Here is a 104,774-nt window from a genome sequence, read left to right on the forward strand (position 1 = left end):
GGTAGCCCCGACCGGATTCGAACCGGCGCTACCGCCTTGAGAGGGCGGCGTCCTGGGCCGCTAGACGACGGGGCCAGGCACTTTTCCTGCTTCACCGCCCTGGCGGGCGGTGCGGCAGTAGTCTAGCGGCACCGCGTCCGGCCCCCGTGGAGGGGGTCGGAACGCCGAACCACGGCCGGAACACGAAACAGCCCGCCCCACGAGGTGGGACGGGCTGTCAGCGCTGGTAGCCCCGACCGGATTCGAACCGGCGCTACCGCCTTGAGAGGGCGGCGTCCTGGGCCGCTAGACGACGGGGCCAGAACTTCATGCTTCCACGCCCTCGCGGGCGGGAAGCTGCACTCTATCAGAGATCAACTGCCGCCCCTCTCGCGAGGGGCGGAGCGGAACTCCGCCAGAATCCAGCGTCCGGGATTCTCGCGAATCCGCGGCTGCGCTGGGGTACCAGGACTCGAACCTAGACTAACTGAACCAGAATCAGTCGGGCTGCCAATTACCCCATACCCCATTGGCCCCTTGCGGCGCCGGGAATGAACTTTACCCTCCCGGTGCCGGCAGGCCAAATCCAACCCCCCGAACCGCCACTGAGCTGCGGAAACGAGGCGTCGGACGCATCAGGCGACCGGTACCACCGGGTTGGTGAGTTCGCCGATCCCCTCGATCCGCACGGTGACCGTATCCCCGTCGGTGAGCGGGCTAACCCCCGCCGGCGTGCCGGTCAGCACCACGTCGCCGGGGAGCAACGTCATGACGTGGGAGATGTACGACACCAGGGCCGGCACGTCGAAGACCATGTCCTTGGTCCGGCCGAGCTGGCGTACCTCCATCTCCTCCGGGTTGCGACCGACCTCACAGCGGACCTCCAGGTCGGTGACGTCAAGCCCGGTGGTGATCCACGGCCCGATCGGGCAGAACGAGTCGAAGCCCTTGGCCCGGGTCCACTGCCCGTCGGAGCGCTGGAGGTCCCGCGCGGTGACGTCGTTGGCGCAGGTGTAGCCGAAGATGGCCCGCTCGGCGGCGGCCCGGTCGGCCCGGCGCGCGCCCGGCGCGCCGATCACCACGGCCAGCTCCGCCTCGTGCTCGACCTGCTTCGAGAAGATGGGCAGCCGGATGGCGTCCCGGGGACCGATCACCGAGGTGGACGGCTTGAGGAAGAGCAGCGGCTCCTTGGGCACCTCGCTGCCGTGCTCGGCGGCGTGTTCGGCGTAGTTGCGGCCGACGCAGACCACCTTGCTCGGCAGGATCGGCGAGAGCAGCCGGACGTCGGAGAGCGCCCAGCGGGCGCCGGAGAACTGGATCTGCCCGAACGGATGGCCCTCGATCTCGGCGATGGTCAGGCCCTGCGGCCCGGCCTCCGGCTCGCCCTCGACGACCCCGAACGACATTCCCTTGGCATGAGCGAAACGAGCGATACGCACCCGGCCAATCTATCCCCGACGCCCGGCCGGGCCACGCCGGACGTGGCCACGGGCTCCGCCGGGTGGGTGGCGCGCCAGGATACGCCGGCCCGCGCCGGCCGGGGCGGGATTGCCGGCTTCGTACCCGCCCGGCGTGCCCGGGCCCATAGCTTCGGGGCCGGAGGTTCGTTCGTATGCCTGCATCGAGACGACACCACAGGACCCTGGCAGTGCTCGTGAACTGCCTCGGCATCATGGCCGCCGTGCCGGCGCTGCCGCTCACGGCACCCCGGGCGGAGGCCGCGCCCCCGCCACCGGCGGCTCCGCCGGCGCAAGCGGCGGCTCCGCCGGCCGTGGCGGCCCGGGCCACCCCGATTCCGACCGGGATGCCCGCGGCGCCCCCGGCGATGCCGACCACCAAGCCGGCGCCCATCCAGCTGACCACCCCGCCGGTCACCGTGGCGGTGGCGGCGGCCGGCACCCCGGCGCCGGGCTACCGGATCCAGGTCCGCAACGCCGGCCCCACGATGGTCGAGACGACCGTCCGGCAGGAGTTGCCGGCCGGGTCGCGGGCGACCGCGGTGACCGGTGGCGGCCGGGCGAACCGCCCGATCGGGTCGGCCACGGCCAACGAGGTGACCTGGCGGCTGCGGCTGCCGGCGCGGAGCACCACCACGCTGAACACGGCGCTCAGCGGGGCCGCCCAGGGCCGGCCGGTGACCGCGCCGACCTGCGCGTACGGCACGGACGGCACCCGGCCGTACGACTGCGCCACGGCGACCTGGACCGGGCCCACGGTGGTGCCGGCCGCGAAGGTGACCGCGACCCCGGCCTGGCGCCGCCCGCCGGTGCTGCTGGCCGCGCTGGCCGCGCTCCTGGTCGTCACCGGCGGCGTGCTGTGGTGGGTGTGGCGGCGCCGGCGTTCCGGCCCGGCGCGGGCGGCCACCGGCACCCCGGCCGGCCCGAACCGGCTCGCCGCCGGCGTCCCGCCGGTCGGCGGCGGGGCGGGCGGCCGGGCGGACCGCGGCACGGTCTACCCGCGCCCGGCGATGCCCGCCGCCACCGGACGACGCCGCCGGCCGCCGATCTGGGCGGTGATCGGGGTCGCTGCCGCGGTGCTGGCCGGCGTGGTCGGCGCGGCGGCGTGGACGGCCACCCAGCGGGTCGCCGCGATGGACACCACCAAGCAGCCGACCAGCGGCGCCTGGGTGGGCAACAGCGTCACCGGTCCGCTCGGCGTCCCGCTGCGCGAGAGCGCGTTCGAGTTCACCGTCTACCGGATGGCCTGCGGCGCGGGCACGCAGCCCGCGGCGTCGGCCGGCGGGCGGCAGTGCCTGGCCACGGTCGGGGTGCGCAACCTCACGCCGGGCGAGCAGACCTGGCACGGGCAGTTGCAGCGGGCGTACCTGCCCGGGGGCAACTGGGTGGCCACCGACGAGAGCGCCACCCGGGTGGCGAACCTCGGCCGGGACGTCTTCGCCCAGCCGGTCGCCGCCGGTTCCCGGGTGCTGCTGCCGCTGGTGTTCACCGTGCACGGCGACGACCCACCGAAGCAGTTGGAGCTGCGCAGCGGGGTCTTCTCCGCCGGCGTGCGGGTGGACGTGCCGTGACCCGGGGCGGGGCGGCGGTCGTACCCTGGGGTCCGTGACCGCCGCCCTCGCCCCCGCCACCGCGCTCGACGCGGCCGACTGGCAGGCCCGGCGTCGCGCCCACGAGGAGCGGGTGGACGCCTGGCTGGCGCCGCACCTGGCCCGCCGCCGCTCCGCGGTGCGGCACCCCGTCGAGGACTTCCTCTTCACCTACTACTCGCACCGCCCGGCCCAGCTGCGCCGCTGGCACCCCGGCGCCGGCGTGGTGCTGCGCGACGCGGACCCGGCCGGGTTCGGCCGGGACTACCGCGCCACCGCCGCCGGGGTCACCCTCGACACCGAGGGGGTACGCGCGCGGCGCGCCGAGTCCGTCGCCTGGATCCGCACGCTGCTCGCGGCGACCGCAGGCCGCCCGGCCCACTTCGGCTGCTTCGGCATGCACGAGTGGGCGATGGTCTACCGGCAGACGCAGGACGAGGTGCGGCACAACGCCTGGCCGCTGCGGCTCAGCCCGGCGGCCACCGCGGCGGTCGTCGAGGAGCGGGGCGTGCGGTGCAGCCACTTCGACGCGTTCCGGTTCTTCACGGCGCCGGCCCGGCCGCTCAACGTGCTCACACCGACCCGGGAGAGCCAGCACGCGCTGGAGCAGCCGGGCTGCCTGCACGCCAACATGGATCTCTACAAGTGGGCGTACAAGCTGTCCCCGCTGGTGCCGTCGGAGCTGGTGGCGGACGCCTTCGCGCTGGCCCGGGAGATCCGCACGCTGGACATGCGGGCCAGCCCGTACGACCTGGCCGACCTCGGTCACCCGCCGGTCCGGGTGGAGACCCCGGAGGGCCGGGCCGAGTACGCCGCCGCCCAGCGGGGCTTCGCCGAGCGGGCCGCCGGGCTGCGGACCCGGCTGCTGGCCGCCCTCGACGCGACCGACCGGCCGGCCTGACCGGGGCCCACCGACGCGCGCCGGCGGGCCCCCGCCCAGGCGGTCAGGCGACGGTGCAGCTCACCACCGGGACCGGGTTCGCGCCGGCGCCGCCGGCCAGGAAGCCGAACGTGGTCTGCGCGCCGGGGGCGAGGCTGCCGTTCCAGCTCGCGTTCCGGGCGGTCACCGCGGTGCCGCTCTGGCTCACCTCGGCGCTCCACGACTGGGTGATCCGCTGGCCGTCGGCCAATGTGAAGCGGGCCGTCCAGCCGGACACCGGCGCGGTGCCGCTGTTGCGGACGGTGATCTCACCCTGGAAGCCGCCCTGCCACTGCCCGACGATCCGGTAGGTCGCCGTGCACCCGGTCCCGGACGGGTCGGTCGGCGTCGGCGTCGGGCCGCCGCTCGGGGTGGTGCCGGGCGTCGGGGTGGGGCCGCCGGTCGGCGAGGCGGTGGGCGTCGGGGTGGTGGGCGTCGGGGTGGTGCCGTGCAGGGCCGCGGTGAGCGCCGGGTACCAGCGGTCGGACATCTTCTGGTCGCCGGCGGCGTTGGGGTGCACGCCGTCGTAGGTGTCCGTGGCCGTGCTGAAGCCGGTCCACTGGTCGACCACCACCACCGGCGAGGCCATGGTGGTCTTCCCCGCCGCCCAGCCGTCGACGAGGGCGTTGAGCGCGACCACCCGCTGCCCGCACTCGGTGCAGGTGGCCGGGTTCATCGGGATGATCTTCGCGACCAGCACGGTCGTCGTCGGGTTGGCGGCCCGCATCTGGTCCACCAGCTTCGAGTACGCGGCCAGGATGGTGGCCGGGGCGATGTTGCTCCACACGTCGTTGGTGCCGAAGTGCATGAGCACCACGTCCGGGTGGGTGGCGGCGAGCCAGCCGGGCAGCAGGTTCTGGTTGGCCACGTTGGTGACCAGGTAGCCGCCGTGTCCCTCGTTGTCGCCGTCGTAGGGCTGGCCGCAGCCCTGCGGGCCGAGGGTGCCCACGAAGTCGACGTCGGTGTAGCCGCTGGACTGGAGGCGGTTCCACAGCACCGACCGCCAGCAGCCGGGCGACCCCGTGATGGAGTCGCCGAGGGGCATGACCCGGACCGGGGTGGCCGCCGCGGCGGCCGGCGGCGCGGTGGGGACGAGAGCGAACCCGACCACGAGGGCGGGCAGGAGGGCGGCGACCGCGGCAAGGGCGGCGCGCAGGGGTGTGCGGAGCATGAGGACGGGACTCCTGTCACGTGACGTGGTGGTCGGTGACGGCCCTTGCTCCCGTACGTATTGAAGCGGTTCGACGCGCCCGGCTCAACCCGGTCCCGCGTGCCGGACTCAGCCGGCCGGGTGGCCCCGGTGCGCGGCCCACTCGTCCGCGAGGATCGACATCACGGTGGCGTCCACCCAGCCGTCGCCGTCGCGGAGGACCTGCCGCAGCGTGCCCTCGGCCACGAAGCCGACCTTCTCGTAGGCCCGGCGGGCGCGCGGGTTGAAGGCGAACACCTCCAGCCCGATCCGGTGCAGGCCGAGCTGCTCGAAGCCGTACCCGACGACGAGCCGGACCGCCTCGGTGCCGAGCCCCCGGTCCCGCCCGGCGGGGCCGATGAGGGTGCGGAAGTTGCAGCTGTCGTTGTGCCGGTCCCACTCGTTGAGCACCACCTCACCGACGCAGGCCCCGGTCGCGCGGTCCACGACGGCCAGGTCGAGCCGGTCCGGCTGGCTGTTGCGGGTGCCGCACCAGGCCCGCAGCCGGGCCGGTTCGAGCCCCTCCCCGGGCGGGCTGCCGGTCAGCCGGGCCACCTCCGGGTCGGCCAGGATCGCCTCGAAGGCCGCGAGGTCGTCGTCGACGAACGGGCGCAGCAGGACGCGGTCGCCGGTGAGGGTGGGCTTGACGGAGAAGTCGCTCGGCACCCGGCGAATTCTGGGCGACGGCAGTCGGGCCCTCAAACAGTTTTCCGGCGCCTGCCGGTCCAGGGGGGTGATTGGGACGGATCCCCGGTCGGCGCCCGGCCCGGTTGGCACAGTGAGGTGGTGGGCGGCGTCGGTCGGATCCAGCTGGCCGGCGACGCGGGCGACGTCAGCCGGCTGGAACTCTTCCTCGACCTGATCTTCGTCTTCGCGTTCCTCAACGTCACCGGGCTGACCGCCGAGCAGCTCAACCCGGCCGGACTGCCCCGGGGCCTGCTCCTGCTCGTGCTGCTCTGGTGGTGCTGGGCGCCGTTCGCCTGGCTGGGCAGCACCATCCGGTTGGACCGCGGGGTCATGCCGGTGGTGATGTTCGGGCTCAGCGCCACCCTGTTCGTCATGGGCCTCACGGTGCGGGAGGCGTTCCAGGACCGGCCCGGCGGGCTGCCCGGCCCGCTGGTCTTCGCCGTCGGCTACCTGATCGTGCGCGCCACCACGCTGACCGTCGGCGCGGTGGCCGCCGCCGGAGAGGTGCATCCCCGCCGGCTGGCACGGCGGGCGTGGCCGCCCCCGTTGGCCGGCGCACTGTTCCTGCTGGCCGCCGCGCTGGTCCCGGCACAGGTGCCGGACGGTGTGGGTCGGGAGTGGCTCCGCTTCGCGCTCGTGGGCGGCGCGATCGTCGCCGAGTACGGCGGGGCGATGCTGCTCGGCGCGGACCTGTGGCGGATGGGCTCGATCCCGTACTGGGCGGAACGGCACGGACTGATCATCCTGATCGGGTTCGGCGAGACGATCATCTCGGTGGGGCTGAGCCAGGGGGTGGCCACCGCCCAGCCGCTGACCCTGGAGGTGCTGGTCGGGGCGCTGCTGGGGGTGGCGCTGGCCGGCGCGCTGTGGTGGACGTACTTCGACGTGGCCCGGTTCGCGGCCGAGCAGGCGCTGGAGCGGGTCGTCGGCACCCGGCGCGCGCTGCTCGGCCGGGACGCGTACAGCTTCCTGCACCTGCCGATGATGACCGGGCTGATCCTGGTGGCGCTCGGCCTCAAGAAGGTGCTCGGCGAACTGCAGGTGGGCAGCGACAAGCCGACCCCGCTGCTCACCCTGCTGGTGCTCCACGGCGGAGTGGCGCTCTACCTGTCGGGGCTGGTGCTGTTCGAGGTGCGGACGCTGCGCATCCTGGGCCGGTCCCCGGTGCTCGGCGTCGTGCTGGTGGCCGGACTGGCTCCCCTCGCGCCGCACCTGCCGGCGCTGGCCGAGCTGGCCCTGCTGGCCGCCGCGGTGGGCACGACCGCGCTTGCCGACCTGACCGTGTTCCGGCGCCGGCACCGCCGGTTGCACGCGCAGATCGGGCCGATCCAGGAGCACGGCGGGGTCACCCCGAAGGAGCTCTTCTTCGACCTGGTCTTCGTCTACGCGTTCCTCCAGGTGGCCGCGCTGATGGCCGACGACCCGACGTGGCCGGGCCTGGCACGCGGGCTGCTGGTGCTCGCCGTGCTCTGGCAGGCCTGGTGCGCGTACGCCTGGCTGGCGGCCGAGGTCCGCGCGGAGAATGCGGTGGTCCGCCTGGTCATGGTGCTCGTGGTGGCGCTCACCGCGATGATCACGCTGGCCAGCCCGCAGGCGCTCGACGACTCGAGCGGCGGCCTGCCCGGGCCGCTGGTCTTCGTCGCCTGCTACGCGGCCATCCGGCTGCTGCATCTGGCCTCGTTCGGGCTGGTGGCGTGGCAGAACCCGGCCTGGCGGACGCCGCCGTTGCGGGCCGCCGCGCCGACCCTTGTCGCGCTCGGCCTGATGCTGGTCTCCGCGCTGCTGCCGCTGCCGGTCGGCGACGTCCGCCAGTTCTCCCCGCCGCGGGTCGCGCTGTGGGTGCTCGCCATCGCGGTCGACGTGCTCGGGAACGCCCGGGTGGGCCTGCGCCACCTCAGCGTGCGCTCGGCGGAGCACTGGGCCGACCGGCACAGCCTGATCATCATCATCGGGCTCGGCGAGGCGGTGATCTCGATGGGCAGCGCCGTGGTCTACACGCCGGTCTCGGCCCGGATCGTGGTGGCGGCGTTCCTCGGCACCGCCCTGCTGGCCACCCTGTGGTGGACCTACTTCGGCTGGGACAGCACCGAGGGGGAACGGGCGCTGGCCGCCGCCGACCTCCGCACCCGGACCCGGCTGGCCCGCGACGCGTACACCTGGCTGCACCTGCCGATGGTGGCCGGGATCGTGCTGGTCTCGCTCGGCCTGCGCAAGACCATGTCGGTGCTGGGCAGCCGGGGCTTCTTCGAGCTCGGGCCGCCGCCGTACCCGCTGGCGCACGCCGCGCTCTTCGGCGGGGTGCTGCTCTACCTGCTGGGGGTCCAGGCGTTCCGGTGGCGGACGACCGGGCGCGGGCGACCCGCCCGCCAGGTGCTGACCCTGGTCGTGGCGGCGCTGCTGCCGCTGACGGCCGGCCTGTCGGCGCTGCTCGCGCTGGCCCTGCTGGCCGCGGCCTGCCTGGCCCTCACCGCGTTCGAGGTGCTCCGCGACCACGAGCGGGCCGCCACCGGGCCGGTGCCGTCGCGCTGACCCGCGGTCAGTCGCCGTCCACCCGGCGGTCGCGCTTGCGCTGGGACTGCCTCTTCTTCTCGGCCAGCCGGCGCTCCTTGGCGGCCCGGGACGGGCGGGTGGGGCGGCGCGGCTTCGGCGGCGGCGCGACCGCCTCGCGCAGCAGGGCGGCCATCCGCTCGCGGGCCGCCTCGCGGTTGGCCAACTGCGCCCGGTGCTCGCTGGCGGCCACGGTCAGCACCCCGTCGACCAGCCGGCCGGCGAGCCGGTCCAGGGCGCGGGCGCGCAGCGGCTCGGGCACACTCGGCGACCCGGCCAGGTCGAAGCTCAGCTCCACCCGCGAGTCGGTGGTGTTGACCCCCTGGCCACCCGGGCCGGACGAGCGGGAGAAGCGTTCCCGCAGCTCGGCGTCGGGCAGCACGAGCCGGTCGGTCACCCGCAGTCCGTCGTCCACGCCCCGAGGCTAACGCCCGGCGCGGTGGCCCGGGGTGGCGGTCACGGTCGGGGTCGGGGTGGGACCGGGGCCCGCGCGTTCGTGGTCCGACCCGGCCGCCGCGTACGCCGCCGCCCCGAACAGCAGCAGCGCGATCACGCCGATCTTGGTGATGACCGCACGGGTCGCCATCCACGCGGTGCGCCGGGCGCCCGGGACGGTGGTCCGGATGGTCTTGTAGTCCTTCCAACCCCGCTGCGCGCGGGCGTACGACGCGCCGACACCGGCGCCGATGACCAGGCCCACCAGGAGGAGGGCCGCGATGACAGCTTGCTCCACCTCCGCCAGTATCCATACTCAGCGTAATATTTCCATGGCCCGATGGTCCCACGCCGGATATCCGACACTTCTGACCTTCCGGCGGACCGTTCGGCACGCCGGCGCAGGTCAGCACCGCGGGGCCGGTCAGCCGCCCCGGCCGATGATGGTGTCGGCGGTCTGCTGGACCTGGTCGATCGGGATGGCGAACCCGATGCCGATCGAGCCGTTGCCGTCGATGGTGGCGATGGCCGTGTTCACCCCGACCACCTCACCCCGCGCGTTGACCAGCGGCCCGCCGGAGTTGCCCGGGTTGATGGAGGCGTCGGTCTGCACCGCGGTGTGCCGGCCGTTGCCGATGCGGACCTGCCGGTTGAGCGCGCTGACGATGCCGGCGGTGACGGTGCCGGCCAGGCCGAGCGGGGAGCCGACCGCGAGCACCGGCTCCCCCACCCGGGTGGAGTTCGGCTTGGCCAGCGGCAGCGCCGACAGCCGGGCCGCCGCCGGGACCCTCAGCACCGCCAGGTCGCTTCCCGGCTCCCTCCCCACCACCTCGGCGGTGAACCGGCGCCCGTCGGAGGTCTCCACCGTCACCGGTCCGGAGCCGCCCTTGGCCAGGATGTGGTCGTTGGTGACGATGTGCTGCTCGTTGTCGATGGCGAAGCCGGAGCCGGAGGCCGACGCGCCGGACGTCCCGCCGACCATCACCGAGACCACTCCGGGGACGGTCTTCTCGGCGGCGGTGACCAGCTCCGCCGGCACCGGCGCGGCGGAGGCCGCCGCCGGGCCGGGGGCGTCCCGGTCGGCCGCCCAGGTGCCGGCCGCCGCCCCGGAGACGGTGGAGAGGGCCACCACCACCGCCGCGCTCAGCAGCCGGCCGCGCCAGCTCCGCCGTGCCGCCTCCCGCTCGGCCCCGGGCACGTCCCAGCGCCCGCGTCCGTCCGGGTCCAGCTCGGGCGAGACGAACCACGGGCCGCGCGGCTCGCCGAGTCCGGTCTGCACTGCCATACCTGGGCTCCTCACGTGTCGTGCGTCGTCCGGTCGTGGTGCGGGTCAGGGCAGCCGGGAGAACCACCGCAGCGAACCGGCGGCGGCCCCCATGGCGAAGACCAGCCCGAGGCCGATGAAGCGGGCCGAGATGTCCTGCCGTTCCTTGCGGTAGCCCACCGAGGTGCCGATGTCCTCGTAGACGGCGCGCAGCTCCTGGCTTGTCGACGCCTCGTGGAAGCCGCCGCCGGTCTCGTCGGCGACCGCCTTGAGGGTCTGCCCGTCGACCGGCACCTGGATCGCCCGCCCGCCCCGGTCCACCGAGCCGGACGGCGTGCCGAACGAGATGGTGTGCACCGGCACCTTGGCCGCCACGGCCTGGCCGGCCGCCTCCATGGGATCCATCCCGGAGGTGTTCGCGCCGTCGGAGAGGATGATGATGCGCGCGGGCGGCGGGTCCTTCGCGGCCTTCGCGTCGAGGCTCTTCACCGCGCCCAGCGAGGTGCTGATCGCCTCCCCGATGGCCGTGCCCTGCACCCCGGTGATGCCCTCGGCGAGCCGCTCGATCCCCTCGTGCAGGGCGTCCCGGTCGGTGCCCGGCGGCACCAGCACCGCCGCGCTGCCGGCGAACGCCACGAGCCCCACGTTGAACTCGTCCGGGAGTCCGTCGACGAACCGGCGGGCGGCCTCCTTGGCGGCGGTCAGCCGGTCCGGGTCGACGTCGCCGGCCAGCATCGAGGTGGAGACGTCCACGGCCACCATCACGGTGGCCCGCTCCCGGGGCACCCGCACCTCGGCGTTGGGCCGGGCGAAGCCGACCACCAGCAGCGCGAGCATGGCGAGGAAGAGGCCCGCCGGGACGTGGCGGCGCCAGGCCGGCCGCCGCGGGGCGACCCGGTCCAGCAGCCGCAGGTTGGTGAAGCGCACCGCGTACCGGCTCTGCCGGCGCTGCATCACGACATAGCCGACGACCAGCGCGGCGACGCCGAGCAGGAGCCAGAGACGGGCGGGCGACTGCCAGCTCACCTCGCACCTCCCCGGGCCGCGGCGGGCGCGGCGGCGAGCCGGCGCTGGGCGTGCACGTGCCGGACGATGTCCGCGCTCCAGTCCCGGTCGGTACGCAGCGCCAGGTGCGTCGCCCCGGACCGGCGCAGCGCGTGCCGGACCTGGTCGCGCTGCGCCGCGGCGGCCTGCGCGTAGCGCTCGCGCAGGGCCGGGTCGCCGGTCCACACCTCGCGGTGGCGGCCGGTCTCCGGGTCGACGAGGGTGACCAGCCCGACGTCGGGCAGCTCCAGCTCGCGCGGGTCGGTCACCTCGACGGCGAGCACCTGGTGCCGGACGGCCAGCCGGCGCAGCACGGTCTCCCAGGCCGGGGCGGCCTCGGGGTCGTCGGGCAGCCCGTCGAGGAAGTCGGAGACGACCACCACCAGCCCGCGCCGGGTGGCCACCCGTTGCAACCCGTCCAGCCCGTCGGCAAGGGTCGGCGGGGGAAAGTCCCGGTGCCCGTCGGTGCGCGGCGCGCCCAGCAGCGCGCGGAGCAGCCCGAGCAGGTGGGTACGCCCGCCCCGGGCCGGGAACCGGCGTACGCCCTCGGGGGCGAGCACCTGGCCGCCGAGGCGGTTGCCGGCGCCGGCGGTGAGGAAGCCGACCGCCGCCACCGCGGCCACGGCCAGTTCCCGTTTGTCCAGCGTGGCCGTGCCGTACTCCATGCTGGGGCTGGCGTCGACCAGCAGCCAGGTGGTCAGCTCGCGGTCCGCGTCGACCTCGCGCACGTGCGGGACGGTGGTCCGCGCGGTGACCGCCCAGTCCATCCGGCGTACCTCGTCCTCGCCGGGGCGGTACTCCCGGCTGCCGGCCGCCTCGCTGCCCGGCCCGGGCAGCAGGCCGCGGTACTGGCCGTGCAGCAGCCCGTCGAGCCGCCGGGTGACGGTCAGTTCCAGCCGGCGCAGTCGCTGGTCGGGGGCGAGGTCGGCCAGCCCGGGCTCGGGCAGGACGGGTGCGTCCCGGCGCCTCATGCCGCCGCCAGGTCGGGCGCCGCCTCCGGGTGCCCGGTGACCACCCGGGGTGGCGGCACCGCCTCGACCAGCCGGCGGACCAGCGTCTCGGCGGAGATCCCGTCGGCCACCGCGTCGAAGGAGAGCACCAGCCGGTGGGCCAGCACGTCGACCGCCAGGTCCCGGATGTCGTCCGGGAGGACGTAGTCCCGGCCGTGGATCAGCGCCTGCGCCCGGGCCGCCGCCACCAGGCCGAGGGTGGCCCGCGGGCTCGCCCCGTACGCCAGCAGGGGCGCGATCTCGGACAGCCCGAACCGCCCCGGGTCCCGGGTGGCGAGGATGAGCCGGACCACGTACTCGGCGAGGGCGTGGTGGACGAAGATGTCGGCGGCGCGCCGCTGGAGCGCCCGCAGCCGGGACGGGTCGAGCACCGGTCGCGCGGTCGGCCGCTCGGTGCTCATCCGGTAGAGGATGGCCAGCTCGTCGGCGTCGCTCGGGTAGTCGACGACGATCTTCATGAGGAAGCGGTCGCGCTGCGCCTCGGGGAGCTGGTAGACCCCCTCCGACTCGATCGGGTTCTGGGTGGCCAGCACGAGGAACGGGTCGGGGACGGGCCAGCTCCGGCCGCCGATGGAGACCTGCCGCTCGGCCATCGCCTCCAGCAGCGCCGACTGCACCTTGGCCGGGGCCCGGTTGATCTCGTCGGCGAGCACCAGGTTCGCCATGATCGGACCCAGCTCCACGTCGAACGCCTCGGTGGAGACCCGGTAGATGCGGGTGCCGACGATGTCGGAGGGGACCAGGTCGGGGGTGAACTGGATCCGGGAGAAGCTGCCGCCGACCACCGTGGCGAGGGTGTGCGCCGCGAGGGTCTTGGCCACTCCCGGCACGCCCTCCAGCAGGCAGTGGCCGTCGGCGATCAGGGCGGTCAGCAGGCGGTCGACGAGGCGATCCTGCCCGACGATCACGCGTTTGACCTCGAAGAGGGTCTGTTCCAGCTCGACGCCGCTCGCGTCGGCATCGACCGGGCTGGGCACGCTGGCCAGGGTGTCCGAGATGTCCGTCACGGTGCTTGCTTCCCGTGCCGACGTACGGACAAACGTCGGATTATCAGCCCCTCGGCGCCCCTTTCCGGCCCGGATCGGGACGACTCCCCCGCCCGGTTCGCAACGGCGCGAGCGGGATCGGGCACCCCAGGCCGGCCCAGAGCGGGTCAGGTCAGGCCGGCCGGCCCCCGCGTGGGGCGGGGGCCGGCGTGGCGGCCTGTGATCAGTTGGCGATGAGCAGGTGGAACGGCCGGTCGGCGTACCCGCCGGAGGAGCTGCGGGTCTGGATGAAGACGGCGTTCGGGGTCAGGTAGCGGGGCGCCACCGAGACCTCACCGCTCGGCGGGACGTTCGCCGCGTCGTTGGTGCCGATGGTCGCGTGCAGCCCCCGGAGGTGGACGTCGTAGTCGAGCGTCACCTGGTACTGCCCGGCGAACTGGCCGGGCAGCGACGGCGAGAACTTCTTGGCGCTCACGACGTTCGCCGAGTGCTGGAGCAGGGTCCCGTTGGCGCTCACCACCGCCCAGGCGACCAGGCCGGCGGTCGGCGCGGCGAGGGTGGCGTTCAGCGCGGCCTTCGCCGCCCGGCTCTCGGCGGCGGTCACCGGGGGCTGGTGGCCGGGCTGCCGGGCGCCGGGCTGCCCGGCCTCGGCCGCGGTCTTCGCCGCCGGGTGGGCGGCGGCCGCGATACCCCCGCCGGCCAGGGTGAGGGACAGCGCGGCGAGGGCCACCACCGTCGCCTTGCGCTTGAGGAATGTGGCCATGACAGATCTCCCTTGTGTGACCGTGGTGACACGGCCGACCCGCGTGCGGTGCGGGACGGCTGGATTCGACATGCCAGCCAGGTGCGGAAAATTGCGGGCCATCGGGGGACCCACGTCGTCAGCGCACCGTTAATGTCGAGCTGCACCTGGCTCTGAACTGGGCTTACTACGGAGAGTCGCGACGCCTCGACCACGTGGAACCTAACACCGGAAAATGCGGAGGGTCAATGCTTCACATTTACGGCGCGCCATTCAAAATATGTTTTCGACAATCGTGAGAAGTGAGGGTCCGACCATTCACGAAATGGCCGCTTGGGACACCGCCCCGGCCGGCCGGCCGGTAGCGTGACAGCCGTGATCACGACGAGTGGGCCGGGACCGGCCGGCACCCGGGTCCGCCGGTTCGCCACGATCGCCTGCTGGGTGGCCGTCACGCCCGTGGCCGCCTGGGCGGTGCTCCGGCTGGCCGGGCTGGAACGGGGGCCGCTGGTGCAGGCGGTCGCCTTCACGCCGTACGTCGCCGCCGCCGCGCCGGCCACGGTGGCGCTGGCGCTCGCCCTCCGGCGCCGCGCGCCTGCGGCGGTCGCGGCGCTCGCCGCCCTGGCGCTGCTCGGCGCGGTGGCGCCGCGCGCCGTCCACGACGACCGGCCTCCGGTCCACGGGCCGGTGCTCCGGCTGCTCACCGCCAACCTGCTCAAGGGCCGCGCCGACCCGGCGCGGCTGGTCGAGCTGGTCCGGACGCACAAGGTGGACGTGCTGACCGTGCAGGAGTTCACCCCGCAGGCCGCCGCCGAGCTGGACCGGCTCGGGCTGGCCACCCTGCTGCCCTACCGGATGCTGAACCCGGAGGTCGGCACCACCGGCTCCGGCCTGTACGCGTGCCACCCGCTCAGCGACACCGGCTACCGGCGCAACCAGGGCTTCTTCTTCAGCCAGGCGTACGGGACGGTGGCCGTGCCGGGCGCGCCGCCGCTGCGGGTGGAGTCGGCGCACCCGGCCGCCCCGTACGCCGTCGAGGTGGTGCCGGACTGGTGGACCGACCTGCGGGCCCAGCCGCCGGCCACCCCGCGGGGCGGGTTGAGCGTCCTGGCCGGCGACTTCAACGCCACCCTCGACCATGCGCCATTGCGCGACCTCATCGACACCGGCTACGTCGACGCCGCCGCCGCGGCCGGCGCCGGGCTCTCCGGCACCTGGGGCCCGTACGACGGTGACCCGATCCCGCCGGTCGCCATCGACCACGTGCTGGTCGACCGGCGCATCGCGGTCCGCGCCGTCGACGTGTACGCCGTGCCGGGCAGCGATCACCGTGCCGTGCTGGCCGAGCTGCGGCTGCCCGCCGGGTGAGCCGGCGTCAGACCCGCGCCCGGTCCAGGCCGTAGGTGAGGGCGTCGACGAGGGCGTGCCAGCTGGCCTCGACCACGTTGGGGTGGACGCCGACCGTGGTCCAGTCGCGGCCGGCCCCGGCGGTCTCGACGAGCACCCGGGTCACCGCGCCGGTGCCGTGGCTGCCCTCCAGGATGCGGACCTTGTAGTCGGCCAGCTCGAACTCGCGCAGCTCCGGGTAGTGCCGGGCGAGCGCCACCCGCAGCGCCTCGTCGAGGGCGTTGACCGGGCCGTTCCCCTCGGCGGTGGCGATGACGCGCTCGCCGCGTACCCGGATCTTGACGGTGGCCTCGGAGACCACCGCGCCGTCCTCGCGGTGCTCGACCAGCACCCGGTAGGACTCCAGCGCGAACGGCCGGGCCGGCGCGGCGTCCGGCAGCTCGGAGCGGACCAGCAGCTCGAACGAGGCGTCGGCGGCCTCGAACGACCAGCCGCCGGCCTCCAGTTCCTTGACCCGGTTGGTCACCCGGGACAGGGTGTCCGGATGGCCGGCCAGGTCCAGGCCCAGCTCGCGGCTCTTGAGCTCGACGCTGGCCCGGCCGGCCATCTCGGTCACCAGGATCCGCATGTCGTTGCCCACCACCGAGGGATCCACGTGGTTGTAGAGCAACGGGTCGACCTTGATCGCGCTCGCGTGCAGCCCCGCCTTGTGGGCGAAGGCGGCGGCCCCGACGTAGGCCTGGTGGGTGTCGGGGGCGATGTTGGCGATCTCGGCGATGGCGTGCGAGACCCGCACCATCTGTTCCAGGCAGCCCTCCGGTAGGACGGGCATGCCGAGCTTGAGCTGGAGGTTGGCCACGATCGCGAACAGGTCGGCGTTGCCGGGGCGCTCGCCGTAACCGTTGGCGGTGCCCTGGACGTGCCGGACGCCGGCCTCGACCGCGGCGATCGTGTTGGCCACCGCGCAGGCGGTGTCGTTCTGGGCGTGCATGCCGAGCCGTTCGGGGGTGATCCCGGTGCGCGCGGCGAGCTCGGTGATCGCGGCGGTGACCTGGGAGGGCAGCATCCCGCCGTTGGTGTCGCAGAGGACGAACCGCTCGGCTCCGGCGGCCAGCGCGGTCTCGGCCACCGCGGCCGTGTACGCCGCGTCGTGCCGGTGGCCGTCGTAGAAGTGCTCGCCGTCGACGAAGACCCGCCGCCCCTGCGCCACCAGGTACGCGACCGTGTCGCGGATCATCGCCAGGTTCTCCTCGGCGGTGGTGCGCAGCGCCCGCTCGACGTGCCGCAGGTCCGCCTTGGCGACCAGCGCCACGGCCGGGGTGCCCGCGTCCAGCAGCCCGCGCACCTGCGGGTCGTCCTCGACCGCGACGCCGGCCTTGCGGGTGGCCCCGAAGGCGACCAGGATCGCGTGCCGCAGCTCCAGTTCGGTGCGGGCCCGGCGGAAGAACTCGGTGTCCTTGGGCACCGCGCCCGGCCAGCCGCCCTCGATGAAGCCGACCCCGAGGTCGTCGAGGAGGCGGGCCACCGCCAGCTTGTCGACCACCGAGTAGGTGAGCCCCTCGCGCTGGGCGCCGTCGCGCAGCGTCGTGTCGTACACCTGGAAGGTCATGGGGAGTTCCTCTTCTCGAACCTGGGGGAGCAACAAAAAGACCCCCCGCGGATGCGGGAGGTCTGCGCGCTCGGCGAGAGGGAAGGCCGGCGCGCTAGCTGCCAATAATCAGGACGGAGCTGGTCACGGCTCGTACTCTGCCACCCCGCACCGGTTTTGGGAGGCGAAATCCACATCGCGGGACGCACCCGTGATCGGGTTAACACGGCGCCCGCCCGGCGTCCGGCGGGAACCGGGCTGCGGAAGCATCTGGAACAGATCAAGTTACCGGCCTGGCGTCGTCGCCCGGCCGCCGTCAAGGAGGACCCGTGCTCACTGTCGGTGACCGCTTCCCCGAGTACGAACTCACCGCCTGCGTCTCCCTCGACGCCGACAAGGCGTTCGAGACGATCAACCACAAGACCTACGAGGGCAAGTGGCGCGTCGTCTTCTTCTGGCCGAAGGACTTCACCTTCATCTGCCCGACCGAGATCGCCGAGTTCGGCCGCCTCAACGGCGAGTTCGCCGACCGGGACGCCCAGGTCCTCGGCGTCTCCGTGGACAACGAGTTCGTCCACTACGCCTGGCGGAAGGACCACCCGGACCTGCGCGAGCTGCCCTTCCCGATGCTCAGCGACATCAAGCGCGAGCTGACCGCCGACTGCGGCGTGCTCGGCGAGGACGGCGTCGCCCAGCGGGCCACCTTCATCGTCGACCCGGACAACGAGATCCAGTTCGCCATGGTGACCGCCGGTTCGGTCGGCCGGAACGTCTCCGAGGTCCTGCGGGTGCTCGACGCCCTCCAGACCGACGAGCTCTGCCCGTGCAACTGGAACAAGGGCGGCGCCACCCTGGACGCCAACGCGCTGCTCGCCGGCGCCGGGGCCTGACCATGGGTCTGGACGCGGTCAAGGCGGCCCTGCCCGAGTACGCCAAGGACATCCGGCTCAACCTCGGCTCCACCATCACCACCTCGACGCTGAAGCCGGAGCAGGCCTGGGGCACCGCCCTGGCCTGCGCGGTGGCGGCCCGCAACCCGGTGGTGCTGCGGGAGATCGCCGCCGAGGCGGCCGGCCACCTCACGCCCGAGGCCGTCGAGGCGGCCAAGGGCGCGGCCACCATCATGGCGATGAACAACGTCTACTACCGGGCCAAGCACCTCATCGGCGACGAGCAGTACGCCTCGCTGCCGGCCCGCCTGCGGATGCAGATCATCGCCCGGCCCGGCGTGGAGAAGGTCGACTTCGAGCTCTGGTGCCTCGCCGTCTCGGCGATCACCGGCTGCGGCGTCTGCCTGGAGTCGCACGAGAAGACCCTGCGCGCCGCCGGGTTCAGCCGCGACCAGGTGCACGAGGGGCTGCGCATCGCGTCCGTCGTGCACGCCGCCGCGGTGGCCCTGGACGCGGAGGCCGCACTGGCCTGAACCGATTGGTGTATCGATCTTCGCATCCGGGTAGGAACGGATCCGACAGGCACATCCCCCAGAAGTCGAGAAAGGGAGTGTTGACGCCATGGAGCGGCTCGACCCTCGAACGACCCACGGGACGCCGGAATCGCGTTTCGATCCGTGGAGCTACCGGAACGACGCCGGGGTGACCGGCGTGGACCTGGTGGGCTACAAGGTGGAGGCGACGGACGGCGGTATCGGCAAGGTGGACCGGGCCAGCCACGAGGTGAACTCCAGTTTCCTCGTGGTCGACACCGGTCCGTGGATCTTCGGTAAGAAGGTCATGCTGCCGGCCGGCACCGTCAACCACGTCGACCACGACGAGCGGAAGGTCTACGTCGACCGGAGCAAGGACCAGATCAAGGCCGCGCCCGAGTACGACGAGACCACCGACACGGACCCGGCGTACCGGGACAAGCTCGGCGGCTACTACGACGACACCTACTCGTCGATCCCGCCGGGCACGGCCCGGTAACGGAGACACCTGCAACCAGCGGCCGGCGGGGCACATCGTGGCCCCGCCGGCCGTTACCGTGTCAGGGGTGGACGCCCTGGAGACCCCCTTCCCCGCGCTGTTCAACTTCCGCGACGTCGGCGGCTACCGCAGCCACGACGGGCGCACCGTCCGGCACCGCCGGCTCTACCGCTCCGACTCGCTGCACCGGATCGACGAGACCGACCGGTCCGCGTTCACCGCGCTCGGCATCCGCACCGTCATCGACCTGCGCCGCCCCACCGAGGTGGCGCGGGACGGCCGGGTGCCCGCCTACGACGGGCTCACCTACCGGCACATCCACCCCGAGCACCAGGACTGGGCCGAGCGGCGGTACGAGCCCGGCAGCGACCTGGCCCGTTACCTCGCCGACCGGTACGCCGACCTGGCCCGCACCGGCACCGCCGGGCTGGCCGAGGCGGTCGGCCTGATCGCCGACAGCGCCAACGCGCCGGTGGTGGTGCACTGCGTCGCCGGCAAGGACCGCACCGGCATCGTCTGCGGCCTCACCCTCGCCGTGCTCGGCGTGCCCGACGAGGACATCGCCACCGACTACGCGCTCAGCACCGCGGCGTCCGAGCGGTTCAGCGCCTGGGTCCGGGCCACCGTGCCGGACGCCGAGGAGCCGCCGCCGCCGTTCCTCGCCTCCCCCGCCGAGGCGATGATGCTCTTCCTCACCGAACTGCGCGAGGGCTACGGCTCGCCCGAGGGTTACCTCCGGCACGCCGGCGTGACCGACGAGCAGCTCGGCGCCATCCGCGCCCACCTCCTCGACTGACCTGCGCGGCAAGCGCGCACGGCCGGCGCCGTCGAGGACGGGCCGGCCGTGCGGGTGGAGCGGGTGGACGGTCAGAGCACGCGGGAGACCCAGCCGTGCCGGTCCTCGGCGCGACCGCGCTGGATGTCGACCAGCTTCTGGCGCAGGGCCATGGTGGAGCGGCCCGGCTCGCCGCCGCCGATCAGGAACTCCCCGTCCGGGAAACGCACCCCGCCGATCGGGGTGATCACCGCGGCGGTGCCGCAGGCGAACACCTCGCGCAGCCGGCCGCTGGCCGCGTCGGCCTGCCAGTCGGCGAAGCTGACCGGACGCTCCTGCACCCGGTGCCCCGACTCGGCGGCCAGGGTGAGGATCGCGTCGCGGGTGATGCCCGGCAGGATGGTGCCGGTCAGCGGCGGGGTGACCAGAGTGTCGTCGTCGTAGACGAAGAAGACGTTCATGCCGCCCAGCTCGTCGACGAAGCGCCGCTCCACCGCGTCCAGGAAGACCACCTGGTCGCAGCCGGCCTCGATGGCCTCGGCCTGCGCGGCCAGCGACGCGGCGTAGTTGCCGCCGCACTTGGCCGCGCCGGTGCCGCCGGGCGCCGCGCGGGTGTAGTCCGGCGAGACCCAGACCGTCACCGGCTTGACCCCACCGGCGAAGTACGCACCGGCCGGCGAGGCGATCACGCAGTAGAGGTATTCGTTGGCCGGGCGGACGCCGAGGAAAACCTCGCTGGCGAACATGAACGGACGCAGGTAGAGGCTGGCGTCCTCGTGCTCCGGAATCCAGTCCTGGTCGATCTCGACGAGCCGGCGCAGCGACTCGACGAACGTCTCCGGCGGCAGCTCCGGCATGGCGAGCCGGTGGGCGGAGGCGACGAAGCGGGCGGCGTTGGCCTCCGGACGGAACATGGTCACCGACCCGTCGCCGGTCCGGTACGCCTTCAGCCCCTCGAAGATCTCCTGCGCGTAGTGCAGGACCGCGGCGGCCGGGTCCATCGGGATCGGCGCGCGCGCCTCCACCCGGGCGTCGTACCAGCCCTTGCCCTCGGCGTACCGGATGGTCACCATGTGGTCGGTGAACACCCGGCCGAAGCCCGGGTTCGCCAGCAGGGCGGCCCGGTCGGCGGCGGATACCGGCGCGGGATTCGGACGGATCTCGAAATCGAGCTTGTCACCACCGCTCATCGCGCTGACCTCCCTGCGGGTCCACGGCATGCGGGATCGCACGCCGACGTCACTGGTGCCAGAAACTTACCCCGAACGGTCGTTCAGCGGATAGCTCCGCCCCGGCACATCGCGCGCTCCGGACGGGCGGCCCGCACGGACCGCAACTCGAGCGGGCCCGGGTGCGGGTCTGGCGGCCCGGATCCGGGCCCAGGGTGACGGCCCGGTCAGGCTACGGCGTACCCGGCGAGCCGGTCGCCGACCTCCTCGGTGCGCAGCGGCGCGCCCGGCGTACGCCCGGCCAGCTCGCTGGCGACGGCGGCGGTGACCCGCGCGGCGGCGTCGGCGTGGCCGAGCTGGTCGAGCAGCAGCGCGGCGGAGAGCACCGCGGCCACCGGGTCGGCGACGCCCCGGCCGGCGATGTCCGGCGCGGAGCCGTGCACCGGCTCGAACATCGAGGGGTAGCGCCCCTCCGGGTTGATGCAGCCGCTGGCCGCCAGCCCGATGCCACCGGTCACCGCGGCCGCGATGTCGGTGAGGATGTCGCCGAAGAGGTTGTCGGTGACCACCACGTCGTACCGCGACGGGTTGGTCACCAGGAACATCGCGGCGGCGTCGACGTGCTGGTACTCGGTGGTCACGTCGGGGTGCTCGTCGGCGACGGCCGCGAAGGCGCGCGCCCAGAGCGAGCCGGCGTGGGTGAGCACGTTGGTCTTGTGCACGAGGGTGACCTTGCGCCGCTCCCGGCGGCGGGCCCGGGCGAACGCGTCACGGATCACCCGCTCGACGCCGTGCCGGGTGTTCAGGCTCTCCTCGGTGGCCACCTCGGCCGGGGTGTCCCGGTGCAGCGAGCCGCCGGCGCCCGCGTAGAGGCCCTCGGTGCCCTCGCGGACCACCACGAGGTCGACCTCGCCGGGCTTCACGGCGGCCAGCGGGCCGGTCACGCCGGGCCAGAGCCGGGAGGGGCGGAGGTTGACGTACTGGTCGAAGGCGAACCGGAGCTTGAGCAGCAGGCCCCGCTCCAGCACGCCCGGCGGCACGGTGGGGTCGCCGACCGCGCCGAGCAGGATGGCGTCGTGCCCGGCCAGCTCGTCGAGGACCGAGTCGGGCAGCACCTCGCCGGTGCGGTGGTAGCGGGCCGCGCCCAGGTCGTACTCCGTGGCCTCGACGCCGGGGAGCACCGCGTCGATGACCTTGCGGGCCTGCCCGACCACCTCGGGTCCGATGCCGTCCCCGGCCACCACCGCAATGCGTGCCACCTGGCGCTCCCTCACCTCGTCGTTCTGCGCAACCGTACGTCGCCGTCCCGGCTCCCGGTACGCGTCTTCCAACATTCGGGAAACCGGGATGCACAGGAGTCTCCCAGGTGGCATTCATGGTGCGGTCATGTCCGCTGCCTAGGGTCGGTGTCATGCGGATCGAGGAGCAGCGGCGGGCCCGCTGGACGGACGAGCAGCCCCGCAACCGGTGGATCGACCAGTCCGCCTTCCGCCACCGCCGTCCCGACCTCCGCCTCGGCACCCGCAGCCACCGGCTGGAGCGGGCCGGCGGCGCCGCCGGGGACCGGATCAGCGTCCGGCACACCGTCCGCACCTCCACCGCGGAATACTCGCTGCTGCTCAACGCGCCCGAGTGGCTGGGCCGCCGGGGCGTCGGGGAGGCGCTCCGGGACGCGGTCGCCGAACTGCGCGCCATCGACCTGACCTACGGGCCGAACCAGCCCGACAGCCTGGTGTCGAAGCTGCGCCGGGGCGAGATCGCCCCCGAGTCGTACCCGCCGCTGGCCGACCTGGTGGACCGCTGCACCGCGATGCGGGCGGCCACCGACGGGTGGTTCGACGCCTGGGCGGTGCCGGGCGGTTTCGACCCGGGCGGCCTGCTCGGCGGCTGGGCGGTGGAGCGGGCCGCGGCCCGGCTGCGCGCCGCGGGGGTGCACGACTACGCCGTGCTGGCCGGCGCCGACCTGACCGTCCGCGGCCACGCCGCGCACGGCGGCCCGTGGCGGGTCGCGGTGCACCACCCGACCGACGCGCGGCGGGCGCCGCTGGTGCTGGAGATGACCGCCGGCGCGGTGGGCACCTCCGGGGTGACCGGGCGGCAGGGGCACGTGGTGGACCCGCACACCGGCGAGCCCGCCGACCAGCTGGTCGCCGCCACGGTGGTGGGCCCGGACCTCGCGGTCGCCGACGCCTACGCCACCGCCCTGTACGCCGCCGGCCCGGCCGGACTGGCCTGGTTCCGCAACGGCTCGGACTACCGGGCGCTCTTCGCCCACCGCCGGCACTGATCGTGGAGCGCCGTCCCGCATTCGCATCCGGGACGTGAACCGCGATCGGCCCCCACGGTCTCGGCAACGACCGTGGGGGCCGGTCAGCGACGAGTGCGCGTGGCTCGCGCAATCGAGGGGTGCGGGCCGGTGGGCCGGACGGCCGACCACGTCACCCGAAGACGGGCCGGAATGTCGACTCAGCCAGTGACCGCACGGGTACGCTAGCGAATCGACGCAACTCGACGCAAGAGTCTCCACAGCGGACCGTCCGGCGCCCTGTCGGCAATCAGCGCGTTGTCCTGCGGCGGGGCAGGGGTGACGGCGCGGACCCGGGATGGCACGCTGTCCGCCGTGAGTTTCGATCTGAGCGTGTGGGCCCTGCCGGCCGGGGCCACGCCCGACGACGTGCGGGCGGCGGTGCAGCGGTGCCGCGAGGGGCGGCACGGTGAGCGCTACCCCGACCCGCGGGTGGTCGCCTTCTACCGGGCCATCACGGCCACCTATCCCGACCGTCCGGCGGGCCCGGGCACGCCCTGGGAGGTCACCCCGTTGCACGCGGCCGGTGACCACGTGGAGCTGAACCTCTTCCCCACCTGCGCGGACCAGGTGCTGCTGGACATCGAACGGCTCGCCGGCGAGCACGACCTCATGCTCTTCGACGCGCAGGACGGCTCGGTCTACCCGCCGCCCGCACGCGTCACGTCCTGAGCCACGGATACGACGAGGGGCCCGGCCGTCCGGCCGGGCCCCCGATGCGTCGTGGTCGGACTACTCGTCGCGCAGGTCCGCCGCGCTGGCCGCGACCGCGCCGATCGAGTCGGCCGCCGACGTGAGCAGGTCCGCGCCGAGCGCCTGGTCCACGGTGAGCGTCATCAGCGTCTCGCCACCGGCCTCGCGGCGGGCCACCTGCATGGCGGCGATGTTCACGCCGGCCTCGCCGAGCAGCGTGCCGACGGTGCCGACCACACCCGGCCGGTCGGCGTAACGCAGGAAGACCAGGATGCCCTCGGCGCCGATCTCCACGTCGAAACCGTCCACCTCGGTCAGCTTGAGCACGTCCCGGGTGCCGGTGTGCGCGACCGTGCCGGAGACGCTGACCGTCCGGCCGTCCGGCAGGGCCCCGCGGACCGTCACCAGGTTGGGGTGGTCGACGGTCTCGGCCTGGGTGGCGAGGGTGACCTCGACGCCGCGCTCGGCGGCCAGGTGCGGCGCGTTGACGTAGGTGACCTGCTCCTCCACCACCGAGCTGAACAGGCCCTTGGTGGCGGCCAGCTTGAGCACCGACACGTCGTTGGTGACGATCTCGCCGCGCACCTCGACGGTGACGGCGGCGGCCACCCCGCCGGCCACCGCCGTGAAGGCCCGGCCCAGCTTCTCGGCCAGCGGCAGCAGCGGCCGGACGTCCTCGGCGACCACGCCGCCGGCCTGCACGTTCACCGCGTCCGGCACGAACTCGCCCTGGAGCGCCAGCTTGACGCTCTTCGCCACGGCCAGGCCGGCCTTGTCCTGCGCCTCGTTGGTGGAGGCGCCCAGGTGCGGGGTGGCCACCACGTTGTCGAAGGCGAACAGGGGCGAGGAGGTGCAGGGCTCCTTCGCGTACACGTCGACGCCCGCGCCGGCGACCCGGCCCTCGGCGATCGCGTTGGCGAGCGCCTGCTCGTCGACCAGCCCACCGCGGGCGGCGTTGACGATCCGGACGCCCGGCTTGACGATCGCCAGCTCCTTCTCGCCGATCAGGCCCAGCGTCTCCGGCGTCTTGGGCAGGTGGATCGAGATGAAGTCGCTCTCCCGGAGCAGCTCCTCCAGGCCCACCAGCCGCACGCCGAGCTGCGCGGCGCGGGCCGGCTGGATGTACGGGTCGTACGCGATCAGGCGGGTGCCGAAGGCGGCGATACGCTGCGCGAAGAGCACGCCGATGCGACCGAGGCCGACCACGCCGACGGTCTTGCCCTGGATCTCCACGCCGGTGTACTTCGACCGCTTCCACTCCCCCGCCTTGAGCGCGGCGCTGGCGCTGGCGGTGTTGCGGGCCACGGCGAGCAGCAGCGCGAGCGCCTGCTCGGCGGCGGAGACGATGTTGGAGGTGGGAGCGTTGACGACCATGACGCCCCGCGCCGTGGCGGCGGGCACCTCGACGTTGTCCAGCCCGACGCCGGCCCGGGCGACCACCTTCAGCCGCGGCGCGGCGGCGATCGCCTCGGCGTCGATCTGAGTGGCGCTGCGTACGATCACGGCGTCGGCCTCGGAGAGCGCGGAGAGCAGGGCCGGGCGGTCGGTGCCGTCCACGTGACGCACGTCGAAGTCGTGCGCGAGCACCTCGATGGCGGCGGGAGCGAGTTCTTCGGCGATCAGTACGACAGGATTCATCGGTCCTCGTAGACGCTCGGGTTCTTGGTCGGCCTGGGGCGTCGGGACGCCTCGCTGCGCCCTGCGCCGATCCGTGCCGTGGCCGTCGGGTGCCGGCTGGAGCAGCACCTCACCAAGGATGGTAGGGGTCGGCCCGCCCTCCGGGTCGCGGACCGCGGGGTGAGCGCCCTCACACAGGCTCGTCGCACGTCCGTCATCCCCCGTTCACCCGCTGCCCGGGTCGGGCCGGGGCGGCCGAGGCGTTGGTCACCCGGTCCCACCAGGTGAACGGGCCGCCGAGGGGCGCTCGGCCGCGACTGGGCGAATGACGGCGGCCCGCGGCCCGACGCCGGGGAGAGCGTCGGGTCGCGGGCCGCCTCGGAGCTGCCCGACCCGGGGTCAGGCGGTCTCGGTGATGGGCCGGTCGACCCAGCTCATCATGGCGCGCAGCTTCTGCCCGGTCTCCTCGATCGGGTGCGCCGCACCCTCGGCCCGCCACTTGGCGAAGTTCGGCCGGCCGGCCTCGTCCTCGGCCACCCACTCGCGGGCGAACTCGCCGGACTGGATCTCGCCGAGGATCTTGCGCATCTCCTCCTTGACCCGCGAGTCGATGACACGGGGGCCGCGGGACAGGTCGCCGTACTCGGCGGTGTCCGAGATGCTGTACCGCATCCGGGCGATGCCGCCCTCGTACATGAGGTCGACGATGAGCTTCAGCTCGTGCAGGCACTCGAAGTAGGCCACCTCGGGGGCGTAGCCCGCCTCGGTGAGCACCTCGAAGCCGGTCTGCACCAGTGCGGCCGCGCCGCCGCAGAGCACCGCCTGCTCGCCGAAGAGGTCGGTCTCGGTCTCCTCGGTGAAGGTGGTCCGGATCGCGCCGGCCCGGGTGCCGCCGATCGCCTTGGCGTACGCCAGGGCCAGGCCGAAGGCGTTGCCACTGGCGTCCTGCTCGACGGCGACGAGGCAGGGCACGCCCTTGCCGTCGACGTACTGGCGGCGGACCAGGTGGCCGGGGCCCTTCGGGGCGACCATCGCCACGTCCACGTCGGCCGGGGGCTTGATAAGGCCGTACCGGATGTTGAAGCCGTGACCGAAGAAGAGCGCCTTGCCCGCGGTGAGGTTGGGGGCGATCGCCTCGGCGTACAGGCCGCGCTGGGCGGTGTCCGGCGCCAGGATCATGATCACGTCGGCCTCGGCCGCCGCCTCGGCCGGCGTGAGCACGCGCAGGCCCTGCTCCTCGGCCTTCGGCCGGCTCTTCGAACCGGCGGGCAGGCCGATCACCACGTCGACGCCGGAGTCGCGCAGCGACAGCGCGTGGGCGTGGCCCTGGCTGCCGTATCCGATCACGGCGACCTTGCGGCCCTGGATCAGGCCCAGGTCGGCGTCGTCGTCGTAGAACACCTCAACGCTCATTGACTTCCCTTTCGTACGGCGGTGCCCGTCGGCCCGTCGAAAATCTGGTGGGTGCGAATCAGGCGGCGCGCAGCGCCGGGCCGGCGGTGATCGAGCGGGAGCCGCGCCCGATGGCCACCGTGCCGGACTGGACCATCTCCTTGATGCCGAACGGCTCCAGGTCACGCAGCAGCGCGTCCAGCTTGTCGGGGGTGCCGGTGGCCTCGATGGTCAGCGTGTCCGGCGCGACGTCGACCACCCGGGCGCGGAACAGGGTCACCGTCTCCAGCACCTGGCCCCGGGAGTTGCGGTCCGCGCGGACCTTGACCAGCAGCAGCTCCCGGGCCACCGAGACCTGCGGGTCCAGCTCGACGATCTTGAGTACGTTGACAAGCTTGTTGAGCTGCTTGGTGACCTGCTCCAGCGGGGACGACTCGGCGTTGACCACGATGGTGATGCGGGAGACGTCGGGGTTCTCGGTCTCGCCCACAGCGAGGCTGTCGATGTTGAACCCGCGCCGGGAGAACAGCCCGGAGACCCGGGCCAGGACACCCGGCTTGTTCTCCACCAGCACGGACAAGGTGTGCATCGTCATTACAGCGCCTTCCTCGTCATGCCCTCATGGCCCTCGCTGCGCTCGGTGCGTTCGGTCATGACTACAGCTCGTCCTCGTCGAAGGCGGGGCGCACGCCCCGGGCGAACATGATCTCGTCGTTGCTGGTGCCGGCGGCCACCATCGGCCACACCATGGCGTCCTTGCCGACCACGAAGTCGATGACCACCGGGGCGTCGGTGATCGCCATGGCCGCCTCGATGGTCTTGTCCACGTCGGCGGCGTTCTCGCAGCGCAGGCCGACGCAGCCGAGCGCCTCGGCGAGCTTCACGAAGTCCGGGATGCGGTGCTTGTGGGTGCCCAGCTCGGTGTTGGAGTAGCGCTCCCCGTAGAACAGGGTCTGCCACTGCCGGACCATGCCCAGGTTGCCGTTGTTGATGACGGCGACCTTGATGGGGATGCCCTCCAGGGCGCAGGTGGCCAGCTCCTGGTTGGTCATCTGGAAGCAGCCGTCACCGTCCACCGCCCAGACCGTCGTGTCCGGCTTGCCGACCTTGGCGCCCATCGCCGCCGGGACGGCGTAGCCCATGGTGCCGAGGCCCCCGGAGTTCAACCAGGTGTACGGCTTCTCGTACGAGATGAACTGGCTGGCCCACATCTGGTGCTGGCCGACGCCCGCCACGTAGACGGTGTCCGGGCCGGCGATCTCGCCCAGCCGCTTGATCACGTACTGCGGGGAGAGCGTGCCGTCGGCCGGCTCCTCGTAGCCCAGCGGGTAGCGCCCGCGCAGGTCGTCGAGCTGGTTCCACCAGTCGGCGAGGTCGGCGGCGGGCCGGGCCGCCTGCTCGGCGGTGACGGCCGCGATCAGCTCGTCGATGACGTGCCGGGCGTCGCCCACGATCGGGACGTCGGCGTGCCGGTTCTTCCCGATCTCGGCCGGGTCGATGTCGGCGTGCACCACGGTGGCGTCCGGCGCGAACGAGTCCAGCTTGCCGGTGACCCGGTCGTCGAAGCGGGCGCCCAGCGCCACGATGAGGTCGGACTTCTGCAGGCCGTAGACCGCGGCGACGGTGCCGTGCATGCCGGGCATGCCCAGGTGCTGTCGGTGCGAGTCGGGGAACGCGCCGAGCGCCATCAGGGTGGTGACGACCGGGATGCCGGTCAGCTCGGCCAGCCGGCGCAGCCCCTCGGTGGCGCCGGCCTTCAGCACGCCGCCGCCGACGTAGAGCACCGGGCGGCGGGCGGCGGTCATCAGCCGGGCCGCCTCGCGGATCTGCTTGCCGTGCGGGTGCAGGGTGGGCCGGTAGCCGGGCAGGTCCAGGGTGGGCGGCCAGGTGAAGGTGGTCGGCGCCTGGAGGACGTCCTTGGGGATGTCGACCAGCACCGGGCCGGGCCGGCCGGTCGAGGCCAGGTGGAACGCCTCGGCGAGCACCTGCGGGATCTCCTCGGCCGTCTGCACCAGGAAGTTGTGCTTGGTGATCGGCAGGGTGATGCCCTGGATGTCCGCCTCCTGGAAGGCGTCCGTGCCGATCGACGGGCGGGCCACCTGGCCGGTGATCGCCACCATGGGCACCGAGTCCATGTACGCGTCGGCGATCGGCGTCACCAGGTTTGTCGCGCCCGGACCGGAGGTGGCGATGCAGACGCCGACCTTGCCGGTGGCCTGGGCGTAGCCGGTGGCCGCGTGCCCGGCGCCCTGCTCGTGGCGGACCAGGATGTGCCGCACCGTCGAGTCGTAGAGCGGGTCGTACGCCGGCAGGATCGCGCCACCCGGGATGCCGAAGACGACGTCGACGCCGAGCGCCTCGAGCGACCGCACCAGCGACCCGGCACCGGAGACGGGCGCCGGGTCCGGCTGCCGTACGGCCGGGGTGGCCGGCGCGGCACCGGTGCGGGGAGCGGGGGCGTGGTCGGCGTCGCCGGCCGGCTCGGTGGCCGGGCGGGCTCGCCGGGCGGAGTGGGCGAGGGTCTCTGGCGTGGGTCTCGTCATGGCGGTTCAGGCCTTCGGCTGGAGTGTGTGATGCGCTTCTCAGGATGGAACGCGGGCGTCCCGGCGATGGTCCGACGGCAACAAAAACGGCCCACGTGCAGATGCACGGGGCCAGCGCACTCTCGTTCGGGAGAGTGCGCTCAGGTAAGTACTCGCAGCGACCGGTTCGACGACATGCGGTCAAGCCTGACGCATCTCACGCGATGAGTCAACTGATCCCACATTTTGGTTCACGGACGTGGGCGTGTCGGCTCCCGACGCCCCCTCCACGCCCGGTGCGACCTGCGAAGATCCCTCGTTCGAGGTACGCGGCGCGGGTATCTGGGCGGGTGGGTTCGACCGCAGCCGGGGCAGCAGCGGCGACGGCCCGGTCCGCACCGGCGCGGCCGGTGGGGCGGGCGGCACCGAGGTCGGGCGGTTGCCGGGCGAGGTGGCCGCGTCCAGCATCGCCTCCAGGTGCTCGGCGGGCACGCCCCAGCCGAAGGCCGCGCCCTGCCCGAAGCGGCAACCGGCGGCCACCACGGCGGCCAGCTCGGTGGGAGTGGTGACGCCCTCGGCGATCACCTCCAGGCCGAGCTGGTGCCCGAGGCGCATGACGATGTCGACCATCGGGGCGAACGCCGGGCCGTCCCGGCCGACCGGCCGCACCGGCTCGTGCTCGGCGACCAGGCTGTGGTCGATCTTGAGAATATCGATCGGGAGGCGGCGGAGCTGCCCCAGCGAGGAGTAGCCGGCGCCGAAGTCGTCCAGCGCGATCCGCACCCCGGTGAGGCGCAGCGCGGTGAGCCGCCGGATCAGCTCGTCCAGGTCGGTGGCGACGGCGTGCTCGGTGACCTCCAGCACGAGCCGCTGCGGCGGCACGTGGTGGGCGCGCAGCGCGTCGGCGACCTGGACCACGTACTCCGGGGCGTGCAGCTCCCGGGGCGAGACGTTCACCGACACCCAGACGTCGTGCCCGTCGGCCAGCCAGCGGGAGAGCTGGTAGCACGCCTGGTGCAGCACCCAGGCGCCCAGCTTGGAGATCATCCCGCACTCCTCGGCCAGCGGGATGAACTCGTCCGGCCGGACGTTGCCCAGCTCCGGGTGGTGCCAGCGGAGCAGCGCCTCGGCCCCCACCGGGCGGACCGAGGGCAGCGAGGCCACCGGCTGGAAGGCCAGCCGCAGCTCGTCGCGCTCGATCGCGCCGCGCAGCTCGTGCTCCAGCATGGTGCGCCGGCGCAGCAGCTGGTCGTAGGTGGCGTCGTAGCGCTCGATCCGGTTCTTGCCGCGCTGCTTGGCGTAGCGCAGCGCCAGGTCGGCGTTGCGCAGCAGCAGCTCGACATCGGTCTCGCCGCAGGCGCCGGCCACCCCGATGCTGACCGAGAGGAAGACCGGCCCGTCGGCCTCCTCGTAGGGGCGGCCGAGCACCCTGAGCAGCCGCTCGGCGACCGGCCCGGGGTCGGACGTGCCGTGCATGAGCACGGCGAACTCGTCGCCGCCGAACCGGGCGGCCAGGTCGCCCGGGCGCAGGTTGCCGCGCAGCCGCCGGCCCACCTCGGCGAGCACCGCGTCGCCGACGTCGTGGCCGCGCATGTCGTTGACGTTCTTGAAGCCGTCCAGGTCCAGCCCGAGCAGCACGCAGGGGACGCCGGCCTCGGCGCAGCGGTGCAGCGCGCCCAGCAGGCCGCGCCGGTTGGCCAGGCCGGTGAGGGGGTCGGTGTGCGCCAGCTCGCGGAAGTGCGCCTCCCGCTCGGCCAGCCGGCCGGCGTAGCCGCGGACGTCGTTGAGGGCCAGGTATTGACGCGCCACCAGGGCGAAGCCCTCGAAGCTGCCCGCCGCGATGCCGAACACGTCGAACCGGCCGCCCTGCAGGAGGTGGTACATGGCGGAGGCGGCCATCGCGAACATCGGCACGAAGGCGTACTCGCCGTCGCGGCCGATCAGGTCGACGTCGACCCGCGGCAGGTCGACGCGGTGCGCGGCCAGGGCGGTGGCCAGCAGGCCGGCGGCGATCACCGCGGCGCCGGCGAACGCCAGGCCCGGACCGGCCTGGCAGAGCCCGGCCGACAGGCCCAGGCCGCCGCAGGTCACCCCGGTCGCGCCGGCGCCGAGCAGGACGAGGCGGCCGCGCGGCGGCGCCGCCCGCAACACCATGATCACGGTCAGCCCGGCTGTCAGCGCCGCGCTCACCGTGGCCAGCAGGATGGGCAGGCAGGCGACCGGGGTCGCGGCGCCGAGCAGCCGGGTCGGCGGGCTGAACAGCGCCCAGCCGACGAACCAGAGCGCCCCCGCCATGATCAGGCCGTCCAGCAGCAGCCGGGCGGTGGCCGCCCGGGTCGCGGCGGTGCCGGGCAGCCGGAGCAGGGCGACGCCGAGGCCGAGCCCGGCGAGCGTGGTGCCGAACGAGACGAGGGTGGCCCAGCCGGTCCGCTGCCCCTGCCGGTGCGCCCAGTGGTCGCCGGCGGCCAGCGTGCCGGCCAGCCCGAGGAGCAGGCTGAGCAGGGCGATCCCGGCGGCGGCCGCGAGCAGCAGGTGGGCCTGCCGGTGCGGCCCGCCCCGACGGCGCGCCGACACGGCGAGCAGGGCGGCGGCACCGGCCGCGGCGAGCCCGCTCAGCACCGCGACGGTGACCATGCCCGGGGACGACTGCACGACCTCAACTGTGCCGGATCGGCGCCCCCCGTGGGGCACCGGGTGTGCAACTGTTGGGACACGGCGTGCGTGCCCGGGGGCCACCGCGCCGGCGGTGTCAGACTGGTAGGCATGCCTGAGCTGCGGTCGAGGACCTCCACCCACGGTCGGACGATGGCCGGCGCCCGGGCCCTGTGGCGGGCCACCGGGATGACCGACGACGACTTCGGCAAGCCGATCGTCGCCATCGCGAACAGTTTCACCCAGTTCGTCCCGGGCCACGTACACCTCAAGGACCTCGGCGGCCTGGTCGCCGAAGCGGTGGCCGAGGCCGGCGGGGTGGGCCGGGAGTTCAACACCATCGCCGTGGACGACGGCATCGCCATGGGCCACGGCGGCATGCTCTACTCGCTGCCCAGCCGCGAGCTGATCGCCGACGCGGTGGAATACATGGTCAACGCGCACTGCGCGGACGTCCTGGTCTGCATCTCCAACTGCGACAAGATCACCCCGGGCATGCTGCTGGCCGCGCTGCGGCTCAACATCCCGACCGTCTTCGTCTCCGGCGGCCCCATGGAGGCCGGCAAGACGGTGGCGATCGAGGGCGTCGTCCACTCCAAGATCGACCTGATCGACGCCATGATCGCCTCCTCGAACGAGGCGGTCACCGACGACCAGCTCGGCGAGATCGAGCGCTCCGCCTGCCCGACCTGCGGCTCCTGCTCCGGCATGTTCACCGCCAACTCGATGAACTGCCTCACCGAGGCGATCGGCCTGGCGCTGCCCGGCAACGGCTCGACGCTGGCCACCCACGCCGCCCGCCGGTCGCTCTTCGTCGAGGCCGGCCGCACCGCCGTGGAGCTCGCCAAGCGCTGGTACGACGGCGACGACGCGTCCGTGCTCCCCCGGTCGATCGCCACCCGGGCCGCCTTCGAGAACGCCGTCGCGCTCGACGTGGCCATGGGCGGCTCGACCAACACCGTGCTGCACCTGCTCGCCGCCGCCCGCGAGGCGGAGCTGGACTTCGGGGTGGCCGACATCGACGCCATCTCCCGGCGGGTGCCCTGCCTGGCCAAGGTCGCGCCGAACTCGCCGCAGTACCACATGGAGGACGTGCACCGGGCCGGCGGCATCCCGGCCATCCTCGGCGAGCTGGACCGCGCCGGCCTGCTCCACCGGGACGTGCACGCGGTGCACTCGCCCACCCTGGAGCGGTGGCTCGCCGACTGGGACGTGCGCGGCGGCTCCGCCATCCCGGAGGCGCTCGAACTGTTCCACGCCGCCCCGGGCGGGGTGCGCACCACCGAGCCGTTCTCCACAGCCAACCGCTGGTCGTCGCTGGACACCGACGCGGCCGGCGGCTGCATCCGGGACCGGGAGCACGCGTACAGCGCGGACGGCGGGCTCGCCATCCTGCACGGCAACCTGGCGCCGGACGGCTGCGTGGTGAAGACCGCCGGGGTGCCCGAGGAGTGCCTCACCTTCCGCGGGCCGGCCAAGGTCTACGAGTCGCAGGACGACGCGGTGGCGGCGATCCTGGCCAAGCAGGTCGTCGCCGGGGACGTCGTGGTGATCCGGTACGAGGGCCCGAAGGGCGGCCCCGGCATGCAGGAGATGCTCTACCCCACCTCGTTCCTCAAGGGACGCGGGCTGGGCCGCTCCTGCGCGCTGCTCACCGACGGCCGGTTCTCCGGCGGCACCTCCGGCCTGTCCATCGGGCACGTCTCCCCCGAGGCGGCCTCGGGCGGGCTCATCGCGCTGGTCCGGGAGGGCGACGACATCGTCATCGACATCCCGGCCCGGTCGATCCGGCTCGACGTGCCCGACGACGTGCTCCAGGCGCGGCGGGTGGCCGAGGAGAAGCGCGACCGCCCGTACACCCCGACCGACCGGGTCCGGCCGGTGTCCGCGGCGCTGCGCGCGTACGCCTCGATGGCCACCTCGGCCAGCGACGGCGCGTACCGGCGGGTCCCGGAGTAACCGCCCCGGCGGTCAGCCGGCCAGCGCGATCGCGCGGGCGTGGCGGATGGCGGCCGGGGTGTCCGGGAAGATCAGACCCTCCCGGCGCAGCTCGGCCGCCACGCCCAACGTGTTGAGCACCTGGTCGTGGCCCGGCGTGATGCCGGAGAGCAGCACGGCGATCCCCCGCCCGCGCAGCCGGTCGACGGCGTCGCCGAGCACCTGCGCGCCGGTGGCGTCGACCGTGGACACCCGGGACATCCGCAGGATGACCACGCGGACGTCGGCCACCTCGGCCAGCTCCAGCAGGAACGTGTGCGCGGCGGCGAAGAAGAGCGGCCCGTCCAGCCGGTACGCCACGATGTGCTCGGCCAGCAGCGTGTGCTCCTCGGCGCTGTGCTCGCCGGGGTCGAGGGGGACCTGTTCGAGCCGGGCGCTGCGGGCCACCGCGCGCAGCGCGAGCACGACGGCCACGGCCAGCCCGACCGCCACGGCGGTGACGAGGTCCCACATCACGGTGACCGCGAAGGTGAGCACCAGCACCACGGCGTCGGCCCGGGTGGCCCGGAGCAGCGCCCGCAGCGACCCGGCCTCGACCATCCGTACGGTGGTGGCGAGCAGCACCCCGGCCAGCGCGGCGAGGGGGATGCGGCCGACGAGCGGGGCGGCGGCCAGCACGATGGCGGCGAGGGCGACGGCGTGGGTGAGCGCGGCGAGCTTCGACGAGGCGCCGGCCCGCACGTTCACGGCGGTGCGGGCGATGGCGGCGGTGGCCGGGATGCCGCCGAACACCGGGGCGGCCAGGTTGGCCAGGCCCTGCCCGAAGAGCTCCCGGTCGGGGTCGTGCCGTTCGCCGACGGTCATCCCGTCCGCCACGGTGGCGGAGAGCAGGCTCTCCAGGGCGGCGAGCGCGGCCACCGCGAGCGCGCTGGGCAGCAGCACGCCGACCGCGCCGGGGTCGAGGAAGTCCAGCGAGGGGGCGGGCAGCCCCTGCGGCAGGGCGCCGATGCGGACCAGGTCGACCGGGGCCAGTTCGGCGAGGAGCGTGGCGGCGGCCACCCCGAGCAGGGAGAACGGCAGGCCGGGTCGCCAGCGGGCGCCGAGCAGCATGAGCGCGGCCACCCCGAGCGCCACGGCGACGGCCACCGGGCGCGGGTGGGCGGCGAACCGCACGACCGCGTCCGCGGCCACCGCCCAGACCTTCTCGCCGTGGGCGTCGGTGACGCCGAGGGCCGCCGGCACCTGTTGCAGGGCGATCACCACGGCGATGCCGGCGGTGAAGCCCTCGATCACGGGGGTGGGCAGGTAGCGGACGTAGCGGCCGAGGCGGGCCAGGGCGAGGGCGAGCAGGATCAGGCCGGCCAGCGCGCCGACCATGAGCACGCCCCGGGCGCCGAAGCGCTGCACCACCGGCACGAGCACCACGGTCATGGCGCCGGTGGGGCCGGAGACCTGGAGGTTGGAGCCGCCGAAGATCGCCGCGACGGCCCCGGCGACCACGGCGGTGACCAGCCCGGCCTGCGCGCCGAGGCCGGAGGTGACGCCGAAGGCGAGCGCGAGGGGCAGGGCCACCACGGCCACGGTGAGCCCGGCGAGAAGGTCACGGCGGGGCGAGCGGCGGACCGCCGCCCAGTCGGACCGGCCCGGCAGCAGCCCGGACAGCCGGGTCCGGAGCAGCCGGCCGGGCCGCCGCGGGCCGCCGGGGACGCCGGGCCGGGACGAACCGTCGACGGCGGAGGGGGCCGCCGCGCTCACCGCTGCCCTTCCCCGGCGCGCAGCTCGTCGAGGAGGGCGTCCCGGTCGGTGAGGACCGCGCCGAGGATCCGCCGGCCGGCGGCGAGCAGGTCGGCCACGTCGGGGGTGCTGAGCGAGTAGACGACCAGCGGGCCGTCCCGGTGCGAGGTGACCATGCCGGCCCGGCGCAGGACGGCGAGCTGCTGGGAAAGGTTGGACGGCTCGACGTCGATGGCGGTGAGCAGGTCGCGGACCGGCTTGGGCCCGTCCTGGAGCAGTTCGAGCACCCGGATCCGGACCGGGTGCCCGAGGGTGCGGAACAGCTCCGCCTTGGCCTGGTACAGCGGCACGGACATGTCGACTCCTCCCCGAGACCCTGAAGACTTTAGCACTTGCAGAAATCTTCAACTGGCTGCCGAGATCTTGGAGAGTTGCCGTCCGCTCCGAACGGCAACTCTCCAAGATCCAGAAACCGCTATCGGGTGATGTCGTTGACGCAGCGCAGCACCGGGCGGCGGGTGAGCGCCGCCGGGTCGAGCGGGGATTCGGCGTGCACCGTGAACGTGGCCGACTCCCCCGGCAGCAGGGTGACCAGCGCCCGGTCGACCTGCGCCGCCGGGTCGAGCCGGTCCGGGAAGAGGGTCAGGTCGCGCAGCACCGTCCGGGCGGTCACCCGGACCCGCTGGCCGCCGCCCGCCGGCTCGACCGTCGCGGAAAGCTCCGCGGCCGGCCACTCGACCTCCCGGTCGGTGGCGAAGAACCACAGCGCCCGCTCCGCGGTCTCGCCGGCCTCCGCGACCAGCAGCTCCCGCCGGGCCTCGTCCGGCCGCGCCAGCTCCGCCGGCAGCGCCAGCACCACCGAGGAGTACGCGGGGACGTCGAGGTCCACCGAGGTCTTCGCCCCCGGCTCCCCGGTGAGCGTGAGCCGGGTGACCGTGGCCGGCGCGCGCCACGCCTCGCCGGTCTCGTTCACCGCCACCAGCGCCAGCCCGCCGTCCCGCGGCTGCACGGTGAGCAGGCGGTCGGCGTATGCCCGGCGCAGCGCGTACCACAGGGGTTTGCGCCGGCCGTCGCCGTCGACCGCCGCCCACGAGGTGACCGGCCAGCAGTCGTTGAGCTGCCAGACGATGGTGCCCATGCAGACCGGCCGGTGCGAGCGGAAGTGCTCGACGCCGAGCTGGATGGCCCGGGCCTGGTTGAGCTGGGTGAGGTAGTGCCAGTCGTCGAAGTCCGCGGGCGCCGGCAGGTGGGCGTCGAGGCCGCGCTGGAGCTTGCGGTCCCCGTCGATCGCCTTCTGGTGGTGCGCCATGCCGGGCGAGTCGTGGGCGAGCGGCTCGTCGGAGAGGGCCCGGCGCAGGGTCGCGTACGACGGGGGCGCCTGGTAGCCGAACTCGGCGACGAAGCGGGGCACGTACTCCCGGTACTTCGTGTAGTCGTCGGTGTTCCACACGTCCCAGATGTGCGTGGTGCCGTGCGCCGGGTCGTTCGGGTGCACGTCCTCGCTGCCGGACCAGGGGCTGCCCGGCCAGTACGGCCGGGTCGGGTCCAGCTCGGCCACGATGGCGGGCAGCAGCTCCAGGTAGTAGCCGCGGCCCCAGGTGCGGCCGGCCAGGGGCTCCTGCCAGTCCCAGTCGTGCCAGCCCCAGATGTTCTCGTTGTTGCCGGTCCAGAGCACCAGCGAGGGGTGGCTCGCGAGCCGGGTGACCTGCTCCCGCGCCTCCGCCTCAACCTCGGTGCGGAACGGCTCCTCCTCCGGGTACGCGGCGCAGGCGAAGAGGAAGTCCTGCTGCACCAGGAGCCCGAGCTCGTCGGCCAGCTCGTAGAAGTCCGCCGACTCGTACCGGCCGCCGCCCCAGACCCGCAGGAGGTTGACGTTCGCGCCGACCGCCTGCGCGAAGCGCTCGGCGAGGCGGGCGCGGGTGACCCGGTTGGGGAAGGCGTCGTCGGGGATCCAGTTGACGCCCTTGACGAAGACCGGCACCCCGTTGACGTGCAGGGTGAACGCGGAGCCGTGCGCGTCGGGGGCGGTGTCCAGGCGCACCGAGCGGAAGCCGATCCGGCGGGACCAGCCGTCCAGCGCCCGGCCGTCCTCGGCGCACAGGGTCACGTCGAGGTCGTGCAGGGGCTGGTCGCCGTACCCCACGGGCCACCAGAGCGCCGGGTCGCGGACGGTGAGGGTCGCCAAGGCGTGGCGTTCCCCCGCCGGGACGGCGACCTCGACGGCGACGCCCGCGACGACGGCGCGCACCGTGAGCGGGTCGTCGCCCGCCCTTTCGACCTCGACGTGCAGCTCCACCCGACCGGTGCCGTCCTCGACCGTGACCAGCGGCCGGACCGTCGCGAGCCGGGCGGTGGACCAGCCGTGCAGCCCGATCTCCTGCCAGATGCCGGCGGTGACCACGGTCGGTCCCCAGTCCCAGCCGAAGTTGCAGGCGGTCTTGCGGATGAAGTGGAAGGGCTCCGGGTACGCGTTCGGCCGGTCGCCGAGCCGCTCCCGGTGCGCCTCCGCGTAGCGGTACGGCGAGTCGAACCGCACGGTGAGGGTGTTGGCGCCCGGCCGCAGCAGCGGGCCGACGGCGAAGCGGTAGCCGCGGTGCTGGTTCTCGGTGCGGCCGACCTCGACGCCGTTGAGGGTGACCGTGGCGACCGTGTCCAGACCGGCGCAGACCAGGTCGATCCGCTCGTCGTCGCCCGGCCGCCAGTCGAAGGTGGTCTCGTAGACCCAGTCGGTCCAGCCGATCCAGCCCAGGCCGCTCTCGTTGTCGTCGAGGTACGGGTCGGGGATGAGGCCGGCCGCCAGCAGGTCGGTGTGCACTTGTCCGGGGACGGTCGCCGGCACCGCCCGACCGGCGACCTCCGGTGGCACCTGCGGGCCGGGCACGGCCCGCAGCACCCAACCCTCGTGCAGCGTCTGACGGCTCACGACTTCACCGCGCCTTCCATGATTCCGCGGACGATCTGACGCCCACCGATGAACAGCATGACCAGCAGGGGGACGGTGGCGATGAACGCGCCGGCCAGCACCCGCCGGTAGATCACGTAGTTGCCGCTGGCCAGGTCGGACACCGCCACCATCGAGGTCGGGAAGTCGGTGCCGCTCAGCGTGATGAGCGGCCACTGGAAGTCGTTCCAGGTGGCCACGAAGGTGAGCAGCCCGAGCACGGCCAGGGCCGGGCGGATCGCCGGCACCACGATGCTGGCGTACACCCGCATGGTGGTGGCGCCGTCCATCCGGGCCGACTCGACCAGCTCGTCGGGGACGGTGTTGACGATGAACTGCCGCATGTAGAACACGCCGAACGCGGTCACCAGCCCTGGGGCGATCACCGCGAGCAGAGTGCCGTTCCAGCCGAGCTTGCCCATCACGATGTAGAGCGCCACGATGCCGAGCTGGTTGGGCACGGTCAGGGTGAGCACCACGAAGAGCATCAGCGCGTTGCTGCCCCTGAAGCGCAGCTTGGCGAAGGCGAACCCGGCCAGCGAGCAGAAGAACAGCACCGAGGCGGTCACCACGGTGGCCACGATGACGCTGTTGACCAGCGAGGCGGCGAAGTAGACGTCCTGGAGGGAGAAGACCTCGTCGACGTTGGTCATGAACCGGCTGCCCGGGACGATCGCCGGCGGCAGCTTCGCGAGGGCCTCGTCGTCGCTTGTCGCGATGACGAACATCCAGTAGAGCGGGAACGCCGCGAACAGCATGGTCAGCGCGAGGAACAGGTAGGTCCAGAGGCCGGCCGGGGTCTCCTGGGGGGCCCGGCCCATCAGCCGCGGCTTGCGGCGCGCGGGTGCGACCGTCGTCATTTGCGCCCTCCGGACAGGCGGTTCGTCACCACGTAGTTGACGCCGGCGACGATCAGGATGATCAGGAAGAGAGCCCAGGACATCGCCGCGGCATAGCCGAGGTTGAGGTCCTTCCAGCCGACCTTGTAGATGAGCTGGGCGATGGTCTGCCACTCGCCGTCCGGCCCGCCCGTGGCGGCCTGGGCGTTCGGGTCGAAGAGCATCGGCTCGGTGAAGAGCTGGAGACCGCCGATGGTGGAGAGGATGACGGTGAAGAGCACCACCGGCTGGATCATCGGCACGGTGATCCGCCACAGCTGCTTCCACGGACCGGCGCCGTCGATCGCCGCCGCCTCGTAGACGTCGCGCGGGATGGACTGCATCGCGGCCAGGTAGAGCAGCGCGTTGTAGCCGATCCACTTCCAGTTGACCATCGTGGCGATGGCGATCCAGGAGTGCAGCTTGTCGGCCCGCCAGTCGATCGGGTCGTCCGGGCCGCCGAGGCCGAACAGGCCGAGCACCCAGTTGGCCATGCCGAAGTCGCGGGAGAAGAAGACGCTGAACACCATGGTCGAGGCGACGATCGGGGTCACGTACGGCAGCAGCACCCCGACCCGCCACCAGGTCTGCGCGCGCAGCTTGCGGTTGAGCAGCGAGGCGACCACGAGCGCGAGCAACAGCTGGGGCACCGAGGAGAGCAGGAAGATGCCGAAGGTGTTGTAGAGGGCGTTCCAGAAGTCCTCGTCGCCGAGGAGCCGGCTGAAGTTCTCGACGCCCGCCCAGTACGGCAGGGTCGGGTCGTCGAGCCGGTAGTTGCGGAGCGACACCACGGCGTTGAAGAGCAGCGGGAAGAGCCCGAACACGATGAAGAGCAGGAAGAACGGCGCGATCATGAGGTACGGCATGTAGCGCATGTCGAAGCGGTACAGCCGGTTGCGCCAGGTCAGCCGCCGGTCGTCGCCCCCGGAGCGGCCGCGCTCCGGCGCGGCTCGGCGGCTCGGCGACGCGGGCGCGGCACGGGTGGTGGACATCGGATCACTCCAGGGCCGAGGTGGGTGAGGAGATCGGGCGGTGACGGGGCCGGCCGCGGCCCGCCCCGTCACCGGTGTCCGGTCAGGACTTGGCGGCCTTGTCGGCCTCCTTGACCGCCTCGCCCCAGGCGGCGTCCGGCTTCAGGCTCTTGTTCTCGACCCGCCGGATCACGTTCTCCACGGCGACCCGGGTGGGGCCGTTCTTCTTGCCCAGGTACTGCGGGGTGAGACCCTGCGCCATCTTGGGGAAGATCTGGCCGACCGGGGCGTTGTTGAAGAACGGGTTCTTGAAGTCGGCGATGGCCGGATCGGCGTAGAGCGCCGGCTGCGAGGGCAGGTTGCCGACCTTCTTGAAGATCTCGATCTGCTGCTCCGGCGCGACCAGCCACTCCAGCAGCTTGTACGCCTCGTCGACGTGCTTGCCCTGCTTGGGGATGGTCAGGAACGAGCCGCCCCAGTTGCCGCCGCCACCGGGCACCGCCGCGATGTCCCACTTGCCCTGGGTGCCGGGGGCGGTGTCCTTGATGTGGCCGAGCATCCACGCCGGGCAGGCGAGCACGGCGAACGCGCCGCTGGTGAAGCCCTTGTCCCAGTCGGCCTGGAAGCTGACCAGGTTGGCCGAGAGCCCGGCCTGGACGGCCTTGACGGTGTAGTCGAAGGCGACCTTCGGGCCGCCGTCCATCTGGAGCTGTTCCTGGTCGTTGTAGAAGCCGACCTGCTGCTGGCCGAGGATCGGGTTGAACAGGTTGGTGCCGGCGTCGATGAACTTCTTGTTGGTCTTGGCGGTGTACTGCTGGCCGACCTCGATGAACTTGTCCCAGTTGGGCCAGAGCGCGGAGACCTGGTCCCGCTCGGTGGGCAGGCCGGCGGCCTTGAACAGGTCGGTCCGGTAGCACATGGCCAGGCCGCCGACGTCGGTGCCGAGGCCGATCTGGGTCTTGCCGTCGGCGGAGAGCGACTGCTTCCACTTCCAGGGCAGGTACTTGCTCTCGTACGAGCCGGCGCCCTTGTCCAGCAGGTTGACGAACTTGTCGGACTGGCTGCGGAACTGGACCATGAAGCCCTCGTCGATCGCCGCGATGTCCGGCGCGCCGTTGCCGGCGACGAGCTTCTTCTGCAGGTCCTCGTGCTGGGCGTTGTACTCGCCCGAGTTCAGCTGGATCTTGATGTTCGGGTGGTCGGCCTCGTACCTGGCCTTGAGGTCCTGGAGGCCGAAGTCGCCCCAGAAATTGATCTTCAGGGTGATCTGACCGTCGGCCGCGTCGGAACCGCCGGTGGTGCTCTTGCCGCTGCAGGCGGCGACCATGACCAGGCTGACGGCACCCACGGCCGCCGCCCGGGCCCAGTGCGTCCAGGACCGTTTCATGTCATCCTCCGCGCCAAATGGGAACGCTCCCGACATCGAGAGACGTTGACTGAACCGGATAAGTGAGCACACCGTACGAGGGACACCCTGGACTGTCAACGGCCGGTCAACAGCGAGACCGTCCGGTAACCCTGGGAGCGCGCTCATGCGTGGTTGAGCGCTCTCCGGAGCACGATCGTGAGCCAGGGGGCTGGCGGAAAGGGGTGGGTGGGGCCGTACGCTTAACCGCGCAAGTGACGGGCCGCCTGGTTCCGTTCCGGGCCGCATCGCGCTGCCGGCACCGCGGCTCCCGTGCAGTAGCGTGACAGCCGCCGGTCACCCCCGGTTGTCGAAGGTGGCCCCGCGCGGGCCGGACGAGTGGAGGAGCGCGCCCGTGAAGCGGCCGACCATCGCCGACGTCGCCCGGCGGGCCGGGGTCTCCAAGGGCGCGGTGTCGTACGCGCTGAACGGGCAGCCCGGCGTGTCCGAGGCGACCCGCCAGCGGATCCTGGCGATCGCGGCCGAGATCGGGTTCAGCCCGAGCAGCGCCGCCCGGGCGCTCTCCGGCGCCACCGCCAAGGCGGTCGGCCTGGCCCTGTGCCGGCCCGCCCGGATACTGGGCATCGAGCCCTTCTTCATGGAGCTGATCAGCGGCGTGGAGGCCGAGCTGTCGGCCCGCTCGTACGCGCTGACCCTCCAGGTGGTGGCCGACCAGGAGGCGGAGATCGCGGTCTACCGCCGCTGGTGGGCCGAGCGCCGGGTGGACGGCGTGTTCGTCTGCGACCTGCGCACCGACGACCAGCGGGTGCCGGCGCTGGAGGAGCTGCAACTGCCCGCCGTGGTGATCGGCGGGCCCGGCCACACCGGCAGCCTGGCCAGCGTCTGGTCCGACGACGCGGCGGCCCTCGTCGAGACCGTGGAGTACCTGGTCGCGCTGGGGCACCGGCGGATCGCCCGGGTCGGCGGCCTGCCCTCGCTGCTGCACACCGAGATCCGCACCGACGCGTTCACCGAGGTGTGCCGGCGGCTCGGGCTGGACGAGGCCACCACGGTCTGGTCCGACTACACCGGCGAGGAGGGGGCGCGGGCCACCCGCCGCCTGCTCAGCTCGACCGGCCGGCCCACCGCGGTGATCTACGACAACGACGTGATGGCGATCGCCGGGCTCTCCGTGGCCCAGGAGATGGGGCTGGCCGTGCCCGGCGACCTGTCGATCGTGGCCTGGGACGACTCCCCGCTCTGCCAGCTCGTGCACCCACCGCTGACCGCGCTGGGCCGGGACATCCCCGCGTACGGGGCGCACGCCGCACGGCAGCTCCTCGCCGTGATCGCGGGCGAGCCGGTCACCGGCCTCCAGGACGAGACCGCCCACCTCACCCCGCGCGGCAGCACGGCTCCCCCGCGCCCTCGGTGAACCGGTTCAGCGAACCGGCTGAACGACCAGGTCAGCGCGGCGTCGAGGGGAACTCCTCGAACCACGCCTCCACCCGCTCGGCGGGGGCCGGGCGGGCCAGCGCGAAGCCCTGCCCGTAGTGGCAGCCCGCCCGGCGCGCCCCGGCCACCTGGGCGTCGGACTCCAGCCCCTCGACCACCACCTCCAGGCCGAGCCGGTCACCGAGGTTGGCCACCACGTCGATCAGCGGGCGCTGCCCGTCGGCGCCCGGCCCGACCAGGTGCGGGCCCACCTTGAGCAGGTCGATCGGGAGCCTGCGGAGCTGGGCCAGCGAGGCGTGCTCGGCGCGGAAGTCGTCCAGCGCGGTGCGCACGCCCAGGGAGCGGAGGCCGGCGAGCCGGGCCACCACGGTGGACAGCTCGGCGGCCACCGCCGGCTCGGCCACCTCCACGACCAGGCGCTCCGGCGGCACGTCGTACGCGGCCAGCGCGGTCGCGGTGCGGGCCACGAAGTCGGGCGCGGCCAGCTCCCGGGGCGTGACGTTGACGGCCATCCACAGCTCGCGACCCCCTTCCGACCAGTCCGCGAGCTGCCGGCAGGCCCGGTCCAGCACCCACCGCCCGAGCTCGCCGAGTAGGTCGAGGTCGGCCGCGACGGGCAGCAGCTCGTCCGGCAGCACCGTGCCCAGCGCGGGGCTGCGCCAGCGCAACAGCGCCTCGGTGCCCACCGGCAGCCGGCCGGCCAGCGCCAGCACCGGCTGGTAGACCAGGTCCAGCTCGCCCCGGGCCACCGCGCCCGGCAGCTCCCGCTCCAGGTCCAGCCGGCGGACCAGCTGCTCCTCCAGGTAGGCGTCGTACCACTCGACCCGGTCCCGGCCGAGCTGCACGGCACGCCGCCGGGCCAGGTCGGCCTGGCGCAGCACGTCCTCCGGCTCCCCACCGGTGGTCTCGGCGAGCCCCACGCTGGCCCGGATCCGGCTCGCCCCGCCGGGCCGCGGGCACGGCTCGCCGAACGCGACGAGCAGCCGGGTGCCCAGCGCGTACGCGAGCACCGGCCCCACGTCGGTGAGCACGGCGAACTCGGTGTCGGTGAGCCGGGCCACCACATCGTGCGGGCCGGCGCCGGCCCGGAGCCGGCGGGCGACCTCGGCCAGCACCGGCGCGTCCAGCACCGCCGTTTCGTCGGCGCCGTGCAGGTCGACCACGAGCAGCGCGCCGCCGGCGCGCCGGTCGAGGGCGCGGACCAGCCCGGCCCGGTCGACCGGCGCGGCGCCGGCGGGCGGGTTCTCGTCGCCGACCAGGTGCCGCAGCCGCGCCTCGCTGGCGGCCAGCCGCTCGGCCCGGCGCCGCTGGTCGGCGGCGGCCAGCACCTCCCGGACCACCATGGGCGGGATGACGGACAACCCCAGGGCGATCGCCGGGGCGGTGAACTCCCCCACCGTCCACAGGTGCTGACCGGCGGCCAGCGCCGCGATGCCCGCCGGCGCCGTGAGCCCGGGCCAGGCGGCCGGGGCGGCACCGGTCCGGGGTCGCTCCCCGGCCGCGGTGCGCCGGGCGCCGGCCGCGGTGACCAGCGCGCCGGCCAGCAGCGGCGGCGCGACGGCCAGCACGGCCGGGTCCGGGGCGGCGTAGGCCAGCAGCACCACGAGCAGGGCCAGGCCGCCCAGCGTGGCCGCCGCGCCGGCGTGGCAGCTGGCCGCGCCCGGCCGGCGGCGCCGCTCGGCGAGCGCGGCCACCAGCAGCACGGCCAGCGCCACGGCGCCGCCGACACTGGCGGCCCGCGCGGCCGGCGGCACTCGGCCGGGCGGCAGCAGCACCCAGCCGGCGAAGACGAGGCTGACGCCGAGGCCGGCCACGTCCACGCCGCGGCGCAGCCGCTCCCGGGCGGACAGCCGGGAGCGGCCGGGCAGCCGGAGCAGGGCCACGGCGTACAGCGGGGCGGTCACCGCCAGGCCGGCCAGCGCCACCGGCAGCCGGTGCGCTGGCTCGATCAGCGGCAGCACCGCGACGGTGAGCCCGGCGGCCAGCACGGCGACGTCGAGGATCCCGGCGACCCGGCGGGACAGCGCCACCCGTCGGGCCCGCCGGCCGGTCGGCGTGGCGGCGGGTGCGGACGGCTCGGGCGAGGTGGGCGGGTCGGGCGGGGCGCCGGCCAGCCAGGCGAGGCGGACGCAGGCCAGGGCGCAGCCACCGGCGACGGCGAGCGCCACGGCGGCCGGGCCGGGAACGAGGCCGGCGGCGCCGGCCAGGACGAACAGCGCGCCGGCGAGCGACACGACGAGGTCGGGCAGCGGTGGCCGGCTGCGGGGGCCGGCGGCGGGGTGGGTGACGGGCACGGCGGTCGCCTTCGTGAGGGGGCACGGGGCGGTGCGGTTGCGGTACGACGTGCGGGGTCAGCGGGCAGGGCAGGTCGGGTCTCGGGCACGACCGGCGCCGGACGGGACCGGCGCGGCCACGCCCATAAACGATCCCGGACACCCAGGGTTACGCGACACCGCACGTGACGCCCGTCACACCTATGTGCCGGCCCACGCCTCGCCGCCCGCCCGGATCGCGGCCGGCGCCGGGTGGGATCATCGGGGGGTGAGCCGCGCCGACACCGTCCGTTTCCGCTACAACCAGGCGATCCTGGTCGCCGCGATCGTCGCGTTCATCGGCGCGCTGCCGCTGGCAACCGCGCGCTGGTGGCTGCTCTGGGTGCTGCTGATCCCGCTCGCGCTCGGTGTCTGGGCGTGGCGGGCCGGCACCGACGCGGACGCCCGCGAGCTGCGGCTGCGGGCCCTCGTGGGGCAGCGGCGGGTGCCCTGGACGCGGGTCGCCGAGCTCACCGCCGACGCGCGCGGCCGGGCGGTCGCCCGGCTCGACGACGGCGAGACGCTGGTGCTCCCCGCGGTACGCGCCGCCGACCTGCCCCGGCTGGTCTCCGCCACCGGTCAGGAGCTGCCGGAGTCCGCGGGCTGAGCCGTCAGTAGCCGTCCACCACCCGGTTCACCAGCGGCTCCCCGGCCGCGAACCGGCGTACCTGCTCCCCCACCAGCCGGTACGCCCGCGGCAGCAGGCCGCGGACCGAGCCGGCGACGTGCGGGGTGAGCAGGACGTTCGGCAGGTCCCACAGGGGATGGTCGGCGGGCAGCGGCTCCGGATCGGTCACGTCCAGCGCGGCCCGCAGCCGCCCCGACGCCAGCTCGGCGACCAGCGCCGAGGTCCGGGCCACCGGGCCCCGGGCGGCGTTGACCAGCAGCGCGCCGTCCCGCATCGCGGCGAGGAACTTCTCGTCGACCAGGCCCCGGGTCTGGTCGGTCAACGGCACCAGCAGCACCACCACGTCCGCCTCGGGCAGCAGGGCGGGCAGCTCGTCCACCCCGTGCACCTCCTCGGCCGGGCGCGCCGTCCGGGCGACCAGTGTGAAGCTCACCTCGAAGGGTGCCAGCCGGGCCCGGACGGCCGCGCCGATCGAGCCGGCGCCGACGAGCAGCACCCGCTTGCCGGCCAGCTCGTCGGTCGGGGCCACCTCGTCGTACGCCCACTCGCGGCGGGCCTGGGCACGCGCCAGCGGGCCGAAGCCGCGCAGCGCGGACAGGATCGCGGCGACCACCCACTCTGCGGTGGCCGAGTCGTGCACACCCCGGGCGTCGCAGAGCGTCACGCCGTCGGGAACCCGCCCCACCCAGGCGTCCGCCCCGGCGGAGAGGAGCTGCACCACCGCGAGGTCCGGCAGCTCGGCCAGGAGCGCGCCGGCGTCCGGGCCGGCCAGGAAGGGCGGCACCCAGAACCGCACTCCGGACGGGGACGACGGCAACCGGGCCGGGTCCGTCAGCAGTTCCACGGTGACGCCCGCGGGCAGCTCGCCGAGGAGGCTCCGGCCGGCCGGGTGCGGGATCCATACCTTCACGACCGCCGACGATAGTCGTACCCGGTGGCGCGGGCGGCCGGGCCGTGATGACCGCCGCTCGCCGGGGTTGACGGTCGGCCGCGCGAGGTATAACCGAGTGCGGAACGCCGACCGGCGTTCCGCATGTCGAAGACGGGTGGCCATGAGCGAGGACAGCGCCGGACGTGCGGTCGTGCCGATTCCGGCGCTGGCCGACCCCGAGCGGCTGCGGTCCCTCGCCGAGACCCGGCTCGGCTCGGCGCCCGACGAGGCGTTCGACCGGTTCGCGCGGCTGGTCGGCGACCTGCTCGACGTGCCGGTCGCGCTGGTCTCGCTGGTCACCGCCGACCGCCAGTTCTTCCCCGGCGCGACCGGGCTGCCCGAGCCGTGGGCCGGCCGGCGGGAGACCCCGCTGAGCCACTCGTTCTGCCAGCACGTGGTCGACGTCGAGGTGCCGATGGTGCTGCCCGACGCCCGCCTCTACCCCCGCGTGCGCCGGAACCTGGCCATCGAGGACCTCGGGGTGGTCGCGTACGCCGGGATGCCGCTGACCGACCTGGACGGCCGCGTGCTGGGTTCGCTCTGCGCCATCGACAGCAAGCCCCGGGCCTGGACCGCCGAGCAGCTGCGCACCCTCGCCGACCTGGCCGCCGCCTGCTCCTCGGAGCTGCGGCTGCGGATCGCCGTGGCGGGGGCCGAGCAGGCCCGCCGCCGCGCCGAGGAGGCGCACGACCGGCTCGCCATGCTGGCCGGGCTGAGCGAGCTGCTGGGCGGCACGCTCGACATGACCACGGCGCTGGACCGGCTCGGGCAGGCCATGGTCCCGCTGCTCGCCGACTGGTGCCTGATCACCCTGGTCGACCCGGCGGGCCGCCCCCGGACGGTCTCGGGGATGCACCGGGACCCGGCCCGGGCGGCCGACCTGGGCCGCTTCACCGAGCTGCTGGCCACCGGCCTCGGCCCGGACTCGATCATCCGATCGGTGCTGCGCAGCGGGCGGTCGGTCATGCGGGGCACCGCCGCGCTGGCCGACGTGGAGCAGGGCACCACCCGGCCGGAACTGGCGCCGCTGGCCGACCGGCTGGGCTTCGGCTCGCACCTCACCGTGCCGATCACCGCGGCCGCGGACCGGATCGTCGGCGCCGTCACGCTTGTCAACGGGCCGGCCCGGCGCGGGTTCGACGAGAGCGACCTGCGCACGGCGCTGGACATCGGCCGGCGCGCGGGCCAGGCCGTGGGCAACAGCCGGCTCTACGGCGAGCAGCGGCACGTGGCCGAGGTGCTCCAGCACAGCATGCTGCCCACCCTGCCCGTGGTGCCCGGCATCGAGCTGGCCGCGCGCTACCTGCCGGCGGCCGACCGGGTGGAGGTGGGCGGCGACTGGTACGACGCCTTCGTCCAGCCCGACGGCGAGCTGGTCGCCGCGATCGGCGACGTGGCCGGGCACGACATCGAGGCGGCGGCGACCATGGGCCAGCTGCGCAACCTGGTCCGCGGCGACGCGTACGGGCGGAACGACCCGGTCGACGAGCTCATGACCCACCTCGACCGGGCCATCCAGGGGTTGCCCGTGCCGACCGTGGCCTCCGCCGTGCTGGCCCGGGTCCGCCCGGCCCCGTCCGGATTCCGGCTCTCCTGGTGCAACGCGGGGCACCCGCCGCCGCTGCTGCTGCCCGCCGGGGGGCCGGTGCAGGTGCTGGACGGGACGCGGGGACCGCTGCTCGGCCTGGCCCGCCCGCTCCCGCGCACCCGCCGGGAGCTGACCCTCGCACCGGGCGACACCCTGCTGCTGCACACCGACGGGCTCATCGAGCGCCGCGACCAGCCGATCGACGAGGGGCAGGCCGCGCTGGTCGAGCAGCTCGCCGACGCCGCGACGCTCCCCCTCCCGACCCTCTGCGACCGGCTGCTCGCCGCCGCCCACCGGCGGGAGGACGACGTCGCCCTGCTCGCCCTGCGCGCCCGCTGAGCCGCGGGACCGTTCGTCCGGCCCGGTTCGCCACCCGGCCCGGCTAGGCTGGCCAGGTGAGGTCGCGTCCCCCGTACCCCCGCACCGGCCGCCTGCGGGCGGCGCTGGCGGCGTCCTGCGCGACGCTGCTGCTGGGCACCGCCGGCTGCGCCTTCGGCGACCCGGATCCCGACCCGGCCGGCGAGCCGCCAAACCTCCCGTCGCCGTCGACCTCGGCCAGCCCCGGGGGCGCCGGCCAGCAGGTGGTCGCCACGGTGCTCGCGAAGGGGCTGGCGGTGCCCTGGGGCATCGCCTTCCTCCCCGACGGCGGCGCGCTGGTCACCGAGCGGGACAGCGGGCGGATCCTCCAGGTCGGCCCGGAGTCCGGGCCGGAGGGGATGACCGTCCGGGTGGTGCAGACCGTGCCGGACGTCGCCGCCGCCGGCGAGGGGGGCCTGCTCGGCATCGCGGTCTCCCCGGCGTACGCCCGGGACCGCACGGTCTTCGTCTACTACACGAGCACCGCGGACAACCGGATCGCGAAGCTGGAGCTGGGCCGGCCGCCGACCCCGATCCTCACCGGCATCCCCAAGGCCGGCAACCACGACGGCGGCGGGCTGGGCTTCGGCCCCGACGGCTTCCTCTACGCCAGCACCGGCGACGCCGGGCGCACCGCGAACGCGCAGGACCCGAAGAGCCTCGGCGGCAAGATCCTGCGGCTCACGCGGGACGGCAAGCCCGCGCCCGGCAACCCGACCGCCGGCTCGCCGGTCTGGTCCACCGGGCACCGCAACGTGCAGGGCTTCGCCTGGACGCCGGACAAGCGGATGTACGCCGTGGAGTTCGGCCAGAACACCTGGGACGAGATCAACCAGATCAACAAGGGCGGCAACTACGGCTGGCCGCAGGTCGAGGGGCGCGGCGACGACAAGCGCTACGTCAACCCGATCGTGCAGTGGCGCACCGGCGACGCCTCCTGCTCCGGCCTGGCGGCCGTGGAGCGGCTGCTGGTCACCGCCTGCCTGCGTGGGCAGCGGCTCTGGCTGGTCGGGCTGGCCGGCAACGGCACCGTCCTCGGCCAGCCGCGCGAACTGTTCACCAGCCGGTACGGCCGGCTGCGGGCCGCCGCCGTGGCGCCGGACGGGTCGGTCTGGGTGAGCACCTCCAACCGGGACGGGCGTGGCAAGCCGGCCGGCGACGACGACCGGATCCTGCGGCTGGTCTTCGCCGACGGCGGCGCCGGACGGAGCTGATCCCGCATCCGGCGGGTTTGCCAAGATCCTTCTACGGGCAGGTCAGAATCTCAGCATGGACGGCCAGGAGAACGAGCAGCACGGCGCCGGGGACGAGGCGACCCCGGAGGACGCGCGCGCCCGCCGCCGGTGGCGGCCCGGCACCTGGCTGCGCCGGCTCGGCGTGGTGCTGGCCCTGCTCGTGGTCACGCTGGCCGGCGTGGTGGCCGGCACCTACGCCGGCGGGCACGTCGGCACCGACATCGGGCCGTTCCGCGCGCAGCTCAACCTCAGCCCGTCGCTGAGCGGCGGCACCACCGTCGACATCCCGCCGCTCGGCGCGCTGCTGCTCGACAGCCACGACGGGCCGGCGTACCTGACCGTCGAGCTGGGCGCGCTGGACCAGCGGCGCACCGAGGCGCTGATCGACGACCCGGCGAGCATCAGCCGGGCCAGCCAGTCGGCGGTCGAGGACGTGCGGGCCGGCGTGATGCGGCTCGGCCTGAAGACCCTCGCCTCGTCGGTGCTGGCCACCCTGCTCCTGGCCGGGCTTGTCTTCCGCGATGCGCGCCGCACCGCCTGGGCCGGCGGGCTGGCGCTGGCGGTCACCGCCGGCAGCCTCGGCCTGGCCGCCGCCACCATCCGGCCGCAGGCGATCGAGGAGCCACGCTACGAGGGGCTGCTGGTCAACGCGCCGGCCATCGTCGGTGACGCGCGGCGGATCGCCAACGACTACACCAAGTACGCCGAACAGCTGCAACGGCTGGTCGGCAACGTCAGCAAGCTCTACACCACGGTCTCCGCGCTGCCGGTGGTCCAGCCGTCGCCCGGCACCACCCGGGTGCTGCACGTCTCCGACATGCACCTCAACCCGACCGGCTGGCAGCTCATCCGCACCGTGGTGGAGCAGTTCAACATCGACGTGGTGATCGACACCGGCGACATCACCGACTGGGGCAGCGAGCCGGAGGCGTCCTTCGTCGGCTCGATCGGCCTGCTCAAGAAGCCGTACGTCTACATCCGCGGCAACCACGACTCGGCGAAGACGGCCGCCGCGGTGGCCGCGCAGCCGAACGCCGTCGTGCTGGACAACTCCACGACCACGGTCGCCGGGCTCACCATCGCCGGCATCGGGGATCCCCGGTTCACCCCCGACAAGGAGACCTCGCCGGCCGGCAGCGGGCTCACCAAGGTCGTCGCCGACCAGGTGATCGGGGCCGGCGAGCAGCTCGCCGCCACGGTCAAGGCGTCACCGAAGCCGGTGAACATCGCGCTGGTGCACGACCCGGCCTCGGCCGGCCCGCTCTCCGGCACCTGCCCGCTGGTGCTGGCCGGGCACACCCACGCCCGGCAGGTGTCGAAGCTGCCGCAGGTGCCGGACAAGCAGCCGACCCAGCTCTTCGTCGAGGGCTCCACGGGCGGCGCCGGGCTGCGCGGCCTGGAGGGCGAGAAGCCCACCCCGCTGTCGATGACGGTGCTCTACTTCGACCAGCAGAAGCTGCTGCAGGCGTACGACGACATCACCGTGGGCGGGACCGGGCAGTCGCAGGTCAACCTGGAACGGCACATCATCCAGGACCCGAAGAAGGGTGACCAGGTGCCGGTGACCCCGACCCCGACCCGGGGCGGGCCCGTGTCGCCCGCCCCGAGCGGCAGCCCGACCGCGACGCCGAGCCCCACCGGCTGACGCTCAGCGCAGCGAGAGGGCGGCCAGCGCGGCGTTGACGATGCTGCCGGGCAGCAGGTCGTGCAGCTCGTACAGCTCGCCGACGCTGCCGGACTGGCCGAACTCGTCCACCCCGAGCGGGACCGCCGGCGCGCCGAGCGCCGAGCCGAGCCAGGCCATCGCGTGCGAGGCGGCGTCGTGCACGGTGACCACCGGCACCCGGTCGGCGAAGGCCGACCGCAGCGCGCCGGGCACGCTCGGCACGGTCGCCGTCCGCACGCCCTGGCGCAGCGTCCGCTGCCAGGCCCGGTAGAGCCGGTCCAGGCTCGTCACGTCGACCACGTGCGCCGCGACCCCCTCCTCCGCCAGCTCCGCGGCGGCCGCCAGGACCTCCGGCAGCACCGCGCCGGAGGCGGCGAGCTGCACGACCGGGGCGTCCGCCAGGTGGGGGTACGCCTCGTGCGCGTCGACGAGCCGGTAGGCGCCCGCCACCACCTGCCGGCGCAGCACCGCGTCGCCGAGCCGGGCCCGGGCCGCCTCGAACGGCGCCTGGTCGATCGGCCGGGTGCTGAGCCGGAAGTAGTACGCCCCGTCCTCGGCGGGCGCGGCGGTGGCGGCCGGCGCCGCTCCCCCGGCGATCTGGCCGAGCGCGTCGCAGAGCAGCCAGTCGAGGCTGCCGGCGTACGCGGGCTCGCAGAAGGTGACCCCGGGCAGCTCCAGGCCGACGGAGGCCGTGATGGTCGACTGGTGGGCGCCGCCCTCGGGGGCGAGGGTGATGCCCGACGGGGTGCCGGCGACCACGAACCGGGAGCCGGAGTAGGTGCCGTAGAGGAAGGCGTCCAGGCCGCGCAGCACGAACGGGTCGTAGACCGTGCCCACCGGCAGCAGCGGCTGCCCGGACAGGTCCCACGACAGGCCGAGCTGGCCGAGCAGCAGGAACAGGTTCATCTCGGAGATGCCCAGCTCGATGTGCTGCCCGGCGGGGGTCTCGGTCCAGCGCAGCATCCGGTCCTCGGTCCAGGAGCGCTGCTCGGTGGGGGCGAACACCCCGGTCTTGTTGATGAACCCGGCCAGGTTGGTGGAGGTGGCCACGTCCGGCGCGGTGGTGACCAGGTAGGGCGCCACCTTCGGGTCGCGGGCCAGGTCGACGAGCACCCGGCCGAAGACCTCCTGGGTGGAGACGGGCTTGTTCACCCGTACCTTCGTGGTCTCCGGGACGGTGACACCCAGCGCCCGCTCGCGCGGCGCCCGGGACAGCGCCTCCCGGCGCTCGCCGGCCCGGATGCCGGCCGGGGACGCCGGGTCGAGGCGGTCCCACTCGGTGTCGGGGGTCAGGCCGTGCGCGGCGCGCAGCGCGTCGACCTGCTCGGTGGTGAGCAGCGCGGAGTGGTTGCGCGGGTTGCCGGCGATCGGCAGCCCCCACCCCTTGACGGTGTAGGCGAAGACCACGCTGGGCCGGTCGGTGACCGCGTCGCACTGGGCGTACGCGTCGAGCATCGCCTGGAGGTCGTGCCCGCCCAGGTCGGTGACGAGCGGGCCCAGCTCGTCGTCGGGGATGTCCGCCACGAAGGCGGCCACCTCGGCCGGGGCGCCGTCCAGGAACTGCTTGCGCAGGGCCGGCCCGGCCAGCCCGAACAGCGACTGGTACTGCTCGTTGGGCATCAGGTCGATCCAGTCGCGCAGCGCCGCCCCGCCCGGCCGCTCGTACGCCTCGGCGAGCCGGCGGCCGTACTTGACCTCGACGACGTGCCAGCCGGCGGCCTCGAACTGGCCGCGCCACTGGTTGATCCGCACCCCGGGGACGACCCGGTCCAGCGACTGTCGGTTGAAGTCGACAAGCCACATCACGTTGCCCAGCCCGGTGGTGGCCGGGTCGGCGACGGCCTCCCAGATGTTGCCCTCGTCCAGCTCGGCGTCGCCGATGAGGGCGATGAACCGGGAGTGCGGCCGCTCGCCGAAGTGCGCGTCGACGTAGCGGCGGGTGACCGCGGCGAACAGCGGCGCGGCGGCGCCCAGGCCGACCGAGCCGGTGGAGAAGTCCACGCCGTCCGGGTCCTTGGTCCGGGACGGGTACGACTGCAACCCGCCCCGCGCCCGCAGCTTGGGCAGGTAGGACCGGTCCAGGTTGCCCAGCAGGTACTGGACGGCGTGGAAGACCGGCGAGGCGTGCGGCTTGACCGCGACCCGGTCCTCGGCGTCCAGGTGGGCGAACCAGAGCGCGGTCATGGCGGTGACCAGTGAGGCGCTGGACGCCTGGTGGCCGCCGACCTTCACCCCGTCGCCGGTGTCCCGGTCGTGGTTGGCCGCGTCCACGATGCGGGTGGCGAGCCAGAGCACCCGCCGCTGGATCTCGTCGAGGACGTCGAGGTCGTGCTGGTTCACGGTGACTCCATCCGGGCGTCGCCGTTGACGCCCACGCGCGGGGGGTGCGGGGTGGCCGCGTACTCGGAACAGACCGGGGGCCGCCGCCGGGTCACGACGGCGGCCCTCGGGACGGAACTCAGCCCTGGACGCCGAGGCGCGCCAGGATCAGCTCGCGGACGGTCTTGGCGTCCGCCTGGCCGCGGGTGGTCTTCATGACCGCGCCGACCAGCGCGCCGGCCGCCGCGACCTTGCCGCTGCGGACCTTGTCGGCGACGTCCGGGTTGGCCGCGATCGCCTCGTCGACGGCGGCGGTGAGCGCGCCCGTGTCGGAGACCACCTCGAGGTTGCGGTTGGTCATGATCTCGGTCGGCGAGCCCTCGCCGCCCACCACGCCCTCCAGGACGACGCGGGCCAGCTTGTCGTTGAGCTTGCCGGCGTCGACCAGGCCCTGCAGCTCGGCGACCTGCTCCGGGGTGGCCCCGACGTCGGCCAGCTCCACACCGGTCTCGTTGGCCCGCCGGGACAGCTCACCCAGCCACCACTTGCGGGCGGCGGCCGGGGTGGCGCCGGCGGCCACGGTCCGCTCGATCAGCTCGACCGCACCGGCGTTGACCACCGACTGCATGTCCAGGTCGGACAGGCCCCAGTCCTGCTGGATGCGCTTGCGCCGCAGCCGCGGCAGCTCCGGCAGGGCGGCCTTCAACTCGGCCACCCAGGCGGTGTCCGGCGCCAGCGGGACCAGGTCCGGCTCCGGGAAGTACCGGTAGTCGGTGGCGGTCTCCTTGGACCGGCCGGGGGTGGTGTCCCCGGTGTCCTCGTGGAAGTGCCGGGTCTCCTGGGTGATGGTGCCGCCGGCGTCGAGCACCGACGCCTGGCGCAGCATCTCCGAGCGGACCGCCCGCTCGACCGAGCGCAGCGAGTTGACGTTCTTGGTCTCGGTGCGGGTGCCCCACTCCTCGCCCGGCAGGTTCAGCGAGGTGTTGACGTCGCAGCGCAGCGAGCCCTCCTCCATCCGGACGTCGGAGACGCCCAGCGAGCGGATCACGTCGCGCAGCTCGGTGACGTACGCCCGGGCCACCTCGGGGGCGAGCGCGCCGGTGCCGGGGATCGGCTTGGTGACGATCTCGACGAGCGGGATGCCGGCCCGGTTGTAGTCGACGAGCGACTCGGTGGCGCCGTGGATCCGGCCGGTGGCGCCGCCGACGTGCAGCGTCTTGCCGGTGTCCTCCTCCAGGTGCACCCGCTCGATGCCGATCCGCACGGTCTCGCCGTTGACGTCGACGTCCAGGTAGCCGTCGACGCAGAGCGGCTCGTCGTACTGGCTGATCTGGAAGTTCTTCGGCATGTCCGGGTAGAAGTAGTTCTTCCGCGCGAACCGGCACCACTCGGCGATGGAGCAGTTCAGCGCGAGGCCGATCCGGATGGTCGCCTCGATGGCCGCCTTGTTGGCCACCGGCAGCGAGCCGGGCAGGCCCAGGCAGACCGGGCAGACCCGGGTGTTCGGCTCGCCGCCGAAGTCGGTCGGGCAGCCGCACCACATCTTGGTGTTCGTGCCCAGCTCGACGTGGGTCTCCAGGCCGATCACCGGTTCGTAGCGCGCCACGACCTCGTCGTACGCGGGCAGTGTCGTCGTCATCGCTGCTCCTGCCTCACAGTGCCGGTGGGGTGAACGTGCCGACCGTGGACTCCAGCGCGGCGGCGACCCGGTACATCCGGTCGTCGGCCATGGTCGGGGCCATGATCTGGAAACCGACCGGGAGCCCCTCGGACAGGCCGCACGGGACCGAGATGGCCGGCCCGCCGTACAGGTTCGTCGGGATGGTGAACAGGTCGGCCAGGTACATCTGGTAGGGGTCGGCGGTGCGCGACCCGATCGGGAAGGCCACGAACGGGGTGGTCGGCGAGATGAGCGCGTCCACCCGCTCGAAGGCGGCCGTGAAGTCCCGGGTGATCAGGGTGCGGACCTTCTGCGCCTGCCCGTAGTAGGCGTCGTAGTAGCCCGAGGAGAGCGCGTAGGTGCCGACCATGATGCGCCGCTTGACCTCGGGGCCGAAGCCGGCCTCCCGGGTCAGCGACATGACCTCCTCCAGGGACCGGTTGCCGTCGTCGCCGACCCGCAGGCCGAACCGGACGCCGTCGAACCGGGCCAGGTTGGAGGAGCACTCGCTCGGCGCGATCAGGTAGTAGGCCGGCAGCGCGTACTGGAAGTGCGGGCAGGAGACCTCGACGATCTCGGCGCCCAGCTTCGCCAGCGCCTCCACCGACTCGCGGAACGCGGCCATCACGCCCGGCTCGGCGCCCTCGCCGGTGAACTCCGTGACCACACCGAGCTTCACCCCGGTCAGGTCGCCGGACGCGCCCAGCTTCGCGGCGCTCACCACGTCCGGCACCGGGGCCGGGATGGAGGTGGAGTCGCGCGGGTCGTGACCGGCGATCACCTTGTGCAGCAGCGCGGCGTCCAGCACGTTGCGCGCGCACGGGCCGGGGGTGTCCAGCGAGGAGGAGAACGCCACCAGGCCGTAGCGCGAGGTGCCGCCGTAGGTGGGCTTCGCGCCGACCGTGCCGGTGACCGCGCCGGGCTGGCGGATCGAGCCGCCGGTGTCCGAGCCGATCGACAGCGGCGCCTCGTACGCGGCCAGCGCCGCGGCGCTGCCGCCGCCCGAGCCGCCCGGGATGCGGTCCAGGTCCCACGGGTTGCGGGTCGGGCCGTACGCCGAGTATTCGGTGGAGGAGCCCATGGCGAACTCGTCCATGTTGGTCTTGCCGAGCATCACGGTGCCGGCCCCGCGCAGCCGCTCGACGATCGTCGAGTCGTACGGCGGGCGCCAGCCCTCCAGGATCTTCGAGCCGACGGTGGTCGGCACGCCCTTCGTGGTGAGCACGTCCTTCACGGCGACCGGCACGCCCGCGAGGGGGCCCAGGTCCTCGCCGGCGGCCCGGCGCTCGTCCACGCTGCGGGCGGCGGCCAGCGCGCCCTCGGTGTCGACGTGCAGGAAGGCGTGCACCCGCTCGTCGACGGCGGTGATCCGGTCCAGGTGGGCCCGCGTGACCTCCACGGCGGAGGTCTCGCCGGCCGCCACCAGGCCGGCGATCTCGGCGGCGGTGAGCCGGGTCAGGTCAGTCATGAAGCCACATCCTCGTCCAGGATCCGCGGGACGCGGAACCGCTGCTCCTCGGCGTCGGGCGCACCCGACAGCGCCTCCTGCGGGGTCAGGCACGGCGTCACCACGTCCTCGCGGAGGACGTTGGTCAGCGGCACCGAGTGGGACGTCGGCGGGATGTCCGCCGCGGCGACCTCGCCCACCTGGGCGACCGACTGGAGGATCACGTCCAGCTGGCCGGCGAAGACGTCCAGCTCCTCCTCGGTGACGGCGAGCCGCGACAGTCGCGCGAGGTGCGCGACCTCCTCGCGGGAGATGGCGGCCATCGGGTGCCCCCTTCGTGGCTGTCCTGCTGCGTCTGCGGTGTGCCGGCCGCGCGCTCGCCGGTGACGATGACGCGCGGTGACCGGAGCGAGTCTATTGCCCTCCGGTCGGGTCGACGCCTCCGACTCCCGGTGCCGGCCCGCGGGCACGGTTCAGCGGGGCGGGCGGCGCGGCCCTTCGCCGTCCGCCGCGACGGCCGGGTGGACCGGGCGGTAGCGGGACAGCCAGGCGACCAGTTCCTCGGCCGGCATGGGCCGGGCGTGGAACCAGCCCTGCGCCACGTCGCAGCCGGCCGCGTGCAGCAGCCGCCAGGTGCGCTCGTCCTCCACGCCCTCGGCCACCACCCGCAGCCCGAGCGCCCCGGCCAGCTCGATCATCGACCGGACGATGGCCGCGTCGTCGGGGTCGTCGGCCATCCCGAGCACGAACGACCGGTCCACCTTCACCTCGGACAGCGGCAGCCGGCGCAGGTGCTGCAACGACGAGTAGCCGGTGCCGAAGTCGTCCAGCGCGATGCCGACCCCGATCCGGTGCAGCTGGGTGATGCTGGCCAGCACCCGCCGCGGGTCGGCCATCAGCGCGCCCTCGGTGATCTCCACCTGGAGCCGGTCCGGGGGGACGCCGTACCGGGCCAGCCGGTCGGCGATCTGGTCGGCGATCTCGCCGGTGTGCATGTCCCGGACACTGACGTTGAGCGCGGCGCGCAGCGTGAGGCCGGCCGCCGACCACTTGGCGAGCTGCTCCACCACGTCGTCCACCACCCGGCGGGTGAGCAGCCGCATCACCGCGCTCTGCTCGGCGACCTGGATCAGCTCACCCGGGTCGACCATGCCCCGGCGCGGGTGCCGCCAGCGCAGCAGCGCCTCGACCCCCACCACCTCGCCGGTCGCGATGGCGATCTGCGGCTGGTAGTACATGGTGATCTCGCCGGGATCCCCGGCCGGGTCGTCGAGCCCGCTTCCGCCGCTGCGGCGGGCCCCGCCCGGGCCGCGCCGGTCCGCCGTCCGGGCCGGGGCCGGCGCGGCGTCGCCCGTGGCGCCCGCCCGCCGGCCGGCGTCCGGCAGATCCGGACCGCCAAGCTCCGGACGGTCGGCGGACACGGTCCCGGCCGGGCGGCCGAGCACCGCACCGGGCCGGCCGTGAGGCGCCTCGACCTGCTCCACGCCCGCGGCCGCGGCGTCGAAGGCCGGGGTGAGCCGGTCACCGTCACCGGGCGCGGCGGCCGGGGTGAGCCGGTCGCGGTCGTCGGGCGCGGTGGCCGGGCCTTCGGCTCCGGCGGCCGGGCGCGCGGCCCGACGGCGGATCGGGTCCGCGCCCGTGACGATCCGGTTGATCAGCTCGTCGTCGTGCCGCACCTCCACCCGCTCGCGCCGCCGCAGCCCCCACCGGCCCGACCGCTCCAGCGTGCGGCGCGGCCCCGGCCGTGCCGCACCGGCACCGTCCGCGGGCCCGTCCCCGGGCCGCGCACCGCCGGCCCGGCCGCCGTTGCGGGGCAGGGCGTCGCCGCGGGCCGGCCGCGCCGACGGGTCCGGCAGGCCGGGCGCCGGGGCGAGGGCCGCGCCGTCGCCGCCGCGTACGCCGGTCGGCTCCTCGGCCGGGGCCCGCGGGCCGGACTCCAGCACCCTGCGCAGGTCGGCGAGCAGGCTCAGCCGCTCGGCGGAGTTGTGGTCGGACTCGGCCGCGTAGACGGCGACCGTGTCGTTGCGGTGCTTCGCGTCGTACATGGCCACGTCGGCATGGCGCATCAGGGTGGCGAAGTCCTCGCCGTGCTCGGGGAAGAGGGCGATGCCGATGGAGCCGCCCACGTCCAGCGGCAGGCCGTCCAGCGGCACCGGCTCGGCGAGCGCGGCCACCACCCGGTCGGCCCGCTCGCGGGCCTGGTCGGTGCCGGTGAGCCGGGGCACGACGATGGCGAACTCGTCGCCGCCGAGCCGCGCCACCAGGTCCTCCTCGCCGACCACCTCGATCAGCCGGGCGCTCACCTCGACCAGCAGCCGGTCCCCCACGGCGTGCCCGAGCGCGTCGTTGACGTGCTTGAACCGGTCGAGGTCGAGCAGCAGCAGGGCCAGGTGGGCGTCCGGCTCGCCGCGGGCCGCCCGCTCGGCGTGCAGGTGCACCTGCTCGGCCACCTCGGTGAGCAGGGCCTTGCGGTTGGGCAGCCCGGTCAGCGGGTCGAGGTCGGCGAGCTGTTCCCGCTCGGCGGAGAGCCGCGCCATCCGGTAGACCGCGAACAGCGGCACCAGCACCAGCGGGATCAGCGCGGCGCTGGCCCGGGCGGCGGCCACCAGCACCGGGGCGAGCAGCAGCAGCGAGCCGGTGGAGAGCAGCTCGTAGGCCAGGCCGAGCCGGACGGCGGGCCACCAGCGGTCGCCGAACCGCAGCCGGATGGCGGAGCTGACCAGGCCGTAGTTGACCACGAACCAGGCCGCCGTGGCGCCGCCCACCGCCGCCACGTCGGTCCAGTGCAGCCGGCCGCCGTCGAAGAGCTCGCCCGACCCGAGCCGGGTGACCCCGTACGCGGCGGCCAGCGCGCACGCGTACTGGGCCCCGTTGAAGGCGGTGCGCCAGCCGGCGTAGCCGAGCCGCCAGCCGGAGACGGCCACCGCCACGGCCTGCACCGCGACGGCCGGGCCGAGCCCCCAGCCGAGCAGGATGGCGAAGGTGAAACACGTCGACGGGAACACCGCCGAGGTCTGGCGCCGGCCGGGCGGCACGAACGGCCGGGCGTCGCAGGCGACGGCGAGCGCCGCCATGGTCCAGAAGGCGGCCGGCAGGTGGGGCAGCTCGTCGGGGAGCGCGGCCAGCGGCCCGGCCGAGACGAGCAGGGCCAGGACGCCGACCACGCTGACGAAGCCGAAGAACGGCCCGGTCCGCCCGGGCGGGACGGAGTTTCGCGGGTCGCCGGTCTCCATCGCACCTCCCGGGATCGGCCCCGGCGCGCGCCGTCACACGCCGTACGCCAATGAAACGCCCTCGGTGCCGATTTCCCCGACACGACAGTCACGAATCGGTCGTAGTCGTAATTAAGTTGGAATACGCGGCAGGCAGCGGCGCGAGGGCGGGGTCAGCCCTCGACGCGGGCCACCTCCCGGGCCGCGTCCGGGCCGGACTCCAGCAGCACCCGGAAGCCGTCCTCGTCGAGGATCGGCAGCTTCAGGTCGGCCGCCTTGTCGGCCTTGGACCCGGGGTTGTCGCCGACCACCACGAAGCCGGTCTTCTTGGAGACCGAGCCGGTGACCTTGCCACCCCGGCTCTGGATCGCCTCGGACGCCTGGTCACGGCTGAAACCGGCCAGCGTGCCGGTGACCACCACCGTCACCCCGTCGAGCGGGCGCGGACCCTCCTCGCCGGCCTCCTCGGCCATCCGTACGCCCGCCTCGGCCCACTTGCGCACCACCTCGCGGTGCCAGTCGACGGCGAACCACTCCTTGATGCTGGCCGCGATGGTCGGGCCGACCCCGTCCACCGAGGACAGCTCCTCCTCGCTCGCCGCGTCGATCGCCTCGACCGAGCGGAAGTGCCGGGCGAGGGCCTGGGCCGCGGTCGGGCCGACGTGCCGGATGGAGAGCGCGACCAGCACCCGCCACAGCTCGCGTTCCTTGGCCACGGCCAGGTTGTCGAGCAGCTTGGTGGCGTTGCTGCCCAGGCTGCCGTCCTTGTTGACGAAGAACGGCGAGCGGGAGAGCTGCTCGGCGTCGAGGGCGAACAGGTCGCCCTCGTCGTGGATGATCCCGGCGTCGAGCAGCGCGGCGGCCCCCTTGTAGCCGAGAACCTCGATGTCGAAGGCGCCCCGGCCGGCCAGGTGGAAGACCCGCTCCCGCAGCTGGGCGGGGCAACTGCGCGAGTTCGGGCAGCGGATGTCGATGTCACCCTCCTTGGCCGGCGCGAGCGGGGTGCCGCAGGCCGGGCAGGTGGTGGGCATGACGAACGGGCGCGCGTCGGCGGGACGCAGGTCGACCACCGGGCCGAGCACCTCGGGGATGACGTCGCCCGCCTTGCGCAACACCACCGTGTCGCCGATGAGCACGCCCTTGCGCTCGACCTCGCGGGCGTTGTGCAGGGTGGCCAGGGCGACCGTGGAACCGGCGACCCGGACCGGTTCGAGGACGGCGAACGGGGTGACCCGGCCGGTGCGCCCCACGTTGACGTCGATGTCGAGCAGCTTGGTGGTCACCTCCTCCGGCGGGTACTTGAAGGCGATGGCCCAGCGCGGCGCGCGACTGGTCGAGCCGAGCCGGCCCTGGATCGAGACCGGGTCGACCTTGACCACCACGCCGTCGATCTCGTGCTCGACGTCGTGCCGGTGCTCGGCGTAGTAGGCGATGTATTCGGCCACCCCGGCCAGGTCGGGCACCACCCGCCAGCGGTCGCTGGTGGGCAGCCCCCACGCCTTGAGCGCCGCGTAGGACTCGGACTGGGCGGCCGGCTGGAAGCCCCGCCGGGCGCCGATGCCGTGCACCACGAGACGCAGCGGTCGGGAGGCGGTGATCCGCGGGTCCTTCTGGCGCAGGCTGCCGGCGGCCGCGTTGCGCGGGTTGGCGAACGGGGCCTTGCCCTGCTCGACCAGGCCGGCGTTGAGGTCGGCGAAGCCGGCCACCGGGAAGTAGATCTCGCCGCGCACCTCGAGGAGCTCCGGCACGTCGGGGAAATCGTCGGAGGGGGTCAACCGGGCCGGCACGTCCCGGATGCTGCGCACGTTTGCGGTGACGTCCTCACCGGTGCGCCCGTCGCCCCGGGTGGCGGCCCGGACCAGCCGCCCCTTCTCGTAGGTCAGGTTGATGGCCAGGCCGTCGACCTTCAGCTCACAGAGGTAGGGCACCGGGCCGCCGGCGTCCCGCTCGACCCGCTCGGCCCACGCGGCCAGCTCCTCGTCGGCGAAGGCGTTGTCGAGCGAGAGCATCCGCTCGGCGTGGGCCACCGGGGTGAAGTCGGTGGAGAAGGTGCCGCCGACGCGCTGGGTCGGCGAGTCGGGGGTGCGCAGGGCCGGGTATTCCTCCTCCAGGGCCTCCAGCTCGCGCAGCTGCTTGTCGAACTCGGCGTCGGAGACGGTCGGCGCGTCCAGCACGTAGTAGCGGTATTGGTGCTCGGTGAGCTCCTGGCTCAGCGTGGCGTGCCGCTCCCGCGCCTCCGGGGTCGGTTCGGCGCCCGCCGCCGCCTCCTGCGCGGCGCTGACCGTCTGGGGAATCGCTTCTTCGGACACCCTGCCGCCTTCGGACACCGCTGTCGACCTCCCGTGATCGTGCTACCCCCGCACCGTAGCGGGCGGGCCTGACAACCGCCCCCGCCCCGTCGTTCCGTTCCCCGTCGATCATGAGGTTGGCGGCGCCGAGGCGGACATTCCACCGCGCCAACCTCATGATCGACCAGCGGTTACCGGGTCGTGGCCGGGGTCGTGGTGCGGGGCGGCGGGGTGGTCGGCGTGCGAGGATCGCCGGGCGGCGGTGGGCCGGCACGGGCGAGAGGCAGGGGTACGGATGCGCGACGGGCTGCTCTGGGCGGCGGTGATCGTGGCCTGCGTCGCGGCCGGCTGGCTGTGGGGCGAATGGCGACGCCGGGCCGCTGACCGGTCCTCGGAGGCGGGTCGGCGCGCGGGGCGCCGGGGCGGGGCGGACGGCAGGTCCCCTCGTGGTTCGCGCCCGGAAAAGGACGCGCGCACCCGCGGCGGCACCCGCCCCGGCGGTGGGCGCCCGGGCGGTGAACCGGCGCGCGGGCGTACCGGCGCGGCGCCGCGGCCACGGGACGCCGGGCGGGGTCCGGCGACGGCGCCCCGGGCCGGGGATATCTGGTGGGCCGACGTGCCCTACGCCGACGGGACCGGCTCGAAGGTGCGCCCCTGCCTGGTGCTGCGGGTCGACGGCCGGGACGCCGACGTCCTGAAGATCACCAGCCAGGACAAGTCGGAGCGGGACGACCACGTGCCGATCCCGACCCGGAGCTGGGATCCGAACGCCGACCACGACAGCTTCCTGGACATCAGCGAGCCCATCCCGCTGCCCCTCGCCGCGTTCGAGGACCGGGCCGGCCCATGCGACCCCGACCTCTGGCACGCCATCCGCCGCCTCCCCCACCTGACCCCCTGACCCCCCGGCCCCCACCACCCGGCCGCCCCACCGCCCACCCGAGTCGATCATGAAGTTATTGCGCCGCTCTCCGGCGTGTCGTGGCGATAACTTCATGATCAACGCGCTCGGGCCGCGCGGGGGAGGTCAGTCCAGGGGGGTGGTCAGGGTCGTTAGTTGGTTGGCGTATTCGATTCGGGTGGACCAGGCGGGTGGCCAGGCCGACATGCCGTGGGCGGCGCCGACGAAGGCGCCGGCCAGGGCGGCGATGGAGTCCGAGTCGCCGGCCGTGGTGGCGCCGCGGGCCAGCGCGCCGACCGGGTCGTCGGCGTGCCGCAGCGCGCAGAGCAGGGCGGTGGCCAGGGCCTCCTCGGCGATCCAGCCCTCGCCGGTGAGCCGGCACGGGTCGCCGCCGTCGTCGGGTCGGGCCAGCGCCGCGTCGAGCCGGCCGAGCACGCGCAGGCACTCGTCCCAGCCCCGGGCGATGAACTCCTCCGGCGTGCGCTCCCCCGCGCGCTGCCACAGGTCGCCGAGCCAGTCGGCCCGGTAGACCGTGCGCTGGGCGTGGGCCCGCTCGGTGAGCAGCCCGGGCAGCTCGGGCAGGGCGGCGCCGTCGCGCAGCAGCCGGACCGCGTACGCGGTCAGCTCGCTTGCCGCCAGGCCGGTCGGGTGGCCGTGGGTCAGGCCGGCCTGGAGCTGGGCCAGCCCGGCCAGGGTGTCGAGGTCGACGTCGAGCAGCCCGACCGGGGTGACCCGCATGTTGGCGCCGCAGCCCTTGGAACCGGCGACCGTCGCGTCCTGCCAGCGGGTGCCCCGGTCCAGCTCGGCGCAGGCGCGCAGGCAGGTCATGCCGGGCGCGCGGTTGTTGTCCGGGCTGACCGCCCAGTCGAGGAACCGCCGCCGCAGCAACGGCTCCACCGCCTCCGCCGTGTAGGCCGGGGCGTCGTGCAGCGCCCAGGCCACGGCGAGCGCCATCTGGGTGTCGTCGGTGACCAGCGCGGGATCGCCGGTCAGCTCGCGAGGGCCGGCCGGACCGTAGCGGCGGACGATCTCGGCGACGGTGAGGAACTCGGTGGGCTTACCCAGGGCGTCGCCGTAGGCGAGGCCGAAGAGCGAGCCGGCGGCGCGGCGCGGGGCGGAGTCGATCACGGTGGCGATCATGCCCCGCCCGCGCAAGACCCGCCCGGTCAGTCCCAGCAGAGGCAGAACGGGTGCCCGGCCGGGTCGGCGTAGACCCGGAAGCCCTCCCCCTCGCCGGGCAGCCGGCGGGCGCCCAGGGCCAGCGCGGCCTTCTCGGCGGCCTCGATGTCGTCGACAGTCACGTCGAGGTGGAACTGCTGCGGCCGCTCCGGGTCGGGCCACTCGGGGGCACGCAGGTCGAGCGCCTTCTGGAAGGCGAGACGCGGCTGGTGGCCCGGCCGGCCGCCGAGCACCACCCAGTCGTCACCGTCGGAGTTGTCCTCGATCAGCGGGAGGCCGAGCAGCTCCGCGTAGAAGCCGGCCAGCGCGCGCGGATCGGGGCAGTCGATCACCACGGAACGCAGCTGTCCAATCATGCCGGTCATCCTGCCCCCGCCGTGCGACAGGAAACCTCACTCCTCGGCGAGCCGGCGGCCGGCGTCCCGGCAGGCGGCGAGGACCGCCCGCACGTACGCCGGCGTGGCCCCGGCCAGGCCGCAGGCGGGGGTGACCACCACCTGCTCGGCGAGCTGCCGGCGGGGGAAACCCAGCTGGTCCCAGACCCGGCGTACCCGGTCGGCGACCTGGGCCGAGGTCGGCGCGCGACCGGCCGGCGGCGGCAGCGCGGGCGCGGCGCCGGCCAGCAGCCCGAGCCCGGCGTCGATGGCCTCGCCGAGCGGGTCCAGGTCGGTGACCAGGGCGAGGTCGAGGGCGACGCCGGCGGCCCCGGCGGTGCGGATCAGGTCCAGCGGCACGTCCGGCGCGCAGCAGTGCACCACGGTGGGCACGCCGGCCGCCTCGATCACGCCGTGCAGCAGCGCGCGGGCCACCTCGGACCCGACCGCCCGGTGGGTGCCGAAGCCGCTCTCGGTGGGCACCCGGCCGGCCAGCACCGCGGGCAGCGACGGCTCGTCGAGCTGGAGCAGCACCGTGGCGCGGGGCAGTCGCCGGGCCACCGACGCCACGTGCCCGCGCAGTCCCTCGCCGAGCGAGCCGGCGAGGTCCCGGACCGCGCCGGGGTCGCGCAGCAGCCGGCCGCCGATCGGCAGCTCCAGCGAGGCGGCCAGGGTGAACGGGCCGGCGGCCTGGACCTTGACCGGGCCGGCGTACTCCTCGGCCTGCTCGGCGAGCTGGTCGAGGTCGCGTTCCATCAGGTCGCGGGCGCGGCGCAGATCCTTGCCGGGGCGCGGGGCGATCCGCCAGCGGGCCGCGTACAGCTCGACGGGCAGCTCGACGAGGAGGCCGCCGGTGCGGCCGATCAGGTCGGCGCCGGGGCCCCGGGCGGGCAGCTCCGGCAGGTGCGGCAGGTCGGGCAGCTCACCGAGCACGACGCGCTGCGCCTCGGCGACGTCGGTGCCGGGCAACGACCCGATCCCCGTCGCCGTGCCCACTCCCCACGGCCAGGTCGTCTCACTCACCGCCGCAGCCTATCCACCGCGCCGCGCGGCTCGAGGCTCAGCCGGTGATCGTGGCCGAGCCGAGGACGACGTCGCCGGCCGGATCCGGGCGGTACGCCACGATCGCCTGGCCGGCGGCCACCCCACGCACCGGGCGGCGCAGGTCGGCGTGCAGCCCGTCGGCGTGCAGCGAAACGGTCGCCGGCACCACGTCGCCGTGCGCCCGCAGCTGCACCTCGCACTCGATCGGCCCGTCGGGGCGCGCGCCGCCGGTCCAGACCGGACGGGTGGCCCGCACCTCGGCGACCTCGAGGGCCTCGGCCGGGCCGACCGTGACCGTGTTGGTCTTCGGGGTGATGGAGAGCACGTAGCGCGGGCGGCCGTCCGCGGCGGGCCGGTCCAGGTGCAGGCCGCGCCGCTGACCGACGGTGTACTGGTAGGCGCCGGTGTGGCTGCCCACCACCGCGCCGGTGAGCGCGTCCACCACCTCGCCGGGGGCCTCGCCGAGCCGCTGGGACAGGAAGCCCCTGGTGTCGCCGTCGGCGATGAAGCAGATGTCGTGCGAGTCCGGCTTGTCGGCCACGGCCAGGCCGCGCCGGGCGGCCTCCGCGCGCACCTCGGCCTTGGTCGAGTCGCCCAGCGGGAAGATCGACCGGTCGAGCTGCGCGCGGGTGAGCACCGCGAGGACGTACGACTGGTCCTTGGCCGCGTCGACGCTGCGGCGCAGCAGGCCGTCCGCGCCGAGCCGCGCGTGGTGGCCGGTGACCACGGCGTCGAAGCCCAGGGCCACGGCCCGGTCCAGCACCGCGGCGAACTTGATCTTCTCGTTGCAGCGCAGGCACGGGTTCGGGGTACGGCCCGCCGCGTACTCGGCCACGAAGTCGTCCACCACGTCCTCATGGAACCGGTCGGCCATGTCCCAGACGTAGAACGGGATGCCGAGCACGTCGGCGGCGCGGCGGGCGTCCCGGGAGTCCTCCAGGGTGCAGCAGCCCCGGGCGCCGGTGCGGTAGGTCTGGGGGTTGCGGGCCAGCGCCAGGTGCACGCCGGTCACGTCGTGCCCGGCCTCCACCGCGCGCGCCGCCGCCACGGCGGAGTCCACCCCGCCCGACATCGCCGCCAGAACCCTCACCAGCTCACTCCCCTCGTCATCACCGAGGGTATCCGGGTCAGCGGGGGGTGCGGAGGGCGGCCGCGCGGCGGGCCCGCTCCACGGCGCCCGGCAGCGCCGCGATGAGGGCGTCGACCTCCGCCTTGGTGCTCGTGTGACCGAGGGTGAAGCGCAGCGACGAGCGGGCCCGGTCGTCGTCGGCGCCCATGGCCAGCAGCACGTGTGAGGGCTGGGCCACCCCGGCGGAGCAGGCCGAGCCGGTCGAGCAGGCGATGCCCTGGGCGTCGAGGAGCAGCAGCAGCGCGTCCCCCTCGCAGCCGGGGAAGGAGAAGTGCGCGTTGCCGGGGAGCCGGTCGGTCGGGTCGCCGTTGAAGATCACCTCGGGGACGGCCTGCCGGACCCGCTCGACCAGGTCGTCGCGGAGCGCGGCGACCCGGGCCGCGTACTCCTGCTGGCCCTTCACCGCGGCCTCCACGGCGACCGCGAAGGCGACGATGCCGGCGGTGTCGAGGGTGCCGGAGCGGACGTCGCGCTCCTGGCCGCCGCCGTGCAGCAGCGGGGTGGCGGCGACGTCGCGGGCCAGCAGCAGCGCGCCGACCCCGGTCGGGCCGCCGAGCTTGTGGCCGGTGACGGTGAGCGCGGCCACGCCGCTGGCGGCGAAGTCGACCGGCACCTGGCCGACCGCCTGGATCGCGTCGGTGTGGAAGGGCACCCCGTGCTCGGCGGCGACCGCGGCCAGCTCGGCCACCGGCTGCACGGTGCCCACCTCGTTGTTGGCCCACATGGCGGTGACCAGGGCCACCTGGTCGCCGTGCGCGGCCAGTTCGGCGCGGAGCCGCTCCGGGTCGAGCCGGCCGGCGGCATCGACCGGCAACCAGCCGACCTCGGCGCCCTCGTGCCCGGCCAGCCAGTCCACCGCGTCCAGCACGGCGTGGTGCTCGACGGCGCTGGAGATCACCCGGATCCGCTCGGCCCGGGCGGCGCGGCGGGCCCAGAAGATGCCCTTCACGGCGAGGTTGTCGCTCTCCGTGCCGCCCCCGGTGAAGATCACCTCGGACGGGCGGGCGCCGAGCACGGCGGCCACCCGCTCGCGGGACTCCTCCACCCGGCGCCGGGCGCGCCGGCCCGCCGCGTGCAGCGACGACGCGTTGCCCACCTCGCGGGCCGTGGCGACGTACGCCTCGAGTGCCTCGCCGAGCATCGGGGTCGTCGCCGCGTGATCCAGGTATGCCATCACCGTTCAGCCTAACGGCCGACGGGCGTGCCGCCGGATGCCGGACCACCCGTCCCGCACGGGGGTGGGGGCGGACGGTCCGGACACCTCAGGTGGGAACCGCGGTGACGACGATGTTGTCCCGGTAGTGCCGGGTCTTCGCGTCGAACGGGCCGCCGCAGGTGATCAGGGTGAGGCGGGGGCTGCCGTCCCGGGCGAAGTACCGGTCGAGCGGGATCCGCGTCTTCGCGTACTCCTCCCGGGCCACCACCCGGTAGGGGCGCTCCCGGCCGTCGGAGCCGGTGACCGTGAGGGTGTCCCCCCGGTCCAGCTCGCGCAGCCGGAAGAACGCCCCCCTGCCCTGGTCGGCGCTGTCGACGTGGCCGGCGATCACCACCGAGCCGGTCCCGGCCTCCAGGCCGGGGCCGTAGCGGTACCAGCCGACCCGGTCGACGCTGGGCGGCACCTCGAACTCGTCGGTGCGCCGGTTGATGCCGACCGGGTCGACGGTGGCGGTGACCCCGATCGGCGGGATGCGCAGCCCCACCGGCGGGACGGTCGCCCCGGCCGCCGGCAGGGTGCCCGCGTTCACCGGCACCGACGGGTCACCCGCGGCCGTGGCCGGCGCGGCGGGGGTGGCGCTGGCCAGGGCCGCCGCCTCCTCGGCGCCGACGTCCTCGGCGGGCCGCGACCCGCAGGCCACCACGGTCGCGGCGGTGAGCGCGGCGACGCCGGCGGCCATGGCCGCCAGCGCCCCGCGGTGTCGCACCGTCACCGACGACCGGTGCGGGCGGTGGCCACCCGCGCCCCGCCGCCGACCAGGAGCAGCACGCCGGCGCCGGCCAGCACGTACCACCAGGCGTCCACGCCGGTGCCGGCCTGGCCACCGGTGCCGCTGGGCACGCCGCCCGGGGCCGAGTGCAGCCCGCTGATCGTCTGGGCGACCACGGTCAGGTTCTTGGCGTCCGCGGAGCCGATCGCGTAGACGATCGTGGCGGTGCCCTCCTTGAGGTTCAGGTCGGCCGGGCCGATGGCGACGGTGTCGGTGCCGGCGAGCACCACGTCGGCCTTGACGGTGCCGGCGGCCACGTCGGCCTTGGCCTCCTTCGGGTTGGTCAGGTTCTCGAAGACCGGCTTGCCATCGGCGCGTACGTCGACGGCCGGGGCGGCGGCGGTGTGCCGGACGATCAGGCGGGCCTTGCCGGCGTCCACCTTGGACACGTCGTTGACGAACGGGGTGATCCGCGGCTTGCCATCGGCGCTCAGGTGGGCGGCGAGGCTGATGTTCGCCCTGCCCGGCACCGCGGCGTCGTCGACCGTGAGGATCGCCTTGTCGATGGCCTCGCCGGGCTTGGTCAGGGCGATGTCGTACTCCCCCTGGGGCAGGGTGAGCGGGCCGGCCACGTCGCCGGGCTTGAAGTTGTCCAGCGTCTTCTTGCCGTTGACGTACACGTCGACCGGGGTGTCCGGGATGCCGTGGACCACGGAGACCTTGGACGAGGCGGCGTAGGCCGGGCTCATGGTGGCGGCGCCGACGCCGGCGAACGTCAGGGCGGACACCGCGCCGATCGCGGCGACCCGACGGAACATGGCGAACTGCATTGTCTGTCTCCTGGTGGTTGGTGCTGATTCGTCAGGCCTGGCGTGCAGAACGAGTTACGCCGGCTCCGTCGCCCCCGGATGCGCCCGGGATCCGATTTCTTTTTCCGGCCCGCGGTGCATCCGGACCCGCCCCCGCTGACGAACGGGAGGTGACGGGGGGACCGACGGACACACCGGGAGAGTGGGGCGAGGGCTGTGGAAGCTACAGTTCGGCATGCCCCAAGGAAGGCGAGCCGCCCCGTGACGGTGCCATCGCAGGGACCGGAGCCGCCGGGCGAGGACGACCTCGCGACGCGATTCCGCGACGGCGACGAGGCCGCCCTACGCGAGGCGTACGACCGGTACGGCAGAGCGGTGCTGCACCTGGCCACCACGACGCTGGCCAACCGGAGCGACGCCGAGGATGTGACCCAGGCGACCTTCGTGGCCGCCTGGCTCGGCCGGGAGACGTTCGACCCGGCGAAGGGTTCACTGATCGGCTGGCTGCTCGGCATCGGGCGACGCAAGGTGGTCGACCGGATCCGGGTCGCGGCCCGGGAGACCCGGGTGGTCGAGACGGTGAAGCAGCTGCCCGAGCCGGTCTCCACCGGTCCCGACCCCGACACGGTGGTCGACCGCCTCGTGGTCGCCGACGAGCTGGCGCGGCTCCCCGACGAGCAGCGCCGGATGCTGGAGCTGGCGTTCTACGACGACCTGACCCACCAGCAGATCGCGACCGTGACCGGAGTGCCGCTCGGTACGGTCAAGAGCCATATCCGGCGCGGCATGCAGAGCCTGAAACGCAGATGGGAGGTGGACGGTGCAGCACCTGGACCACGACCGGCTGGTCTTTCTGGCGCTCGGTGAGAGCGAGGCGGCGGACCGTGAGGCCACCCATCTCGACACCTGCGAGCACTGCCGCGGCGAGCTGGAGACGCTCCAGCACGTCGCCGGGCTGGGCGCCGGCACCCAGGGCCTGACCGACCTGCCCGACCCGCCGGAGCACGTCTGGCAGGGCATCGTCGCCGAGATCCGGGCCGCCGAGGAGCTGCCCACGCTGGACGACCGGCGCCCGCCGCGCTCCGGTGAGCCGGCCGCACCGGCCGCCGCGCCGCGACCGCGCCGCAGCCGCCGCTGGCCCCGCTGGGCGACCACCGCGGTCACCGCCACGGCCGCCGCCCTGATCGGCGTGGTGGGCACCGCCGTGGTGCTGGGCGGAAGTGACGAGCCGGCGCCGCAGCCGACGGTGCTGGCCAGCGCGCCGCTGGCCGCGTTCGGGGCGACGCCGAAGGACGCCTCGGGTGACGCCCGGGTGCTCGGCGACAACCAGCTCCACCTGCACGTGGCGAATCTCCCGAGCGTTCCGGGGTACTACGAGGTCTGGCTGATCGATCCCAAGACGATGGAGATGTTCTCCTTGGGTACGCTGAGCAAGGCGTCGGGAGACGAGTTGCTGCCGATGCCCCCGAACGTGGACCTCCGGACCTACTCGGTGGTCGACGTCTCCGCCGAACAGTTCGACAACAAGCCCGCCCACTCCGGCGACAGTCTGCTGAGGGGCACCCTGACGGGCTGATCGGCGGGCCGGCTCAGCTCCCCGGCCCGCCGATCAGCTCCCTTCCACCGCACGGAAGGGCCCGCGACACACGCGAGCCGCCGCCCGGATCACCGGACGGCGGCTCGTGTCGTGACGGGGTCACTTGCGCTTGCGGATCTCCTCGGCGGCCTGCGGGACGACCTTGAACAGGTCGCCGACCACGCCGAAGTCGGCCAGCTCGAAGATCGGCGCCTCGCCGTCCTTGTTCACGGCGACGATGGTCTTCGAGGTCTGCATGCCGGCCCGGTGCTGGATCGCGCCGGAGATGCCCAGCGCGACGTAGAGCTGCGGGGAGACGGTCTTGCCGGTCTGGCCCACCTGGAACTGGTGCGGGTAGAAGCCGGAGTCGACCGCCGCGCGGGAGGCGCCGACCGCGCCGCCGAGCAGGTCGGCCAGCTCCTCGACCAGCTTGAAGTTGTCGGCGTTGCCGACGCCGCGGCCGCCGGAGACGACGACCGACGCCTCGGTGAGCTCGGGGCGGGAGCCCTTCTGCTCGGCGACCCGCTCGACGACCTTGGCCAGCTTGTCGGCGTCGGAGACCGACACGGTGAGCTGCTCGACGGCCGGGGTGGCCGCGGCCGGGGTCGGGTTGAGCGAGTTGGGCCGGACGGTGACCAGCGGCAGGCCCTTGGTGACCTTGGACTTGACGATGGTGGAGCCGGCGAAGGCGACCTGGGTGGCGGTGCCGTCGGCGGCGAGGGCCACCACGTCGGTCAGGATGCCGTTGTCCAGCTTGACGGCCAGGCGGGCGGCGATCTCCTTGCCCTCCTGGGAGGAGGCGAGCAGCACGGCGGCCGGCTGCACCCGCCGGACCAGCTCGGCCAGCACGGTCGCCTTCGGGGCCACCAGGTAGCCGTCGATCTCCTCGCCCTCGGCGGCGTAGACCTTCTCCGCGCCGTACTCGCCCAGCTTGGCGCTCAGCGCCTCGGCGGCGCCGGCGCCACCGAGCACGACCGCGCTCGGGGTGCCCAGCTCGCGGGCGAGGGTGAGCATCTCCAGGGTGACCTTCTTGACGCCGAATTCCTTGGTGGCTTCGACGACGACGAGAACCTCAGACATGTCCCAGACCTCTCACACGAACTTCTCGGTGGCGAGGAACTCGACCAGCTTCACGCCGCCCTCGCCCTCGTCGGTGATCTTCTCGCCGCCGGAGCGCGGCGGGCGCTTGGTGTGCTCGAGCACGGCGCTGGTGGCGCCGTCGAAGCCCACCTCGGCGGGGGCGACGCCCAGGTCACCGAGGGAAAGCGTCTGCACCGGCTTCTTCTTGGCGGCCATGATGCCCTTGAAGGAGGGGTAGCGCGGCTCGTTGATGGTGTCCCAGACGGAGACGACGGCCGGGGTCGAGGCGGTGACCACCTCGTAGCCCTCCTCGGTCTGCCGCTCGACGGTCAGGGTGGCGCCGTCGACGGTGAGCTTGCGCGCACCGGTCAGGGCGGCCACGCCCAGCCGCTCGGCGATCATGTGCGGCATGACCTGGACGCGGCCGTCGGTCGACTCCGCGCCGCAGATGACCAGGTCGGCGCCGAGCTGGCCGAGGGCGGCGGCGATCACCTTCGAGGTGGCCACGGCGCAGGACCCGTGCAGCGCGTCGTCCACCACGTGCACGGCCTTGTCCGGCCCCATGGAGAGCGCCTTGCGGATCGACTCGGTCGCCCGGTCCGGACCCATGGTCAGGACGGTGACCTCGCCGCCGTGCGCCTCCTTGATCTTCAGCGCCTCCTCGATGGCGTACTCGTCCATCTCGTTGATGACGTTGTTCGCCGAACCGCGGTCGACGGTGTTGTCGTCAGGACGCAGGTTGCGGTCCGCGCCCGAATCGGGCACCTGCTTGACGAGTACGACGATGTTCATCGCGCTTCGACGACCCTCCTGTTTGGTGTAGCGATCACTCGCCCGGTCACGGGCGCAGCCTCGCGCGTGGCTTAACGTTCGGTCAACCGCGCGGGGCTGTGCAGTTGCCCACGGGGCAATGTTACCCACAAGTAGCATCCGCTCCCCGGAGCCTCAGGGTGACACAGCTCACCGGAGCGCGTCGCGCCGGGTAAGCTCCCGAAACAGGGAGGTGACGGATATGTCGGAAAAGCGCGTTTCGACGGAGGCGCGGGAGGCGGCGGGCGGACCGCGTACCGCCTCCCGCGCCTGTCGCCGGATGCTCGCGGACACCTACCGGTGCGCCTGCGGCCGGGCCCGTGACCGCTGCGTCCGCGCCAGCGTGCGGGCGCTCTGGTCGGCCGAGCCGGTCAGGCCGGCTCGGCCAGCGCCTGCCTGACCTTGTCGATCACCGCCGCCTCCGCGGGTTCGATCCCCCGGTGGGCCTGCGCCACCCGGTCGGCCGCGGCCAGCACCACCGACCGGTACGCCTGGACGTCCCCCGGCGACTTGGCCCGCAGGATCTCCACCGCCCGGCCCAGCGCCGGCAGCACGATCGCCTCGATCTCCAGCGCCGAGTCGCGAGGCAACTGCGGCAGCGGGCCGGTGGTGAGCGCCTCCTTGACCACCCCGCTGGCGTCGCCCAGCGCCCCGGACGCGGCGATGCTCTCCCGCACCATGGCCAGCATCCCGGGCACGGCGTTGGAGACCAGGAACACGGCCCCGAAGGCGCCGGTCTTGAGGGTGAGCTGCTCGTCCGCCGTCAACCGCTCCATGATCACGGAGTGTAGACGTACGGGGTGGTCGTGGTGACCGCAACGAGCCCGAGCCGCTCCAGGATCGGCCGGCTGTCCGGCGAGCAGTCGACCTGCACCAGCGTCTTGCCGCGCTGCTCGGCCAGCCGCGCCCGATACGCCACCAGCGCCCGGTAGACGCCCCTGCGCCGCCACTCGGGCAGGGTCGAGCCGCCCCACAGCGTGGCGAAACCGGTGTTGCGCAGGTAGCGCACCCACCCGGCGCTGACCACGGTGTCGCCCGCCTCGGCCACCACGATCGTGATCGACTGCGGGTCCGCCTCGATCTCCTTGGCCAGCCCGGTCACCAGGTGGCTCCGGTCCTCATTCCAGACCGCCTCCTCCATGGCGGCGATCCGTTCCAGGTCCTCCCGGCTGGTGACCTCGCGCAGGCGTACCCCCTCGGGCGGCACCGGGACGGCGGCGGCCAGGGCCGCGACCGGGCCGACCACCACGGTCTCCAGGTCCTCCGGCACGAAGCCGGCGGCGCGCAGCCGATCACCCAGGTCGGCCGGCTCGTCGTGCCCGTTGAGCTTCCACTCGACCCCCTCGCCCCGGGCGCGGAAGAACTCGACCTGCCGGGCGATCAGGGCGTCCAGCTCGGCGCCGGCCAGCCCGTCCAGCGTCCGGTACGTGATGAAGCCGCGGTGGTCCAGGCCGAGGATCCGGACCAGCGGGCCGTCCCGGTCGACGGTCACCCCGGCCGGCAGCGGGTCCGGGATCTCCGGGCGGATCTGGGTGTCGTAGGCGTCGCGCAGGCTCCGCGCGTCAAGATCGGTCATCCCTTCAGGCTAGGCACCGGGCAAAGCGGATAATCGACTCCGTGTGGGAGACGATCAGGCGGTGGTTCGACCCGCGCGAGCTGCGGTCGGTCGGCAGCACCCCGGACTACCGCTTCTCGCTGGCCAACGAGCGCACGTTCCTCGCCTGGCTGCGCACCGGGCTGGCGCTGGTCGCGGGCGGGCTGGCCGCCGCCCAGTTCCTGCCCCCGCTCCCCGTCGCCCACCTGCGTGAGGGGATCGCCGTCGCGTTGCTGCTGCTCGGCGCCACGGTGGCGGTCCGGGCGGTGGACCACTGGGCCCGCACCGAGCGGGCCATCCGCCTGGGCGAGGAACTGCCCGCCTCCCGCTTCCCGGCCGTCCTGGCCCTGGTCGTGGCGCTGGGCGCGCTGCTGCTCGTGGTCGCCGTGCTGGCCCGGGGCCTCGGGTGAGCCGGGACCCCGGGCTGCAACCGGAACGCACCCGGCTGGCCTGGCGGCGGACGCTGCTCGCGGTGACCGCGATCCTGGTGCTGGAGCTCCGGCTGGCGTTCACCGGCCGCGCGTTCGACGCGCTGCTGGCCGGGCTCGCGGTGGTCATCTGGCTGGGCGTCCTCGTGGTCGACTGGCGCCGGGCCACCGGGGCCGGGCCGCGGGGCGCGCAGCGCTGGTCGATCCCGCTGACCGCGCTGGCGGCGGCCGGGCTGGCGCTGCTCGGCGTGCTCCACGTGTTGCGCGGGCTGCGCTGACCGTCCCCCGTGGGCCATGATGTCCGGCATGGTTCGCCTCTACGGGCTGCTCTTCCTGGCCCAGATCGTGCTCGCCGTCTGCGCGCTGATCAGCTGCCTCTCCGCCGAGGAGGGGGAGATCCGGGCGCTGCCCCGGATCGCCTGGGTGCTGATCATCCTGTTCTTCCCGCTGGTCGGCTCGATCGCCTGGTTCGTCGCCGGCCGTGAGGCGGGCGCCCGGTCGGCCCGCACCGCTTGGCCGATGGGGAACGGCTTCTCCGAGCAGCAGCGCCGGCGGCCGGTCGCGCCCGACGACGACCCCGAGTTCCTCTCCTCGCTCGCCGAGCGCTCCCGCGCGGAGGACCAGGAGCGCCTCCGGCGCTGGGAGGACGACCTGCGCCGGCGCGAGGAGGAGCTGCGCCGCGGGCAGGACGACCGGGACCGGCCGGAGGTCTGAACGCCGCCGGCGGGCGCCGGCCGGGCACAATCGACGCCGTGTGGATCAGCCTGCTCGGCCCCCTGGAGCTGCGCGCCGACACCGGTACGCCGGTGGAGGTGGGCGGCGCCCGGCTGCGTCGGCTGCTGATCCTGCTGGCCCTGGAGGCGGGCCGGACGGTCACCGTCGGCCGGCTCACCGACGCGCTCTGGGCGGGCGAGCCGCCGGCCGGGGCCGCCAACGCGCTCCAGGCCCTGGTCTCGCGGCTGCGCCGGGCCGGGCTGCCCGTCGAGGCGCAGCCCGGCGGCTACCGGCTCACCGTGGCCCCGGACGACGTGGACGTGCACCGGTTCGAGGCCGCCGTCCGGGCCGCCCGGGCCCGGCTCGCGGACGACCCGGCGGAGGGCTGCCGCCGGCTGGCCGAGGCGCTGGACCTGTGGCGCGGTCCGGCCCTGGCCGACGTGGCCGACGCCGACTTCGCCCGGGCGCCGGTGGCCCGGCTCACCGAACTGCGGCTCGCCGCCACCGAGGACCTGGTGCGGGCGCGGCTGGACCGGGCGGCGCCGGAGGCCCTGCTGCCCCAGCTGCGCGAGCTGGTCGCCGCCCATCCGCTGCGGGAGCGGCTGACCGGGCTGCTGATCCGGGTTCTGCATCGGGCCGGCCGCGCGGCGGAGGCCCTGGCCGAGTACGAGCGGCTGCGCGCCACCCTCGCCGACACCCTCGGCACCGACCCCGGCCCCGAGCTGGCCGCCCTGCACCTGGAGATCCTGCGCGGCGAGCCGGCGGCCGTCCCGGTCTACTCCGATAGCCGCGTCCCGGCGGACCCGGCCCAGAGCCCGGCGCCAACCGACGGCCACCCGGCGGCCGTCGCCGATCCGGGTCGCCCCGCCCGGGGGAACCTGCCCGCCACGCTTACCAGTTTCGTCGGGCGCGAGGAGGAGGTGGCCCGGGTCGCCGGGCTGCTCGACCGGTTCCGGCTGGCCACCCTCACCGGCCCGGGCGGGGCCGGCAAGACCCGGCTGGCGGTCGAGTCGGGCCGGGCCATGGCCGGTCGCTTCCCGGACGGGGTGTGGCTGGTGCCGCTCGCCCCGGTGACCGATCCGGCCGAGGTGCCGCAGGCCGCCCTCGCCGCGCTCGGCCTGCGCGAGCAGGCGCTGCTGGCGCGGGCGGGCCGCGGCGCCCCCGAGCCGGCCGACCCGGTCGGGCGGCTGGTCGACGCGCTCGCCGGGCGGGCCGTCCTGCTGCTGCTGGACAACTGCGAACACCTGCTCGACGCGGCGGCGGACCTCACCGAACGGCTGCTCACCGCCTGCCCCGGGCTGCGGGTGCTGGCCACCAGCCGGGAGCCGCTGGGCATCACCGGTGAGGCGCTGCGGCCGGTGGAGTCGCTGGCCCTGCCCCCGGCCGGCGCGGACCCGGCGGCCGCGCTCGCGTACCCGGCGGTGCGGCTCTTCGCCGACCGGGCCGGCGCGGTCCGCCCGGACTTCGCGGTGGACGCGGCCACGGTCGGGCCGGTGGTGCGCATCTGCCGGGCGCTGGACGGCATGCCGCTCGCCATCGAGCTGGCCGCCGCGCGGCTGCGCACGATGACGGCGGCGCAGGTGGACACCCGGCTGGACGACCGGTTCCGGCTGCTCACCGGCGGCAGCCGGACCGCCCTGCCCCGGCACCAGACGCTGCGGGCCGTGGTCGACTGGAGCTGGGACCTGCTCGACGACACCGAGCGCGCGCTCTGGCGGCGGCTGGCCGTCTTCGCGGGCGGCGCAACCCTGGAGGCGGCCGAGCGGGTGTGCGGCGACGGAGCGGTCGGGGACGTGCTCGACGGGCTCTCCGCGCTGGTGGACAAGTCGCTGCTGGTGGCGGGCGGCACGGGTGAGCCGCGCTACCGGATGCTGGAGACCATCCGGGAGTACGGCCTGGACCGGCTGGCCGAGGCCGGCGAGGCGGACCGGGTCCGGCGGGCGCACGCCGCCGAGTACCTGGCCCTGGCCGAGGCGGCCGAGCCGGAACTGCGCGGCGCGGCACAACTGGACTGGCTGCGCCGGCTCTCGGCCGACCACGACAACCTGCACTCCGGGCTGCGCCACGCGATCGCCGTCGCCGACGCCCCCACCGCCGTCCGGTACGCCGCCGCGCTCGGCTGGTACTGGTGGCTCACCGGCCAGCGCGCCGAGGGCGCCGACCTGGCCGGCCAGGTGCTCGCGCTGCCCGGACTGGCCGGCGCGCCGCCCGCCGCCACGGCGATCGCCCTCGCCACCGCCGCGCTGAACCTGACCGCCACCCACCCCGACACCATCGCGGTGAGCCGGGAGTGGCTGGACCGCGCCGCGGAGCTGTCCCGCGGGCACGAGCACGAACACCCGCTGCTGCGCCTCGCCGGGCCGATCACGGCGGCGTTCGCCGGGAACTTCCAGCCGCCGGCCATGGTCGCCGTGACGTCCCTGTTCGACGACCCGGATCCGTGGGTGGCCGGCATCGCCCGGCTGCTCCGGGCCCACGCCCTGCTCAACGGGGGCCTGCCGGACTCCGACGCGGAGGCCGACCTGCGGGCCGGGCTGGCGCACTACCGCCGGGCCGGCGACCGGTGGGGCATGTCGTTCAGCCTCACCTCGCTGGCCGACCTGCTCGACCGGCGCGGCCAGGCCGCCGAGGCCACGCCCCACCACGAGGAGGCCATGACCTACTTCGAGGAGCTGGGCGTCCGCGAGGACGTGCCGGAGATGCGCCTGCGGCTGGCGCACAACCTGTGGCGCCGCGGCGACCGGGACCGGGCGTGGGCGGAACTGGACCGGGCCGTGCGCGAGGCCGAGGTCTCCGGGTCGGACGAGACGCGGGCGGCCCTCGCGTACGGCAAGGCGGAGCTGCTGCGCGCGGAGGGCGACCGGGCGGGGGCGCGCGCCTGCCTCACGGAGGGCGCCCGCCTGGTGGGCGAGCGCTCGATCGCCCCGCAGTGGCGGGCGCTCAACGCCTCCACCCTGGCCGTGCTCGACGCCGCCGACGGCGACCTGGTCTCCGCCCGGACCCGGCACGACCAGGCCCTGAAGCTGGCCGTCGGCTCGCAGGACGCCCCCGTGGTCGCGGCGGTGCTGGTCGGCTACGCCGACCTGGCGCTGCGGCTCGACCGCCCGGCCGCCGCCGCCCGGCTGCTCGGGGCGGCGACCGGGATCCGGGGCGGCCCCGACCACGCGGTGCTGGACCGACCCCGGGTGGAGGCGGCCGCCCGCGACGCGCTCGGCGAGGCGGGCTTCGCCGAGGCGTACGCGGGCGGGCTGGGCTACCGCTGGGAGACCGCCGCCGAGGCGGTGGCCGTCACACTCGACGCCTGAGCGCCCGCACCGCGAGCGGGGCGAAGACGGCGAGCAGCACGCCGGCCCAGATCAACGACTTGGCGACCGGGCCGGCCACCGGGCCGGAGACCAGCAGGCCGCGCAGCGCGTCGGCCAGGATGGTGGCCGGGTTGACCTCCACCCAGTGCTGGAGCCAGGACGGCATCTTGTCGGTCGGCACGAACGCGTTGCTGGTGAAGGTGAGCGGGAAGATCACCATGAAGCCGAAGATCTGCACCTTGTCCGGCTCGCTGACCAGCACCCCGACCAGCACCGAGATCCACGAGGCGGCCAGCGAGAAGACCAGCAGCAGGAGGAACGCGGCCAGCAGCCCGGCGAACCCGTGGTTCACCCGGAAGCCCAGGATCATCCCGACGCCGATCAGCAGCGCCACCGACCACGCCTGCTTGACGGTGTCGGCGAGGATCCGGCCGGCCAGCGGCGCCCAGCGGGCCACGGGCAGCGCCCGGAGCCGGTCGAAGACACCCTTGGTGAGGTCGGTGTTGAGCCCGAAGCCGGTGGTCATGGTCGCGAAGAAGGCGTTCTGCACGATGATCCCCGGCAGCGCGAACTTCAGGTAGTCGCCCGGCGAGCCGGCGATCGCGGTGCCGAAGACGTAGGTGAACAGCAGCACGAACATCACCGGCTGGATGCTCAGGTCGAGCAGTTCCATGGGGTTGTGCTTGATCTGCACGAGGCTGCGCCAGGCCAGGGTGAAGGTGTGCCGCAGGCCGGCGACCAGGCCCGGCCGGCGGGCCGGGGCGAGCGGGGCGGCGAGGGTGGCGGCGGTCATGCCGGGATCCTTTCCAGGTCGGTGTCGGCGGGGACGTCCTGCTCGGCACGGTGACCGGTCAGGGAGAGGAACACCTCGTCCAGGCTGGCGCCGCGCAGCGCCAGCTCGGCCACCGCGACCTCGGCGGCGTCGAGCCGGCGGACCATGGCCGGCAGCACGTCCGGGTCGTTCACCGGCACGGTGACGGTGGTCTGGGCGACCTCCGGGGCGACCCCGGTGACCTCGGTGGCGACGGCCACCACGGTCGACAGGTCGGTGGGGTCGGTCGGGCGGACGGCGAGCACCTGGCCGCCGGTGCGCGCCTTCAGCTCCTCCGGGGTGCCCTGGGCGATCACCCGGCCGTGGTCGACCACCGCGATCTGGCCGGCGAGCTGGTCGGCCTCCTCCAGGTACTGCGTGGTGAGCAGCACGGTCACCCCGTCGGCGACCAGGACGCGGACAACGTCCCACAGCTCGTTGCGGCTGCGGGGGTCGAGCCCGGTGGTCGGCTCGTCGAGGAAGAGCACCTGCGGGCGGCCGACCAGGCTGGCCGCCAGGTCGAGCCGGCGCCGCATGCCGCCGGAGTAGGTCTTGGCGGCCCGCTCGGCCGCGTCGGTGAGGTGGAAGTCGGCCAGCAACGCCCGGGCCCGTGCCCGGGCGTCGGACCGGGACAGCCCGAGCAGCCGGCCGATGAGCAGCAGGTTCTCGGTGCCGGTCAGGTTCTCGTCGACCGAGGCGTACTGACCGGTGAGGCCGATCAGCTGGCGCACCCGGTGGGCGTCACGGCGGACGTCGTAGCCCCCGACCGTGGCGTGGCCCTCGTCGGCGGCGAGCAGGGTGGCCAGCACCCGCACCGCGGTGGTCTTGCCCGCCCCGTTCGGCCCGAGCAGCCCGAACACCGTCCCGGTGGGGACGGCCAGGTCGACCCCGGCCAGCGCGGTGGTGGCGCCGAAGCGGCGCACCAGACCTTCCGCGCGGATCGCGTACGTCATCGGAACTCCCGTCGTTCTCGCTGGTCACCCCACCTTGAGCGACGGCGCTGACGTTACGGCGACAGGCGCTGACAGACCGCTGATTTAACCTCCGGGCAGAACGGCGCGACCGCCGTCGCCGGTCACCCGGGCGACGGCGGTCGCGGTGTCGAGGTCAGGCCAGGTTCGACGAGCGGGGGTACGCGTCGGCCGGGTCGGTCAGCACGTTGACCAGGTACGGCACGCCCGCGTCGAAGGCGCGGGACAGGGCCGGGCCCAGGTCGGCGGCCTTCTCCACCGTCTCGCCCGCGCCGCCGAGCGCCTCGACGACCTTGTCGTAGCGCAGCCCGGGCTGGAGGTCGGCGGCCACGTCGTAGCCGTACATGGCCCGCATGGGGTGCTTCTCCAGACCCCAGATGCCGTTGTTGCCGACCACGATCACCACGGGGAGCCGCTGGCGGGCCAGGGACTCCACGTCCATCAGTGAGAAGCCGGCCGCGCCGTCGCCCATCAGCACGCAGATCTGCCGGTCGGGGTGGCTGACCCGGGCCCCCATGGCGTAGCCCATGCCGGTGCCCAGGCAGCCGTACGGGCCGGGGTCGAGCCAGGTGCCCGGCTGGGCCGGCTCCAGGTACTTGCCGGCGTACGAGACGAAGTCGCCGCCGTCGCCGATGGTGATGGCGTCCGGGGCGAGCACCTTGCGCAGCTCGCCGTAGACCCGGGCCGGGCGGATCGGGTCGGTCTCGGCGGCCATCTCCGCCGCGTCGCGGGCCTTCGCGGCGTCCTCGGCCGTGCGCAGCTGGGCGATCCAGTCGGCGTGGTCGGCCCGGTCGCCGGGGTGCTCGGCGAAGGCGGTGAGGATCAGCCGCAGGTCACCGGCGGGGGCGGCGGCCGGCTGGACGTGCCCGGCGCGCTGGCTGGGCGCGTCCACCACGTGCACGACCTTCGCGTCGCCGAAGTCGCCGAAGGCGAGCCGGAAGTCGAGCGGGGTGCCGACGACCACGACCACGTCGGCGCCCTTGAGCGCGACCCGGCGGGCCTTGGCGAAGGCGAGCGGGTGCTCCGGCGGCAGCGCGCCCCGGCCCATGCCGTTGGTGAAGATCGGCACCTGGAGGGACTCGGCGGCGGCCCGCAGCGCCTCGACGGCGTCGCCCGCGTACACGTCGGAACCGGCGATGATCACCGGCCGGGACGCGCCGGCGATCAGGGCGGCGGCCTTCGCGACCTCGTCCGGGTCGGCCTCGATGGGCGCCGGCGGGGTGACCGTGGGCAGGTCGGCCTCGCCGACCGAGAAGACCGCCTCCAGGGGGAAGTCGAGGAAGGCCGGGCCGCGGTGCGGGGTGAGCGCGGCGGTGAGCGCCGCGGTGACCGCGCGCGGGATGTCGTCGACGCCGAACACCGTCTCGGCGTGCTTGGTGACCGGGGCGACCAGCGGCAGGTGGTCCATCTCCTGGAGGCTGCCGGAGCCCCAGCGGAACTGCGGGGCGCGCCCGCCGAGCACCAGCACCGGTGAGGCGTTGAAGAACGCGCTGGTCAGGCCGGAGACACCGTTGGTGACACCGGGGCCGGCGGTGAGCACGGCCAGGCCGGGGCGGCGTTGGAGCTTCGCCACCGCCTCGGCGGCGAAGACGGCGGACTGCTCGTGCCGGACGTCGTAGATCGGGAAGCCGGTCTTGTGCGCGGCGTCGTAGAGCGGGAAGACGTGCCCGCCGGAGAGGGTGAACATCTCCCGTACGCCGTGCGCGCGCAGCGCCGCGAGGGCCAGTTCGCCGCCGTGCCCCTCGACCCGTTCCGTCATCGCCACTTCCCTTCGTCATGACCGGAGTCACACGCTACTGGCCGGTAGGCGGGATGTGAACCGTTCTCGGGTCGGCGGCGGGTGGGCCGCCGACCCGGACCGGCGGTCAGCGGCCGGTGAAGCCCGGCCTGCGCTTCTCCACGAACGCCGCCATGCCCTCACGCCGGTCGTCGGTGGCGAACAGCGCCGCGAAGAGCTGGCTCTCCCAGGCCAGGCCGGAGTTGAGGTCCATGTCCAGACCGCCGTCGACGGCCAGCTTGGCCGCCCGCAGCGCCTGCACCGGGCCGGTCAGGTACGGCTTCACGTAGGCGACCGCGGCCTCGTAGACCTCGGCGGCCGGGACCACCCTGTCGGCCAGGCCGATCCGCAGCGCCTCCTCGGCGTCGACCATCCGGCCCGTCATGATCAGGTCCTTGGCGCGGGCCGGGCCGACCAGGCGGGCCAGCCGCTGGGTGCCGCCGGCGCCCGGGATGATGCCGAGCTTGATCTCCGGCTGGCCGAGCTTGGCGTCCTCGGCGACGATCCGCCAGTCGCAGGCCAGGGCCAGCTCGCAGCCCCCACCGAGGGCGTACCCGGTGATCGCGGCGACCACCGGCTTGGGGATCCGGGCGATCGCGCCCAGCGCGCTGGACAGGTCGGCGGCCCGGTCGGCCATGTCCACGTAGGACATGTCGGCCATCTCCTTGATGTCCGCGCCGGCGGCGAAGACCTTCTCCCCGCCGTACACGATGACCGCGCGGACCTCGGCGTCGGCGGTGGCCGCCGCGGCGGCGGCGCGCAACTCCTCCTGCACCTGGGTGTTCAGCGCGTTCATCGGCGGCCGCTCCAGCCGGATGGTGCCGATGCCGTCCTTCACTTCCAGCCTGACGAACTCGCCCACGCTGCCCTCACTTCCTCGTCGAAGTCGCGTGCCAACCTTACGACCAGGGTCGTTGGGGTAGACAGTGTGGTGTCGACGGCTCCAGGTCGCCGCGCGGCGTCAGACGCGCCGAGCTGGAGTTGTCGCAGCCACCGGGAGTGAGGCCATGATCACCTACTACGACGACCGCTCGGTCCGGGTCACCTCCACCGCCGTCCGGGTCGACGGGCGCACCTATCCCCTCGCCGAGCTGGGCATGGTGTGGCACCGCCGGGGCAACCGCTCCTGGCGGGTGCTCGCCGGCCGGGGCGCGATCGGGGCGGCCCTCGCCGGCCCGCTGGTGGCCGCCGTGCTCGGCATCGGGCTGGCGGTCTGGCTGCACCGCTCCGCCGTGGTCACGATCGCCATCGTCGGCGCGTCCGTGCTGGTCGGCCTCGGCGTCGGGCCGCTCGCCGACGTGCTCTTCGAACACCTCGACCGGTCGTACGCCCGGGGCAGCCGGGAGTGGGAGATGTGGGCGCGCTGGCGGGGCCAGCCCGTGCGGCTGCTGCGCACCGGCGACGCGCTGCGCTTCGGCCAGATCTACCGGGCGGTGCAGCGGGCCATGGAGAGCGCGCCCGCCGCTCAGCGGGCTCAGCGCGCCGGTCAGAAGGCGATCGGCTCGTCGGGCAGCAACCCGAGGCCGCGCAGCAGGCCGTAGGTGTCCTGCTCGCCCCAGAACTGGACGATCCGCCCGCCGGCCAGCCGGTACATCTTGCAGGCGCTCTGCACCGTGGTCGCGCCGGTCGCGTCCCGCCGGTAGGTCTGCGCCATCGACACCACCACCCGGTCCGCGGCCGCGAAGATCTCCAGGATCTGCTGGTCGAGGACGGTCAACCCCGGCGAGGAGACGGCCGCCTCGGGGTACCGCCGGCCGCGCACCGCCGTGCCGGAGCCGTAGATCTCCACGTCCTCGGCGACCACCTCGGCCAGCTCGGCCAGGTCCTTGGTGACGAAGGTCCGCAGGTACCGCCGGACCACCTCGATGTTGCGCTCCTGCTCGGTGCCCGCCTCGATCCCACTCCGGTCCGCCATGCCGCGACGTTACCGTCGCGCCGGCAGCCGTACCGTCCCCTCTGGACTCCCGGTGGTTAGGCTGAGTGATGACCATCTATTACCGGGACGACGCGGTACAGGTCACCTCCGAGGCCATCCACGCGGGCGGGCACGTCGTCGCGCTCGCCGACGTCACGTACGTCTGGCACGCCCGCGGCGCCACCACCCTGGCGGTCCGGGGCCGGGTCCTGGGCCGCGGGGTGCTGGTCCTGCTGCTGTCGCTGCCGCCGCTCGTCGCGCTGGTCTGCGTGCTCTCGCTGGCGTGGGCCGCGCAGGACCGGGGCGACTGGAAGCTGGCGCTGGTCATCGTGGCGGCGTTCGTGGTGGTCGGGCTGGCCCTGACCCCGTTCCTGGAGGTGCCGCTCGGCTGGCTGGACCGCTCCTACGAGCGCGGCAACCGGGTGCACGAGCTGTGGGTTCAGCACCACGGGCGGGAGGAGCTGCTGCTGCGCACCCCCGACGCGCTCCGGTTCGGGCAGATCTACCGGGCCGTGCAGCGTGCCGTCGAGCAGCAGGGCGACCGCCGCTGAGCGCCCGGCGCGGCCGCCGGCCGGCCGCCCCGCCGCGGTCCGCGCCGACGGGCGGCGGGTGTGACGGTGGCCGCCCCGCCGCCACCCGGCGGTCCTGGCCGGCGGGACGCACACTGGGTGGCATGGCGATTCCCCTCCCCCGTCCCGGCGCCGTCGTCGGGCTCACCCGTTCCGCCCTGGACCAGGCGTTCGGCTCGGCCGCCGCGTTCGCCGCCGTGCCGGCCCGCGCCTTCGCGGTGCTCGACGACGTGGAGACGCTGCTGCGGCGGATCAACGGGGTGGTCGACCGGATCGAGGGCACCCTGGACCGCACCGACCGGGTGCTCGACGACGCGGAGGCGGCGGTCCGGGAGGTCGCCGTGATCAGCGCCTCCGCCACCGAGGCGATCGAGACCGCCACCGAGGTCGCCGCGGCCGCCGCCGTCGTGGTGGGCGAGGCCGACCGGGTGTCCCGGGCGGCGGCCACCGTGGTCGCCGAGGCCGACGCGGTGGCCGCCCGGGCCGCCGGCACGGTGGTCGCCGCCGGGGAGGCGGCCGGCACCGCGGCCGAGCTGCTGGGCGCGTACGAGCCGACGCTGCGCCGGGCCGCGCCGATGGCGGCCCGGTTCGTCGAGCAGCTCAGCCCGGAGGAGGTGACCGCGGCGATCCGGCTGGTCGACGAGCTGCCGAAGCTGAAGGAGCACCTCACCTCGGACGTGCTGCCGATCCTGGCCACCCTGGACCGGGTCGGCCCGGACCTGCACGACCTGCTGGACGTCACGCGGGACCTCAAGCTGGCCGTGGCCGGCATCCCCGGGCTGGGCATGCTGCGCCGCCGGGGCGAACGCCTGACCGACGAGCCCGTCGACTGACCGTCAGCAGTCGCAGGCGACCGCCGACCGGGGCGCGGTCAGCTCGTCCACCCGGCGGCGCACCGTGCCGGTCGGGGTGACCACCGGCAGCCCCTCCCGGGCCCAGTACTCGAAGCCGCCGAGCATCTCCTTCACGGGCCGGCCGAGCCGGGCGAACTCCAGCGCCGCCCGGGTGGCGCCGTTGCAGCCCGGCCCCCAGCAGTACGTCACCACCGTCGACCCGGCCGGCACGAGCTCGGCGCCGCGGGCGGCGACGTCGGCGGTGGGCAGGTGCAGGGCGCCCGGCAGGTGGCCCTGCCGCCACGCGGCGTCGCCCCGCGAGTCGACCACCACCAGTCCGGGCGTGCCCGCCTCCAGGGCGGCGTGCACGTCGCTGACGTCGGTCTCGAAGCTGAGTCGGGCGCGGAAGTGGGCGGCGGCGGTCGCCGGGTCGGCCGGCGGCACGGAGAAGGTCATGTGCCGATCCTGCGGCCCGTCGGGACACCGGCGGGAGTGGCGTGATCGCCGTCCTTCGCTAACATTCCGCCATGACCTCCGTCGACCGGACCGTGGCGGTGCTCGCGTACCCGGGGATGTCGGTCTTCGAGACCGGCATCGTGACCGAGGTGTTCGGGCTGCCCCGGCCCGAGTTGGAGGTCGACTGGTACCGGCTCACCGTCTGCGCGGAGCGCCCCGGCCCGGTGCCGGTCGTCGGCGGGGCGGCCCTGCACACCCCGTACGGCCTGGAGACCCTCGCCGCGGCCGGCACGGTGATCCTGCCCGGGGTGCCGGACGTGACCGTCGACCCGTCGCCGGAGCTGGTGGCCGCGCTGCGCCGGGCGCACCACCGGGGCGCCCGGCTCATGTCGATCTGCTCCGGCGCCTTCGCCCTGGCCGGCGCCGGCCTCCTCGACGGCCGGCGGGCCACCACCCACTGGCGGTACGCCGACGCGCTGGCCCGCCGCCACCCGGCGGTCACGGTCGACCCCGACGTGCTCTACCTGGACGACGGCGACATCCTCACCAGCGCCGGCAGCGCCGCCGGGCTGGACCTCTGCGTGCACGTGGTCCGGCGCGACTTCGGCGCGGCGGTGGCCAACGCGGTGGCCCGCCGGCTGGTGATCCCGCCGCACCGCGACGGCGGGCAGGCCCAGTTCATCGAGGCGCCGGTGAGTGTGGACCCGGACGACGACCGGATCGCCGCGAGCCTGGCCTGGGCGGTGCGCCACCTGGCCGAGCCGCTGACCGTGGCGGCGCTGGCCCGGCAGGCCCACCTGTCGACCCGCAGCTACCTGCGGCACTTCGCCCGGGCCACCGGGACCAGCCCGATCCGCTGGCTCATCGACCAGCGGGTGCGGGCCAGCCTGGCGCTCCTGGAGACGACCGACGCCCCGGTGGCCGGGATCGCCGCGGCCGTGGGCTTCGACAGCCCGGTCACCTACCGGCACCACTTCGGCCGGGCCATGCGGACGTCGCCGTCGGCGTACCGGCGGGCGTTCCGGGCCGGGGCCGCCTGAGGTCAGGCCGGCCGGCTGAACAGCTCGTCGATCTCCACCCGGCGGGGCAGCGCCACCGAGGCGCCCAGCCTGCGGACGCAGGCCGCCCCGGCCGCCGCCGCCCAGTGCACCGCCTCGACCAGCTCGCGACCCTCGCCCCAGGCCACCGCCAGGGCGGCCGTGAACGCGTCACCGGCGGCCGTGGAGTCGACCACGTCGACCTTCACGGCCGGCACGTGCACGGCGGGCCGGTCGCGCTCGACGTACCAGGCGCCGTGGCCGCCGAGCGTGAGCACCGCACGGGGCACCAGTTCCAGCAGCGCCGCCGGCTCGTCGGCGGCCCGGCCGGTGAGCGCGTGCGCCTCCGTCTCGTTGACCACCAGCAGGTCGACCGCGGCCAGCAGCTCCGCCGGCACCGGCCGGGCGGGCGCCGCGTTGAGCACCACCCGGGTGCCGGCCGACCGGGCCGCCAGCGCCGCCGCGGTCACCGTCTCGACCGGCACCTCCAGCTGCGCGACCAGCACGTCCGCCTCGCGTACGGCGGCCAGCTCGCCCTCGGTGAGGCCGGTGAACGCCTCGTTGGCGCCGGGCGTGACCAGGATGGCGTTCTCCCCCGCGCCGCCCACCATGACCAGGGCGACGCCGGAGGAGCCGTACACCACCCGGAGGTGGCCGGTGTCCACGCCGGCCGCGGTGATCCGGGCCCGGAGGGTGACCCCGAAGGCGTCCGAGCCGATCGCGCCGAGGAAGACGCAGGACGCGCCGGCGCGCACGGCGGCGACGGCCTGGTTGGCGCCCTTGCCGCCGGGCAGCATGACGAAGTCGCTGCCGAGCACGGTCTCCCCCGGCCGGGGCAGCGCGGCGGCGGTGCCGACCAGGTCCATGTTCGCGCTGCCCACCACGGCGACCCGGGTCTGCTGCACGGCATCGTCTCCCGTCGGGTCAGGCGGCGCGCGCGGTCCAGCGCTCGCCGGCCCGCGACACGACCAGCGGCAGGCCGAACGTCTTCGACAGGTTGTCGGCCGTGAGGGTCTCGGCGAGCAGGCCCTGCGCCACGACGCCGCCCTCGCGCAGCAGCAGCGCGTGGGTGAAGCCCGGCGGGATCTCCTCGACGTGGTGGGTGACCAGCACCATGGCCGGGGCGTCCGGGTCGTACGCCAGCTCGGCGAGCCGGGCGACCAGGTCCTCCCGACCGCCCAGGTCGAGCCCGGCGGCCGGCTCGTCGAGCAGCAGCAGCTCCGGGTCGGTCATGAGGGCCCGGGCGATCTGCACCCGCTTGCGCTCGCCCTCGGAGAGCGTGCCGTACGTCCGCTCGGCGAGGTGGGCGACGCCGAGCTGGCCGAGCAGCGCGCGGGCCCGGGACTCGTCGGTGCGGTCGTAGCTCTCCCGCCAGCGACCGACCACCGACCAGGCCGCGGTCACCACGACGTCGGTGACCCGCTCGTCGGCGGGGATCCGCTCGGCGAGCGTGGCGGTGGAGAGGCCGATCCGGGTGCGCAGCTCGTTGACGTCGGTGCGACCGATCCGCTCGCCGAGCACGTGCGCCACGCCGGTGGTCGGGTGCAGCCGGCCGGCGGCCAGGTTGAGCAGGGTGGTCTTGCCGGCGCCGTTCGGCCCGAGCACCACCCAGCGTTCGTCCAGCTCGACCCGCCAGTCGACGTCCTGGAGCAGCGCGCTGCCGGAACGCTTGACGCCGACGCCGTCGAGGCTGACCACCAGATCCGCGTCCACGGGTGCGGGGGCGGGGGCGCCGGCGGCGCCGGGGATCAGGTCACCAGTCACGGTTCCCATCCAACCACGCAGCCGGCCCGGTGCCCCCCACGGGCGTCGTCGCGGCCATAGGGTGGGGCGCCGTGTCGTTGGTCACCACTCCGGGAGGACTCCTCATGCCCGACCGCTGCCGGGAGGCGTGCGGATGAGCGCGGTCATCGAGATCGCCGGTCTCCGCAAGACGTTCCACACCCTGCGTCAGGGGCGCCGGGTCGCCGTCGACGGCTTCGACCTGCTGGTCGAGAGCGGGCAGGTGCACGGCTTCCTCGGCCCGAACGGCTCGGGGAAGACCACCACGCTGCGCGCCCTGCTCGGGCTGGTGCGGGCCGACGCCGGCCGCATGCGCGTGCTCGGGGCCGACTCCCCGGAACGGCTGTCCGAGGTGGCCGGGCGGGTCGGCGCGATCGTGGAGAGCCCCCAGTTCTTCGGCAACTTCACCGCCCACAAGACGCTGCGGCTGCTGGCGCTGGCCGGCGGCGTGCCCACCACCCGGGTCGACGAGGTGCTGGAGCAGGTGGGCCTGCGGGACCGGGGCGACGAGCGGGTGAAAGGCTACTCGCTGGGCATGAAGCAGCGGCTGGCGGTGGCCTCGGCGCTGCTCAAGAACCCGGAGCTGCTGATCCTGGACGAGCCGGCGAACGGCCTGGACCCGGCGGGCATCCGCGAGATGCGCGACCTCATGCGGTCGCTCGCCGCGGCCGGGGTGACCGTGCTGCTCTCCAGCCACATCCTGGCCGAGATCCAGCTCATCTGCGACCACGTGACGATCATCAGCCGGGGCCAGCGGGTCGCGTACGGGCCGGTGGAGCATGTGCTGGCCGGCTTCGACCAGCACGAGTGGCAGGTCCGGGTGGCCGAGCCCGAGCGGGCCGTGGAGCTCCTCGGCCGCGCGGGCCTGTCGGTGACCGCGTACCCGGAGCACCTGGTGGTGACCGGGGTCGTCGACCCCGAGCTGATCAGCCGCACGCTGGGCGAGGAGGGCCTGTGGGTGCGCGAGCTGATCCCGCTCCGGCCGGATCTGGAGAGTGTCTTCCTGGAGCTGACCGGCGACCACCCGCACCCGGCGCTGCCCCGCCAGGTGGACGGGGCCCCGCCGCTCGACGGAGTGATCGACCTGGACGTCCGGGAGAGCCGGGAGGTGGACGCGTGAACCTGGTCCGTGCCGAGCTGGAGCGGCTGGCCGCCCGCCGTTTCGTGCAGCTCATGGTGCTGCTGCTGGTGGTCGCCTTCGCGGTGACCGTGGCGACCACGCTTGCCGGTTCGCACCGGCCCACGCCCGTGGAGTTGAGCCGGGCCCAGGCGCAGGCCGCCGAGGAGGTGCGCAACATGGAACTGGCGCACGACCGGTGCCTGCGGATCAAGGCGGGCACGGTGACCCCCGATGAGAACGACTACCTGCCCCGGGACTGCGCGCAGATCGACCCGGCGCGGATGGAGAAGCTGCCGGCCGCCTCCGACTACCTCAGCGGGGTGTTCGTCTTCGCCAACGAGGCCGAGCCGCTGCTCTACTTCCTGATCGCGTTCCTGGCGATGTTCGGGTTCCTGGTCGGCGCCTCGTACATCGGCGCCGACCTGAACTCGGGCGGCGTGGTCAACCTGCTGCTCTGGCGGCCGCGCCGGATCTCCGTGCTGGGCGCCAAGCTGGGCACGCTGCTCGGCGGGCTGCTCGGGCTCTCCGCGCTGGCGTCGGTGGCGTACCTGGGGGTGTTCTGGCTGATCGGCGTGGCGTCCGGGTTGACCGGCCGGCTCAGTGGCGAGTTCTGGTCGTCGCTCGGCGTCGTCTGGGTGCGGGGCGTGGTGCTGGTGCTGCTGGCCGCGGCGCTCGGCTTCGCCGTTGCCACCGTGGGCCGGCACACCTCGGCGGCGCTCGGCACGGTGGCCGCCTACCTGGTGGTGTGGGAGCTGGGCGCGCGGCTGGTGTTCCAGATCCTGGAGGTGACCCGCCCGGAGCGGTTCATGCTCTCCAGCTACCTGGCGGCCTGGCTGAGCGGCGAGGCCCGGTTCTGGGACGGCAGCGCCTGCGACGGCGGCAACGGCGGCTTCTGTGACGGCTCCTACACGGTGGGCTGGGCGCCGGGGCTGGTGGTCCTGCTCGGCCTGACCGCGGCCCTGGTCGTGGCGGCCTTCGCGGTGTTCCGCCGCCGGGACCTGATCTGAGTCGCGCCGGTGCGGCCCCCGACCAGGGGCCGCACCGGCAACTCCTTGCAGTCGCTCGCCGCTTCGTGAAGAATTCCTTCACATGGCGGCGCGGGCGACGACGGGCCGGCGGTCAGCCGACCGTCGAGCCGAACACCTCGTCGCGCACCGCGTCCAGGGCGGTGCGCAGCGCGCCGCGCAGGATCGGCTCCTCGGTCAGCCCGGTGCTCACCACCCGCGGCCGGACCAGGGTGATGGCGGCGACCTCGTGCTGCACCCGCTCGGCCAGCGCCGCCCCGCCGGCCTGCCCCACCTCGCCGGCCAGCACCACGAGCGGCGGGTCGAGCACCACGCAGGTGCTCGCCACGCCGAGCGCCAGCCGGCGGGCCAGCTCGTCCAGCATCGGCCCGCCGGCGGTGCCGGCGGCGACGGCGGCGCGCACCGCGTCGGCGGCGCCGGCCGCGGCGAAGCCGTGCTCGGCGGCCACCGCGCGGACCGCGTCGGCCCCGGCGAGCTGCTGGAACGCCGGTTTGGCCCGCTTCGACACGTCGCGCGGGATGGGCACGCCGGGCACCGGCAGGTAGCCGATCTCGCCGGCCGCGCCACTGCTGCCGTGGTGCAGCCGCCCGCCCAGCATGATCGCCAGGCCGACACCGGCGTCCACCCAGACCAGCACGAAGTCCGCCGTACCCTGCGCCGCGCCCGACTGGGCCTCGGCCACGGCGGCCAGGTTCACGTCGTTCTCGAAGACCACCGGGGTGTGCAGGTCCTCGCGGAGCGCGGCGAGCAGGCCGCTGTGCCAGCGCGGCAGGTTGAACGCGAAGGTGATGTCGCCGGTGCCCGGATCGACGAGACCCGGGGTGCCCAGCACGATCCGCCGCACGCTGGACAGCTCCGCGCCGGCGCTGCTGGCCGCCTGGACCACCGCGTTGTGCACCACGCCGACCGGGTCGTCGGTGTCCTTCGTGGACTGCTCCACCCGGCCCACCACCGCGCCGGTGATGTCGGCGCAGGCGGCCACCACGCGCTCGGCCCCGACGTCCACGCCGACCACGTACGCGCTGCTTGGGCGGACCGCGTAGAGCTGGGCGTTCGGGCCCCGCCCGCCGGCCTGCTCACCGACCCGGGCGACCAGGCCGCGCTCCTCCAGCCGTTCGACCAGCTGCGACGCGGTGACCTTGGAGAGCCCGGTCAGCTCGCCGATCCGCGCCCGGGTCAGTGGCCCCTGCTCGAGCAGCAGCTCCAGCGCCGCGCGATCGTTGAGCGCCCGCAACAGTCGGGGGGTGCCGGGCAGCCGGGTCGCACTCATGCCACGTCCTCTATTTTCAGTAAAGTTTGCTAACCACAAAACGCCTGCCGAGGGGTGTCCGTTAGCGTATCGGCCACCCCGATCCGGGGCCGTCGGACGACCCGGCAGGGAAAGGGGCTACTCGTGGGGTTGGATCCAGGACTCCGTCGGCTCGCGCTGGGCACGCTGCTGGCGGCGTACCCCGGCCCGGTCCCGCCCGACTGGGCGGTCGACCTGCTCGCCGACGGGCTCGCCGGGCACACCCTGTTCGGCACCAACATCCACGACCCGGCCCAGGTGGCGGCGACCACCGCGGCGCTGCGCGCCGGCCGCCCGGACGTGCTCATCGCGATCGACGAGGAGGGTGGGGACGTCACCCGGCTGGCGCACGCCACCGGCAGCCCGTACCCGGGCAACGCCGCCCTCGGCGCGGTCGACGACCTGACCCTGACCCGCCAGGTGTACGCGGCGATCGGCGCCGAGCTGGCCGCCCTCGGCATCAACCTGGACCTCGCGCCGACCGTCGACGTGAACACCGCCGACGAGAACCCGGTGATCGGCACCCGCTCGTTCGGCGCCGACCCGGCCCGGGTGGCCGCCCACTCGGCCGCCGCGGTCGCCGGCCTCCAGTCCGCCGGGGTGGCCGCCTGCGCCAAGCACTTCCCGGGGCACGGCGCGACGGTCGCCGACTCCCACTACGAGCTGCCCACCGTCGACGTGCCACCGGCCGTGCTGCGCGAGCGGGACCTGCCGCCGTTCGCCGCGGTGGTCGACGCCGGCGTACGCGCCGTCATGACCGCGCACATCCGGGTGCCCGCCCTGACCGGCGACGGTCCGGCGACGTTCAGCCGGGCGGTCCTGGTCGACCTGCTGCGCGGCGAGTACGGCTTCACCGGCGCCGTGATCACCGACGCGCTGGAGATGAAGGGCGCCGCGCTGGCCGCCGGCGGGGTGGGACCGGCCGCGGTCCGTGCCCTGGCCGCCGGTGCGGACCTGCTCTGCATCGGCGCCAAGGTCGACGCCGACCTGGTGGCGCACGTCGTCGAGGAGATCGTGGCCGCGCTCGCCGACGGCCGGCTGGACCGGGCCCGGGTCGAGGAGGCCGCCGGCCGGGCCGCCGAGCTGGCCGCCTGGACGGCAGCGGGCGGCACCGCGGCCACGAACCCGGACGGCCTCGGCTACGCCGCCGCACTGCGCGCGGTGCGCGTGGAGGGCGACGTCACCGGCCTCACCGCGCCGCTGGTGGTGCAGGTGCACGCCACCTCCACCATCGCCGAGGGGCGGGTGCCGTGGGGGCTGGGTCCGCACCTGGCCGGCGTCGAGGAGGTCCGCGCGGTCGCCGGCGAGACCGACCCGGACGAGCTGCGCCGGCTCGCCGGGGAGCGGCAGATCGTGCTGGTCGGCCGGCACCTGCACCGGCTGCCCGGGGCGCGGGAGCTGGTCGACGCGCTGGCCGCCACACACCGGGTGACCGTGGTGGAGATGGGCTGGCCGGGCGGCTGGCGACCGACCGGCGCGCGGGCCTTCGTCACCACGTACGGCGCCAGCCACGCCAACGGCCGGGCGGCGGCACAGGTGCTCGGCCTGTCCGGCTGAGGTCTGCCGGACCCCGTTCCGGGGTACTCCGTCCGGATGAGTGCGATCGACCCCTGGCACCGGGCGCTGGCCGACCTGGTCGCCCGGTCCCACCGGGTGCCCCCGCACGCCCTGTCCGCGGCGGTGACCGCGGCGGTCCGCGACCTCGGCGTGACCGTGACCACCTACCTGGTGGACGTCGAGCAGGAGCTGCTGCGGCCGCTGCCCGAGCCGGGTCGACCGCTGCCGGATCCGCTGCCGATCGACGCCAGCCTGCCCGGCCGCGCCTACACCGAGATACGGGCGCGCGCCGGGCAGGACGGCCGGCTCTGGGTGCCGGTCGTCGACGGCACCGAGCGGTTGGGCCTGCTGGAGGTCGGCCTGCCGGTCGGGGCGGACCCGGACGACCCCGTGGTGCGGGACGGCTGCCGGGCGATCGCCGGCCTGGTCGGGCACCTGGTGGCCAGCAAGTCCTCGTACGGCGACGGCCTCCAGCGCGTCCGGCGCAGCGAACCCATGGCGGTCTCCGCCGAGCTGCTCTGGCAACAGCTCCCGCCGCTCACCTTCGCCACCGACACGGTTGCCGTCAGCGCGATCCTGGAGCCCTGCTACGAGGTGGGCGGGGACGCGTTCGACTACGCGCTGGACGGCGGCCGGCTCGCGCTCGCGGTGCTGGACGGGGTCGGCCACGGGCTGCCCGCGACACTGACCACCTCGGTGGCGCTCGCCGCCCTGCGGGCCGCCCGGCGCACCGGCGGCGGGCTCGGGGAGCAGGCCGCCGCGGTCGACGCGGCCCTGCTCAGCCAGTGGCGGGACGGGCGGTTCGTGACCGCCGTCCTGGCCGAGGTCGAGGTCGACACCGGACTGGTCCGGTACGTCAACGCCGGCCATCCCGCCCCGGTGCTGCTACGCCGGGGACGGGCGGTCCGGGCCCTGACCGGCGGCCGGCGCCCGCCCCTCGGACTGAACCTGCCCGGCGGCGCGCCGGGCGAGACCCGGCTGGAGCCGGAGGACCGGCTGCTGCTCTACACCGACGGCGTGACCGAGGCGCGTGACGCCGCCGGGGAGATGTTCGGTCTGCCCCGGCTGGCCGACCTGGCCGAGCGGCACATCGGCTCGGAGCTGCCCGCGGCGGAGACGCTGCGCCGGCTGAGCCGCGCCGTGGCGACGCACCGCGGCACCGCCTCCCGCGACGACGCCAGCATGGTGCTGATGGAGTGGTCCGGCGCGGCGGCGGCCCGGACGGAGCCCTGAGGCCGTTCAGCGCAGGCGGCGCCAGCCGGGTTCCACGGCGGAGCCGTCGTCCCGGCCGTCCGGCCAGCCGAGCAGGACGTCGACCGCGGTGATCCGCAGCACCCGGGCCACCAGGGGCTGCGGGTCGGCCACCCGGAGCTTGGCGCCGCGGCCGACCGCCTCCGCGGCGCCGCGCAGCAGGGCGGCCACCCCGGTCGAGTCGAGGAAGGCGACACCGCCCAGGTCGACCACGACCTCCAGCAGGCCCGGCCGGTCCAGCACGCCGTCGAGCGCCCGGTCGAACGCGGGCGTCCCGGCCATGTCGAGGTCGCCGACCAGGCTGAGGACCAGCCGGCCCGCCCCCGCGTCACGCGTACCGATCTCCATGACCCACCCGTCCGCTCCGTCAACGCCGTCGCGACCATACCGGCCGCGCGGCATCGGCGCGACGTACGGCTACTTGAACGCGTTCAAATCCTGTCGTACGCTGAGCCGGACTTCAATTTGAACGCGTTCAAGAGGGGCGACGACGATGGATGCGAAGGTCTGGATGTACCTGGCCTACCTCACGGTCAGCATCGGGCTGACCGTCTGGGTGGCCCGGGCGCTCTCCCGCAACGGGCTGGTGTTCCTGGAGGACGTCTTCGCCGACAAGCGGCTGGCCGACGCCGTCAACAGCCTGCTGGTGGTCGGCTTCTACCTGCTCAACCTCGGCTACGTCACGGTCGCCATGAAGGAGTCCGACCCGGTGGGCGACACCAGCCAGGCACTGGAACAGCTCTCCATGAAGGTGGGCCTCGTGCTGCTCGTCCTCGGCGCGCTGCACTTCTTCAACGTGTTCGCGCTCGGCCGCTACCGCCGCGGGCGGCTGCGCCAGCAGGCAGCCGGGCACCCGCCGCTCGCCCCGGTCGGCTACCTCCCGCCGCAGGGCGGCCCCCGACCGGTCAACCCGGCCGGACCGGCGCCGGCCGGACCCACGCCGGGGCAGACGCCGCCCGTACCGCCACGATGACGCTCGCCCCGGGCGGGCGCCCGACGGATCCCACCGGGCACGGGGCCGGTGGGATCCGCGGGTTCACCGTCCTCTACGACGCGCACTGCCCGCTCTGCCGGGCCGCCCGCCAGTGGCTCGCGTCGCGCGCCCAGCTCGTACCCCTGGAGTTCGTGCCGGCCGGGTCGGCGGAGGCCCGGCGGCGCTTCCCGGGGCTCGACCACGACGCCACGCTGCGGGACCTGACCGTGGTGGCCGACACCGGCGCCGTCTACGCGGGCGACGGCGCCTGGTTCGCCTGCCTCTGGGCCCTGGCGGACCACCGCGGGACGGCCGAGCGGCTGGCCCGCCCGCACCTGCTGCCGCTGGCCCGGCGGATGGTGACGACCGCCTCCGCGGTACGTGAGCTGGTCCGGGAACCCCGGCCGGACCCGGGATACGGTGACGACGATGACCGAGCAGACTGCGCCGACGACCGCTGCGGACGGCCCGAGCACCGGGGCGACCGCCCGGGGTGAGCAGACCCGTCAGCTGATCCTGGACACCGCCCTGCGGCTGTTCCGCGAGCGGGGGTACGCGCGCACCACCATGCGCGCCATCGCCCAGGAGGCCGGCGTGGCGGTGGGCAACGCCTACTACTACTTCGGCTCCAAGGAACACCTGATCCAGGAGTTCTACGCGGAAACCCAGCGCGAACACCAGGTGGTGGCCGCGCCGGCGCTGGCCCGGGAGCGGGACTTCGCCGCCCGGCTGGCGGCCGTGCTGCACGCCGGGGTGGACGTGCTGACGCCGTACCACTCGTTCGCCGCCAGTTTCTTCAAGACGGCGGCCGAGCCCACCTCGCCGCTCAGCCCGTTCTCCGCCGAGTCGTCCGGCGCGCGGGAGGCGTCGGTCGCGCTGTTCCGCGAGGTGCTGGAGGGCTCGGCCGCCAAGGTGGACGCCGACCTGCGCGAACCCCTGCCCGAGCTGCTCTGGCTCGGCTACATGGGCGTGGTGCTCTACTGGGTGCACGACCGCTCCCCCGGCCAGGCCAAGACCCGCCAGCTCATCGACGGCGCGGTCCCGCTGGTCGACCGGCTGGTGGGGCTGTCCCGGCTCCGGGTGCTGCGCCCCGTGACCCGCCAGGTCGTCACCTTGATCCACACGCTGCGTCACTGACCGCCCCGGCCGCCACGACGGACTGAATCGCAGGTCAAGTCCGTAACCGGACAGGGGTCACCGGCCCGTCACCCCTTGCTCGACACGCGGTGGACACATAGCGTTACCAGGGTCGGGACCTGGGAGGAGAGGCCGCGGACCGTGGATCCGGCCCGGGATCCACGGTCCGCGCCCGCCTCAACGCGGGAAGACCCCGTACGAGGTCCAGCCCCGGTCCGGGAAGCCGGCCGCCTCGGCCACCCGCGCCGAGGCGTGGTTGCCGTGGTCGTGCAGGTAGGTGGGGACCGCCCCCTCGTCCAGCACCCGCCGGGCCGCCTGGGCGACCAGCCGCCGGGCCAGCCCGCGCCCCCGCGCCGCCGGCGCCGTGCCCACCGCCAGTTCGTGCCCGTACGCGTCGTGCCGCTTGATCCCCGCGCCCGCCTGGTACGCCCCGTCGGCGTCCCGGACCACCAGCACCTCCCGGTCGAACAGCCGCAGCCACGGCGGCAACCCGGGCGTGGTCGGCGCGACCCACTCTCCGACGTCCGGCAGCGGCGCCGGGGCGGTGCTCCACCGGAACAGCCCCTCGTGGGTGGTGAACTCCGGCGCGCCGACCGCCGCCGGGAGGGCGGGCAGCAGGCTTCCGTCGGGCCGCTCCCGGACCAGGTCCCGGATCGCTGCGGCCCGGTCCGGCGGCACCGACAGGAGCGCGCACTCCGGTGAGGCGACCGCGACGGCCGGCCGCAGCCGGCCGTCCCAGGCCGGCCGGGCCCGCCGGTGCGACCGGACCACGTGCAGCCCGGGACCGGCCGGCCACTGCCCCAACCAGGTCGCCAGGTGCAGGAACAATCGCCGGTCGAGCACGTGATCACGGTACGCCCGCCGCGCCGGTCCGGCGCGCCGGTTGCGCCCGCCGGGCGCCGTAAGAACTCGGCAATAGATCGACCACCCGCCCGTGGCTACGCTGGCCTCCGGGTACGGGGAGGTACGCCGTGGCGCAACGGGTGCTGGTGGTCGACGACGACCGGACGGTCGCCGACGTGGTCTGCCGCTACCTGGAGCACGCCGGCTACGAGGTCGGCCACGTCGGGGACGGGGCCGCCGCGCTGGCCGCCGTGGCCCGCCAACCGCCACAGCTCGTGGTGCTCGACCTCATGCTGCCGGTGCTGGACGGGCTGGAGGTCTGCCGGCGGCTGCGGGAGCGGCCGGACGGCGTACCCATCGTCATGCTCACCGCCCGCGGCGACGAGGCCGACCGGATCCTCGGCCTGCAACTGGGCGCGGACGACTACCTGAGCAAGCCCTTCTCCCCCCGCGAGCTGGTGCTGCGGGTCCGCTCGGTGCTGCGCCGGGCCGGCGGCGACCCGGCCGGCGCACCCCCGGAGCTGCTCGCCGACGGCGGCCTGGAGGTGGCGACCGGCCCCCGGGTGGCCCGGCTGCACGGCCGGGAGCTGACCCTGACCCTGCGCGAGTTCGACCTCCTGGCGCACCTCATGCGGCACCCGGCGCGGGCGTTCCGCCGGGCCGAACTGCTGGAGCGGGTCTGGGGGTGGCGCTTCGGCGACCAGTCGACGGTGACCGTGCACGTGCGACGGCTCCGGGAGAAGATCGAGGCCGACCCGGCCGCGCCCCGCCGGATCGTCACCGTCTGGGGCGTCGGCTACCGGTACGAGCCCGCCGATGCGTGACCTCGCGCTGATCTTCGGGGCGGCCCTGGTGGCGGCGCTCGCCGTCGGGCTGGCCGGCGCCGTGGCGCTGCGGTCGCTGCGCGGCCGGTCGATCACCGTGCACATCTTCGTGCTGCTCGCCATGACCGTCGGCGCCGTGGCGGCCGGGGTGGCGGTGGTCGCCGAGGCGATGTTCCTCTCCCCGCACGACCTCGAGGTGGTGCTGACCACGGTGTCCGCCGCCGCGGTGGTGAGCCTCGCCGTCGGCTGGCTGTTCGGCCGCCGGCTGGCCGCCGCGGCCGTCTGGGCCGACCAGGCGCGGGAGCGGGAGCGCCGGATCGAGAAGGGACGCCGTGACCTGGTCGCCTGGGTCTCGCACGACCTGCGCACCCCGCTCGCCGGGCTGCGGGCGATGGCCGAGGCGCTGGAGGACGGGGTGGTGGACGACCCGGCGACGGTGGCCGAGTACCACCGCCGGATCCGGGTGGAGACCGACCGGATGACCCGGCTGGTCGACGACCTGTTCGAGCTGTCCCGGATCAACGCGGGCGCGCTGCGGCTGTCGCTGTCCGCGGTGCCGCTCGGCGACGTGGTCTCCGACGCACTGGCCGGCACCGCGCCGCTGGCCGCCGCGCGCCGGATCCGGCTCCTCGCCCCCGAGTCGGGCTGGCCGACGGTGACCGCCAGCGAGCCGGAGCTCGCCCGGGTGGTGGGGAACCTGCTGCTCAACGCGATCCGCTACACCCCGGACGACGGCACCGTCCGGGTGGACGCGGGCCGGGACGCCGACACCGCCTGGCTGGCCGTCGCGGACACCTGCGGCGGGATCCCGGAGCGCGACCTCCCCCGGGTCTTCGACGTGGCGTTCCGGGGCGAGCCGGCGCGGACCCCGCGCGCCGCCGACGACGGCGGCTCGGGCGGGCTCGGGCTGGCCATCGTGCGCGGGCTGATTGAGGCGCACGGCGGGCGGGTAGATGTCCAGAACATCACCGACGGCTGCCGATTCGTGGTCCGGTTGCCGGCCACGGGAACCTGACGCATCGATCCCGCGTCATATTCATTTCCATACATGTACAAGTTTCTCTGGGACGGTAATGGTCATGCCGAATCAGCCGAATGACCGGTACCAGCAGGACGCCGAGCAGCGCTGGCGGGCCGTCGAGGCCGCCGGGCGGTTCCCGGCGCAGGCCGACTACCGGGGGGCCCGGCGCGGGTCGCTCTCCTGGGCGGCGCTGAACGCGCTGCCGGCCGGCGCCTCCACCCGGCGCGGCCTCACCGCCCGCTGACACGCCTGGCCCGCTCCGCACCGAGCTTTCGCACAGGTGTCCTGTAGCGTCTTGTGGTCCGAAACCCGGCCTACGACAGGAGAAGCTCCGCGCATGGGCAAGAAGACGATCCACGTCTCCGACTTCAGCGGCCAGGTGCTGCGCCCCGACGACGAGGTGGTCAAGGTCGTCGTGCTGGAGCACCCGGACCTGGTCGCCGGGCCCGTGCAACTCGACGCCACCCCGGTCGAGGTGGAGAGCCTCGACGACGCCGCGCTGGACGTGGCCGTGGTGGAGATCCACGACAAGCACGGCGGCGGCGAGCCGCGGCGGGTGGTGCTGACCGCCAGCGAGTTCGACGCGATGGCCACCGACGTGCCGATGGCGCGGCTGCTGCGTACCGCCGAGCGGGTAAAGCCGCCCAAGGTCCGGCGCGGCGCCGAGAAGATCGACTACGGCACCATCGAGCACGCCGGCAAGCCGCACCGCGGCCGGGTCACCGAGGAGGAGGCCCGGCTGGTCCGCGAACAGCTCGACGAGGTGAACAAGCGGCTCGCCGACGCGGGGATCCGCCAGGTCGACCCGGCCGACCCGGAGCACGCGGCCCGCTACGGCTTCCCCACCGCCTGACGCACCCGCGCCGGGCACGCGCCCCCGTGGCGCGTGCCCGGCGCGGGGTGTGGCGCGTGCCCGGCGGGGGCTGTGGTGCGGCGCGGCTCAGGCCCGCTTGCGGGTGATCTCGGCCAGGGCGCCCTCGACCGCGGACTCCAGGGCCGCCTTCTCCAGCCCGAGGCCGGTGAGCACACCGTCGCCGTCCTCCTCCTCGAGCAGGGCCAGCAGGATGTGCTCGGTGCCGACGTAGTTGTGGCCGAGCCGCAGCGCCTCCCGGAAGGTCAGCTCCAGGACCTTCTTGGCCCGCGCGTCGTAGGGGATGAGGTCGGGAACCTGGTCGGCCTTCGCCGGCAGGGTCGCGGTGACCGCCTCCCGCAGCCGCTCCAGGGGTACGCCCCGGGCCACGATCAGCGCGGCCGCCAGCCCCTCCGGTTCGGCGAGCAGGCCGAGGGCGACGTGCCCCGGCGTGATCTCGGCGTTGCCGGCGGTGCGCGCCTCCTCCTGCGAGGCCACCACCACGTTGCGGGCCCGCGGGGTGAACCGGCCGAAGCCGGCGTTCGGGTCGAGCGCGGCGGCCGTCTCGGCCTTCGCGGCGGACCGCTTCTGGGCGGCCTGCTTGCTCACCCCCATACTGCGGCCGATCTCCGTCCAGGAGGCCCCCGACCGGCGGGCCTGATCGACGAAGTGTCCGATCAGGTGGTCGGCGATGTCGCCCAGGGTGTCGGCGACCAGGACGGCGCCGGTGAGCTGGTCCAGCGCGTCACCGTGCACCTTCTTGATGCCGTCGATCAGCTCATCGAGGCGTACCGGGTGGGTCATCTTCAGCGGCTCTGTCTCCTCCATGCGTCAACCATAGGTTGACGGAGTCGGCGCGTCAACCGTTGGTTGACGACTCCCGGCGCGGACATGACAGAGCGCCCCGGCCCGCGGGGAGCGGGCCGGGGCGCTGTGCGGCGTGCGGTCAGGCGACGAAGCGGGTACGGCGGCGGCGGGCGATCAGGTAACCGCCCCCGCCGAGCAGCAGCAGCGCCCCGCCGACTCCGGCCATTACGCCGATGTTCGCGCCGGTCACCGGCAGGCCGCCGCCCTCGCCGCCCGAGGCACCCGCGCCGGGCGCACCCGGGGCGCCGGTCGAGGTGGCCGTCGGCTCGGCGCCACCCGTCGGGGTGGCGGTCGGCGCGGTGGTCGGCGTCGCGGTCGGGGTGGGCTGCGTGGTCGGCACGACCAGCTGGGCGTACGCGAAGTTGATCGGCCGCGGCGTCTCCGGCAGCGGCAGCTCCCGCTCGGCCAGAGTCAGGGCCGCCTGGGTGCCGCGCACCGCCTTCGTGCCCTGGCCTGCGTCGCCGTCGGCGAACTGCTGCACGCCGCCCTGGGCGTCGACCCACTGCTTGCCGTACCAGTGGAAGACGATCGAGGTGACCTTGTCGGGCCGCGCGTCGGCCTTGACGGTCACCACGTCACCGACGATCGCCAGGGTCTGCTTCGCGGCCAGCTCGCTGTCGAACTCGCACCAGGCGGACTCCAGGTTGCTGTCCACCGCGTACCAGCAGTTGTCGTGCTTGACGGCCAGGTCCAGGTCGTCGAGCACCCGGACCTGCACCACGAGGCCGGCCACCGGGGCGTCGCCGAGGTTGGTCACGCCGAGCGCGGCCGGCACCACCTCACCGGACTTGACCGGGTACTTCATGTTGAGCCCGGTGGCCGGGTCCACCTCGGTGACGGCGGCCAGGGTGGCGCTGTCCGGGCCCGGAGCGGCGTGCCCGGCGGACGGCAGGGCGGCGACGCCGGCGGCGAGGACCGAGGCCCCCAGAGCGAGGCGGGCGGCGAAACGTGCGGTCATGCGAAAACCCCCGTATTCAGGATGACCGCAAGACCCTACCCATCTTCTCCCGCCGTCGGGGCCCGGCGAATGCTCGCATACCGGACCCACACTCCACTGTGGCATGCACGACACCGCTGGCCGGCACCCCCTGTTCGGGGTGCCGGCCAGCGTTCGTTCGTGTGTGTCAGCTGTTCCAGCTGTGGGCGACGATGTCGGCGGCCTGCTGCTCCCACTGCGCGTACGCGTCCGGGTAGGCCGAGACCTGCACGGTCTGGGCGGCCTCGGTCAGCGGCATGTCCTGCCAGCCGTCGACCTGCTTCAGACCCTTCAGGAACGCCAGGGTGGAGTACTCGGGGTCGGTGATCTGCTCCGGCGTGCCCCAACCCGAGGACGGGCGCTGCTGGAACAGGCCCAGCGAGTCGTGGTCGTTGCGGTCGCCGAGGTGGCCCAGGTTCTCCAGCTTCGACTCCTGCAGCGACGTGGCGATGGAGATGACCGCGGCCCGCTCCGGCAGGCCGGCCTTCTTCGTGGCGGCGATGATCGCCTTGGCGTTGGCGGTCTGCTCGTCGTTCAGGTCGATCTTCGACTGCGCGCCCTGCACGCTCACCGCGACCGGCTTGGTGCCCTGCACGGGGGCGGCGTCGGCGTGGGCGGCGACCGGACCGGCGAAGATGCCACCGGTGAAGGCCAGACCAGCAATACCGAGAACGCTCTTCCGCAGCATCGTGTTCATGGGGGAAAGCTCCATTCGGGGGTTGGCGCACACGCCGATAGGGGGTCGGCCGTGCGCAAGCACCGTCAGGCGCTCAACAAAGTCTTGGGGGATCCGGTGCGCGGGGCGGGGCCTCTTCGTCGCGCCGGGACCATGTACAACGACCGGCGGCCCACCATCATTCCGGGCCCGGGACACCCGCGTCCGCGGGCCGTCCTCCTCGATCGTTCACGGGGATACAACGACCCCGGCCCGCCGGCCATTCCGCCGCCAGGGTGCCGCCGACCACCCCCGAAACGGACACCCCGCCCAGGCCGCACCGATCGAGCGGAACACCATGGGTGCATCCGGGCGCCGGAGACACCCATGACGTTCCACCCAACGCCCCGCGCCCACGCTCGGTGGAACACCACGAAGGTATCCGGGCGCCGGAGACATACATGACGTTCCACTCAGCCATTCGAGGCCAGGGGCGGCGTCGGACGTTCGCCCCAAGCCGACGGCAGCCGGCGTCGGGCAGCCCGATCTTGGATATGCCAGCGGTGTGGCGGGGGGGCTGGGGGCCCGGAACGCGTCAGGCCCGATCCGAGAGGACCGGGCCTGACCGAACCG

Annotated in this window: 94 protein-coding genes, 3 tRNA genes and 1 pseudogene; 38 read left to right on the forward strand and 60 right to left on the reverse strand. The window is 74.4% G+C overall.

Features of this window, described 5'->3' with window-relative positions; all coding sequences use genetic code 11:
- Nucleotides 1–2 precede the first annotated feature (2 nt).
- The 4 genes from NLX85_RS04865 to NLX85_RS04880 all read right to left on the reverse strand — a co-directional run bounded on the left by NLX85_RS04865 (nt 3) and on the right by NLX85_RS04880 (nt 1,418).
- Nucleotides 3–75: transfer RNA gene (locus NLX85_RS04865), tRNA-Glu, on the reverse strand.
- A gap of 149 nt (nt 76–224) precedes the next feature.
- A tRNA-Glu gene (locus NLX85_RS04870) sits at nt 225–300 on the reverse strand.
- A 136-nt stretch (nt 301–436) separates the two neighbouring features.
- A tRNA-Gln gene (locus NLX85_RS04875) sits at nt 437–508 on the reverse strand.
- 106 nt (nt 509–614) lie between these two features.
- Nucleotides 615–1,418 (reverse strand): fumarylacetoacetate hydrolase family protein, encoded by an 804-nt coding sequence (locus NLX85_RS04880; protein WP_254331815.1) that lies wholly within the window; start codon nt 1,416–1,418, stop codon nt 615–617.
- Between the two features lie 173 nt (nt 1,419–1,591).
- Between NLX85_RS04880 and NLX85_RS04885 the strand changes: the two genes are divergently transcribed.
- Nucleotides 1,592–3,007, forward strand: coding sequence for a hypothetical protein (locus NLX85_RS04885; RefSeq protein WP_254331816.1), 1,416 nt, complete (start codon nt 1,592–1,594; stop codon nt 3,005–3,007).
- 34 nt (nt 3,008–3,041) lie between these two features.
- On the forward strand, nt 3,042–3,926 hold the full coding sequence (locus NLX85_RS04890) for a 3-methyladenine DNA glycosylase (protein WP_254331817.1): 885 nt from the start codon (nt 3,042–3,044) through the stop codon (nt 3,924–3,926).
- Nucleotides 3,927–3,969: 43 nt separating this feature from the next.
- On the opposite strand, the gene NLX85_RS04895 is transcribed toward NLX85_RS04890, so the two are convergent.
- Together NLX85_RS04895 and NLX85_RS04900 are read right to left on the reverse strand one after the other, a co-directional pair.
- The gene (locus tag NLX85_RS04895; RefSeq protein WP_254331818.1) at nt 3,970–5,115 is read right to left on the reverse strand and encodes a cellulose binding domain-containing protein; all 1,146 of its coding nucleotides are present in this window, start codon (nt 5,113–5,115) and stop codon (nt 3,970–3,972) included.
- Between the two features lie 108 nt (nt 5,116–5,223).
- A complete protein-coding gene (locus tag NLX85_RS04900; protein WP_254331819.1) occupies nt 5,224–5,799 on the reverse strand; it encodes a GNAT family N-acetyltransferase in 576 nt (191 codons plus the stop codon).
- 120 nt (nt 5,800–5,919) lie between these two features.
- Here NLX85_RS04900 and NLX85_RS04905 point away from each other — a divergent pair, with 120 nt between their 5' ends.
- Nucleotides 5,920–8,349 carry a low temperature requirement protein A gene (locus tag NLX85_RS04905; protein ID WP_254331820.1) on the forward strand — a complete coding sequence of 810 codons (2,430 nt, stop codon included), beginning with the start codon at nt 5,920–5,922 and terminating at the stop codon, nt 8,347–8,349.
- Nucleotides 8,350–8,356: 7 nt separating this feature from the next.
- On the opposite strand, the gene arfB is transcribed toward NLX85_RS04905, so the two are convergent.
- The 7 genes from arfB to NLX85_RS04940 form a co-directional block, all read right to left on the reverse strand.
- The gene (gene arfB / locus NLX85_RS04910) at nt 8,357–8,782 is read right to left on the reverse strand and encodes an alternative ribosome rescue aminoacyl-tRNA hydrolase ArfB (protein WP_148427041.1); all 426 of its coding nucleotides are present in this window, start codon (nt 8,780–8,782) and stop codon (nt 8,357–8,359) included.
- A 9-nt stretch (nt 8,783–8,791) separates the two neighbouring features.
- Nucleotides 8,792–9,100: a hypothetical protein gene (locus NLX85_RS04915; RefSeq protein WP_254331821.1), complete on the reverse strand. Its 309-nt coding sequence runs from the start codon at nt 9,098–9,100 to the stop codon at nt 8,792–8,794.
- A gap of 126 nt (nt 9,101–9,226) precedes the next feature.
- The gene (locus NLX85_RS04920) at nt 9,227–10,087 is read right to left on the reverse strand and encodes a S1C family serine protease (RefSeq protein ID WP_254331822.1); all 861 of its coding nucleotides are present in this window, start codon (nt 10,085–10,087) and stop codon (nt 9,227–9,229) included.
- Nucleotides 10,088–10,132: 45 nt separating this feature from the next.
- Nucleotides 10,133–11,092 carry a VWA domain-containing protein gene (locus NLX85_RS04925; RefSeq protein WP_254331823.1) on the reverse strand — a complete coding sequence of 320 codons (960 nt, stop codon included), beginning with the start codon at nt 11,090–11,092 and terminating at the stop codon, nt 10,133–10,135.
- On the reverse strand, nt 11,089–12,081 hold the full coding sequence (locus NLX85_RS04930) for a DUF58 domain-containing protein (protein WP_254331824.1): 993 nt from the start codon (nt 12,079–12,081) through the stop codon (nt 11,089–11,091). The genes NLX85_RS04925 and NLX85_RS04930 overlap by 4 nt, the downstream gene beginning before the upstream one ends.
- Nucleotides 12,078–13,127 (reverse strand): MoxR family ATPase, encoded by a 1,050-nt coding sequence (locus tag NLX85_RS04935; RefSeq protein WP_254331825.1) that lies wholly within the window; start codon nt 13,125–13,127, stop codon nt 12,078–12,080. The genes NLX85_RS04930 and NLX85_RS04935 overlap by 4 nt, the downstream gene beginning before the upstream one ends.
- A gap of 202 nt (nt 13,128–13,329) precedes the next feature.
- A complete protein-coding gene (locus NLX85_RS04940; protein ID WP_254331826.1) occupies nt 13,330–13,869 on the reverse strand; it encodes a hypothetical protein in 540 nt (179 codons plus the stop codon).
- Nucleotides 13,870–14,280: 411 nt separating this feature from the next.
- Between NLX85_RS04940 and NLX85_RS04945 the strand changes: the two genes are divergently transcribed.
- A complete protein-coding gene (locus NLX85_RS04945; RefSeq protein WP_254333643.1) occupies nt 14,281–15,216 on the forward strand; it encodes an endonuclease/exonuclease/phosphatase family protein in 936 nt (311 codons plus the stop codon).
- 7 nt (nt 15,217–15,223) lie between these two features.
- On the opposite strand, the gene cimA is transcribed toward NLX85_RS04945, so the two are convergent.
- Complete coding sequence (cimA, locus tag NLX85_RS04950) at nt 15,224–16,804, reverse strand: citramalate synthase (protein ID WP_254331827.1); 1,581 nt, start codon at nt 16,802–16,804, stop codon at nt 15,224–15,226.
- 308 nt (nt 16,805–17,112) lie between these two features.
- On the opposite strand from cimA, the gene NLX85_RS04955 reads away from it, so the two are divergent.
- The 4 genes from NLX85_RS04955 to NLX85_RS04970 all read left to right on the forward strand — a co-directional run bounded on the left by NLX85_RS04955 (nt 17,113) and on the right by NLX85_RS04970 (nt 19,501).
- Nucleotides 17,113–17,673, forward strand: coding sequence for a peroxiredoxin (locus NLX85_RS04955; protein WP_091312648.1), 561 nt, complete (start codon nt 17,113–17,115; stop codon nt 17,671–17,673).
- Nucleotides 17,674–17,675: 2 nt separating this feature from the next.
- Complete coding sequence (locus NLX85_RS04960) at nt 17,676–18,206, forward strand: carboxymuconolactone decarboxylase family protein (RefSeq protein WP_254331828.1); 531 nt, start codon at nt 17,676–17,678, stop codon at nt 18,204–18,206.
- An 88-nt stretch (nt 18,207–18,294) separates the two neighbouring features.
- A complete protein-coding gene (locus NLX85_RS04965; protein ID WP_254331829.1) occupies nt 18,295–18,705 on the forward strand; it encodes a PRC-barrel domain-containing protein in 411 nt (136 codons plus the stop codon).
- Nucleotides 18,706–18,772: 67 nt separating this feature from the next.
- Entirely contained in the window at nt 18,773–19,501 is a 729-nt protein-coding gene (locus tag NLX85_RS04970; RefSeq protein WP_254331830.1) for a tyrosine-protein phosphatase, read from the forward strand.
- A 71-nt stretch (nt 19,502–19,572) separates the two neighbouring features.
- Here the strand turns inward: NLX85_RS04970 and NLX85_RS04975 are convergent, their stop codons facing one another.
- Nucleotides 19,573–20,670, reverse strand: coding sequence for a branched-chain amino acid aminotransferase (locus NLX85_RS04975; RefSeq protein ID WP_254331831.1), 1,098 nt, complete (start codon nt 20,668–20,670; stop codon nt 19,573–19,575).
- 206 nt (nt 20,671–20,876) lie between these two features.
- Complete coding sequence (locus tag NLX85_RS04980) at nt 20,877–21,908, reverse strand: 3-isopropylmalate dehydrogenase (protein WP_254331832.1); 1,032 nt, start codon at nt 21,906–21,908, stop codon at nt 20,877–20,879.
- 152 nt (nt 21,909–22,060) lie between these two features.
- Here NLX85_RS04980 and NLX85_RS04985 point away from each other — a divergent pair, with 152 nt between their 5' ends.
- Together NLX85_RS04985 and NLX85_RS04990 are read left to right on the forward strand one after the other, a co-directional pair.
- Nucleotides 22,061–22,936: an FAD:protein FMN transferase gene (locus tag NLX85_RS04985; RefSeq protein ID WP_254331833.1), complete on the forward strand. Its 876-nt coding sequence runs from the start codon at nt 22,061–22,063 to the stop codon at nt 22,934–22,936.
- A gap of 333 nt (nt 22,937–23,269) precedes the next feature.
- Nucleotides 23,270–23,626: a hypothetical protein gene (locus NLX85_RS04990; protein ID WP_254331834.1), complete on the forward strand. Its 357-nt coding sequence runs from the start codon at nt 23,270–23,272 to the stop codon at nt 23,624–23,626.
- Nucleotides 23,627–23,686: 60 nt separating this feature from the next.
- Here NLX85_RS04990 and serA read toward each other — a convergent pair whose 3' ends face one another.
- From serA to NLX85_RS05015, 5 genes are all read right to left on the reverse strand, one after another.
- The gene (gene serA, locus NLX85_RS04995) at nt 23,687–25,285 is read right to left on the reverse strand and encodes a phosphoglycerate dehydrogenase (protein WP_254331835.1); all 1,599 of its coding nucleotides are present in this window, start codon (nt 25,283–25,285) and stop codon (nt 23,687–23,689) included.
- Nucleotides 25,286–25,663: 378 nt separating this feature from the next.
- A complete protein-coding gene (ilvC, locus tag NLX85_RS05000) occupies nt 25,664–26,677 on the reverse strand; it encodes a ketol-acid reductoisomerase (protein WP_254331836.1) in 1,014 nt (337 codons plus the stop codon).
- Between the two features lie 58 nt (nt 26,678–26,735).
- On the reverse strand, nt 26,736–27,251 hold the full coding sequence (gene ilvN, locus NLX85_RS05005) for an acetolactate synthase small subunit (RefSeq protein WP_254331837.1): 516 nt from the start codon (nt 27,249–27,251) through the stop codon (nt 26,736–26,738).
- A gap of 61 nt (nt 27,252–27,312) precedes the next feature.
- Nucleotides 27,313–29,199, reverse strand: a complete 1,887-nt coding sequence (locus tag NLX85_RS05010) for an acetolactate synthase large subunit (RefSeq protein ID WP_254331838.1) — start codon at nt 29,197–29,199, stop codon at nt 27,313–27,315.
- Between the two features lie 180 nt (nt 29,200–29,379).
- Nucleotides 29,380–31,830, reverse strand: a complete 2,451-nt coding sequence (locus NLX85_RS05015; protein ID WP_254331839.1) for an EAL domain-containing protein — start codon at nt 31,828–31,830, stop codon at nt 29,380–29,382.
- Between the two features lie 111 nt (nt 31,831–31,941).
- Between NLX85_RS05015 and ilvD the strand changes: the two genes are divergently transcribed.
- Entirely contained in the window at nt 31,942–33,789 is a 1,848-nt protein-coding gene (ilvD, locus tag NLX85_RS05020) for a dihydroxy-acid dehydratase (protein WP_254331840.1), read from the forward strand.
- A gap of 12 nt (nt 33,790–33,801) precedes the next feature.
- On the opposite strand, the gene NLX85_RS05025 is transcribed toward ilvD, so the two are convergent.
- From NLX85_RS05025 to NLX85_RS05050, 6 genes are all read right to left on the reverse strand, one after another.
- A complete protein-coding gene (locus tag NLX85_RS05025) occupies nt 33,802–35,445 on the reverse strand; it encodes a SulP family inorganic anion transporter (RefSeq protein WP_254333645.1) in 1,644 nt (547 codons plus the stop codon).
- A 74-nt stretch (nt 35,446–35,519) separates the two neighbouring features.
- Nucleotides 35,520–35,858, reverse strand: a complete 339-nt coding sequence (locus tag NLX85_RS05030) for a helix-turn-helix transcriptional regulator (protein WP_148427062.1) — start codon at nt 35,856–35,858, stop codon at nt 35,520–35,522.
- 119 nt (nt 35,859–35,977) lie between these two features.
- Complete coding sequence (locus tag NLX85_RS05035; protein ID WP_254331841.1) at nt 35,978–38,425, reverse strand: glycoside hydrolase family 2 protein; 2,448 nt, start codon at nt 38,423–38,425, stop codon at nt 35,978–35,980.
- Nucleotides 38,422–39,264, reverse strand: coding sequence for a carbohydrate ABC transporter permease (locus tag NLX85_RS05040; RefSeq protein WP_374628065.1), 843 nt, complete (start codon nt 39,262–39,264; stop codon nt 38,422–38,424). Before NLX85_RS05040 ends, NLX85_RS05035 begins: the two co-directional genes overlap by 4 nt.
- Before the next feature lie 35 nt (nt 39,265–39,299).
- Nucleotides 39,300–40,313: a carbohydrate ABC transporter permease gene (locus NLX85_RS05045; RefSeq protein ID WP_254331843.1), complete on the reverse strand. Its 1,014-nt coding sequence runs from the start codon at nt 40,311–40,313 to the stop codon at nt 39,300–39,302.
- Nucleotides 40,314–40,395: 82 nt separating this feature from the next.
- Nucleotides 40,396–41,679 carry an ABC transporter substrate-binding protein gene (locus tag NLX85_RS05050; RefSeq protein ID WP_254331844.1) on the reverse strand — a complete coding sequence of 428 codons (1,284 nt, stop codon included), beginning with the start codon at nt 41,677–41,679 and terminating at the stop codon, nt 40,396–40,398.
- A gap of 373 nt (nt 41,680–42,052) precedes the next feature.
- On the opposite strand from NLX85_RS05050, the gene NLX85_RS05055 reads away from it, so the two are divergent.
- Complete coding sequence (locus tag NLX85_RS05055) at nt 42,053–43,072, forward strand: LacI family DNA-binding transcriptional regulator (protein ID WP_254331845.1); 1,020 nt, start codon at nt 42,053–42,055, stop codon at nt 43,070–43,072.
- A gap of 31 nt (nt 43,073–43,103) precedes the next feature.
- Here the strand turns inward: NLX85_RS05055 and NLX85_RS05060 are convergent, their stop codons facing one another.
- Entirely contained in the window at nt 43,104–45,386 is a 2,283-nt protein-coding gene (locus NLX85_RS05060) for an EAL domain-containing protein (protein ID WP_254331846.1), read from the reverse strand.
- A 247-nt stretch (nt 45,387–45,633) separates the two neighbouring features.
- Here NLX85_RS05060 and NLX85_RS05065 point away from each other — a divergent pair, with 247 nt between their 5' ends.
- Nucleotides 45,634–46,011: a PH domain-containing protein gene (locus NLX85_RS05065; protein ID WP_187399617.1), complete on the forward strand. Its 378-nt coding sequence runs from the start codon at nt 45,634–45,636 to the stop codon at nt 46,009–46,011.
- A gap of 4 nt (nt 46,012–46,015) precedes the next feature.
- On the opposite strand, the gene NLX85_RS05070 is transcribed toward NLX85_RS05065, so the two are convergent.
- Nucleotides 46,016–46,942: a 2-hydroxyacid dehydrogenase gene (locus tag NLX85_RS05070; protein WP_254331847.1), complete on the reverse strand. Its 927-nt coding sequence runs from the start codon at nt 46,940–46,942 to the stop codon at nt 46,016–46,018.
- A gap of 142 nt (nt 46,943–47,084) precedes the next feature.
- On the opposite strand from NLX85_RS05070, the gene NLX85_RS05075 reads away from it, so the two are divergent.
- Genes NLX85_RS05075 through NLX85_RS05085 form a run of 3 tightly spaced genes read left to right on the forward strand, consistent with a single transcriptional unit; the run spans nt 47,085 to nt 51,788 of the window.
- The gene (locus NLX85_RS05075; protein WP_254331848.1) at nt 47,085–48,890 is read left to right on the forward strand and encodes a SpoIIE family protein phosphatase; all 1,806 of its coding nucleotides are present in this window, start codon (nt 47,085–47,087) and stop codon (nt 48,888–48,890) included.
- A gap of 56 nt (nt 48,891–48,946) precedes the next feature.
- A complete protein-coding gene (locus tag NLX85_RS05080; protein WP_254331849.1) occupies nt 48,947–50,122 on the forward strand; it encodes a sorbosone dehydrogenase family protein in 1,176 nt (391 codons plus the stop codon).
- A gap of 55 nt (nt 50,123–50,177) precedes the next feature.
- Complete coding sequence (locus NLX85_RS05085) at nt 50,178–51,788, forward strand: metallophosphoesterase (protein WP_254331850.1); 1,611 nt, start codon at nt 50,178–50,180, stop codon at nt 51,786–51,788.
- A gap of 3 nt (nt 51,789–51,791) precedes the next feature.
- Here NLX85_RS05085 and NLX85_RS05090 read toward each other — a convergent pair whose 3' ends face one another.
- From NLX85_RS05090 to ligA, 6 genes are all read right to left on the reverse strand, one after another.
- Entirely contained in the window at nt 51,792–54,149 is a 2,358-nt protein-coding gene (locus NLX85_RS05090; RefSeq protein ID WP_254331851.1) for a pyruvate dehydrogenase, read from the reverse strand.
- Between the two features lie 118 nt (nt 54,150–54,267).
- Entirely contained in the window at nt 54,268–55,767 is a 1,500-nt protein-coding gene (gene gatB / locus NLX85_RS05095) for an Asp-tRNA(Asn)/Glu-tRNA(Gln) amidotransferase subunit GatB (protein ID WP_254331852.1), read from the reverse strand.
- A 13-nt stretch (nt 55,768–55,780) separates the two neighbouring features.
- A complete protein-coding gene (gene gatA / locus NLX85_RS05100) occupies nt 55,781–57,256 on the reverse strand; it encodes an Asp-tRNA(Asn)/Glu-tRNA(Gln) amidotransferase subunit GatA (protein ID WP_254331853.1) in 1,476 nt (491 codons plus the stop codon).
- Nucleotides 57,253–57,558 carry an Asp-tRNA(Asn)/Glu-tRNA(Gln) amidotransferase subunit GatC gene (gatC, locus tag NLX85_RS05105; RefSeq protein ID WP_254331854.1) on the reverse strand — a complete coding sequence of 102 codons (306 nt, stop codon included), beginning with the start codon at nt 57,556–57,558 and terminating at the stop codon, nt 57,253–57,255. The genes gatA and gatC overlap by 4 nt, the downstream gene beginning before the upstream one ends.
- A 150-nt stretch (nt 57,559–57,708) precedes the next feature.
- A complete protein-coding gene (locus NLX85_RS05110; RefSeq protein ID WP_254331855.1) occupies nt 57,709–60,468 on the reverse strand; it encodes an EAL domain-containing protein in 2,760 nt (919 codons plus the stop codon).
- A gap of 152 nt (nt 60,469–60,620) precedes the next feature.
- Nucleotides 60,621–62,756: an NAD-dependent DNA ligase LigA gene (ligA, locus tag NLX85_RS05115; protein ID WP_254331856.1), complete on the reverse strand. Its 2,136-nt coding sequence runs from the start codon at nt 62,754–62,756 to the stop codon at nt 60,621–60,623.
- 274 nt (nt 62,757–63,030) lie between these two features.
- On the opposite strand from ligA, the gene NLX85_RS32945 reads away from it, so the two are divergent.
- Nucleotides 63,031–63,636, forward strand: coding sequence for a type II toxin-antitoxin system PemK/MazF family toxin (locus NLX85_RS32945; protein WP_256566130.1), 606 nt, complete (start codon nt 63,031–63,033; stop codon nt 63,634–63,636).
- A 126-nt stretch (nt 63,637–63,762) separates the two neighbouring features.
- On the opposite strand, the gene NLX85_RS05125 is transcribed toward NLX85_RS32945, so the two are convergent.
- From NLX85_RS05125 to NLX85_RS05155, 7 genes are all read right to left on the reverse strand, one after another.
- Nucleotides 63,763–64,776 (reverse strand): ADP-ribosylglycohydrolase family protein, encoded by a 1,014-nt coding sequence (locus NLX85_RS05125; RefSeq protein ID WP_254331858.1) that lies wholly within the window; start codon nt 64,774–64,776, stop codon nt 63,763–63,765.
- A 26-nt stretch (nt 64,777–64,802) separates the two neighbouring features.
- A complete protein-coding gene (locus tag NLX85_RS05130; RefSeq protein WP_192579901.1) occupies nt 64,803–65,171 on the reverse strand; it encodes a VOC family protein in 369 nt (122 codons plus the stop codon).
- A 36-nt stretch (nt 65,172–65,207) separates the two neighbouring features.
- Nucleotides 65,208–66,212: a methionine synthase gene (locus NLX85_RS05135; RefSeq protein ID WP_254331859.1), complete on the reverse strand. Its 1,005-nt coding sequence runs from the start codon at nt 66,210–66,212 to the stop codon at nt 65,208–65,210.
- 37 nt (nt 66,213–66,249) lie between these two features.
- Nucleotides 66,250–67,323 carry a tRNA 2-thiouridine(34) synthase MnmA gene (gene mnmA, locus NLX85_RS05140; protein WP_254331860.1) on the reverse strand — a complete coding sequence of 358 codons (1,074 nt, stop codon included), beginning with the start codon at nt 67,321–67,323 and terminating at the stop codon, nt 66,250–66,252.
- Between the two features lie 37 nt (nt 67,324–67,360).
- The gene (locus tag NLX85_RS05145) at nt 67,361–68,536 is read right to left on the reverse strand and encodes a cysteine desulfurase family protein (protein ID WP_254331861.1); all 1,176 of its coding nucleotides are present in this window, start codon (nt 68,534–68,536) and stop codon (nt 67,361–67,363) included.
- An 88-nt stretch (nt 68,537–68,624) separates the two neighbouring features.
- Nucleotides 68,625–69,290, reverse strand: a complete 666-nt coding sequence (locus tag NLX85_RS05150; RefSeq protein WP_254331862.1) for a class F sortase — start codon at nt 69,288–69,290, stop codon at nt 68,625–68,627.
- Entirely contained in the window at nt 69,287–70,117 is an 831-nt protein-coding gene (locus tag NLX85_RS05155; RefSeq protein ID WP_254331863.1) for a DUF4397 domain-containing protein, read from the reverse strand. The genes NLX85_RS05150 and NLX85_RS05155 overlap by 4 nt, the downstream gene beginning before the upstream one ends.
- Before the next feature lie 240 nt (nt 70,118–70,357).
- On the opposite strand from NLX85_RS05155, the gene NLX85_RS05160 reads away from it, so the two are divergent.
- Both NLX85_RS05160 and NLX85_RS05165 read left to right on the forward strand, forming a co-directional pair.
- Nucleotides 70,358–70,963 carry an RNA polymerase sigma factor gene (locus NLX85_RS05160; RefSeq protein WP_254331864.1) on the forward strand — a complete coding sequence of 202 codons (606 nt, stop codon included), beginning with the start codon at nt 70,358–70,360 and terminating at the stop codon, nt 70,961–70,963.
- Nucleotides 70,917–71,672, forward strand: a complete 756-nt coding sequence (locus NLX85_RS05165) for an anti-sigma factor (protein ID WP_254331865.1) — start codon at nt 70,917–70,919, stop codon at nt 71,670–71,672. Before NLX85_RS05160 ends, NLX85_RS05165 begins: the two co-directional genes overlap by 47 nt.
- 120 nt (nt 71,673–71,792) lie before the next feature.
- Here NLX85_RS05165 and NLX85_RS05170 read toward each other — a convergent pair whose 3' ends face one another.
- The 4 genes from NLX85_RS05170 to NLX85_RS05185 all read right to left on the reverse strand — a co-directional run bounded on the left by NLX85_RS05170 (nt 71,793) and on the right by NLX85_RS05185 (nt 75,138).
- The gene (locus tag NLX85_RS05170) at nt 71,793–72,752 is read right to left on the reverse strand and encodes an electron transfer flavoprotein subunit alpha/FixB family protein (protein ID WP_148427080.1); all 960 of its coding nucleotides are present in this window, start codon (nt 72,750–72,752) and stop codon (nt 71,793–71,795) included.
- A 12-nt stretch (nt 72,753–72,764) separates the two neighbouring features.
- Complete coding sequence (locus NLX85_RS05175; RefSeq protein WP_254331866.1) at nt 72,765–73,544, reverse strand: electron transfer flavoprotein subunit beta/FixA family protein; 780 nt, start codon at nt 73,542–73,544, stop codon at nt 72,765–72,767.
- 389 nt (nt 73,545–73,933) lie between these two features.
- The gene (locus tag NLX85_RS05180; protein WP_254331867.1) at nt 73,934–74,338 is read right to left on the reverse strand and encodes a hypothetical protein; all 405 of its coding nucleotides are present in this window, start codon (nt 74,336–74,338) and stop codon (nt 73,934–73,936) included.
- 2 nt (nt 74,339–74,340) lie between these two features.
- Nucleotides 74,341–75,138 carry a GNAT family N-acetyltransferase gene (locus NLX85_RS05185; protein WP_254331868.1) on the reverse strand — a complete coding sequence of 266 codons (798 nt, stop codon included), beginning with the start codon at nt 75,136–75,138 and terminating at the stop codon, nt 74,341–74,343.
- A 41-nt stretch (nt 75,139–75,179) separates the two neighbouring features.
- On the opposite strand from NLX85_RS05185, the gene NLX85_RS05190 reads away from it, so the two are divergent.
- From NLX85_RS05190 to NLX85_RS05205, 4 genes are read left to right on the forward strand one after another with little or no spacing between them, the layout of a single operon-like run.
- Nucleotides 75,180–75,566, forward strand: a complete 387-nt coding sequence (locus NLX85_RS05190; RefSeq protein ID WP_254331869.1) for a DUF202 domain-containing protein — start codon at nt 75,180–75,182, stop codon at nt 75,564–75,566.
- Nucleotides 75,563–75,862, forward strand: a complete 300-nt coding sequence (locus NLX85_RS05195; protein WP_254331870.1) for a DUF202 domain-containing protein — start codon at nt 75,563–75,565, stop codon at nt 75,860–75,862. The genes NLX85_RS05190 and NLX85_RS05195 overlap by 4 nt, the downstream gene beginning before the upstream one ends.
- Nucleotides 75,863–75,890: 28 nt before the next feature.
- Nucleotides 75,891–76,298, forward strand: a complete 408-nt coding sequence (locus NLX85_RS05200; protein WP_254331871.1) for a PLD nuclease N-terminal domain-containing protein — start codon at nt 75,891–75,893, stop codon at nt 76,296–76,298.
- Between the two features lie 38 nt (nt 76,299–76,336).
- The gene (locus NLX85_RS05205; protein ID WP_254331872.1) at nt 76,337–79,603 is read left to right on the forward strand and encodes a BTAD domain-containing putative transcriptional regulator; all 3,267 of its coding nucleotides are present in this window, start codon (nt 76,337–76,339) and stop codon (nt 79,601–79,603) included.
- Here the strand turns inward: NLX85_RS05205 and NLX85_RS05210 are convergent.
- From NLX85_RS05210 to NLX85_RS05225, 4 genes are all read right to left on the reverse strand, one after another.
- Nucleotides 79,587–80,396: an ABC transporter permease gene (locus NLX85_RS05210; RefSeq protein WP_254331873.1), complete on the reverse strand. Its 810-nt coding sequence runs from the start codon at nt 80,394–80,396 to the stop codon at nt 79,587–79,589. The genes NLX85_RS05205 and NLX85_RS05210 overlap by 17 nt on opposite strands.
- A complete protein-coding gene (locus NLX85_RS05215; protein ID WP_254331874.1) occupies nt 80,393–81,367 on the reverse strand; it encodes an ATP-binding cassette domain-containing protein in 975 nt (324 codons plus the stop codon). Before NLX85_RS05215 ends, NLX85_RS05210 begins: the two co-directional genes overlap by 4 nt.
- A 154-nt stretch (nt 81,368–81,521) precedes the next feature.
- On the reverse strand, nt 81,522–83,144 hold the full coding sequence (locus NLX85_RS05220; protein ID WP_254331875.1) for an acetolactate synthase: 1,623 nt from the start codon (nt 83,142–83,144) through the stop codon (nt 81,522–81,524).
- Between the two features lie 106 nt (nt 83,145–83,250).
- Nucleotides 83,251–84,024: an enoyl-CoA hydratase-related protein gene (locus tag NLX85_RS05225; RefSeq protein WP_254331876.1), complete on the reverse strand. Its 774-nt coding sequence runs from the start codon at nt 84,022–84,024 to the stop codon at nt 83,251–83,253.
- A gap of 145 nt (nt 84,025–84,169) precedes the next feature.
- Here NLX85_RS05225 and NLX85_RS05230 point away from each other — a divergent pair, with 145 nt between their 5' ends.
- Nucleotides 84,170–84,703 (forward strand): DUF6232 family protein, encoded by a 534-nt coding sequence (locus NLX85_RS05230; RefSeq protein WP_254331877.1) that lies wholly within the window; start codon nt 84,170–84,172, stop codon nt 84,701–84,703.
- Here the strand turns inward: NLX85_RS05230 and NLX85_RS05235 are convergent.
- Complete coding sequence (locus NLX85_RS05235; protein WP_254331878.1) at nt 84,649–85,077, reverse strand: nuclear transport factor 2 family protein; 429 nt, start codon at nt 85,075–85,077, stop codon at nt 84,649–84,651. The two genes, NLX85_RS05230 and NLX85_RS05235, sit on opposite strands and share 55 nt — an antisense overlap.
- Before the next feature lie 68 nt (nt 85,078–85,145).
- Between NLX85_RS05235 and NLX85_RS05240 the strand changes: the two genes are divergently transcribed.
- Together NLX85_RS05240 and NLX85_RS05245 are read left to right on the forward strand one after the other, a co-directional pair.
- Nucleotides 85,146–85,628, forward strand: a complete 483-nt coding sequence (locus NLX85_RS05240) for a DUF6232 family protein (RefSeq protein ID WP_254331879.1) — start codon at nt 85,146–85,148, stop codon at nt 85,626–85,628.
- Nucleotides 85,629–85,750: 122 nt separating this feature from the next.
- Nucleotides 85,751–86,479 (forward strand): hypothetical protein, encoded by a 729-nt coding sequence (locus NLX85_RS05245; RefSeq protein ID WP_254331880.1) that lies wholly within the window; start codon nt 85,751–85,753, stop codon nt 86,477–86,479.
- A 3-nt stretch (nt 86,480–86,482) separates the two neighbouring features.
- Here the strand turns inward: NLX85_RS05245 and NLX85_RS05250 are convergent, their stop codons facing one another.
- Nucleotides 86,483–86,935: a rhodanese-like domain-containing protein gene (locus tag NLX85_RS05250; RefSeq protein WP_254331881.1), complete on the reverse strand. Its 453-nt coding sequence runs from the start codon at nt 86,933–86,935 to the stop codon at nt 86,483–86,485.
- A 71-nt stretch (nt 86,936–87,006) separates the two neighbouring features.
- Here NLX85_RS05250 and NLX85_RS05255 point away from each other — a divergent pair, with 71 nt between their 5' ends.
- Complete coding sequence (locus tag NLX85_RS05255) at nt 87,007–87,975, forward strand: helix-turn-helix domain-containing protein (RefSeq protein ID WP_254331882.1); 969 nt, start codon at nt 87,007–87,009, stop codon at nt 87,973–87,975.
- A 2-nt stretch (nt 87,976–87,977) separates the two neighbouring features.
- Here NLX85_RS05255 and NLX85_RS05260 read toward each other — a convergent pair whose 3' ends face one another.
- Entirely contained in the window at nt 87,978–88,877 is a 900-nt protein-coding gene (locus NLX85_RS05260) for a PfkB family carbohydrate kinase (protein ID WP_254331883.1), read from the reverse strand.
- Nucleotides 88,878–88,896: 19 nt separating this feature from the next.
- A pseudogene (locus NLX85_RS05265) lies at nt 88,897–89,794 on the reverse strand (ABC transporter ATP-binding protein).
- 75 nt (nt 89,795–89,869) lie between these two features.
- Between NLX85_RS05265 and NLX85_RS05270 the strand changes: the two are divergent.
- On the forward strand, nt 89,870–90,874 hold the full coding sequence (locus NLX85_RS05270) for an ABC transporter ATP-binding protein (RefSeq protein WP_254331884.1): 1,005 nt from the start codon (nt 89,870–89,872) through the stop codon (nt 90,872–90,874).
- Entirely contained in the window at nt 90,871–91,881 is a 1,011-nt protein-coding gene (locus NLX85_RS05275; RefSeq protein WP_254331885.1) for an ABC transporter permease subunit, read from the forward strand. The genes NLX85_RS05270 and NLX85_RS05275 overlap by 4 nt, the downstream gene beginning before the upstream one ends.
- A 112-nt stretch (nt 91,882–91,993) precedes the next feature.
- Here NLX85_RS05275 and NLX85_RS05280 read toward each other — a convergent pair whose 3' ends face one another.
- Nucleotides 91,994–93,169, reverse strand: coding sequence for an ROK family transcriptional regulator (locus NLX85_RS05280; RefSeq protein WP_254331886.1), 1,176 nt, complete (start codon nt 93,167–93,169; stop codon nt 91,994–91,996).
- A 123-nt stretch (nt 93,170–93,292) separates the two neighbouring features.
- Between NLX85_RS05280 and NLX85_RS05285 the strand changes: the two genes are divergently transcribed.
- Together NLX85_RS05285 and NLX85_RS05290 are read left to right on the forward strand one after the other, a co-directional pair.
- Nucleotides 93,293–94,744, forward strand: a complete 1,452-nt coding sequence (locus NLX85_RS05285; protein WP_254331887.1) for a glycoside hydrolase family 3 N-terminal domain-containing protein — start codon at nt 93,293–93,295, stop codon at nt 94,742–94,744.
- Between the two features lie 36 nt (nt 94,745–94,780).
- Nucleotides 94,781–95,977, forward strand: coding sequence for a PP2C family protein-serine/threonine phosphatase (locus NLX85_RS05290; protein ID WP_254331888.1), 1,197 nt, complete (start codon nt 94,781–94,783; stop codon nt 95,975–95,977).
- A gap of 6 nt (nt 95,978–95,983) precedes the next feature.
- Here the strand turns inward: NLX85_RS05290 and NLX85_RS05295 are convergent, their stop codons facing one another.
- The gene (locus NLX85_RS05295) at nt 95,984–96,343 is read right to left on the reverse strand and encodes an STAS domain-containing protein (protein ID WP_254331889.1); all 360 of its coding nucleotides are present in this window, start codon (nt 96,341–96,343) and stop codon (nt 95,984–95,986) included.
- A 145-nt stretch (nt 96,344–96,488) separates the two neighbouring features.
- Between NLX85_RS05295 and NLX85_RS05300 the strand changes: the two genes are divergently transcribed.
- From NLX85_RS05300 to NLX85_RS05310, 3 genes are read left to right on the forward strand one after another with little or no spacing between them, the layout of a single operon-like run.
- Nucleotides 96,489–96,968, forward strand: a complete 480-nt coding sequence (locus tag NLX85_RS05300) for a hypothetical protein (protein ID WP_254331890.1) — start codon at nt 96,489–96,491, stop codon at nt 96,966–96,968.
- Nucleotides 96,965–97,465, forward strand: a complete 501-nt coding sequence (locus tag NLX85_RS05305) for a thiol-disulfide oxidoreductase DCC family protein (protein ID WP_091312870.1) — start codon at nt 96,965–96,967, stop codon at nt 97,463–97,465. The genes NLX85_RS05300 and NLX85_RS05305 overlap by 4 nt, the downstream gene beginning before the upstream one ends.
- Complete coding sequence (locus tag NLX85_RS05310; RefSeq protein WP_254331891.1) at nt 97,398–98,105, forward strand: TetR/AcrR family transcriptional regulator; 708 nt, start codon at nt 97,398–97,400, stop codon at nt 98,103–98,105. The genes NLX85_RS05305 and NLX85_RS05310 overlap by 68 nt, the downstream gene beginning before the upstream one ends.
- 177 nt (nt 98,106–98,282) lie before the next feature.
- On the opposite strand, the gene NLX85_RS05315 is transcribed toward NLX85_RS05310, so the two are convergent.
- Nucleotides 98,283–98,948 (reverse strand): GNAT family N-acetyltransferase, encoded by a 666-nt coding sequence (locus NLX85_RS05315; RefSeq protein ID WP_254331892.1) that lies wholly within the window; start codon nt 98,946–98,948, stop codon nt 98,283–98,285.
- A 128-nt stretch (nt 98,949–99,076) separates the two neighbouring features.
- On the opposite strand from NLX85_RS05315, the gene NLX85_RS05320 reads away from it, so the two are divergent.
- The 4 genes from NLX85_RS05320 (at nt 99,077) to NLX85_RS05335 (ending at nt 101,646) form a co-directional block, all read left to right on the forward strand.
- The gene (locus NLX85_RS05320; RefSeq protein ID WP_254331893.1) at nt 99,077–99,772 is read left to right on the forward strand and encodes a response regulator transcription factor; all 696 of its coding nucleotides are present in this window, start codon (nt 99,077–99,079) and stop codon (nt 99,770–99,772) included.
- Nucleotides 99,765–100,787, forward strand: a complete 1,023-nt coding sequence (locus tag NLX85_RS05325) for a sensor histidine kinase KdpD (RefSeq protein ID WP_254331894.1) — start codon at nt 99,765–99,767, stop codon at nt 100,785–100,787. The genes NLX85_RS05320 and NLX85_RS05325 overlap by 8 nt, the downstream gene beginning before the upstream one ends.
- Before the next feature lie 64 nt (nt 100,788–100,851).
- Nucleotides 100,852–101,037, forward strand: a complete 186-nt coding sequence (locus NLX85_RS05330; RefSeq protein ID WP_254331895.1) for a DNA repair protein — start codon at nt 100,852–100,854, stop codon at nt 101,035–101,037.
- Nucleotides 101,038–101,130: 93 nt separating this feature from the next.
- Nucleotides 101,131–101,646 (forward strand): hypothetical protein, encoded by a 516-nt coding sequence (locus NLX85_RS05335; protein WP_254331896.1) that lies wholly within the window; start codon nt 101,131–101,133, stop codon nt 101,644–101,646.
- 87 nt (nt 101,647–101,733) lie between these two features.
- Here the strand turns inward: NLX85_RS05335 and NLX85_RS05340 are convergent, their stop codons facing one another.
- From NLX85_RS05340 to NLX85_RS05350, 3 genes are all read right to left on the reverse strand, one after another.
- Entirely contained in the window at nt 101,734–102,471 is a 738-nt protein-coding gene (locus NLX85_RS05340; RefSeq protein WP_254331897.1) for a Clp protease N-terminal domain-containing protein, read from the reverse strand.
- A gap of 118 nt (nt 102,472–102,589) precedes the next feature.
- Nucleotides 102,590–103,468: an LPXTG cell wall anchor domain-containing protein gene (locus tag NLX85_RS05345; RefSeq protein WP_254331898.1), complete on the reverse strand. Its 879-nt coding sequence runs from the start codon at nt 103,466–103,468 to the stop codon at nt 102,590–102,592.
- 166 nt (nt 103,469–103,634) lie between these two features.
- Nucleotides 103,635–104,183 carry a hypothetical protein gene (locus NLX85_RS05350; protein WP_254331899.1) on the reverse strand — a complete coding sequence of 183 codons (549 nt, stop codon included), beginning with the start codon at nt 104,181–104,183 and terminating at the stop codon, nt 103,635–103,637.
- Nucleotides 104,184–104,774 lie beyond the last annotated feature (591 nt).

This window comes from Micromonospora sp. A3M-1-15 (assembly GCF_024213425.1).
Classification (GTDB): domain Bacteria; phylum Actinomycetota; class Actinomycetes; order Mycobacteriales; family Micromonosporaceae; genus Micromonospora; species Micromonospora chersina.

Coding starts and splice junctions, on each gene's coding strand:
- NLX85_RS04885 (WP_254331816.1), top strand. CDS start 1,592: ATGCCTGCATCGAGACGACACCACAGGACCCTGGCAGTGCTCGTGAAC.
- NLX85_RS04895 (WP_254331818.1), bottom strand. CDS start 5,115: ATGCTCCGCACACCCCTGCGCGCCGCCCTTGCCGCGGTCGCCGCCCTC.
- NLX85_RS04920 (WP_254331822.1), bottom strand. CDS start 10,087: ATGGCAGTGCAGACCGGACTCGGCGAGCCGCGCGGCCCGTGGTTCGTC.
- NLX85_RS04930 (WP_254331824.1), bottom strand. CDS start 12,081: ATGAGGCGCCGGGACGCACCCGTCCTGCCCGAGCCCGGGCTGGCCGAC.
- NLX85_RS04940 (WP_254331826.1), bottom strand. CDS start 13,869: ATGGCCACATTCCTCAAGCGCAAGGCGACGGTGGTGGCCCTCGCCGCG.
- cimA (WP_254331827.1), bottom strand. CDS start 16,804: ATGACCTTCCAGGTGTACGACACGACGCTGCGCGACGGCGCCCAGCGC.
- NLX85_RS04960 (WP_254331828.1), top strand. CDS start 17,676: ATGGGTCTGGACGCGGTCAAGGCGGCCCTGCCCGAGTACGCCAAGGAC.
- NLX85_RS04965 (WP_254331829.1), top strand. CDS start 18,295: ATGGAGCGGCTCGACCCTCGAACGACCCACGGGACGCCGGAATCGCGT.
- NLX85_RS04975 (WP_254331831.1), bottom strand. CDS start 20,670: ATGAGCGGTGGTGACAAGCTCGATTTCGAGATCCGTCCGAATCCCGCG.
- NLX85_RS04985 (WP_254331833.1), top strand. CDS start 22,061: ATGCGGATCGAGGAGCAGCGGCGGGCCCGCTGGACGGACGAGCAGCCC.
- serA (WP_254331835.1), bottom strand. CDS start 25,285: ATGAATCCTGTCGTACTGATCGCCGAAGAACTCGCTCCCGCCGCCATC.
- ilvC (WP_254331836.1), bottom strand. CDS start 26,677: ATGAGCGTTGAGGTGTTCTACGACGACGACGCCGACCTGGGCCTGATC.
- ilvN (WP_254331837.1), bottom strand. CDS start 27,251: ATGACGATGCACACCTTGTCCGTGCTGGTGGAGAACAAGCCGGGTGTC.
- NLX85_RS05010 (WP_254331838.1), bottom strand. CDS start 29,199: ATGACGAGACCCACGCCAGAGACCCTCGCCCACTCCGCCCGGCGAGCC.
- ilvD (WP_254331840.1), top strand. CDS start 31,942: ATGCCTGAGCTGCGGTCGAGGACCTCCACCCACGGTCGGACGATGGCC.
- NLX85_RS05030 (WP_148427062.1), bottom strand. CDS start 35,858: ATGTCCGTGCCGCTGTACCAGGCCAAGGCGGAGCTGTTCCGCACCCTC.
- NLX85_RS05040 (WP_374628065.1), bottom strand. CDS start 39,264: ATGGGCCGGGCCCCCCAGGAGACCCCGGCCGGCCTCTGGACCTACCTG.
- NLX85_RS05045 (WP_254331843.1), bottom strand. CDS start 40,313: ATGTCCACCACCCGTGCCGCGCCCGCGTCGCCGAGCCGCCGAGCCGCG.
- NLX85_RS05050 (WP_254331844.1), bottom strand. CDS start 41,679: ATGAAACGGTCCTGGACGCACTGGGCCCGGGCGGCGGCCGTGGGTGCC.
- NLX85_RS05075 (WP_254331848.1), top strand. CDS start 47,085: ATGAGCGAGGACAGCGCCGGACGTGCGGTCGTGCCGATTCCGGCGCTG.
- NLX85_RS05085 (WP_254331850.1), top strand. CDS start 50,178: ATGGACGGCCAGGAGAACGAGCAGCACGGCGCCGGGGACGAGGCGACC.
- gatB (WP_254331852.1), bottom strand. CDS start 55,767: ATGACGACGACACTGCCCGCGTACGACGAGGTCGTGGCGCGCTACGAA.
- gatA (WP_254331853.1), bottom strand. CDS start 57,256: ATGACTGACCTGACCCGGCTCACCGCCGCCGAGATCGCCGGCCTGGTG.
- gatC (WP_254331854.1), bottom strand. CDS start 57,558: ATGGCCGCCATCTCCCGCGAGGAGGTCGCGCACCTCGCGCGACTGTCG.
- NLX85_RS05110 (WP_254331855.1), bottom strand. CDS start 60,468: ATGGAGACCGGCGACCCGCGAAACTCCGTCCCGCCCGGGCGGACCGGG.
- NLX85_RS32945 (WP_256566130.1), top strand. CDS start 63,031: ATGCGCGACGGGCTGCTCTGGGCGGCGGTGATCGTGGCCTGCGTCGCG.
- NLX85_RS05125 (WP_254331858.1), bottom strand. CDS start 64,776: ATGATCGCCACCGTGATCGACTCCGCCCCGCGCCGCGCCGCCGGCTCG.
- NLX85_RS05130 (WP_192579901.1), bottom strand. CDS start 65,171: ATGATTGGACAGCTGCGTTCCGTGGTGATCGACTGCCCCGATCCGCGC.
- NLX85_RS05145 (WP_254331861.1), bottom strand. CDS start 68,536: ATGGCATACCTGGATCACGCGGCGACGACCCCGATGCTCGGCGAGGCA.
- NLX85_RS05155 (WP_254331863.1), bottom strand. CDS start 70,117: ATGCAGTTCGCCATGTTCCGTCGGGTCGCCGCGATCGGCGCGGTGTCC.
- NLX85_RS05170 (WP_148427080.1), bottom strand. CDS start 72,752: ATGTCTGAGGTTCTCGTCGTCGTCGAAGCCACCAAGGAATTCGGCGTC.
- NLX85_RS05175 (WP_254331866.1), bottom strand. CDS start 73,544: ATGAACATCGTCGTACTCGTCAAGCAGGTGCCCGATTCGGGCGCGGAC.
- NLX85_RS05180 (WP_254331867.1), bottom strand. CDS start 74,338: ATGGAGCGGTTGACGGCGGACGAGCAGCTCACCCTCAAGACCGGCGCC.
- NLX85_RS05185 (WP_254331868.1), bottom strand. CDS start 75,138: ATGACCGATCTTGACGCGCGGAGCCTGCGCGACGCCTACGACACCCAG.
- NLX85_RS05200 (WP_254331871.1), top strand. CDS start 75,891: ATGGTTCGCCTCTACGGGCTGCTCTTCCTGGCCCAGATCGTGCTCGCC.
- NLX85_RS05210 (WP_254331873.1), bottom strand. CDS start 80,396: ATGACCGCCGCCACCCTCGCCGCCCCGCTCGCCCCGGCCCGCCGGCCG.
- NLX85_RS05215 (WP_254331874.1), bottom strand. CDS start 81,367: ATGACGTACGCGATCCGCGCGGAAGGTCTGGTGCGCCGCTTCGGCGCC.
- NLX85_RS05220 (WP_254331875.1), bottom strand. CDS start 83,144: ATGACGGAACGGGTCGAGGGGCACGGCGGCGAACTGGCCCTCGCGGCG.
- NLX85_RS05230 (WP_254331877.1), top strand. CDS start 84,170: ATGATCACCTACTACGACGACCGCTCGGTCCGGGTCACCTCCACCGCC.
- NLX85_RS05235 (WP_254331878.1), bottom strand. CDS start 85,077: ATGGCGGACCGGAGTGGGATCGAGGCGGGCACCGAGCAGGAGCGCAAC.
- NLX85_RS05240 (WP_254331879.1), top strand. CDS start 85,146: ATGACCATCTATTACCGGGACGACGCGGTACAGGTCACCTCCGAGGCC.
- NLX85_RS05245 (WP_254331880.1), top strand. CDS start 85,751: ATGGCGATTCCCCTCCCCCGTCCCGGCGCCGTCGTCGGGCTCACCCGT.
- NLX85_RS05250 (WP_254331881.1), bottom strand. CDS start 86,935: ATGACCTTCTCCGTGCCGCCGGCCGACCCGGCGACCGCCGCCGCCCAC.
- NLX85_RS05255 (WP_254331882.1), top strand. CDS start 87,007: ATGACCTCCGTCGACCGGACCGTGGCGGTGCTCGCGTACCCGGGGATG.
- NLX85_RS05270 (WP_254331884.1), top strand. CDS start 89,870: ATGAGCGCGGTCATCGAGATCGCCGGTCTCCGCAAGACGTTCCACACC.
- NLX85_RS05280 (WP_254331886.1), bottom strand. CDS start 93,169: ATGAGTGCGACCCGGCTGCCCGGCACCCCCCGACTGTTGCGGGCGCTC.
- NLX85_RS05290 (WP_254331888.1), top strand. CDS start 94,781: ATGAGTGCGATCGACCCCTGGCACCGGGCGCTGGCCGACCTGGTCGCC.
- NLX85_RS05295 (WP_254331889.1), bottom strand. CDS start 96,343: ATGGAGATCGGTACGCGTGACGCGGGGGCGGGCCGGCTGGTCCTCAGC.
- NLX85_RS05300 (WP_254331890.1), top strand. CDS start 96,489: ATGGATGCGAAGGTCTGGATGTACCTGGCCTACCTCACGGTCAGCATC.
- NLX85_RS05305 (WP_091312870.1), top strand. CDS start 96,965: ATGACGCTCGCCCCGGGCGGGCGCCCGACGGATCCCACCGGGCACGGG.
- NLX85_RS05310 (WP_254331891.1), top strand. CDS start 97,398: ATGACCGAGCAGACTGCGCCGACGACCGCTGCGGACGGCCCGAGCACC.
- NLX85_RS05325 (WP_254331894.1), top strand. CDS start 99,765: ATGCGTGACCTCGCGCTGATCTTCGGGGCGGCCCTGGTGGCGGCGCTC.
- NLX85_RS05330 (WP_254331895.1), top strand. CDS start 100,852: ATGCCGAATCAGCCGAATGACCGGTACCAGCAGGACGCCGAGCAGCGC.
- NLX85_RS05335 (WP_254331896.1), top strand. CDS start 101,131: ATGGGCAAGAAGACGATCCACGTCTCCGACTTCAGCGGCCAGGTGCTG.
- NLX85_RS05340 (WP_254331897.1), bottom strand. CDS start 102,471: ATGGAGGAGACAGAGCCGCTGAAGATGACCCACCCGGTACGCCTCGAT.
- NLX85_RS05345 (WP_254331898.1), bottom strand. CDS start 103,468: ATGACCGCACGTTTCGCCGCCCGCCTCGCTCTGGGGGCCTCGGTCCTC.
- NLX85_RS05350 (WP_254331899.1), bottom strand. CDS start 104,183: ATGAACACGATGCTGCGGAAGAGCGTTCTCGGTATTGCTGGTCTGGCC.